Source organism: Bradyrhizobium sp. USDA 3364 (assembly GCF_054056355.1).
The window spans coordinates 7979323-8092422 of sequence record NZ_JBSRYG010000002.1 but is presented as its reverse complement, the minus strand read 5'-3'; the positions used below and the strand labels follow the sequence as shown (position 1 = coordinate 8092422).

General features: G+C 63.0%; 105 protein-coding genes, 2 tRNA genes and 5 pseudogenes (2 of these 112 cut by a window edge). 58 read left to right on the top strand and 54 right to left on the bottom strand.

Annotated features, from left to right (window positions below; genetic code table 11):
* The 7 genes from ACVILL_RS38250 to ACVILL_RS38220 form a co-directional block, all read left to right on the top strand.
* Positions 1-306: the 3' portion of a c-type cytochrome gene (locus ACVILL_RS38250; protein WP_456733760.1), read on the top strand. It extends 945 nt beyond the left edge of the window; the window shows 306 of its 1251 coding nt (coding positions 946-1251); its start codon lies off the left edge, out of view; the stop codon is at positions 304-306.
* A gap of 112 nt (positions 307-418) precedes the next feature.
* Positions 419-598 (top strand): hypothetical protein, encoded by a 180-nt coding sequence (locus ACVILL_RS38245; protein ID WP_456733759.1) that lies wholly within the window; start codon positions 419-421, stop codon positions 596-598.
* On the top strand, positions 598-1161 hold the full coding sequence (locus ACVILL_RS38240) for a cytochrome C oxidase subunit II (RefSeq protein ID WP_456733758.1): 564 nt from the start codon (positions 598-600) through the stop codon (positions 1159-1161). The genes ACVILL_RS38245 and ACVILL_RS38240 overlap by 1 nt, the downstream gene beginning before the upstream one ends.
* Positions 1151-2776: a cbb3-type cytochrome c oxidase subunit I gene (locus tag ACVILL_RS38235; RefSeq protein WP_456733757.1), complete on the top strand. Its 1626-nt coding sequence runs from the start codon at positions 1151-1153 to the stop codon at positions 2774-2776. Before ACVILL_RS38240 ends, ACVILL_RS38235 begins: the two co-directional genes overlap by 11 nt.
* Positions 2773-3564: a c-type cytochrome gene (locus ACVILL_RS38230; protein ID WP_456733756.1), complete on the top strand. Its 792-nt coding sequence runs from the start codon at positions 2773-2775 to the stop codon at positions 3562-3564. Before ACVILL_RS38235 ends, ACVILL_RS38230 begins: the two co-directional genes overlap by 4 nt.
* Positions 3565-3651: 87 nt before the next feature.
* Positions 3652-4656 (top strand): transglycosylase SLT domain-containing protein, encoded by a 1005-nt coding sequence (locus tag ACVILL_RS38225; protein ID WP_456733755.1) that lies wholly within the window; start codon positions 3652-3654, stop codon positions 4654-4656.
* Between the two features lie 155 nt (positions 4657-4811).
* The gene (locus ACVILL_RS38220) at positions 4812-5993 is read left to right on the top strand and encodes a DUF2336 domain-containing protein (protein WP_456733754.1); all 1182 of its coding nucleotides are present in this window, start codon (positions 4812-4814) and stop codon (positions 5991-5993) included.
* Positions 5994-6057: 64 nt separating this feature from the next.
* Here the strand turns inward: ACVILL_RS38220 and ACVILL_RS38215 are convergent, their stop codons facing one another.
* The 3 genes from ACVILL_RS38215 to ACVILL_RS38205 all read right to left on the bottom strand — a co-directional run bounded on the left by ACVILL_RS38215 (position 6058) and on the right by ACVILL_RS38205 (position 8085).
* Positions 6058-6648, bottom strand: coding sequence for an Hpt domain-containing protein (locus ACVILL_RS38215; protein WP_456733753.1), 591 nt, complete (start codon positions 6646-6648; stop codon positions 6058-6060).
* A gap of 9 nt (positions 6649-6657) precedes the next feature.
* Positions 6658-7203 (bottom strand): response regulator, encoded by a 546-nt coding sequence (locus ACVILL_RS38210; protein ID WP_050402868.1) that lies wholly within the window; start codon positions 7201-7203, stop codon positions 6658-6660.
* A 102-nt stretch (positions 7204-7305) separates the two neighbouring features.
* Positions 7306-8085, bottom strand: coding sequence for an NAD kinase (locus ACVILL_RS38205; RefSeq protein ID WP_456733752.1), 780 nt, complete (start codon positions 8083-8085; stop codon positions 7306-7308).
* Between the two features lie 162 nt (positions 8086-8247).
* Here ACVILL_RS38205 and ACVILL_RS38200 point away from each other — a divergent pair, with 162 nt between their 5' ends.
* Positions 8248-9831 carry a S10 family peptidase gene (locus ACVILL_RS38200; RefSeq protein WP_456733751.1) on the top strand — a complete coding sequence of 528 codons (1584 nt, stop codon included), beginning with the start codon at positions 8248-8250 and terminating at the stop codon, positions 9829-9831.
* A 217-nt stretch (positions 9832-10048) separates the two neighbouring features.
* Here the strand turns inward: ACVILL_RS38200 and ACVILL_RS38195 are convergent, their stop codons facing one another.
* Positions 10049-10930 carry a LysR substrate-binding domain-containing protein gene (locus ACVILL_RS38195; protein ID WP_456733750.1) on the bottom strand — a complete coding sequence of 294 codons (882 nt, stop codon included), beginning with the start codon at positions 10928-10930 and terminating at the stop codon, positions 10049-10051.
* Positions 10931-11112: 182 nt separating this feature from the next.
* On the opposite strand from ACVILL_RS38195, the gene ACVILL_RS38190 reads away from it, so the two are divergent.
* The 9 genes from ACVILL_RS38190 (at position 11113) to ACVILL_RS38150 (ending at position 21991) form a co-directional block, all read left to right on the top strand.
* Positions 11113-11574 carry a (2Fe-2S)-binding protein gene (locus tag ACVILL_RS38190; protein WP_456733749.1) on the top strand — a complete coding sequence of 154 codons (462 nt, stop codon included), beginning with the start codon at positions 11113-11115 and terminating at the stop codon, positions 11572-11574.
* A 3-nt stretch (positions 11575-11577) separates the two neighbouring features.
* Complete coding sequence (locus ACVILL_RS38185; protein ID WP_456733748.1) at positions 11578-13755, top strand: molybdopterin cofactor-binding domain-containing protein; 2178 nt, start codon at positions 11578-11580, stop codon at positions 13753-13755.
* Positions 13756-13823: 68 nt separating this feature from the next.
* Complete coding sequence (locus tag ACVILL_RS38180; protein ID WP_456733747.1) at positions 13824-14243, top strand: hypothetical protein; 420 nt, start codon at positions 13824-13826, stop codon at positions 14241-14243.
* Positions 14244-14344: 101 nt separating this feature from the next.
* Positions 14345-14746, top strand: coding sequence for a FixH family protein (locus ACVILL_RS38175; RefSeq protein ID WP_456733746.1), 402 nt, complete (start codon positions 14345-14347; stop codon positions 14744-14746).
* Entirely contained in the window at positions 14743-16191 is a 1449-nt protein-coding gene (locus tag ACVILL_RS38170; RefSeq protein ID WP_456733745.1) for an efflux RND transporter periplasmic adaptor subunit, read from the top strand. Before ACVILL_RS38175 ends, ACVILL_RS38170 begins: the two co-directional genes overlap by 4 nt.
* Positions 16188-19340 carry an efflux RND transporter permease subunit gene (locus ACVILL_RS38165; RefSeq protein ID WP_456733744.1) on the top strand — a complete coding sequence of 1051 codons (3153 nt, stop codon included), beginning with the start codon at positions 16188-16190 and terminating at the stop codon, positions 19338-19340. The genes ACVILL_RS38170 and ACVILL_RS38165 overlap by 4 nt, the downstream gene beginning before the upstream one ends.
* Positions 19341-19457: 117 nt before the next feature.
* Positions 19458-20210, top strand: a complete 753-nt coding sequence (locus tag ACVILL_RS38160) for a cation transporter (protein ID WP_456733743.1) — start codon at positions 19458-19460, stop codon at positions 20208-20210.
* A gap of 145 nt (positions 20211-20355) precedes the next feature.
* The gene (locus tag ACVILL_RS38155) at positions 20356-20637 is read left to right on the top strand and encodes a hypothetical protein (RefSeq protein WP_456733742.1); all 282 of its coding nucleotides are present in this window, start codon (positions 20356-20358) and stop codon (positions 20635-20637) included.
* Between the two features lie 160 nt (positions 20638-20797).
* On the top strand, positions 20798-21991 hold the full coding sequence (locus ACVILL_RS38150; RefSeq protein WP_456733741.1) for an MFS transporter: 1194 nt from the start codon (positions 20798-20800) through the stop codon (positions 21989-21991).
* Positions 21992-22080: 89 nt separating this feature from the next.
* Here ACVILL_RS38150 and ACVILL_RS38145 read toward each other — a convergent pair whose 3' ends face one another.
* Complete coding sequence (locus tag ACVILL_RS38145; RefSeq protein WP_456733740.1) at positions 22081-22629, bottom strand: tetratricopeptide repeat protein; 549 nt, start codon at positions 22627-22629, stop codon at positions 22081-22083.
* 285 nt (positions 22630-22914) lie between these two features.
* Here ACVILL_RS38145 and ACVILL_RS38140 point away from each other — a divergent pair, with 285 nt between their 5' ends.
* The 4 genes from ACVILL_RS38140 (at position 22915) to ACVILL_RS38125 (ending at position 25434) form a co-directional block, all read left to right on the top strand.
* Entirely contained in the window at positions 22915-23253 is a 339-nt protein-coding gene (locus ACVILL_RS38140) for a His-rich protein BRANT (protein WP_456733739.1), read from the top strand.
* Positions 23254-23478: 225 nt separating this feature from the next.
* On the top strand, positions 23479-23919 hold the full coding sequence (locus ACVILL_RS38135; RefSeq protein ID WP_456733738.1) for a hypothetical protein: 441 nt from the start codon (positions 23479-23481) through the stop codon (positions 23917-23919).
* A gap of 366 nt (positions 23920-24285) precedes the next feature.
* Complete coding sequence (locus tag ACVILL_RS38130) at positions 24286-25005, top strand: outer membrane protein (RefSeq protein WP_456733737.1); 720 nt, start codon at positions 24286-24288, stop codon at positions 25003-25005.
* 189 nt (positions 25006-25194) lie between these two features.
* Positions 25195-25434, top strand: coding sequence for a hypothetical protein (locus ACVILL_RS38125; protein WP_456733736.1), 240 nt, complete (start codon positions 25195-25197; stop codon positions 25432-25434).
* Positions 25435-25499: 65 nt separating this feature from the next.
* Here the strand turns inward: ACVILL_RS38125 and ACVILL_RS38120 are convergent, their stop codons facing one another.
* Positions 25500-25751 (bottom strand): hypothetical protein, encoded by a 252-nt coding sequence (locus ACVILL_RS38120; protein WP_456733735.1) that lies wholly within the window; start codon positions 25749-25751, stop codon positions 25500-25502.
* A 501-nt stretch (positions 25752-26252) separates the two neighbouring features.
* On the opposite strand from ACVILL_RS38120, the gene ACVILL_RS38115 reads away from it, so the two are divergent.
* Both ACVILL_RS38115 and ACVILL_RS38110 read left to right on the top strand, forming a co-directional pair.
* Entirely contained in the window at positions 26253-26621 is a 369-nt protein-coding gene (locus tag ACVILL_RS38115; protein ID WP_456733734.1) for a hypothetical protein, read from the top strand.
* Positions 26618-27466, top strand: coding sequence for an alpha/beta fold hydrolase (locus ACVILL_RS38110; protein ID WP_456733733.1), 849 nt, complete (start codon positions 26618-26620; stop codon positions 27464-27466). Before ACVILL_RS38115 ends, ACVILL_RS38110 begins: the two co-directional genes overlap by 4 nt.
* Positions 27467-27604: 138 nt before the next feature.
* Here ACVILL_RS38110 and ACVILL_RS38105 read toward each other — a convergent pair whose 3' ends face one another.
* A complete protein-coding gene (locus ACVILL_RS38105; RefSeq protein ID WP_456733732.1) occupies positions 27605-28006 on the bottom strand; it encodes a muconolactone Delta-isomerase family protein in 402 nt (133 codons plus the stop codon).
* Between the two features lie 74 nt (positions 28007-28080).
* Here ACVILL_RS38105 and ACVILL_RS38100 point away from each other — a divergent pair, with 74 nt between their 5' ends.
* The gene (locus ACVILL_RS38100) at positions 28081-29238 is read left to right on the top strand and encodes a DUF2652 domain-containing protein (protein ID WP_456733731.1); all 1158 of its coding nucleotides are present in this window, start codon (positions 28081-28083) and stop codon (positions 29236-29238) included.
* 10 nt (positions 29239-29248) lie between these two features.
* Here the strand turns inward: ACVILL_RS38100 and ACVILL_RS38095 are convergent, their stop codons facing one another.
* The 6 genes from ACVILL_RS38095 to ACVILL_RS38070 all read right to left on the bottom strand — a co-directional run bounded on the left by ACVILL_RS38095 (position 29249) and on the right by ACVILL_RS38070 (position 31364).
* Entirely contained in the window at positions 29249-29797 is a 549-nt protein-coding gene (locus ACVILL_RS38095) for a hypothetical protein (protein WP_456733730.1), read from the bottom strand.
* Between the two features lie 134 nt (positions 29798-29931).
* Positions 29932-30150: a hypothetical protein gene (locus ACVILL_RS38090; protein ID WP_456733729.1), complete on the bottom strand. Its 219-nt coding sequence runs from the start codon at positions 30148-30150 to the stop codon at positions 29932-29934.
* A 115-nt stretch (positions 30151-30265) separates the two neighbouring features.
* Entirely contained in the window at positions 30266-30469 is a 204-nt protein-coding gene (locus tag ACVILL_RS38085; RefSeq protein WP_456733728.1) for a hypothetical protein, read from the bottom strand.
* Positions 30470-30523: 54 nt separating this feature from the next.
* Positions 30524-30706: a hypothetical protein gene (locus tag ACVILL_RS38080; RefSeq protein ID WP_456733727.1), complete on the bottom strand. Its 183-nt coding sequence runs from the start codon at positions 30704-30706 to the stop codon at positions 30524-30526.
* Positions 30707-30747: 41 nt separating this feature from the next.
* The gene (locus ACVILL_RS38075) at positions 30748-30936 is read right to left on the bottom strand and encodes a hypothetical protein (protein WP_456733726.1); all 189 of its coding nucleotides are present in this window, start codon (positions 30934-30936) and stop codon (positions 30748-30750) included.
* A 353-nt stretch (positions 30937-31289) separates the two neighbouring features.
* Positions 31290-31364 (bottom strand) — tRNA-Thr (locus ACVILL_RS38070).
* A gap of 105 nt (positions 31365-31469) precedes the next feature.
* Here ACVILL_RS38070 and ACVILL_RS38065 point away from each other — a divergent pair.
* From ACVILL_RS38065 to ACVILL_RS38050, 4 genes are all read left to right on the top strand, one after another.
* Positions 31470-31763, top strand: a complete 294-nt coding sequence (locus ACVILL_RS38065) for a dienelactone hydrolase family protein (RefSeq protein ID WP_456733725.1) — start codon at positions 31470-31472, stop codon at positions 31761-31763.
* A gap of 91 nt (positions 31764-31854) precedes the next feature.
* Entirely contained in the window at positions 31855-32586 is a 732-nt protein-coding gene (locus ACVILL_RS38060) for a HoxN/HupN/NixA family nickel/cobalt transporter (protein ID WP_456733724.1), read from the top strand.
* A 163-nt stretch (positions 32587-32749) separates the two neighbouring features.
* Entirely contained in the window at positions 32750-33220 is a 471-nt protein-coding gene (locus ACVILL_RS38055) for a hypothetical protein (protein WP_456733723.1), read from the top strand.
* 93 nt (positions 33221-33313) lie between these two features.
* Entirely contained in the window at positions 33314-33769 is a 456-nt protein-coding gene (locus ACVILL_RS38050) for a hypothetical protein (protein ID WP_456733722.1), read from the top strand.
* A gap of 337 nt (positions 33770-34106) precedes the next feature.
* Here ACVILL_RS38050 and rlmB read toward each other — a convergent pair whose 3' ends face one another.
* Positions 34107-34934, bottom strand: coding sequence for a 23S rRNA (guanosine(2251)-2'-O)-methyltransferase RlmB (rlmB, locus tag ACVILL_RS38045; RefSeq protein WP_456733721.1), 828 nt, complete (start codon positions 34932-34934; stop codon positions 34107-34109).
* Between the two features lie 195 nt (positions 34935-35129).
* Between rlmB and ACVILL_RS38040 the strand changes: the two genes are divergently transcribed.
* Positions 35130-35215: transfer RNA gene (locus ACVILL_RS38040), tRNA-Tyr, on the top strand.
* Between the two features lie 80 nt (positions 35216-35295).
* Here the strand turns inward: ACVILL_RS38040 and ACVILL_RS38035 are convergent.
* From ACVILL_RS38035 to ACVILL_RS38020, 4 genes are read right to left on the bottom strand one after another with little or no spacing between them, the layout of a single operon-like run.
* Positions 35296-36123, bottom strand: a complete 828-nt coding sequence (locus tag ACVILL_RS38035) for a hypothetical protein (RefSeq protein ID WP_456733720.1) — start codon at positions 36121-36123, stop codon at positions 35296-35298.
* A gap of 19 nt (positions 36124-36142) precedes the next feature.
* The gene (locus tag ACVILL_RS38030) at positions 36143-39262 is read right to left on the bottom strand and encodes an efflux RND transporter permease subunit (RefSeq protein ID WP_456733719.1); all 3120 of its coding nucleotides are present in this window, start codon (positions 39260-39262) and stop codon (positions 36143-36145) included.
* Entirely contained in the window at positions 39259-40446 is a 1188-nt protein-coding gene (locus ACVILL_RS38025) for an efflux RND transporter periplasmic adaptor subunit (protein ID WP_456733718.1), read from the bottom strand. The genes ACVILL_RS38030 and ACVILL_RS38025 overlap by 4 nt, the downstream gene beginning before the upstream one ends.
* Complete coding sequence (locus ACVILL_RS38020) at positions 40443-40937, bottom strand: hypothetical protein (RefSeq protein WP_456733717.1); 495 nt, start codon at positions 40935-40937, stop codon at positions 40443-40445. The genes ACVILL_RS38025 and ACVILL_RS38020 overlap by 4 nt, the downstream gene beginning before the upstream one ends.
* 181 nt (positions 40938-41118) lie before the next feature.
* Between ACVILL_RS38020 and ACVILL_RS38015 the strand changes: the two genes are divergently transcribed.
* The 4 genes from ACVILL_RS38015 (at position 41119) to ACVILL_RS38000 (ending at position 46147) form a co-directional block, all read left to right on the top strand.
* Positions 41119-42018 carry a LysR family transcriptional regulator gene (locus ACVILL_RS38015; RefSeq protein ID WP_456733716.1) on the top strand — a complete coding sequence of 300 codons (900 nt, stop codon included), beginning with the start codon at positions 41119-41121 and terminating at the stop codon, positions 42016-42018.
* A gap of 356 nt (positions 42019-42374) precedes the next feature.
* Positions 42375-42617 (top strand): hypothetical protein, encoded by a 243-nt coding sequence (locus ACVILL_RS38010; RefSeq protein WP_456733715.1) that lies wholly within the window; start codon positions 42375-42377, stop codon positions 42615-42617.
* Positions 42618-43825: 1208 nt separating this feature from the next.
* The gene (locus ACVILL_RS38005) at positions 43826-45289 is read left to right on the top strand and encodes a catalase (RefSeq protein ID WP_456733714.1); all 1464 of its coding nucleotides are present in this window, start codon (positions 43826-43828) and stop codon (positions 45287-45289) included.
* A 120-nt stretch (positions 45290-45409) separates the two neighbouring features.
* Positions 45410-46147 (top strand): MIP/aquaporin family protein, encoded by a 738-nt coding sequence (locus ACVILL_RS38000; RefSeq protein ID WP_456733713.1) that lies wholly within the window; start codon positions 45410-45412, stop codon positions 46145-46147.
* Positions 46148-46319: 172 nt separating this feature from the next.
* Here the strand turns inward: ACVILL_RS38000 and ACVILL_RS37995 are convergent, their stop codons facing one another.
* Entirely contained in the window at positions 46320-47294 is a 975-nt protein-coding gene (locus ACVILL_RS37995; RefSeq protein ID WP_456733712.1) for a helix-turn-helix domain-containing protein, read from the bottom strand.
* Between the two features lie 435 nt (positions 47295-47729).
* On the opposite strand from ACVILL_RS37995, the gene fdhA reads away from it, so the two are divergent.
* On the top strand, positions 47730-48938 hold the full coding sequence (gene fdhA, locus ACVILL_RS37990) for a formaldehyde dehydrogenase, glutathione-independent (RefSeq protein WP_456733711.1): 1209 nt from the start codon (positions 47730-47732) through the stop codon (positions 48936-48938).
* Between the two features lie 11 nt (positions 48939-48949).
* Positions 48950-49441, top strand: coding sequence for a GlcG/HbpS family heme-binding protein (locus ACVILL_RS37985; protein ID WP_456733710.1), 492 nt, complete (start codon positions 48950-48952; stop codon positions 49439-49441).
* Between the two features lie 118 nt (positions 49442-49559).
* Here ACVILL_RS37985 and ACVILL_RS37980 read toward each other — a convergent pair whose 3' ends face one another.
* From ACVILL_RS37980 to ACVILL_RS37965, 4 genes and pseudogenes are all read right to left on the bottom strand, one after another.
* Positions 49560-50993, bottom strand: coding sequence for a sensor histidine kinase (locus ACVILL_RS37980; RefSeq protein ID WP_456733709.1), 1434 nt, complete (start codon positions 50991-50993; stop codon positions 49560-49562).
* Between the two features lie 3 nt (positions 50994-50996).
* Positions 50997-51653 (bottom strand): response regulator, encoded by a 657-nt coding sequence (locus ACVILL_RS37975; RefSeq protein ID WP_456734453.1) that lies wholly within the window; start codon positions 51651-51653, stop codon positions 50997-50999.
* A gap of 111 nt (positions 51654-51764) precedes the next feature.
* Positions 51765-51926, bottom strand: a pseudogene (locus tag ACVILL_RS37970) (tyrosine-type recombinase/integrase); the annotation flags it as partial.
* A 231-nt stretch (positions 51927-52157) separates the two neighbouring features.
* Positions 52158-52286, bottom strand: a complete 129-nt coding sequence (locus tag ACVILL_RS37965; protein ID WP_456733708.1) for a hypothetical protein — start codon at positions 52284-52286, stop codon at positions 52158-52160.
* A gap of 159 nt (positions 52287-52445) precedes the next feature.
* Between ACVILL_RS37965 and ACVILL_RS37960 the strand changes: the two genes are divergently transcribed.
* Positions 52446-53282: an IS5 family transposase gene (locus ACVILL_RS37960; protein WP_456733707.1), complete on the top strand. Its 837-nt coding sequence runs from the start codon at positions 52446-52448 to the stop codon at positions 53280-53282.
* Positions 53283-53579: 297 nt separating this feature from the next.
* Here the strand turns inward: ACVILL_RS37960 and ACVILL_RS37955 are convergent, their stop codons facing one another.
* Positions 53580-54341, bottom strand: a complete 762-nt coding sequence (locus ACVILL_RS37955; RefSeq protein ID WP_456733706.1) for an IS5 family transposase — start codon at positions 54339-54341, stop codon at positions 53580-53582.
* Between the two features lie 188 nt (positions 54342-54529).
* On the opposite strand from ACVILL_RS37955, the gene ACVILL_RS37950 reads away from it, so the two are divergent.
* Together ACVILL_RS37950 and ACVILL_RS37945 are read left to right on the top strand one after the other, a co-directional pair.
* Positions 54530-55501 carry an MBL fold metallo-hydrolase gene (locus ACVILL_RS37950; protein ID WP_456733705.1) on the top strand — a complete coding sequence of 324 codons (972 nt, stop codon included), beginning with the start codon at positions 54530-54532 and terminating at the stop codon, positions 55499-55501.
* 186 nt (positions 55502-55687) lie between these two features.
* A complete protein-coding gene (locus tag ACVILL_RS37945; protein WP_456733704.1) occupies positions 55688-56167 on the top strand; it encodes a lipocalin-like domain-containing protein in 480 nt (159 codons plus the stop codon).
* Positions 56168-56228: 61 nt separating this feature from the next.
* Here ACVILL_RS37945 and ACVILL_RS37940 read toward each other — a convergent pair whose 3' ends face one another.
* Positions 56229-57242: a methyltransferase gene (locus ACVILL_RS37940; protein WP_456733703.1), complete on the bottom strand. Its 1014-nt coding sequence runs from the start codon at positions 57240-57242 to the stop codon at positions 56229-56231.
* Positions 57243-57250: 8 nt separating this feature from the next.
* Positions 57251-58216, bottom strand: a complete 966-nt coding sequence (locus ACVILL_RS37935; RefSeq protein WP_456733702.1) for a Bug family tripartite tricarboxylate transporter substrate binding protein — start codon at positions 58214-58216, stop codon at positions 57251-57253.
* Between the two features lie 128 nt (positions 58217-58344).
* On the opposite strand from ACVILL_RS37935, the gene ACVILL_RS37930 reads away from it, so the two are divergent.
* A complete protein-coding gene (locus ACVILL_RS37930) occupies positions 58345-59286 on the top strand; it encodes a LysR family transcriptional regulator (protein WP_456733701.1) in 942 nt (313 codons plus the stop codon).
* A gap of 477 nt (positions 59287-59763) precedes the next feature.
* Here ACVILL_RS37930 and ACVILL_RS37925 read toward each other — a convergent pair whose 3' ends face one another.
* Together ACVILL_RS37925 and ACVILL_RS37920 are read right to left on the bottom strand one after the other, a co-directional pair.
* On the bottom strand, positions 59764-60177 hold the full coding sequence (locus tag ACVILL_RS37925; RefSeq protein WP_456733700.1) for a RidA family protein: 414 nt from the start codon (positions 60175-60177) through the stop codon (positions 59764-59766).
* A gap of 36 nt (positions 60178-60213) precedes the next feature.
* Positions 60214-61434: an acyl-CoA dehydrogenase family protein gene (locus ACVILL_RS37920; RefSeq protein ID WP_456733699.1), complete on the bottom strand. Its 1221-nt coding sequence runs from the start codon at positions 61432-61434 to the stop codon at positions 60214-60216.
* 115 nt (positions 61435-61549) lie between these two features.
* On the opposite strand from ACVILL_RS37920, the gene ACVILL_RS37915 reads away from it, so the two are divergent.
* Positions 61550-62209 carry a Crp/Fnr family transcriptional regulator gene (locus tag ACVILL_RS37915; RefSeq protein ID WP_456733698.1) on the top strand — a complete coding sequence of 220 codons (660 nt, stop codon included), beginning with the start codon at positions 61550-61552 and terminating at the stop codon, positions 62207-62209.
* An 8-nt stretch (positions 62210-62217) separates the two neighbouring features.
* Here ACVILL_RS37915 and ACVILL_RS37910 read toward each other — a convergent pair whose 3' ends face one another.
* Positions 62218-62748 (bottom strand): flavin reductase family protein, encoded by a 531-nt coding sequence (locus ACVILL_RS37910; RefSeq protein WP_456733697.1) that lies wholly within the window; start codon positions 62746-62748, stop codon positions 62218-62220.
* A 166-nt stretch (positions 62749-62914) separates the two neighbouring features.
* Between ACVILL_RS37910 and ACVILL_RS37905 the strand changes: the two genes are divergently transcribed.
* From ACVILL_RS37905 to ACVILL_RS37865, 9 genes are all read left to right on the top strand, one after another.
* On the top strand, positions 62915-64129 hold the full coding sequence (locus tag ACVILL_RS37905; RefSeq protein ID WP_456733696.1) for an ABC transporter substrate-binding protein: 1215 nt from the start codon (positions 62915-62917) through the stop codon (positions 64127-64129).
* A 3-nt stretch (positions 64130-64132) separates the two neighbouring features.
* Positions 64133-65161 carry a branched-chain amino acid ABC transporter permease gene (locus ACVILL_RS37900; RefSeq protein ID WP_456733695.1) on the top strand — a complete coding sequence of 343 codons (1029 nt, stop codon included), beginning with the start codon at positions 64133-64135 and terminating at the stop codon, positions 65159-65161.
* A 2-nt stretch (positions 65162-65163) separates the two neighbouring features.
* On the top strand, positions 65164-66960 hold the full coding sequence (locus ACVILL_RS37895; protein WP_456733694.1) for a branched-chain amino acid ABC transporter ATP-binding protein/permease: 1797 nt from the start codon (positions 65164-65166) through the stop codon (positions 66958-66960).
* 2 nt (positions 66961-66962) lie between these two features.
* Complete coding sequence (locus ACVILL_RS37890; RefSeq protein WP_456733693.1) at positions 66963-67706, top strand: ABC transporter ATP-binding protein; 744 nt, start codon at positions 66963-66965, stop codon at positions 67704-67706.
* Positions 67696-69093 (top strand): amidase, encoded by a 1398-nt coding sequence (locus ACVILL_RS37885; RefSeq protein ID WP_456733692.1) that lies wholly within the window; start codon positions 67696-67698, stop codon positions 69091-69093. Before ACVILL_RS37890 ends, ACVILL_RS37885 begins: the two co-directional genes overlap by 11 nt.
* A 91-nt stretch (positions 69094-69184) precedes the next feature.
* Positions 69185-69919 (top strand): alpha/beta fold hydrolase, encoded by a 735-nt coding sequence (locus tag ACVILL_RS37880; protein ID WP_456733691.1) that lies wholly within the window; start codon positions 69185-69187, stop codon positions 69917-69919.
* Between the two features lie 2 nt (positions 69920-69921).
* Positions 69922-70323, top strand: coding sequence for a RidA family protein (locus ACVILL_RS37875; protein ID WP_456733690.1), 402 nt, complete (start codon positions 69922-69924; stop codon positions 70321-70323).
* Positions 70313-73828 carry an indolepyruvate ferredoxin oxidoreductase family protein gene (locus ACVILL_RS37870; RefSeq protein WP_456733689.1) on the top strand — a complete coding sequence of 1172 codons (3516 nt, stop codon included), beginning with the start codon at positions 70313-70315 and terminating at the stop codon, positions 73826-73828. Before ACVILL_RS37875 ends, ACVILL_RS37870 begins: the two co-directional genes overlap by 11 nt.
* 51 nt (positions 73829-73879) lie before the next feature.
* Complete coding sequence (locus ACVILL_RS37865) at positions 73880-74596, top strand: SDR family oxidoreductase (RefSeq protein ID WP_456733688.1); 717 nt, start codon at positions 73880-73882, stop codon at positions 74594-74596.
* A 553-nt stretch (positions 74597-75149) separates the two neighbouring features.
* Here the strand turns inward: ACVILL_RS37865 and ACVILL_RS37860 are convergent.
* The 8 genes and pseudogenes from ACVILL_RS37860 to ACVILL_RS37825 all read right to left on the bottom strand — a co-directional run bounded on the left by ACVILL_RS37860 (position 75150) and on the right by ACVILL_RS37825 (position 85391).
* The gene (locus tag ACVILL_RS37860) at positions 75150-75653 is read right to left on the bottom strand and encodes an efflux RND transporter permease subunit (protein WP_456733687.1); all 504 of its coding nucleotides are present in this window, start codon (positions 75651-75653) and stop codon (positions 75150-75152) included.
* Between the two features lie 101 nt (positions 75654-75754).
* Positions 75755-76159, bottom strand: a pseudogene (locus ACVILL_RS37855) (efflux RND transporter permease subunit); the annotation flags it as partial.
* Positions 76160-76343: 184 nt separating this feature from the next.
* A pseudogene (locus ACVILL_RS37850) lies at positions 76344-77441 on the bottom strand (efflux RND transporter permease subunit).
* A gap of 585 nt (positions 77442-78026) precedes the next feature.
* Positions 78027-79142, bottom strand: coding sequence for a TQO small subunit DoxD (locus ACVILL_RS37845; protein WP_456733686.1), 1116 nt, complete (start codon positions 79140-79142; stop codon positions 78027-78029).
* Positions 79143-79162: 20 nt separating this feature from the next.
* A complete protein-coding gene (locus tag ACVILL_RS37840) occupies positions 79163-80143 on the bottom strand; it encodes a substrate-binding domain-containing protein (RefSeq protein ID WP_456733685.1) in 981 nt (326 codons plus the stop codon).
* Between the two features lie 9 nt (positions 80144-80152).
* Positions 80153-80935, bottom strand: a complete 783-nt coding sequence (gene tetH / locus ACVILL_RS37835; RefSeq protein WP_456733684.1) for a thiosulfate dehydrogenase — start codon at positions 80933-80935, stop codon at positions 80153-80155.
* A gap of 164 nt (positions 80936-81099) precedes the next feature.
* Positions 81100-84210 carry an efflux RND transporter permease subunit gene (locus ACVILL_RS37830; RefSeq protein ID WP_456733683.1) on the bottom strand — a complete coding sequence of 1037 codons (3111 nt, stop codon included), beginning with the start codon at positions 84208-84210 and terminating at the stop codon, positions 81100-81102.
* Complete coding sequence (locus ACVILL_RS37825) at positions 84207-85391, bottom strand: efflux RND transporter periplasmic adaptor subunit (protein ID WP_456733682.1); 1185 nt, start codon at positions 85389-85391, stop codon at positions 84207-84209. Before ACVILL_RS37825 ends, ACVILL_RS37830 begins: the two co-directional genes overlap by 4 nt.
* A 215-nt stretch (positions 85392-85606) precedes the next feature.
* Between ACVILL_RS37825 and ACVILL_RS37820 the strand changes: the two genes are divergently transcribed.
* On the top strand, positions 85607-85858 hold the full coding sequence (locus ACVILL_RS37820) for a hypothetical protein (RefSeq protein ID WP_456733681.1): 252 nt from the start codon (positions 85607-85609) through the stop codon (positions 85856-85858).
* On the opposite strand, the gene ACVILL_RS37815 is transcribed toward ACVILL_RS37820, so the two are convergent.
* The 9 genes and pseudogenes from ACVILL_RS37815 to ACVILL_RS37775 form a co-directional block, all read right to left on the bottom strand.
* Positions 85853-86317, bottom strand: coding sequence for a hypothetical protein (locus ACVILL_RS37815; RefSeq protein WP_456733680.1), 465 nt, complete (start codon positions 86315-86317; stop codon positions 85853-85855). The genes ACVILL_RS37820 and ACVILL_RS37815 overlap by 6 nt on opposite strands.
* 33 nt (positions 86318-86350) lie before the next feature.
* Positions 86351-88552: a molybdopterin cofactor-binding domain-containing protein gene (locus ACVILL_RS37810; protein ID WP_456733679.1), complete on the bottom strand. Its 2202-nt coding sequence runs from the start codon at positions 88550-88552 to the stop codon at positions 86351-86353.
* 12 nt (positions 88553-88564) lie between these two features.
* A pseudogene (locus ACVILL_RS37805) lies at positions 88565-89547 on the bottom strand (FAD binding domain-containing protein).
* Positions 89544-90194, bottom strand: coding sequence for a 2Fe-2S iron-sulfur cluster-binding protein (locus ACVILL_RS37800; RefSeq protein WP_456733678.1), 651 nt, complete (start codon positions 90192-90194; stop codon positions 89544-89546). Before ACVILL_RS37800 ends, ACVILL_RS37805 begins: the two are co-directional and overlap by 4 nt.
* A 53-nt stretch (positions 90195-90247) precedes the next feature.
* The gene (locus tag ACVILL_RS37795) at positions 90248-90655 is read right to left on the bottom strand and encodes a cupin domain-containing protein (RefSeq protein WP_456733677.1); all 408 of its coding nucleotides are present in this window, start codon (positions 90653-90655) and stop codon (positions 90248-90250) included.
* Positions 90652-91644: an aldo/keto reductase gene (locus tag ACVILL_RS37790; protein WP_456733676.1), complete on the bottom strand. Its 993-nt coding sequence runs from the start codon at positions 91642-91644 to the stop codon at positions 90652-90654. Before ACVILL_RS37790 ends, ACVILL_RS37795 begins: the two co-directional genes overlap by 4 nt.
* 307 nt (positions 91645-91951) lie before the next feature.
* Positions 91952-92527: a hypothetical protein gene (locus tag ACVILL_RS37785; RefSeq protein WP_456733675.1), complete on the bottom strand. Its 576-nt coding sequence runs from the start codon at positions 92525-92527 to the stop codon at positions 91952-91954.
* 326 nt (positions 92528-92853) lie between these two features.
* Positions 92854-93099, bottom strand: a complete 246-nt coding sequence (locus ACVILL_RS37780; RefSeq protein WP_456733674.1) for a hypothetical protein — start codon at positions 93097-93099, stop codon at positions 92854-92856.
* Between the two features lie 289 nt (positions 93100-93388).
* Positions 93389-94324: an NAD(P)-dependent oxidoreductase gene (locus tag ACVILL_RS37775; protein ID WP_456733673.1), complete on the bottom strand. Its 936-nt coding sequence runs from the start codon at positions 94322-94324 to the stop codon at positions 93389-93391.
* 379 nt (positions 94325-94703) lie between these two features.
* Here ACVILL_RS37775 and ACVILL_RS37770 point away from each other — a divergent pair, with 379 nt between their 5' ends.
* Together ACVILL_RS37770 and ACVILL_RS37765 are read left to right on the top strand one after the other, a co-directional pair.
* Positions 94704-95384, top strand: coding sequence for a response regulator transcription factor (locus ACVILL_RS37770; RefSeq protein ID WP_456734452.1), 681 nt, complete (start codon positions 94704-94706; stop codon positions 95382-95384).
* Positions 95385-95401: 17 nt separating this feature from the next.
* Positions 95402-96829, top strand: a complete 1428-nt coding sequence (locus tag ACVILL_RS37765; RefSeq protein ID WP_456733672.1) for a sensor histidine kinase — start codon at positions 95402-95404, stop codon at positions 96827-96829.
* 24 nt (positions 96830-96853) lie between these two features.
* On the opposite strand, the gene ACVILL_RS37760 is transcribed toward ACVILL_RS37765, so the two are convergent.
* The 3 genes from ACVILL_RS37760 to ACVILL_RS37750 form a co-directional block, all read right to left on the bottom strand.
* A complete protein-coding gene (locus tag ACVILL_RS37760) occupies positions 96854-97390 on the bottom strand; it encodes a cytochrome family protein (RefSeq protein ID WP_456733671.1) in 537 nt (178 codons plus the stop codon).
* A 224-nt stretch (positions 97391-97614) separates the two neighbouring features.
* The gene (locus ACVILL_RS37755; RefSeq protein ID WP_456733670.1) at positions 97615-98664 is read right to left on the bottom strand and encodes a catalase family peroxidase; all 1050 of its coding nucleotides are present in this window, start codon (positions 98662-98664) and stop codon (positions 97615-97617) included.
* A gap of 398 nt (positions 98665-99062) precedes the next feature.
* Positions 99063-99980 carry a winged helix-turn-helix domain-containing protein gene (locus ACVILL_RS37750; RefSeq protein ID WP_456733669.1) on the bottom strand — a complete coding sequence of 306 codons (918 nt, stop codon included), beginning with the start codon at positions 99978-99980 and terminating at the stop codon, positions 99063-99065.
* A gap of 1407 nt (positions 99981-101387) precedes the next feature.
* On the opposite strand from ACVILL_RS37750, the gene ACVILL_RS37745 reads away from it, so the two are divergent.
* From ACVILL_RS37745 to ACVILL_RS37735, 3 genes are read left to right on the top strand one after another with little or no spacing between them, the layout of a single operon-like run.
* Positions 101388-103724, top strand: a complete 2337-nt coding sequence (locus ACVILL_RS37745; protein WP_456733668.1) for a PAS domain-containing protein — start codon at positions 101388-101390, stop codon at positions 103722-103724.
* Positions 103721-104380: a response regulator transcription factor gene (locus tag ACVILL_RS37740; protein ID WP_456733667.1), complete on the top strand. Its 660-nt coding sequence runs from the start codon at positions 103721-103723 to the stop codon at positions 104378-104380. The genes ACVILL_RS37745 and ACVILL_RS37740 overlap by 4 nt, the downstream gene beginning before the upstream one ends.
* 43 nt (positions 104381-104423) lie before the next feature.
* Entirely contained in the window at positions 104424-104882 is a 459-nt protein-coding gene (locus ACVILL_RS37735) for a response regulator transcription factor (RefSeq protein ID WP_456733666.1), read from the top strand.
* Positions 104883-105280: 398 nt separating this feature from the next.
* On the opposite strand, the gene ACVILL_RS37730 is transcribed toward ACVILL_RS37735, so the two are convergent.
* From ACVILL_RS37730 to ACVILL_RS37720, 3 genes are all read right to left on the bottom strand, one after another.
* Positions 105281-105586, bottom strand: coding sequence for a DUF2158 domain-containing protein (locus ACVILL_RS37730; RefSeq protein ID WP_456733665.1), 306 nt, complete (start codon positions 105584-105586; stop codon positions 105281-105283).
* Positions 105587-105748: 162 nt separating this feature from the next.
* The gene (locus tag ACVILL_RS37725; RefSeq protein WP_456733664.1) at positions 105749-107098 is read right to left on the bottom strand and encodes a PQQ-dependent sugar dehydrogenase; all 1350 of its coding nucleotides are present in this window, start codon (positions 107096-107098) and stop codon (positions 105749-105751) included.
* Positions 107095-107526 carry a DUF2231 domain-containing protein gene (locus ACVILL_RS37720; protein ID WP_456733663.1) on the bottom strand — a complete coding sequence of 144 codons (432 nt, stop codon included), beginning with the start codon at positions 107524-107526 and terminating at the stop codon, positions 107095-107097. The genes ACVILL_RS37725 and ACVILL_RS37720 overlap by 4 nt, the downstream gene beginning before the upstream one ends.
* A 251-nt stretch (positions 107527-107777) precedes the next feature.
* Here ACVILL_RS37720 and fdhD point away from each other — a divergent pair, with 251 nt between their 5' ends.
* The 3 genes from fdhD to cydB all read left to right on the top strand — a co-directional run bounded on the left by fdhD (position 107778) and on the right by cydB (position 111164).
* Positions 107778-108605, top strand: coding sequence for a formate dehydrogenase accessory sulfurtransferase FdhD (gene fdhD / locus ACVILL_RS37715; protein WP_456734451.1), 828 nt, complete (start codon positions 107778-107780; stop codon positions 108603-108605).
* 157 nt (positions 108606-108762) lie between these two features.
* Positions 108763-110172: a cytochrome ubiquinol oxidase subunit I gene (locus ACVILL_RS37710; protein ID WP_456733662.1), complete on the top strand. Its 1410-nt coding sequence runs from the start codon at positions 108763-108765 to the stop codon at positions 110170-110172.
* A 2-nt stretch (positions 110173-110174) separates the two neighbouring features.
* A complete protein-coding gene (cydB, locus tag ACVILL_RS37705) occupies positions 110175-111164 on the top strand; it encodes a cytochrome d ubiquinol oxidase subunit II (RefSeq protein WP_456733661.1) in 990 nt (329 codons plus the stop codon).
* A gap of 204 nt (positions 111165-111368) precedes the next feature.
* Here cydB and ACVILL_RS37700 read toward each other — a convergent pair whose 3' ends face one another.
* Together ACVILL_RS37700 and hemA are read right to left on the bottom strand one after the other, a co-directional pair.
* Entirely contained in the window at positions 111369-111905 is a 537-nt protein-coding gene (locus ACVILL_RS37700; RefSeq protein ID WP_456733660.1) for a ferrochelatase, read from the bottom strand.
* Positions 111906-111998: 93 nt separating this feature from the next.
* A pseudogene (gene hemA, locus ACVILL_RS37695) lies at positions 111999-113100 on the bottom strand (5-aminolevulinate synthase) (it continues 165 nt past the right edge of the window).

Sequence of the window (113100 nt, the reverse complement as noted above, 5' to 3'; positions counted from 1 at the left end):
CGCGAATGCGCGACCTGCCATGGCGCGACTGGACTGGGGATGCCGCCGGACTATCCGCCGCTCGCCGGCAACCAGTCGATCCAGATGGTCTCGGCCGTCAACGCGATCCGGATGGTGCTCAATGGCGGGTATCCGCCCGGCACGTCGGGCAATCCGATGCCCTACGGCATGCCGCCGTTCGCGCAGAAGCTGTCGGACGACGAAGTCGCGGCCGTCGTGACCTACATTCGAACGGCCTGGGGCAATCGCGGCGAGCCGGTGTCGGCGCGGCAGGCCAACGAGTTGCGTGCAGCAACGCTGAACTAGGCATGATCCGGAAAAGTGCGGAGCGGTTTTCCGAAAAGATCATGCTCAAACAAGGAGCCGAGGCGTGATGACGATTCAACCTGATCCCATCGCGCTTTAGGGGAACGCGATCATGATCAACTCATCTTCGCCGCAACTGCCGGCATCCGGCTCGGAAGACGAGGCCGTCGAGACTATCGTGCGCGCTGGTCCGGGCGGCGCGATCGCGGTCGCGGGCATTGCGACGGCCATCGTGGTCGGATTGTGGTTCGCATTCTATCTGCTCGTCTTCCTGCCGCGGAGCGCTCCGTGATGGCGACCGAGACGGACCACGGCCTCGGCGAAGCGGTTGCCGCACGGATCGAGCGGCGCTGGGCGACGCTGTCGATCGTCATTGTCGGCCTCTTGGTCGGCATGGCCGCCTATATCGGCATCCACCAGGCGACGATGCCCCAGGGGCGGGTCGAAACCGCCGATCCCACCACATTGCATCTGTCCGGCGAATTCATCGAGAGCAATCTCGGCAGCGAATTGCAGGCCGACGGCTCGGTCACCGTGCGCGCGATCGGCCAGCAATATTCCTTCACGCCGCAATGCATTGTGGTGCCTGCGGACACTCCGATCACCTTCCGCGCGACCAGCGCGGATGTCGTCCACGGTTTCCTGATCGAGGGCACCAACATCAATACGATGCTGGTGCCGGGCTACGTCACGGAGCTGCCGGTGCGCTTCAAGGCGCGGGGCGATCACGTGATGCCGTGCCAGGAATTCTGCGGCATCGGTCACCAGGGCATGTGGGGCAAGGTCAAGGTGGTCGACAAGGTCGCGTTTCGCGACATGGCGGCGGCGAAGCGGAGGCTGACCTGTGTTGATTAACAAGCGGCTGATAGCGGCGCATTTCTGGCTCGCCTTCATCGTGTTCGGGGCCGCGCTGGTGCTCGGTGCCTGGCAGATGTACGTGCGTAGCCCGTTGAACGTCTGGCACTTCAATCCGGAGTTCTACTATCGCTCGGTCACCGCGCATGGCTCGGCGATGGGATATGTGTTCCCGACGCTGATCGCGATGGGGTTCGGTTATGCGATCACCGAAGCGTCGCTGGAGAAGCCGCTGGTCGGACGGCGCTGGGCATGGGCGGGCTTTTTCCTGGTCGCCGTCGGTGCCGTTGTCGCGATGATCCCGGTGTCCCTCGGGCTGGCCTCGGTGCTCTACACCTTCTATCCGCCGATGGTCGGCAATCCCTTCTATTACATCGGCGTCGTCATGGTCGTGGTCGGCTCATGGATCTGGGTCGCGCTGATGGTGATCAATTTTGTGATCTGGAAGCGCGAGCACCCGGACAAGCCGGTGCCGCTTGCGATGTACGCCAATGTCGCGGGCTGCCTGCTCTGGGGCTGGACCGCGGTCGGCGCGGCGCTGGAGATCCTGTTCCTGATCCTGCCTGTGGCGCTTGGGCTCAAGTCCACGATCGATGCGGGGCTGGCGCGCGTGTTCTTCTCGTGGACGCTGCATGCCATCGTCTATTTCTGGCTGATCCCGACTTATATCGCCTACTACACGATCTTCCCGCGGGCGATCGGCGGCCGGCTCTACAGCGACGCGATGGCGCGCATTTCGTTCATCCTGTTCGTCGTGGTGGCGATGCCGATCGGCGTGCACCATCTGTTCGCCGATCCGCAGGTTGGCGCCGGATTCAAGTTCATGCACTCGGTTTTCACCGGACTCGTCGCGCTGCCGACGCTGCTGACGGTGTTCACGATCTGCGCGTCGGCGGAGGTTGCGAGCCGCCTGCGTGGCGGCCGCGGCGCATTCGGCTGGATCGGCGCGCTGCCATGGTCCAATCCGATCATGGTGGCGACGGCGCTGTCGCTGGTCATGCTCGGCTTCGGCGGCGCCGGCGGGCTGATCAACATGAGCTACCAGCTCGACGCCACCGTGCACAACACGCAGTGGATCACCGGCCATTTCCACCTGATCTTCGGCGGCGCCATCGTGATCATGTATTTTGCCATCGCCTATGATCTGTGGCCGCATCTGACCGGCCGTGCGCTGGACAGTTTTGGCCTGATGCGCACGCAGCTCTGGCTGTGGTTCATCGGCATGATCGTGACCACCTTCCCGTGGCACTATGTCGGCATCCTCGGCATGCCACGCCGCATGGCGTTCTATGACTATGCCAACCCGGCGATCTCGCCACAGGCGCTGTCGGTCACGCTGTCGGCGATCGGCGGCTTCATCCTGCTGACGTCGGGCCTGCTGTTCCTGCTCGTGCTGATCCGCGGGCAATTCGGCGCGCGAGATGAGGCGGGGGCGTATCGTTTCGCGGTGCCGCTGCATATGCCGGCGCACCTTCCGATCGCGCTCAACTCGTTCGGCCTGTGGCTCGCATTGATGGTCGGCCTCACCGTGGTGAACTATGGTTTCCCGATCGCGCAGCTGATGGCGCTGAAAGAGACCAGCGTGCCTGCGGTCTATGTGGGAGCTGGCCGATGAGCGATCAGCCGCTGTTCTCGCTCCGCAATCCGTGGTTCGGCACCAGCGTCGGCATCACGGCCGCGATCGCCGTGCTGTCGGCCATCGCCGGCCTGATCTGGTTGCCGCTGGCGCAACCGGACCTCAAGCTCGCCGGCGTCTGGGATGCGATCTGCAGCGCGGCCGGCGTTCCGCGTGCCGCCGTGCAGGAGGCGAGCATCGAGCCGGATTTCAAGACCTCCAATGTCGTCATGACGTCGGAGATGCTGACCAAGGTCAATCAGGTCTCGATCGGGCGGGGCGCGACGCTGGCGCAGCGCTGCGCGATCTGCCACGGGCCGCAGGGCGTCAGCGACGCCCATTCGCCGAACCTTGCCGGGCAGTTTGCCGCGGTGACGTACAAGGAGCTGAACGACTTCAAGACCGGTGCGCGGGTCAGCGTGGTGATGAGCCCGTTCGCGGCGGCCATGAGCGATCAGGACATGAAGGACGTTGCGGCCTATTACGCCTATCTGCCGCGGGTGCCGTCGAACAATCTGGATGTCGGGCGCCCCGCGCCGGCAGTGGTGGTGATGGGCGCCCCGATGCGCAACATCCCGCCCTGCGGATCCTGTCACGGCGACATCGACAACAAGGCGGGAAGCCCGTGGCTCGGCGGCCAGTCGGCGGTCTACATCAAGGCGCAGCTCGAGGCCTTTGCGTCCGGAACTCGCCGCAACGACATCAGCCAGCAGATGCGCAACATCGCGCGCCAGATGACGGCCGAGGAGATCGACCAGGTTGCGCATTACTACGAGGCCCAGCCCTGAGCGATGTTAACGTGCCGTTAACCATAATTACGGCAGGTTGACAGGACATGGGTGCCGATTGCCGGCGCCCGGCAAGGCACCGGATCAATGGCGGTCGACCTCTTCACAGCGACGGCTTCGGCAGGTGTCGATCCTTCGCGCGTGAAGGTCGCGAGCTCGATCAAGCAGGCGGCCGCAAGCACCGGCACGAGCTTCGAATATCTGCTCACCACCGCGAAGATGGAATCCAATTTCAATCCGCGGGCCGGCGCCACGACCTCGTCGGCGCATGGACTTTATCAGTTCATCGACCAGACCTGGCTCGGCACAGTCAAGGAGGCCGGCAGCCAGCTCGGCTACGGCCAGTATGCCGACGCCATCACCAAGAATTCCGACGGCAGCTATTCGGTCAGCGATCCCTCGGCGCGTAGCGCGGTCATGAAGTTGCGCGATGATCCCGATGCGGCGTCCTCGATGGCGGCGGTGCTGACGCAATCCAACAGCTTCAAACTCACCGGCACGCTCGGCCGTCGTCCGACGGACGCCGAACTCTATATGGCGCATTTCATGGGCGTCGGCGGCGCCGGCAAGCTCATCTCGAGCGCCGAGGACAGCCCGAGCGCCAATGCCGTCGCGATGTTTCCGAAGGCGGCGGCGGCGAACCAGTCGATCTTCTACGACAAGTCGGGCAGTGCGCGCAGCGTTTCGCAGGTCTACTCGGTGTTGACCACACGCTACGCTGCGGCCGCGAATTCCAACGACACGCGCACCGCCTTTGCCGCGGCAGGCGGCGGCACCATGTCGCCTTACGCGATCGCAAGCGCGGCGCCGACGCAGGCACTGACGATGGACACCGCGTCCTATCTCTCGACCTTCCCGAATGCCAGTGCCGCATCGTCGGTCGGCGTGACCCCGGCCGTCGCATCGGCACAGCCGGCGCCGGCTTTCCGCTCGCTCTACCAGGGCGGCGACCGATCGGAACCGATCTCGCCGGCGGTGCAGGAACTCTGGGGCAATTCCGCCTCGCTGACTGGGTCGGCGACGCCGAAGGTCCGCGCGCCCGGGCGGCTCGATCTGTTCAGCGACCCCAACGGCACCTACAGCAACAGCTAGCCGCTGCGTTGCAGCCGCGCGCGGGCGCCGTCTTAACGAAACGTCAATAATCCCAAACGTTTATGGTGAACCCTTTGTTAAGCGTCATGGTTTATTTTTCCTTGTAGTTGGCATCGTAAGTCGATGCCGTTTTCGTTGCGTAAGCCGGCAGGACCATGATCGTTCGGCAGTTCATTAGTTGGATTAGGACCGCTCCGGCAGGCGAGCGAGCAGAGGCGACACGGGCGTTGGCCCGGGCTTGGCTCATTTCAGATCTCGCCGAGCACGACCGCATCGCGGCCGAAGGCGCGCTGCTGATGCTGCTCGACGATCCGTCGCCGCTGGTGCGCCAGGCGATGGCCGAGGTGTTCGCCCACAGCGCGGAGGCGCCTGCCGCGATCGTGCAGGCGCTGTCGGCCGACCAGCCGGCGATCGCGCTGCCGGTGCTGGAGCACTCACCGCTCTTGATCGATGCAGACCTTGTCGACATCGTCGCGACCGGCTCCGACGAGATGCAGTGCGCGATCGCGCGCCGCGTCAATTTGCCGGCCTCCGTCGCCGCGGCGATCGCCGAGGTCGGCTCCGCCGCGGCCGCGCTCGAGCTGATCGAGAATCCGTATGCGGGCCTCGCGCCGTTCTCCTGGGACCGCATCGTCGAGCGCCACGGCCATCTCGCGGCGATCCGGGAATCGATGCTGGCGCTGGAGGACCTGCCGTCGGCGACGCGGCTGGCGTTGGTCGCAAAGCTCTCCGACACGCTGGCGCAATTCGTCGTTGCGCGAAACTGGCTCGGCGCCGACCGCGCCGACCGCATCGCCGGCGAGGCGAAGGAGCGCTCCACGGTGAACATCGCCGCGCGTGCCTTCGGCGACGACATGCAGAACCTGATCACGCATCTGCGCGCCACCGGGCAGCTTACCGCGGGGCTGATCCTGCGCGCGCTGCTGTCGGGCAATCTCGATTTGTTCGGCGCGGCGCTCGCCGAACTGTCCGGAATGCCCTTTGGCCGCGTCTCCGCGCTCTTGAACGACCGCGGCGGCAACGGCCTGCAGGCGCTGCTGCGGCGCGCCGGCCTGCCGGAATCGACCTACGCCGCATTCCGCGTCGCGCTCGAGGCCAGCCACGAGGTCGGCTATGTCGACAGCGGCGACGGCGCCACGCGGCTGCACCGCCGCATGGTGGAGCGCGTGCTGACGCATTGCGAGACCGATCATTCGGCGGCCGAGCCGTTGCTGATTCTGCTGCGCCGCTTCGCGACGGAATCGGCCCGCGAAGATGCGCGCGTGTTCTGCGAGGAGCTCGCCGCGGAAGACGCGGTCTCGGTGCTGCCTTACGACGACGATCTCATCGCGGCCTGAGGGCCGCGTTCCTTCCGATTGAATGCTTGAATGGCTGCCGCAATGCGAGCGGCCGACCGCGCCGCTATTCGCTGGGTGCGATACTCGGCGCGAGGATGGCCTCGAGATGCTCGGGGCGGTCGCGGTTGGCGTGGGTCAGGAATTCATCGGCGATGCCGCGGAGCTGCTTGCTCAGCACGCCGGCGACAACAGCGGTGTCGAGCTTGGTGCGGTTGCGCACGATCGCCTGCACCGCGTTGATGTGATGGGCGATCAGCTGCGGCGGCACCGCGGCGAGGTCGGGTGCGTGCTCGATGATGCGGCACAGGCTCTCGGCCGCGGCCGCTGCCGACGGATAGCCGAACGTTGCGGCGTCGCCCTTGATGTCGTGCGCGGCGCGGAACAGCTCCTCGCGCGTCTTGTCGTTGAAGCCCTCGCGCAGCACCGTGACGTGCGCGGCGGAGAGGCGGTCGGCCTCGATTGTCATCCATTCCTTGAACTCGCCCGACAGCCCGGCGAGCGCCTTTTCGGCGCGGCCGACCGGATCGTCGAGATCGCTCTCGGGGACCCGCAGCAGCACCTTGCGCAGCGGATTGGGCTGCGTGATCACGTGATGCGTGCCGAAGCTCTTGACCTCGATGGTGCCCGGTTTGTCCTTGGAATTTTCCTTGGCCATGACGGTGTCCTAGATCGCGGAACGTGCCTTCTCGAGCAGCGACGGCTGCTGCAGGATCTCGACCTCGCCGCTGCCGCGGCGTTCGGGGCCGATATAGGTGTTGGTGGTGTTGCGGCGCCGGTCGGGGCCGAAATAGGTCTTGGTCTTGATGAACGGGCGCGGATTGGCGACCACGTTCATGATGCGCTGATAGAGGCCCTTGGCCGAGATCGGCTTGGCCAGGAATTCGGTGACCCCGGCATCGCGCGCCACGGTGACGCGGCGCTTCTCGGAATGTCCGGTCAGCATGATGATCGGCGCGTAGGGATTGCCCTTGGATTCCGGCTGCCGGATCATCTGCGCGAGCTCGAGCCCGTCGAAGATCGGCATCGACCAGTCGGTGATGACGATGTCGGGCACGTAGTGGGTATACATCTCGAGCGCGGTGGCGCCGTCCTCGGCCTCATACACTTCGCGCGCGCCGAACGAATGCAGCAGCGTCCGCAGGATGCGGCGCATGTGCGGATTGTCGTCGCAAATCAAGAACCGCAGCTTGTTGAAATCGATGCGATACATGGTCCGGTCCCGAAGGGGCATACCGGGCCAACGCGGTATTACCCGACGTTAACCATATCCCGCCCGGGGTTAATGATTGGTTGCCGGGCAGGGGGGCCGCCGTCAGTAGCCGAACTGCTCGCGCAGGATGCGCTCCTCCAGCGAATGGCCGGGGTCGAACAGCATCCGCATCGCAATCGTCTTGTCGGACAGGATCTCGACCCGGCGGACGTCGCGGACCTCGTCATGGTCGGCGACGGCGGCGACCGGGCGCTTTTCGCCCTCGATCACCTCGATCACCACGAAGGCGGAATTCGGCAGCAGCGCCCCGCGCCAGCGCCGCGGCCGGAACGCGCTGATCGGGGTCAGCGCCAACAGCGCAGCGTTGATCGGCAGGATCGGCCCCTGGGCGGAGAGGTTGTAGGCGGTCGATCCGGCCGGCGTCGCCACCAGGATGCCGTCGGCCATCAGCTCGGGCATCCGCTCATGCTCATCGATCAGGATGCGCAGTTTGGCGACCTGGTAGGTCTGGCGGAACAGCGCCACCTCGTTGATGGCGTGATGCAGGTGCACGGCGCCGTGGATGTCGGTTGCGCGCATCAGGAGCGGATTGATCAGCGACTCCCGCGCGGCGGCAAGCCGGGTGCGCAGATCATGCGTCGAGTATTCGTTCATCAGGAAGCCGACGGTGCCGCGATGCATGCCGTAGATCGGCTTGCCGCTGCGCATGTTGGCGTGCAGCGTCTGCAGCATCAATCCGTCGCCGCCGAGCGCGACCACGACGTCGGCATCGGCAGGTGGATGATTGCCGTACATCCCGGTCAGCTGCTCGAGCGCCGACTGCGCTTCCGCGCTCGGGCTGGCGACGAAGGCGATCTTGTCATACCGCTTGGAGCTGGCCATCGCTCACGAACTCGTTTGGCACGGAACACGCCGCGCTCGTCTATACATCCCGGGCGGCCTTGTCGAGATGGTCCGGGAACGGACCGCATGCCACACCGGCGCCGTCAGGCTAGCGCAGTTAATGGGTGGAATGCGTAAACGTCGCCCCAGGGAGTGAACGGCATGGCTAACAGTTTTGCGACACGGTGCGCGGCGGCGTTGCTGGTAGCCTGCGTCGCAACCGCGGCGCGGGCCGACGATGAGATGCCGCAGCCATCGCCGTCGCCGAGCGCGCAGGCCCCAAGCGGTCAGAGCCCAAGCGGGCAGAAGGGGCGGGCAGGACGCGGCGAGACCGGCTCCGGCGCCAACGCCGCGGCCAGCGCGTCGACGGCCGAGCAGCACCGCCTGCCGCCGGACTCCACCACAAAGCAATCGGTGGCGCTGCCCAACCGGACGCTGAACTTCAGCGCGACCGCGGGCTCGATCCGCGTGTTCGACGACAAGGGCGAGCCGCTCGCCGACATCGCCTACACCTCCTACCAGCTCGACGGCGCCGACAAGGCGAACCGTCCGGTCATGTTCCTGTTCAATGGCGGGCCGGGGTCCGCGTCGGCCTGGCTGCAACTCGGCAATGTCGGGCCGTGGCGGCTGCCGTTCGATGGCGCGGTGTCCTCGGCCGCGCCGGAGTTGCAGGCGAATGCCGACACCTGGCTCGATTTCACCGATCTCGTCTTCATCGATCCCGTCGGCACCGGCTACAGCCGCTTCGTCACCACTTCGGAGGACGCGCGCAAGCGCTTCTTCACCGTCGACGGTGACGCCAATTCGGTCGCGCTGGTGATCCGGCGCTGGCTGGAGAAATACGATCGGCTGACCTCGCCGAAATATGTCGTCGGCGAAAGCTATGGCGGCATCCGCGGGCCCAAGGTGGTGCGCAATCTGCAAATGCAGCAGGGCGTCGGCGTGCGCGGCCTGGTGCTGATCTCGCCGGTGCTCGATTTCCGCGAATACACCGGCTCCAGCATGCTGCAATATGTCGCGAGCCTGCCGACCATGGCGGCGGTGGCGCGGCAGGCCAAGCGGCCGGTGACCCGCGAGGATCTCGCCGACGTCGAGAGCTATGCGCGCGGCGATTTCCTGCTCGACCTCGTCAAGGGCCAGGCCGACAGTGAAGCCACCACGCGGCTCGCCGACAAGGTCGCAAGCCTGACCGGCATCGACCAGGCGATGAGCCGCAGGCTCGCCGGCCGTTTCGACATCGGCGAATTCCGCCGCGAGTTCGATCGCAAGAACGGCAAGGTCACGGGCCGCTACGACGCCTCGGTCGAGGGCTTCGATCCCTATCCGGACTCCAGCTACTTCCGCTTCAACGACCCGTCCGGCGATCCCCTGATGGCGCCGCTGACCAGCGCCGCCGTCGATCTCACCACGCGCAAGCTGAACTGGCGGCCGGACGGCTCCTATCATCTGCTCAGCGAGAGCGTGAACAAGGCGTGGGAATTCGGTCACGGCATCAATCCGGCGGAGTCGGTGACGCAGCTGCGCCAGATGCTGGCGCTCGACCCGAAGCTGAAGCTTCTCGTCGGCCACGGCCTGTTCGATCTCGCCACGCCGTACTTCGCATCCAAGATCATCCTCGACCAACTGCCGGCGTTCGCGGGTTCGGATCGCACCAAGCTCGCGGTCTATCCGGGCGGCCACATGTTCTACTCCCGCGACGCCTCGCGCCAGGCGTTCCGTAAGGAGGTCGAGGCTCTGGTGAGGTGAGGGAGTGGCGGGTTGGGTCACGCTACCGCGGCAGCATAACAGCGTCGTCGTCCCGGCGAAGGCGGGACCCATACGCCGCGGCCGGCGTTGTCGACGGGACTTGTCGTTCCGCTATCGTGTAACAATTTGCATTTGGGGTTATGGGTCGCGGCCTTCGCCGGGACGACGGCGAGTTTGTTGCGGTATCACGAGCCGTACAATCGCGTTCTCGCGATGATCACCCATACGTCTCCACGATGAAGTCGATCAGGGCGCGGAGCTTTGGCGTCATCTTGCGGTTCTTCGGCCACAGGATCTGGCGCGCGCGAGCCTGCGTCGTGTAGTTCGGCAGCAGCACCTGCAGCCGTCCCGCGGCGATGTCGTCGGCCAGCAGCTCGTCGCGCATCAGCACGATGCCGGCGCCGGCGAGTGCCGCATAGCGGATGCCGAACGCGTTGTTGATGGTGAGCCGGCTCTCGACGTCGACATGGACTTCGCCCTCCGGCCCGTAGAAGGACCATCGCCGCGCGTCCGACCAGCCGGGATAGCGCAGGCATTCATGGGCGGCGAGATCCCTTGGATGGGTCGGCGTGCCGCGCTCGGCGAGATAGCGCGGCGCGGCGCAGACCACGCCGGTGTAGGGCGACAGCGAGCGCGACATCATCGTGGAGTCGGTCAGCGTGCCGACCCGGATCGCGGCATCCAGCCCTTCCTCGAGCAGATCGACCATCTTGTCGCTGAGCACGAGGTCGACCGAGACTTCAGGGTACTTGTTCATGAAGCGGACCAACGCGGGTGCCAGGCTGTATGATCCGAAGGCAACCGAGGTCGCCACGCGAAGTTTGCCGCGCGGCGCGCTCAGGGCTTCCTCGACCAGCGCATCGCCGGCCTCGGCCTCCACCAGCAGGTGCTTGCAGTGATCGAGATAGCTGCGGCCGAGCTCGGTGAGCCCCTGCCGCCGGGTGGAGCGGTTGATCAATTGCGAGCCGAGCCGGTCCTCGAGAAAGCGGATATGCTTGCCGATCATGGTCGGGGACATCCGCAATTCCTTGGCCGCGGCGGTGAAGGAGCCGAGATCGGCGACGCGGGCGAACACGGACATGCTGGTCAGTCGGTCCATGATTATAAACCAATGGTTATTTCATTGCGGATCAAAGCGGCGCTTATAGCACGTAGGATTTCTATTTATTACCATGAGTGAGCAATTGGCGCGAGGCAGCGCTCGATTGCTTCGGAATTTGGCCGGTCGCGCCCGGAGGGGCGTGGTCCGCGCGAGGGCTCGAACCAGGACAGGAGGGTCAGATGCCTTTCCAGATCACAATCAATGGGACCAATCATTCGGTCGATGCCGACGGCGACACGCCGCTACTGTGGGTGCTGCGCGACGTGCTCGGCATGACCGGCACCAAGTTCGGCTGCGGCATGGCGCTGTGCGGTGCCTGCACGGTGCATCTCGACGACACCGCGGTGCGCTCCTGCATCACGACGATCGACAGCATCGGCGATTCCAAGATCACGACCATCGAGGCGGTCGGCAGGACGGCGGCCGGCAAGAAGATCCAGGACGCCTGGCTCGCGCATGAGGTGCCGCAATGCGGCTACTGCCAGTCGGGGCAGATCATGTCGGCTGCCGCGCTGCTGGCAAGCAAGTCGAAGCCGACCGACGCCGATATCGACGAGGCGATGTCGGGCAATATCTGCCGCTGCGGCACCTATGTCCGCATTCGCGACGCCATCAAGCAAGCCGCGCAGTCGGGAGGTTGAGCCATGACGCTGATCGACAATCTGTCTGAGCGCGCTGCCGACCTGTCGCGGCGCAATTTTCTCCGTGCGACGGCTGTGGCCGGCGGCGGCCTGCTGCTCAGCGTGAGCCTGCCGTTCGCGGGACGGGAGAGCGAGGCCGCGGCCGCCGATGGCTTCGCGCCGAATGCCTTCGTCAGGATCGGCGGCGACGGCAAGGTGGTGCTGACCATGCCTTATGTCGAGATGGGGCAGGGCACCTACACCTCGATCCCGATGCTGATCGCCGAGGAGCTCGAGATCGGCCTCAATCAGGTGCAGCTCGAGCATGCGCCGCCGAGCGACAAGCTTTACGCCAACCCGCTGCTCGGCGTGCAGGCCACCGGCAATTCGAATGCGATGCGCGGCGCCTGGCAGCCGATGCGCAAGGCGGGCGCCACCGCGAAGGCGATGCTGGTCGGAGCCGCAGCGAAGCGCTGGAACGTCGAGCCCGCGTCGTGCCGCGCCGAGAACGGCGAGGTGCTTCATGCGGCCTCGGGACGCAAAGCGAGTTACGGCGAACTGGCGGCCGACGCGGCGCAGATGCCGGTGCCGGAGAATGTGACGCTGAAGAGCCCGGCCGAGTTCAAGCTGATCGGCACGCCGGCCAAGCGGCTCGATACGCCCTCCAAGATCAACGGCACGGCGGTCTACGGTATCGACGCGCGGCCGCCCGGGGTGAAGGTCGCGACGCTGGCGCAGTCGCCGGTGTTCGGCGGGCGGGTCAAGCGCGTGGATGATGCGGCGGCGAAAGCCGTCAACGGCGTGCGCCAGATCGTGACGCTCGATGATGCCGTCGCCGTGGTGGCCGACCACATGGGAGCGGCGAAGAAAGGTCTCGCGGCGCTCACGATCGAGTGGGACGAGGGGCCGCATGCCAAGCTCGCGACAGCAGACATCGCGCGCGAGCTCGAAGCCGCCACCACGAAGCTGGGCGCCGTCGCGCAGAATATCGGCGACGCCGACAAGGCGATGGCGGGCGCAGCGACGAAGATCGAGGCGACCTATCAGCTGCCGTTCCTCGCCCATGCGACGATGGAGCCGATGAACTGCACCGTGCACGTTCGCCCCGATGGTTGCGAGATCTGGGTCGGCAATCAGGCACTCTCGCGCGTGCAGGCGGTGGCCGCGAAGATGCTGAACCTGCCGCCGGAGAAGGTCGTGGTGCACAATCATTTGCTCGGCGGCGGCTTTGGCCGCAGGCTCGAGGTCGATGGCGTCATTCGCGCCGTGCAGATCGCCAAGCAGGTCGACGCGCCGGTCAAGGTGGTGTGGACCCGCGAGGAGGACATCCAGCACGACATGTACCGGCCGTACTGGTTCGACCGGATCTCGGTCGGCCTCGATGCATTGGGCAAGCCGGTTGCCTGGAACAACCGCTTTGCCGGTTCGTCGGTCATCGCGCGCTGGGCGCCCCCGGCGTTCCGCAACGGTCTCGACGGCGATACCACCGAGGGCGCGATCGATCTCGTCTACGACATTCCGAACTTCCACGTCGAATATGTCCGGGTCGAACCGCCAGGCATCCCGACCGCGTTCTGGCGCAGCGTCGGGCCATCGCACAACGTATTCGTCGCCGAAAGCATGATCGACGAGATGGCGGCGGCCGCCAAGCAGGACCCGGTCGAGTATCGCAAGGCGTTGCTCGGCAAGTCGCCGCGCGCCAAGGCGGCGCTGGAGCTCGCGGCAGCCAAGGCCGGCTGGGGCGGCAAGCTGCCGGCCGGGCGCGGACGCGGCGTGTCGCTGCAATTCGTGTTCGGCAGCTACCTCGCGCAAATTGCCGAGGTCGAGGTCGCCAAGGACGGCTCGGTCCGTGTCCATCGCGTCGTCTGCGCGATGGACTGCGGCACCGTGGTCAATCCTGACACCGTGCAGGCGCAGTTGCAGAGCGGCATCAATTTCGGTGTCACCGCCGCGCTCTACGGCGAGATCACGCTGAAGGATGGGCGCGTCGAGCAGACCAACTTCGACAGCTACCAGATGTTGCGCATCGATCAGGCCCCGGCCATCGAGGTTCATATCGTGCCGAGCACCGAGCCGCCCGGCGGCATGGGCGAGACCGGGACCTCTGGCAGCGTGCCTGCGATCAGCAACGCGATCTATGCTGCGACCGGCAAGCGGCTGCGCAAGATGCCGGTCGACCCGGCGGTGTTGAAGCAGGCGTGAGGCGCTACTGGCGCGATCGTGAAGTCGCACGGATTTGCAGGTTCCGCCGATCCGTGCGACAAGCGGGCATGCATGTGAGGCGGCTCGTCAATCTCTGGATTCTGCTGCTTGTCGCGGCCGGGCTGTTGCTCGCGCCCGTGGCGCCGGCGTTTGCCCGGATGGTCGATGCATCGTCCACCGCCATGCAGGCGATGTCTGGCCACGATGATATGGCCATGTCGGACCACGTCATGTCCGACGAAGCCATGTCGGGGCAAGCGATGGCTGACAACATGCCGTGCTGCCCGGACCAGACCAAGAGCAAGGGCTGCGACGATTGTCCATTCCTTGCGCTGTGCATGCTCAGCGTCTCGCTGCCCGCGCCCGGCGGAGCGATGTCGTTGATCGCACGCGCGCCGTCGCAGAGCGCCTTCGCCGCGCGCGACGACCGCCTGCTCGACGGCCTTGGCGCCAAGCCGCCGGATCATCCGCCTCGAACCAACGTCTGACGGGCGCTCAAAGCGCCTGATCGCTGACGCGTGCGCCTGACAGCGCGCGTGCCGCTGCATGCCGCTCACGCGGTTCATCAGACCTATCGAGGATCAAAATTATGAAGTCTCTCCACCTCGCGCGCGCCGCTGCGGCCGCGCTGATCGGTGTTGCCCTGGCCGACGCGCCCGCCCATGCCGAGATCAAGAACTACGAATTCCAGCTCGTGCAGCCGACCGTCAAGGCCGGAGCCGATCGTATCGTCACGGTGCGGCTGGTCGACAAGAGCACCGGAAAGTCCGTGCCCGACGCGGTCATCTTCTCGACCCGGCTCGACATGGCGCCGGACGGCATGCAGGAGATGGCCACCAAGGTGACGCCGATGCCGGGCGCCGAGCCCGGCATCTATCGGTTCAAGGCAACTTTCGGCATGGCCGGCCGCTGGCAATTGTCGCTCGGTGCCAAGGTGCAGGGCGAGACCGGCTCGGTCGAGAACAAGCTCGTCGTCACGGCCGAGCAATGAGCCGCCTCATCTGGGCCGGCGCTGCCGCTGCGATCGTCGCAGCGGCAGGCGCCGCGTGGATCGGCCGCGGTTTGCCGCCGAGCAAGGCGACCGCTGCCATTGTAGCTGCCGCGCAAGCGGCTGAGGGCGCTGCGCCGATCTATTACCGCGATCCCGACGGCAAGCCGCTCTACTCGGCGACGCCGAAGAAGACGCCCGACGGGCGTGACTATCTGCCGGTTTTCCAGGAAGGCGATGCGCAATCCGGCGAGCCCGGGCAGCCGGCGGACGCGAAGTCCGAGGCCGCGAAGAGCGAGCGCAAGGTCAAATATTATCGCAACCCGATGGGGCTTCCCGATACCTCGCCGGGACCGAAGAAGGATTCCATGGGGATGGATTACATCCCCGTCTATGACGGCGAGGACAGCGACGACGGTTCGATCACGCTGTCGCCCGGCAAGATCCAGCGCACCGGCGTCAAATCGGAGCCGGCCGAGATGCGCCGCATTCGCACGCTGGTCCGCGCCCCCGGCACGATCCAGCTCGACGAACGCCGCGTCTCCGTGATCGCGATGCGGGCGGAGAGCTATGTGCAGAAGGTCGCCGACGTCACGACCGGCAGCCGGGTGACAAAGGGACAGCCGTTGATGGAGGTCTATAGCCCCGCGATATCGTCCGCCGCGGCCGAATATGTCGCGACCATCTCGTCGAAGGCGACCGCCGGCATCGAGCCTTACGGACGAGGCTCCAAGCAGCGGCTGACCAATCTCGACGTCCCCGAGGCCGTGATCGCCGAGATGGAGAAGAGCCGTACGGTCCCGATCGCAATCCCGTGGACCTCGCCACGCGACGGCATCGTGCTGCAACGTGCTGCCATCGAGGGCATGCGCGCCCAGCCGGGCGACGTGCTGTTCCGTGTCGCCGATGTCTCGGTCGTGTGGGCGCTGGTCGATGTCGCCGAACGCGACCTCGGCAACATCGTGGTCGGGCAGAAGGTCACGGTGCGGGCGCGCAGCTATCCCGGCCGCACGTTCGCGGGCCAGATCAGCGTGATCTACCCGCAGGTCAACAAGGACACGCGCACGGCGCGGGTGCGGATCGAGTTGCAAAATGCCGATCTCGCGCTCCTGCCCGACATGTATGTCGATGCCGAGATCGACACCGGCAGCGCGGCGCCGGTACTCACGGTGGCCGACAATTCCATCCTCGACACCGGCAGCCGCCAGACCGTGTTGCTCGACCGCGGCAACGGACGGTTCGAGCCGCGCGAGGTCAAGCTCGGGCGGCGTGGCGACGGCTATGTCGAAATCCGTGACGGGATCGCCGAGGGCGACGCGGTGGTGACATCGGCCACCTTCCTGATCGATGCCGAAAGCAATCTGAAGGCGGCGATCAAGGGCTTTGCCGAAGCCGGCGCCAAGCAGGCGGCGGGCGAGGGTGCGACGATGGATGGAGGCAAGCCATGATTGCCCGCGTCATCGCCTGGTCGGCGCGCAACCTGCTGCTGGTGCTGTTCGGTACCGGCTTCGCGGCGGCCGCGGGTCTCTACGCGCTGCTGCACCTGCCACTCGATGCGATCCCCGATCTCTCGGACACCCAAGTGATCGTCTACACCGAATATCCGGGGCAAGCGCCGCAGGTGATCGAGGACCAGGTCACCTATCCCTTGACGACGGCGATGCTGACGGTGCCGAAATCGAAGGTCGTGCGCGGCTTCTCGTTCTTCGGCGTCTCCTTCGTCTACGTCATCTTCGAGGACGGAACCGACATATACTGGGCGCGCTCGCGCGTGCTCGAATTCCTCAACAGTGCGGCGCAGCGGCTGCCGGCAGGGGTGTCGCCGACCATCGGTCCCGACGCGACCGGCGTCGGCTGGGTCTACCAATATGCCGTGATGTCGAAGCAGCTCAACCTTGCCGACACCCGCACCATCCAGGACTGGAACCTGAAATTCGCGCTGGCCAGGGCCGAAGGCGTCGCCGAGGTCGCAAGCGTCGGCGGCTTCGTCAAGCAGTACAATGTGATCCTCGATCCGCAGCGGATGCGCGACCGCGGCATCACCATGGCGCGGATGCGCGATGCGATCCGCGCCAGCAATGCCGATGTCGGCGGCCGCACCGTCGAGCTCTCCGAGTTCGAATATGTCATCCGCGGCAAGGGCTACCTGAAGGACATCAACGACCTCGGCAATGTCGTGCTGAAGACGGACAACGGCACGCCGGTCTTGCTGCGCGACGTCGCCCGCGTCGAGCTCGGCCCCGACGAGCGACGCGGCATCGCCGAGCTCAACGGCGAGGGCGAGGTGGCGAGCGGCATCGTGCTGCAGCGCTTCGGGATGAATGCGCTCGACGTGATCGAGAACGTCAAGAAGCGGTTCAAGGAGATCGCGACCAGCCTGCCGAAATCGGTCGAGATCGTGCCGGTCTACGACCGCTCCAATTTGATCTATGCGGCGATCGAGACGCTGAAGCGTACGCTGCTCGAGGAGAGCGTCGTGGTCGCGCTGGTCTGCTTCGTGTTCCTGCTGCACGTGCGCAGCGCGCTGGTCGCGATCCTGATGTTGCCGGTCGGCGTGCTGATGGCGTTCGGCGCGATGAAGTTCTTCGGGATCGGCTCCAACATCATGAGCCTCGGCGGCATCGCGATCGCGATCGGCGCCATGATCGATGCGGCGATCGTGATGATCGAAAACGCGCACAAGCATCTGGAGCGCGCCGAGCCCGGCCGGTCGCGTATCGCGATCCTGATCGAGGCCGCGGCCGAAGTGGGCCCGGCGCTGTTCTTCAGCCTGCTGATCATCACCGTGTCGTTCATGCCGATCTTCACGCTGGAATCGCAGGAGGGCCGGCTGTTCTCGCCGCTCGCCTTCACCAAGACGTTTGCGATGGCGGCGGCGGCGCTGCTGTCGGTGACGCTGGTGCCGGCGCTGATGGTGATCTTCGTCCGCGGCAAGATCATTCCCGAGCACAGGAATCCGATCAACCGCTTCCTGATCTGGATCTACCGTCCGGTCATCAACGGCGTATTGCGGGCCAAGACGCTGGTGATCGTGCTGGCGCTCGGCGCGCTCGCGGTCACGGTCTGGCCGGCGCGGCAGCTCGGCACCGAGTTCATGCCCGATCTCAACGAAGGCACGCTGCTCTACATGCCGACCACGCTGCCGGGCATCTCGGTGACCAAGGCGTCCGAACTGATGCAGACCCAGAACCGGATCATCAGGGGCTTTCCCGAGGTCGCCTCGGTCTATGGCAAGGCCGGCCGCGCCGCGACCGCGACCGATCCGGCGCCGTCGGAAATGTTCGAGACCGTCGTCAACCTCAAGCCGAAGCAGGAATGGCGCAAGGGCGTCACACTCGACGGCCTGATCGCCGAGATGGACAAGGCGCTGCAATTCCCCGGCGTCTCCAATGCCTGGACGATGCCGATCAAGGCCCGCATCGACATGCTCTCGACCGGCATCCGCACGCCCGTCGGCGTCAAGGCGATTGGTCCGGATCTTGCCGTGATCGACAAGCTCGCGCGCCAGGTCGAGCAGGTGTTGAAGACCGTGCCCGGCACCTCGTCGGCCTATGCCGAGCGCAGCCTCGGCGGCTACTATCTCGAGATCACGCCGAACCGCGAGGCGCTGGCGCGCTACGGCATCGCGGTGCAGGACGTGCAGGACACGATCGCGACCGCGCTCGGCGGCCAGAGCGTGACCACGACGGTCGAGGGGCGACAGCGCTTCACCGTCAACATGCGCTACCCGCGCGACCTGCGCGACAATCCGAAAGCGATCGCCAGCGACATCCTGGTGCCGATGCCGGCCGGCGGCGCCGTGCCGCTCGGCGAAGTCGCCGACGTCAAGCCGGCGCGCGGACCGAGCTCGATCCGCACCGAGAACGGGCAACTCGCGACCTACATCTATGTCGACATCCGCGACCGCGATCTCGGCGGCTATGTCGCCGACGCCCAGCGCGCGGTGCAGGCGAGCGTGTCATTTCCGCCCGGAACCTATCTGGTGTGGAGCGGGCAGTACGAATACCTCGAGCGCGCCGCGGCGCGGCTCAAGATCGTGGTGCCGGTAACGCTCCTGATCATCTTCCTCTTGCTCTACCTCAACTTCCGCTCGGTGGCGGAGACCATGATCGTGATGCTGTCGCTGCCATTCGCGCTGGTCGGCGGACTGTGGCTGATGTGGGCGCTCGGCTTCAACCTGTCGGTTGCGGTCGCGGTCGGCTTCATCGCGCTGGCCGGCGTCGCGGCCGAGACCGGCGTCGTCATGCTGATCTATCTCAACCAGGCGCTGGACGAGGCGAGGGCCCGTTGTGCCGCCGAGGGGCGGACGGTCGGCCGCGACGACCTGCATGGGGCAATCATCGAGGGCGCGGTCGAACGCGTGCGGCCGAAGATGATGACGGTCGTGGCGATCATGGCCGGGTTGTTGCCGATCATGTGGAGCACCGGCACCGGCTCGGAGATCATGCAGCGCATCGCGGTCCCGATGATCGGCGGTATGATCTCCTCGACGTTGCTGACGCTGATCGTGATCCCCGCGATCTTCGCCATCGTGAAGGGCTTTGAGTTGCGGGCGTCGAAACCTGAAGGTCGGATCGCGCCGGTGATGTCGAACTGATATGATTCGGGGCCGGTCTCAGGCCGGGGAACATGATGGTTCGATGCGGGCGGCGTCGAGCGGATGGACTTGAATGGATCGCGGTGCGGGTCCACCTTGGCGTCGGAAGGACGTTTGATGAGCGACGATTGCTGCAAGCAGACGACGAGCGCGTGCTGCGCACCACCGCCTTTGGTGCTGCCGAAAAGGGCGGGCGTGACGGCGGCCACGGTCCGTCAGACCAGTGAAGCGTCGTGCTGCTCGGGCGGCGTGCCGGTGTTTGACGGGCTCGATCCGCGCTACAAGCGCGTGCTCTGGACGGTCATCGGCATCAATGGCGCGATGTTCCTGACCGAGATGATCGCGGGTCAGCTTGCCGGATCGCAGGCGCTGAAGGCCGATGCGCTCGACTTCCTTGCCGATACGGTCACCTACGGATTGAGTCTTGCCGTGATCGGCGCCGGCCTGCGAGTGCGTGCGTCGGCGGCGTTGCTCAAGGGCGCTTCGTTGAGCCTGATGGCGCTCTGGGTCGTCGGCTCGACCGTCTACCAGACGCTCATTCTCGGTGTTCCGAAAGCCGAGGTGATGGGCGCAATAGGGGTGTTGGCGCTTGCAGCGAATTTGACGTCTGTTCTGCTTCTGCTCCCGTACAAGGACGGCGACGCCAACGTCCGCTCGGTCTGGCTCTGCTCGCGCAACGACGCGATCGGCAATCTCATCGTGATGCTGGCCGCTCTCGGCGTGTGGGGAACGGCCACCGCATGGCCCGACCTTGCAGTCGCAGCCGTGATGGCGGTGATTTTCCTCACCTCGTCGGTGCAAATCCTGCGGCAGGCGTGGGCCGAGTATCGCGGGGCGGCGCTGCACAGCCCGTCCGCGGCACATGGCTGATGGAGCCAAGCACGCTGTGCGTTGTGCCATAGGTCCTGGCAGGCAGGGGAAATTCGCCATGCATTTACCTTAAATGAGTGGATCGGCGGAACGTCCGTGGCAGCGGCGCGTTGCTGTGCATCATTCTTGCGCAGAAGGGCCCTCCATGACAATCAACGCGGCGATACTGATGGCGGCATTGGTGCTGTCGGGAACCGTGTTGGCGCAGAGCTCCGGTCCTTCGGCCGGGGCAGGGGGGACCGGGCAGGCCGCCGCCAATGTGACCACCACCGGTCAGGCGCTGAACAACAACAAGAAGACCGGCGATAGCGGCCCGCCGATCGAGAAGGCGGCGCGCCCGGCGAAGCCGGGGGAAAGCGCTGACGGCACCACGGTCGGCGCGAGCCATCCGAAAAAGCCCGACCGCCGTCTCGAGCACTACCCGTAACGATCCGTATCCATCCGCAATCCTGGGGATCCCGCTGGGCCCGAGCCGGGTTCGGGCGGCACCAGTCATGATACCGTCATGCCGCGTCGGTTAGCCAAAGCGTTTGGTTGAAGCGCGGTGGGTGGTCATGGCGGTGGTGGACCGGGCACGGTTCCTCGGAATGGACAGGCAGATCGCGGGCGTCCTGCTCGTGCTTGCCATTGCGCAAGTGTTCGGGTGGGGGACCCTAGGCCTGCCGGCCATCGTCGGCAACCGGATGGCGGCCGACCTTCAGATCACGCTTCCAACCGTCTTCGCCGGGACCTCGACCCTGTACGTGACCATGGGCCTGTGCGGACCGCTGCTGGCGGAGCCGTTCCGGCGCCTCGGTGCGCGGCGCGTCATGATGACCGGCAGCATGGTTGCTGGGCTCGGTTTCGTGGCGCTGGCCAGCGCCCATCAGGCGGTACTGTACTTCATCGCCTGGACGATCCTCGGTGCCGCCGGCAGCGCGGCGCTGAGCACGGCCGCCTACATCATGCTGAACGAGGTGGCCGGGCGGAACGCGAAGTGCGCGATCGGCGCGCTGATGCTGGTCACCGGATTGTCGAGCAGCATCTTCTGGCCGACCACGGCGTTCCTCGCCGAGGCCCTGGGCTGGCGCGGCACCTGCCTGGTCTATGCCGCGGCGATGCTGTTGATCTGCCTGCCGCTCTATACGTTCGGGCTGCCGCGCCGGGCAGTCGGCAAGGCCAAAGCCGCATCCTCGCCGGACAGTGCGGCCGCGCCACCCGCGGCGGGCAGGGGTACGTTCGTTCTGGTGGTCGCGGCGATCGGGCTCAACGCGTTCGTCAGTTTCGGCTTCAGCGCCGTGCTGGTCGAGTTGTTGAAGGCACAGGGGCTGTCAGCGGCCGAGGCGGTCGCGTTCGGTTCCACGCTCGGCATCGTGCAGGTGTCGGCGCGCGCGATCGACTTCCTCGGCGGCGGCCGCTGGGACGGCATCACGACCGGGCTCGTCGCGGGCACGCTGCGGCCGGTCGCGATGCTGATCCTGATCGCCGGCCACGGCAGCCACTGGGCGATCGCGGCCTTCATCCTGATCTACGGCCTCGGCAGCGGCGCACTTGCGGTGGCGCGCGCGACGATCCCGCTGGTGTTCTACGACAAGGGCGCGTTCGCCAAGGCAAGCTCGCATATCGCGCTGCCGATGAACCTGATCTCGGCGGCATCGCCGCCGCTGCTGGCCTCGCTGCTGACGCGGGTCGGCAGCGAGGCCGTGCTCGAGCTCGCGCTTGTCTGCTCGGTCGGCGCGCTGGTGATGCTCGCGATTCTCGGCCGCCGACGGCGCGAGGTCGGGCTCACCGCGACGTCGTGACGATCCTGCGAAACTACCCGTGCCACGGGGCAGCAAAAAGCCGGCGCGTCATGATGATTGCGCCGGCTTGATAGACCGCGTGGCTTAACTCAGTAGACGAGGCCGGTGCCGGGGGGCTTCTCCAGCGCTGCGGCGAGCGAGCGATATTCATCGCTGTTGGTGCCGGCGAGCTGGGCGATCCGGCTCAAATGGTACTGCGCCTGGTCGCGATTGCCCTGTTCGACCTGCCAGAGGCCGTAATACTGCCAGGTGCGCACATGGGCCGGATCCGCCTTGAGCGCGCGCTCGTACCAGATCTGCGAGACCTTGTAGTCGCCGAGCTTGCGATAGGAGTAGCCGATCAGATTGGCGACGTCGGCACGGTCGTCCTGGCCGAGCGCCGTCAGCTGCTCGATCGCGGCGGTGTAGTCGTGCTTGTCGTAGATCGTCGCATAGGCGGCGCGATAGCCGGCCAGGAACTTCTGATCGTCGATCGCGGAGCTCTTGTCCTTCTTGGCCTTCTTGCCCTTGCTGCTGCCGCTGTCCGACGCCGGCGGCGAGGGATTGTCGCTGCCTGCGGCATAGGCCGAGATGACCGGCCCGGCCGCGAGCGTCATCGAGAGCACTGCGAGGCCCAAAAACTTCGTCTTCTTGCTCATTCCTGGTTGCTCCTGATCGTTCCTTATCGCGCTCGGTAATCCTACACCCAAGCCTGCTGACTTGAACACCCAAGGGTGCAGAACATTCCCGGCCGAACCCACGATCGCGTGATCCCGCGATCCGAGGCGGGAACGATCAACATGACAGAGATGTCATTCAGATGAATGAAGTCCGTCAGGGTCCTTCAGAACGGGTTCAGTGCGCGACCCCTAAGGTCACGTGCATTGATCGGTGAGGCCGACCATCCGGCCGGAGACCTCTCGATCCCGAAGAGGAGGACCATCATGTTGAAGACGATTTCAGCCGCGCTGCTCGCCGTGTCCGTGATCGCAGCGCCCGCGCTCGCCGCCGAGACCGGCAAGGCCACCACGTCCGCCCCGGCGACCACGACTGCTCCGGCGACCAAGGCCGCTCCGGAGACCAAGGCCGCTCCCGTCATCAAGAGCGAGCAGTTGCCGTCGAAGGTGCGCAACGCCAACGCCAAGATGCACCACAAGCACTATCGTCATCACCGCCCCCACAAGCACATGGGCATGCTGAAGGTGAAGGCGCCGAAGCATGCGACCAAGCACGTCCGTGCGAAGGTCGCGACCAAGCACGTCGCGCCGGCCAAGCGTGGCTGATCACGCGCGACTGAACTGATCTTGAGCCTGATCCTGGGGGCGTAGTTCGATCCACATTGCCCCGCTGCGCTCTTTGGATGCAGAACCGGCCCGTCCGTCCATTGCTTCCCCAATGGCGGCGGGCCGGAGTGCGTCGGGGCTTTGGACCGCCCGCCGTCGCGGAAATAACCGAGTTGCGAATTCCCTTCCGCCGCCCGGCGGTCTATGAGACGCGGCCGGGGACCCATGAAACAACGTCGCTTGCGGACTTCATCAAGACTGGCAGCAATCCTGCTGCTTTCGCTTCCGCTCGCCGGCTGCCTCACCAGCGAGGACAGCAGCGGGCCGACCACCTTCACCGATGATCGCGGCGTCGCCAACCAGCCGTTTCCTGACCGGTATCGCGAGCAGATCGTCGCCTTCATGCGGACGTACCTGAACAACCCGGTCGGGGTCCGCGAGGCTGGCATCGCCGATCCGGCGCAGCGCACGGTCGGCGGCCGGCTGCGTTACGTGGTGTGTCTGCGCTATAGCGCCAAGGAGACCGACGGCAATTACCGTCCGGCCCGGGAGCGTGGCGTGCTGTTCGTCGACGGCCGGCTCGACCGCATCCTCGACAATGCCGCCGAGGCCTGCGCCGGCGCGTCCTACGCGGCATTTCCGGAACTGGAAAAAATGTCGCGCTAGCCATGATCCGGAAAAGTGCGTAGCGGTTTTCCTCGCGACAAACGCGTGGCGTTGCGCGGAAATCATGGCCGCGCTATTGGGCGCGGCGGCTTGCCGCAGCCTGACCGGCAACCTCCACAAGTCGTTAGCGAACTCCGATCACTTTTCGGGGAGGGTTGAACTTCACCTTAGCCGTTTGCGACCTACATGCAGCCCAAATGCGGTTGCTTAACCGGTGAAAAATCCTGCTGTGCCAAGGAACAAACGGGCGTTGTTGCGACCTCGTTACAGCTCGGAAACATCACGGGTCTGGCATTGCCCCAAAGCAACCTAATTGAGGTCACGTTGTTTGGCTTAACAGCGCAGCGTTAGTAACGGGGATCAGAGATGAAGAGATTTTTGCTCGGCTCAGTCGCGCTGGCCGCCTTCGCGGGCCCGGCGTTTGCGGCTGACATCCCGGCCCGCACCTATACCAAGGCCCCGCCGCCCTACACCGCACCGGCGGTCGTCTATAACTGGACCGGCTTCTATATCGGCGGCCATGTCGGCGGCGCGTTCACCGACGGCAACAACCTGATGGGCAGCGACGCGCGCTTCATGGGTGGCGTGCAGGGCGGCTTCGACTACCAGTTCGCCCCCAACTGGGTGATGGGTGTCGAGGCGCAGTACTCCTGGCTGCCCAGCTCCTCGAACAACAATGGCGTGCTGCTCCCGGGCGGAACGCTGGTGACCGGCAATAGCGACCAGATCGGTTCGGTGACCGGCCGCCTCGGCTACACCTGGGGTCCGGCGCTGCTCTACGCCAAGGGCGGTTACGCCTGGCGCGACGGCAACAACATCTCGGCGACGGTCGGCGGCGTGCCGGCGTCCTTTACCACCGATGGCGGCCACAAGGACGGCTACACGGTCGGTGCGGGCCTCGAATACATGTTCGCCCCGAACTGGTCGGCGAAAGCCGAATACCAATACTACAATTTCGGCAAAACCAACTTCACCAGCGGACCGGCCGACCTCGTCGGCACGAGCTTCCGGAACGACGAACATACCGTCAAGGTGGGCGTCAACTACCGCTTCGGTTGGGGCGGTCCGGTGGGCTCCCGCTACTGATCGGGTCTTCGTCGTCACATCGAGATCGAAAGGCCGGCCTTCGGGCCGGCCTTTTTGTTTGACATGACGCCGTCGCGTTCAGCCGATGTTCACGCCTGATCGTGCAATGCAAAAAATAATTCCTGCATTGCACGGAACTTTCATCGTGATGCGCTATTGTGGGATCGCCGGGCTGGTGGACAAACGAACATGCGTAGTTTTGCGTTAGGGCTGATCCTCTCTGCGGTCTCTGTGCCGTGTCTTGCCCAAACCATCCTCAAATCCGAACCCTTGGCGCTTGCGCCCTACGAGATCGTGTTCGTGCAGGACGCGTCCTGCACCGGCGGTAAGGTGCTCAAGGTGACTGGGGCGATCCGCGGGCTGCATCGGCGGAAGATCTGCGTATCGCTCGCCGGCGAGCAGGCCTCGCTGGTGACAGCGACGCCGTAGCATAGGGCGCGACCGCGTACCCGTATCCGGCCCGCCCGCCGAGCGTGCCGGCTGACCTTCCATTTTTAGTGCAGGCGGGGCTCTTGGCGCGCTTCGCGATCGGCATCGGCCTTGTTCTGGGCCGGATCCTCGTTCGGCTCGGGCTGGCAGGGCCGGATCTCATAATCATTGTCCAGCACCGGCCGGGGCGGCGACTCCTTGCCCTCGGTGACGGCATCCACCACCAGACCCGATTTCCGGGCGAGCTTCCACACATCGGCCTCGGTCGGATATGCCTTGCTCAGCTTGGCGTCCTGATAGAACAGCGCGTACGGCATTCGTCGTTTCCCCAAACAACCGACAACGCGGGCGCCCGTGCCCGGTTTCACCCAATGTCGTCGTTCCGATCACGGAACCGTGAGCCGACTCCGACGCAAGCATCTGAAAATACGAGTCATTTCGGTCCTTTCGTTGGGCGCCTGAGTCCTTAATGAGCGGTAAACCCCGGAAAAAAGAATCCCCGGGACTCTCCGGGTAGAATCGCCGGATGCTCCGATCCATGAGAGCGATCCACCAGCCCCCCTACGAACGAGTGCAGCTCGCGCTTGCGGTTGCGCTGCTGGCGGCCTGCGCTGCGAACGTCGCGCTGGTCTGGTCCTGGCTCTAGAATCTAGATTTCCTGACCCCAGCCAAAATCCGTATGTGGCGGCCCGCGCGAAATCGCCGTGGCCGCGCGCGCGCGGCACCGATTGACGACCCCTCCGATCCTTCCATCATTGCCGGCAGAACAAGTGCCGGCTGCGCCAGCGCAGACCGGCCGCTATCGGGATGGAGCTGACATGATCGACACGCTGAAGGAACGGGTCAACGGCGACGCCGGGCTGGTACGCCGCGGCCGCTTTCTCACCACGACCTTCCTGCTCGAGATCGGCAAGTCCGCTTGGCTGATCGCGATCCATGAGGGCCGGATCGTGGCGGTGACCAAGGGGCCGTTCGTGATGCCGTCGTCGTCGTTTGCGCTGCGCACCTCGGACGAGGAGTGGGACAAGTTCTGCGAACGGCGGCCGCCACCGGGCTCCAACGACCTGATGGCGCTGATCAAGCGCCGCGTGCTGAAGGCCGAGGGCGAGCTGCAGATCTTCATGGCGAACCTGCGTTACTTCAAGGAGGCGCTCGGCAAGCTGCGGCGCGAGGGAGCTGCCGCATGAGCGCGACATTCGAGCCGATCGTCGGCCGTTACATGCAGCTCGAACTGTTCGGCCGGGCGCACCGCATCTATGTCGAGGAGGCGGGCGAGGGCACGCCGCTGCTCTGCCTGCACACCGCGGGCGCCGACGGGCGGCAATATCGCGGCCTGATGAACGAGGAGCGCATCACGCGCACCCATCGCGTCATCGCCTTCGACATGCCCTGGCACGGCAAGTCGTCGCCGCCCGAGGGCTGGCACGACGAGGAGTATCAGCTCACCTCGGCGCAATACACGACCATGATCCTTGCCGTGATCGACGCGCTCGACCTCGACAAGCCGATCGTGATCGGCTGCTCGATCGGCGGGCGGATCGCGCTGCATCTCGCGCTCGAGCATCCCGAACGCTTCCGCGCCATCATCGGCCTGCAGGCCGGCGCGCACGTCGATCCCTATTACGACCTGAACTTCCTGCACCGGCCGGACGTGCATGGCGGCGAGGTCGCAGCCGCCATCGTCTCGGGTCTGGTCGGGCCCGACGCGCCGGTCAAGGAAAAGTGGGAGACGCTCTGGCACTACATGCAGAGCGGGCCCGGCGTGTTCAAGGGCGACCTCTATTTCTACAAGATCGACGGCGACATCCGCGCCCGCGTCGCCGAGATCGATACCAAACGTTGCCCGTTGTTTCTGCTCTCAGGCGAGTACGACTATTCCTGCACGCCGGACGAGACGCTGGCGGTGGCCAACAGCATTGCCGGCTGCGAGGCCACCATCATGAAAGGCCTCGGCCATTTCCCGATGAGCGAGAATCCGGGCGAGTTCTTGCAGCATCTGCTGCCGGTGCTGGAGGAGATCCGCGGGCGCTAGAGCATGATCCGGAAAAGTGGAAACCGGTTTTCCGAAAAGATCATGCTCAAACAAAGAGATGAGATCGTGATGCGTTTCCGTGGAAACGCATTACGATCTAGCGCCCGCGTATGACGCCGAAGCAGGGCATGGCATGTCTCAAGGTTTCGGCTGCATGCCCTGCAGGAAGCGAAGCGGGTTGAGCGGGCCAATGGGGATCAGCTCGAAACTCATCATATGCGCCTTACCCAAAGGCAGCTTTTCGAGCATGTCGTGAGCGGCAGCCGGATCGGTGACGTTGACGATGAACACCACGCCCGGCTTTCCCTGCAGCGAGTACCACTGCTCGATCTTGCCATCGAGGTAGAGCTCGACGGTTTCCCGAACTTCCTCCGGCAGGACAGCACGCACTTGCGATTGTTCAAAACCGGGATTGATGGTCCCGATGGCGAGGATTTTGGTCGTCGGCGTCGTTTTCGTGGCGGCTCCTTGCGCGCTTGCGGCATTGAAGCCGGCAAGCCAGCCCACAAGCGCCAGTGCGGCGGCAGCAACGAATTTCATGTTATCTCCCCTCTGTGTGGTATGACATTGCGTACCCGCGTGGATGGCGTGAACCGGCTGTGCCAGAGGTCTCGATGCTTCCGAAGGCTGAAGCGGCATATTTCGCGATTGCCGACATCTCCGGCTATACGAACTTCCTCGCGGCGGTCGAGCTCGACCATGCGCAGGACATCATCGCCGATTTCATGGATGCGGTGGTGAAGGCGCTGCGCCCGCCATTTCGCCTCGCCAAGTTCGAGGGCGACGCCGCGTTCGTCTACTCGACCGGGACGATCGATGGCTCGCTGCTCCAGGACGCGATCGAGGGTGCCTATTTCAAGTTCCGGCGGCGCCTGCGCGACATTCGCCAAGCATCGACCTGCGAGTGCAGGGCCTGCGTCGCGATGGGCGATCTCGATTTCAAGTTTGTCATCCATCACGGCGAGATGGTCAAGCAGAGGATGGGCGGCAGGGAAGAGCTCGCCGGGCGCGACGTCATTCTGGTTCACAGGCTGCTCAAGAACAGCGTTGGCGAGAAACTCGGCGGCCGCGCCTACGCGCTCTACAGCGATGCGGCGATCCGCGCCATGGGCGTCGATCCGGTGGCGCAAGGGCTGATCGCGCATCACGAAACCATCGACATCATCGGCGACGTGACCCTGTGGGCGCGCGATCTCGAAGCGGCATGGCAGCAAGATGACGCGCAAACGCGGATGGAGGTGACGCGCGAAGACGCCTACGCGATCCTGGAGTTCGACATCGCCGCGCCGCGCGAGACGGTGTGGCAGTTCATCACCGTGCCCGGGCAATGGCGGAAATGGTGGGACGCCGACGACATCGTCGAGGAGTCAGGCAAGGGGCGACGCGGTGTCGGCACCAAAAATCACTGCGCGCACGGCAACCATACCAACGTCGAGGAGACGCTCGACTGGCGTCCGGTCGATTACTTCACGGTCGGCATCACGCTGCCGGTGCCCGGCGCGCCGCGCATCATCATGACCCGGGCCGTTCTGGACGGCCCGGACGGAACGTCCCGTTTCGAGCTACGGATCGCCAAGCCGAAGCCGAAGGACAGGGCGTTCCTCGATAACGCCGCGGCCAAATTCGCCGAACGCATGACCCAGGCGATGGCCAGCCTGCGATCGATGGCGGAAGGCAGGCAGCCCGGCGTCGACGCCATGGAAGAGCCGGCGCTGACGCGATCGAGCGGGCGTTTCCTGACCGAGCCGGTGAAATCGGACAAACGGGATTAAAGGGCGCCGGTTACTTGCCGGAGCGCGGCAGCTCGCCGTTGTCGCGGATCGCGGCGCGGACCTTGGCCATGGTCGTGGTGCAGTATTCCTCGCGCTCCCTGAGGAAGCGCTGCTGCTGCGCGCGGAAATTGGCAACCCGCTCGCGCACCTCGGATCCGAAGTCGCCGTGGATGTCGAGCTTCGGGAAGTGCGGCGGCTGCGCCGACGGCGGCGGGATTTCGACGACCGTCACCGCCAGAGGCGACGGAGCGGGCGGCAGGCCCTCGAGGACGGTCGGCACCGGAAGCGGGGGCGGCATGACCACATGGGTCGCGGCCGCGGGCTTGATCTCCAGGGCAGGCTTGGTTTCCGGCGCCGCGTTGGTCTCCAAGGCGGGCTTTGCCTCATCCTTGGTCTCATCCTTGGCTTCAGTCGCTGGAGTGGTGGGCAGCGGGGCGGATGTCGCGGTTGGCCGCTGGACAGGCGCCGACAGCTCGGCGTCGGGCAGCTTGCCCTTCACCGACTGTACGAAAGCCATTGTCTGCGCGATCAGGAGATCGCGTTCCTTCATCCACTTCATGGCGCACCTTGAGCGCGCGGATTCCAGCAAAGCAACCGCGCGGAATCAAGCACTCGCCATCATGATGGTTGACGAAGACGTCTGTTTCGCAGGTCCGGTGACATAATTGTGACATTTCCCTGGCGCGGGGACGGTCAGCGCTGGCGGGGATTGGTGTTCGGGACGAACGGGATACCGACGATCCGGACCGGGCTCTGGGTACGGGCCGGCGCTTGATTCGCCATCGGTCGGGACGCGGCTTTCGCCGGCGCGGGCGCCGGATCCAGCATGGCGACGACGCCGGCAACGGCCACGCTGAGCAACGTGAACGTGCCCAGAAGCAGCAAATTGCGGTTGGCTTCGCCTAGGCCCATGCGGGAAAAATCGCGCGAGGGGGCATAATGTTCCGAACGAATCCTCAGGCGTTTTCGCGCGAATTTGCCCGCACGCTAAGACAATGCGTCAGGAGCAGACATGAGACCCCTGGGCTCATGAGCAGAAGACAAGCCAGCCGAGCGGCACCAGGATCGCGACGGTGATGGCTCCGCCGAGCGCGAGACGGCCAATCTTGTGGAGGGTCGATATCTGCGACGGGTCGCGATGCGGTTGCCGATCCAGCCAGCGGCCAAACCACTGGATCGGCCAGCCCAAAATCGATCCGAGCAGAAAAAGGATGCCGTCGAGAGCTTCCAAGCTTGTCCCTCGCAACGGGATTGGTCGCGACCGGGCAGGGCGGGACGGGGAGCCTTAGTGGGCGACCACCGCCTCGGCGGGCGCTCGCTCGATGCTGCGCGCCTCGATCAGGTCGGCGTAGCGGCCATACTCCTCGGCCATTTCGAGCAGCTTCTCGCGCACCGCTGCGTCAGTGACCTGACGGGCGAGCCGTCGCGCCTGATCGGACTGAAAGCGGTAATGTGCTGTGTCGGACATAGTGGCTCCTCACACATGAGTAAGGGCCATCCGGTAAAGGTTCACTGAAGGGTCTGGGGTCGCTCGGTCAGTGTGGGCTGGACTGCGCTGCCGGCCGTATCCTCGCGGATCTCGACCTCGAACCAGCCCATCTCCTTCAGCTCGCGCGCCTTCTTCTCGGCCGCGTCCTCACTGTCGCGCTTCAGCACAATCCGACTGGTGCCATCCCGGGCAAGGATCAAATAGGTCATTGGCTTAGTCCCACCCCATATTTTGCATACCCCATTTTGGGCCGCAAGAACAGAAACAAGGCGGAGCATGGGTGATCCTACGGGAATGATCCCACCATTTCTGCCAAGGGCGGGGACAGTGCGCGGCATCGGGCGTGTCGATCTGGATGGAGAACGAGATGTCCATGCGCTTCGGTTTCAAGCCGACATCGGCAAGGCCAGTCTTATGGCTGGGACGGCTCGTGGTTTTTCTCGCGCTTGAAGTCCATGCGCGCGCCGGCGAGCGCAAGCCTCCATGATCTGCCGGTCCACGCCTTCGAGACCCGCGTGGCAAACCGGTACCTGACGGCGTGCGATGAGCAAGCTTGGAGGGCTGGTGCCGGCTGAGGGGATTGAACCCCCGACCTTCAGTTTACAAAACTGCTGCTCTACCGCTGAGCTAAGCCGGCGAAATGGAGTGATTTGCGCGCTCGCATAGCAGACTTGGCGCGCCAGAGCCAGAACCTGTCGCCACAGCGTCCTAGGCGGACAAAAGGCGGCCGCGGAGGCCGCCTTTGGGCAGGTATCGGCTTCCCGTTACTGGCAGAGGTGCGGGCGGCCGTCGTTGCCGCGGAACCAGCTGCCGGGGGCAGCCCGAAGTCGACGCCACCGGATGCGCCGCGACCGGCTGCTGCTTCGGCGGCACGGTTGCGCTCGAGCTCGCGCGCGACGGTGCCGACCTCAAGGCCGTCGTCAGCTTCCACGGCGTGCTCTCGACCACGCGCCCGCGAGGTTGCCGACTGGCAGGTGATCAGCTACGGCAACGTGCTGCACGGCTTCACCAACCCGTCCGCCGACGGCTATCATGAAGTCGGCGCTCTACGACTCGCGGGCCGATCGCCGCTCCTGGACGGGCGATGCTAGGCCTGTTTCACGAGGTGCTGGGCTGACGAGGCTTTGATGTTCGGAATCTTGAGTCTCGGTTTCCTGCTCGGCATGCAGCATGCGCTGGAGCCGGATCATATCGCAGCCGTTTCGAGCATCGCGGCGCGCCGCACCCATGTCAGTGACATCGTCAAGCACGGCCTGACCTGGGGCCTCGGCCACACGCTCACGCTGTTCGTCTTTGCGGGCGCCGCGATCCTGCTCGGACGCGCGATCCCCGAGACGGTCGCGCAGCCGATCGAGACCGCGGTCGGCGTCATGCTGGTCGGCCTCGGTGCGCATGTGTGGTGGCGGCTGTGGCGCGACCGCGTGCACTTCCACAGCCATTCGCATGGCGACGGCACCACGCATTTCCACGCCCATAGCCATGCGGGGGGTATCACGGCGCCTGCGTCCACCGCGGCGCCTGCGTCCGCCGTGCCGCATGCCCGCGCGCCGCACAGCCATGCGCACGGCTTCCGCTGGCGCACGCTGCTGGTGGGCCTGATGCACGGCATGGCCGGCTCGGCGGCGCTGCTGGTGCTGACGGTGTCGCAGGCGCCGAGCCCGGTGATCGGGCTCGGCTATGTCGCGCTGTTCGGCATCGGCTCGATGATCGGCATGGGCTTGCTGTCCAGCGTGATCGCGGTACCGCTGGCGGCCTCGGCGCGCTGGCTGACCTGGGCCAATCGCGGCCTGCAAATGGCGGTCGGCGCGGTCACGATCGCGATCGGCATCCACTCGATCGTCGAGAACGCCTTCACCTGACCCGGACGCCAGCCGTTAACGATTTCTGATCCGGCACGGCTGCATTGACCGGATGCCGATGCTTACGCGTTAGGCTTACCGGCAGTTTGGCCCGCGTCCTTAACCCTTACGCCGAGCCGTTGGATTAGGCTGCTCCTGGAACAATCTGGGACGCTGGGTGAACATGCGCGGAAGTCTTGCGCTGGCGATATTGGCTGCGATGGGCTCGACGGCGCTGGCCGGCGGCGGCTTCGACATCGTCGTGCCGGTGCGCCCCGGCGTGCCCATCATCATCAACGGCGTCGACGCCTCCTACGCGGTGGTCGAGAGCGCGATGGGGCTTGCCCGCAACGAGTCGATGGTGCCGACCGTCTTTGGCGGTCGCCCGATCTCTCCCGAGCCGAATGTCGGCCACTATTATCCGAGCCTCGGCCGCATGCCGGGTTACGGCCGCCTCGAGATCGAGCCGCCGGCCAACCGCAAGCTGCCCAAACCGGCCGAGAGCTATCATCAATCGTGGGGGGCGCAATCTGCGCCGCTGCCGGCACAGTCCAACGTGCCGGTCGATCCGCCACCGGTGATCTACGCGCCGGAGTTCAACGGGCCGCGTCCGCTGCCGGGTCCGGTCCCGCGGCCGCGTCCCCGAGGCCCCTAATCAAATTGCCCATCAATCAAGTGTCCTCAAACAGGGACTCTTCATAGCCACCAAGAGCTACGCGACGAACAGAGAGACCTACAGGAGAGAGTAATGCGTCAAATGATCAAAGGACTGATTGCGGCCGTGGCCGTCATGGTGGCCGCGCCCGCAATGGCGTGCGGCTTCAACCCCTGCGGCTATTCCGCACCCGTCGTGAACTACGGCTGCGGCGGTTGTGGTGGCTACGGTTACGGCTATGGCTACGCCGGTTACGGCGCGGTCGAACGCCTGCCCGACCCGGATGCGGTCTATCCCAACGCCGCGCAGCAGTACTATTACGTCAACCAGGGACCGACCTATACCGGCCCGGGCAATTGGGCACCGCGGCCGTACTATCGCGAAGGCTACGGCCGCCCGTATTACGGCTATCGCCGCTTCGGCTATGGCTACGGCTACCGTCACTACGGCTACCGCCATTACTATCGGCCCTACCGCGCGCATTACGGCTATCGCTACGGCTACGCACCGCATCGCTACGGCCGTGCGCCGCTGCGCCGTTACTACTGATCCGACGATCGGTGCGAGAACCGGTTCAAGACATCAACGCCCGTTCGCATGACGCGAGCGGGCGTTCTTCGTTTGACAATTGAAACCGGGTCGTCGCTTCGGGAAGGGGCGCCGCATCCCCCGCAACCGACCGCCGCCGGTGCGCGCTGCCAAAATATCGAAAACAACCCCATGCAAAGGAGCTGGTGGGCTGCCGGCGTTCGACAGGCGGCTTGACACGTCGGGCAACTCAGGGGTATTTTTCTAATATTCCGAAATGGTGCAGGTGCCGTCTCGCAAGCGCCCTCTGGCCCGCAAGTGCTCCCATCAAGTGCTGCGGCCCCATCCGGATATCAAGCTAACCCATCAGGCCGAGCCGGCTGGCGCCGATATAGAGCGCGAGCACGGCGGCGTTCGACACGTTCAGGCTCTTGATCTCGCCGGGCATGTCGAGGCGGGCGACGGTGCGGCAGGTCTCGCGCGTCAATTGCCGCAAGCCCTTGCCTTCGGCGCCGAGCACCAGCGCCAGCGGCGCTTGCAGCCCCACCTTGCCTAGATCCTCGGTGCCTTCGCTGTCGAGGCCGACGGTCTGGAAGCCGCGCTCGTTCAGTGCGTTGAGCGCCCGCGCCAGATTCTGCACCGTGACCATTGGCACCAGCTCGAGCGCGCCGGAGGCGGATTTCGCCAGCACGCCGGTCGCCTCCGGGCTGTGCCGGGCGGTGGTGACGATCGCTTTCACCGCGAACGCCGCCGCCGAGCGCAGGATGGCGCCGACATTGTGCGGGTCGGTGATCTGGTCGAGCACCAGCACGATGCCCTCGAGCGCCAGCGTGTCGATGCCGGGCGAGGGCAGGGGATCGGCCTCCGCCAGCAGGCCCTGGTGCACGGCATCGGGGGTGAGGCGCCGGTCGATGTCGCCAGGCCGGACCAGCTCCGGGGTGACCCTGGTCGCGATATTCTCCTCGGCGAGCCGCCGGGCCGCGTTCTCGGTGAGGTAAAGCTTGCGGATCTGGCGGTCCGGGTTGGCAAGCGCGGCCGACACCGTGTGCCAGCCATACAGAATCACCGGTCCGTCGGAACCGGATTCGCGGTCCCGCCAGGCCGGCGGACGGGCAAATTTCGGCCCTTTTTGGAAGGGCTTACCGCCCTTGCCTCGGAAATTGGGTTTGCGGTCGCGATCGCTCATGTGAGGCTTGTGTCACGGGTGTCGAATATTGGCAATTTAACCGGCAAATAGGCGGCCCGCTTGGTTGACTTTGGGGACCGCCTTCCCCCATAAACGCGCCCGACCGCGCACCCGCTTCGGGGCCGACGCGGTTATCAGCGTCATTTCGATGACCGGTCCGCCGCCACTCGCGCGGCCGGTCTGATGCTGTTGGACGGGGGAGTGTCCCGAGTGGCAAAGGGAGCTGACTGTAAATCAGCCGCCTCATGGCTTCGCAGGTTCGAGTCCTGCCTCCCCCACCATATAACTATCTGACATAGCAATGGTTGTTTGAGATGGGGCCGCCGCGCGAAAACTGCTGGCGCTTGACCCAGCGGCTGGGTCAGCGCCGGGTCAAAATTACATCAATCTGATCGAATCCTTGGACCGGACACCGGTTATCCACCGACATTCGAATCCTTGAACTGCCTGCCAGGTGACCGGATCCATTCCTAACCCGATGCTCAATCTGGCCGAGGGTAGCAAGGTCGCCGTTCGCGAGCGCAGAAGAGCTAGATTGGAGCACGGCGCGTGAGGCTCTCGGTGCATTGAGTGACTGCAAGTGCAAGCTTGCCTTTAGACTTCTCGGATCAGTTCGCACCTTTCCCTTGGCGCGAAACGTTCTTGGCGTGTTGCTTGAAAGAGACGTGTGATGATTACGATTAAAGTTGTTGACCGCAGGATTGATCGCTTCCGCGCTGCTGCCACGCTCGTCATGTCGCATGAAAACTGTGTCGGCGAATGAGACCCGCGGAGAGCTCGTATGCAAGCGTTCCGTCTTTTCGATGGGCATCTTTGGAATCCTGCAACGCCCGTCAGCGCCTCGAGCGAAGCGCCGGCCGATCAGCTGGGTGGTAACTGCGATTTTGGAGAAAGCCGCAGACCTCCTGAGAAGTAGTTGAAGTGCGCGGAGTGCCAGGGCTGCACGATCAGCTTCGAAGCTTCCGCCGTGCCTGGTCGCAATACGAAAGGCTGTCGTAGTTTTAATGGTCCGCTCGCGCGTAGCGTAGGCATATTGCTCTTCGCAGACCCAGTTTGGTGCGCCAATGCGGCGATTCAGATCGGCCTTTCGAGCAATATGGCCAAATCTGAGTTCTTTCTTGCGGCAACGGTTGCGTTGACGTTCGCAAGCGATCGGCTCGGTGGCCCGGATCCCTGATTTGGCGTCCATGTGGCATCTACGACTCTGGTTACAAGACCGGTTCGCTATCGTGGGCTCCAACGCACTGCGTGCGTGTGGGCCGATTGGCGAGCCACCGAGTGATGCCGTCAAGATAGATGTAAACGACCGGCGTCGTGAACAGCGTCATCAGTTGCGAGACGATCAGCCCGCCGACGATCGCGAAGCCGAGCGGCTGACGCAGCTCCGACCCGGTGCCGGTGCCGATCATTAGCGGGACGCCGCCGAGCATCGCGCACATCGTCGTCATCAGGATCGGGCGGAAGCGGGCTCGGCAGGCCTGATAGATCGATTGTTCGGCGGAGAGATGCTGGTGCCGCTCGGCCTGCAGCGCGAAATCGATCAGCATGATGCCGTTCTTCTGCACGATGCCGATCAGCAGGATGATGCCGATCAGCCCGATCACGTCGAGCCCGAAGCCGAACGCCCACAGCGCCAGCAGCGCGCCGAGCCCGGCGGACGGCAGGGTCGAGAGGATCGTGACCGGATGGACCGTGCTCTCATAGAGCATGCCGAGGATCAGATAGACGGCGACCACCGCGGCCAGGATCAGGATCGGCGTCGACGCGAGCGCCGCCTGGAACGCTTGCGCGTTGCCCTGGAAGCTCGTGACCACGGTCGAAGGCACGTGCAGATCGGCGGTCGCCTTCTGGACTGCGGCGACCGCAGTTCCCACCGCCGTGCCCGGTGCCAGGTTGAAGCTCAGCGTCACCGACGGAAACTGGCTCTGGTGGTTCACGGAGAGCGGCGCGGTGCCGTAATCGATGCTCGCGATCTGGCTCAAGGGTACCATCGTCCCTGCGGACGAGCGGACATAGATGCGGTTGAGCGCGTAGGGGCCGAGCTGGAACGACGGGTCGACCTCCAGGATCACGTAGTAGGTGTTGAGCGTCGTGAACAGCTGGGCGACGTGACGCTGGCCGAATGAGTCATAAAGCGTGTTGTCGACCGCGGCCGGATCGATGCCGAGCCGGGAGGCCGCGTCGCGATCGATCTGCAGCTTGAGCTGACGCGCGGCGTTGGCCTGGTCGGTCGCGACGTCGGCCAGTTCCGGCAACGTCTTCAGCTTCTGATACAGCTTGCCGGCCCACAGATTGAGCTCGTCCTGGTTCACATCGGTGAGGGTGAACTGGTACTGCGTCTTGGACAGGCGGCTGGCGAGATTGATGTCCTGCGTCGCCTGCATGAACACCGACATGCCCTTGATGCCCTGCAGTGCGGTGTCGAGCTGCCGGATCACCTGATCGGCGGACGCGTTGCGCTCGGCTCGCGGCTTCAACAGCACGAACAGCCGGCCGTTGTTCTCGGTCACGGTCGGGCCGCCCGGTCCGATATAGCCGGTCGCGTTGGCGACCGAGGGATTCTTGGAAATGACGTCGATGACGCTGCGTTGCAGCGCTGCCATCTGCGCCGGCGAGATGTCCGCCGAGGCTTCCGTGATGCCGGTGATCATGCCGGTGTCCTGCTGCGGGAAAAAGCCCTTGGGAATGCCCACGAACAGCAGGCCGGTCACCGCGACGCTTGCCAGCATGGTCGACAGGGTCGTCGCCTTGTAGCGCAACGCTCTGGCAAGCACGGCTTCGTAGGCCGCCTGGATCGCTACGAAGCCGTGTTCCAGCGTGCGCGATACAGCGCCAGCCCCGGCGCCCTGATGTGGCGACAGCAGATAAGCGCACATCATCGGTGTCAGCGTGACCGAGACGATCACCGACACCGCGATGGCAACGCACACCGTGACGGCGAATTCCTGGAACATGCGGCCGATCACGCCGCCCATCAGCAGCAGCGGAATGAACACCGCGATCAGCGAGACCGAGATCGAGATGATCGTGAAGCCGATCTCGCCGGCGCCCTTCAGGGCGGCCTGCATCGGAGAGAGGCCTTGCTCAATGTGCCGCGAGATGTTCTCGATCATCACGATGGCATCGTCCACGACGAAGCCGACCGCGATCGACAGGCCCATCAGTGACAAATTGTCGAGGCTGTAGTTGAGCAGATACATCACGCCGAAGGTGCCGATCAGCGAGATCGGGACCGAGACCGCTGGGATGATGGTCGCCCACAGATTGCGCAAGAACAGGAAGATCACGCCGACCACCAGCGCGATGGTCAGCACCAAAGTGAGCTGAACGTCAGCGACGCTGGCGCGGATGGTCTGGGTGCGGTCGGACGCGATCTGGACCTTGATGTCGGACGGCAGGCTAGACACCAGCTGCGGCAGCAGCTTCTTGATGCCGTCCACCGTGCTGATCACGTTGGCGCCGGGCTGGCGCTGGATCGCGAGGATAACCGCAGGCTTGTCGTTGTACCAGCCATGCAGCGTAATGTCCTCGGCCGCCACGATGGCATGCCCGATATCGCGCAGCCGCACCGGCGCGCCGTTGCGGTAGGCGATGATCAGATCGTCATACTTGTTCGCGTTGAGCACCTGGTCGTTGGTGGCGAGCGTATAGGCCTGCTGGCTGCCGTAGAGCACGCCCTTGGGCTGGTTCACGGTGATGTTGCCGAGCGTGGCGCGCAATTGCTCGAGATCGAGCCCTGCGGCAGCGAGCTTGGCCGGATTGACCTGCACCCGGATCGACGGCTTCTGCATGCCGCCAATGGTGACGAGCGAGACGCCCGGCACCTGCGACAATTTCTGCGCCAGGATGCTGTCGGCATAGTCGTCGACCTTGGTCAGCGGCTCGGTGTCCGACGTCAGTGCGATCAGCAGCACGGGCACGTCGGCCGGATTGACCTTGTGGAAGGTCGGCGGCGACGGCATGGTCTTGGGCAATTGCCCAGATGCCGCATCGATCGCAGTCTGCACGTCCTGCGCGGCTGCATCGACGCTGCGGTTCAGCGCGAATTGCAGCGTGATCTGGGTGTTGCCGAGCCCGCTGCTCGAGCTCATGCCGGTCAGGCCGGCGATCTGTCCGAACTGCCGCTCCAGCGGGGTTGCGACCGAGGAGGCCATGGTCTGCGGATCAGCGCCGGGCAATTGCGCGGTGACCTGGATGGTCGGGGTATCCACCGTCGGCAGCGCCGAGACCGGTAGCCGCACGAAGGCGATCAAGCCGACCAGCACGATGGCGATGGCCAGGAAGGCGGTGGCAACGGGCCTGCGGATGAATCCTGCGGAGACGTTCATGGCAGCATCCCTGCGCTTGCGGTGGTTGCGTCCTGGACCTGGTCTTTCTTGTCGTCGGGCACGATCTCGACCGTGGTTCCCGGATTGAGCCGGTACTGGCCCGCGGTGACGACGGTCTCGTTGGCTTTGAGGCCTTGCTCGATCAGGACCTGCCCGTCGCGCGATTGCCCGGTCGTGACATTGCGGATGCTGACCACGTTGTTCGGACCGACCATGTAGGCGAAGGCACCGTCAGGACCCTGGCGCACCGCGGTCAGCGGCACGGTGAGCGCGTTGTGGCGAACCGCGATGGTCAGATGGACGTTGACGAAGGTGCCGGGCCACAGCGTGTTACCGGCATTGGGAAACGATGCCTTCAGCTGTACCGTGCCGCTCGAGCTGTCGACCTGGTTATTGATCAGCATCAGGCTGCCGTGGTCGAGCTTGTGCTTGTTCTGTGCGTCATAGACGTCGACCGAGGCGTCGCCGGATGCCAGCGCCTGCTGTACGCCGGGGATCTCGCCGGACGGCAGCGTGAAGATCACCGCGATCGGCTGCAGCTGGGTGAGGACCACGAGCCCGTTGGTGTCGGTCGGGTGCACGATGTTGCCGGGGTCGATGCGGCGGATGCCGGTGACGCCGTCGAACGGCGCCGTGATGGTGGCGAAGCTCAGCTGGGTCTGCGCGACCTCCAACGCCGCCTTGTCGAGCGCGACGGTGCCTTCGCCCTGCGAGACCTGCGAGTCCTGGGTATCGAGCAATTGCTGGGTCGCAAAGCCGCGATTGGCGAGCGGCTGCGTTCGCGCCAGATTGGTTCTGGCGTTCTTCAGGCTCGCCTCGTCGCGCGCCAGCGCGGCCTCGGCCTGGTCGACCTGGGCCTCGTAGACCCGCGGGTCGATCCTTGCGAGCACGTCGCCGCGCTTCACCTGCTTGCCCTCCACAAAATCGACGCTGTCGAGCGTGCCCTGCACCTGGGTGCGGATGGTCGCCGCGTTGATCGGCGTCACTGTGCCGAGGCCCTCGAGCACGATCGGCACATCATGTTGCAGGACCTTCGCCGCCGTCACCGGGACGGTCTTCGGCGCGGCTATCTGCGGAGCCGCATGCATCGCCCCGTCCGGCCGGTACACGACATAGGCGCCGCCGCCGATTGCGGCGGCGGCCACCAGGCCCGCGCACGCAATCTTGAAAGTTTTCGATGTCATGGGTCACCAGCTCCATCGGTTGTCCGGCGGCCGATCATTGCAACCAGCTCCAGGACAAAGGTTTCAGTTGCGCTCGCTGCGGCCGCCTCGGCCCCGCGGCCGGCAGTCAGGTCGAGATTGATGATGCGTGCGTCGAGATCGGCGGCGCGCAGCGCGCCGATCAGGCTGCCCTGCGGCGCATCGTCGTTGCGATGAACGACGAGCCGGATGGCGGTCACCGTCGGCACCACCGGAAACGGCAGTGCGTCGGAGGCGACGTCGATTGCGACGATGCCGCCGCAGGGCAATTCGCTGCGCAGCGCCAGTTCGAGCATGCGCCGCGCGACCGCCCCTTCGCCCAGCAGGATCAGCTGCCGCGGGCTCATGCCGGTGCGGTCGAGCGCCGACGCAACGCCGTTCAGGATGCCGGCATAGCTGGTTTCGCGAAGCGCGATCGGCTGCCATGTCGCGAGCGGCGTGAGCCGCCGCCAGCGCGCGAAAGCTTCCGGCATGGCGATCTCAGCGGTATCCGGGGCGACCAGGACGCCGACCAGCACGCCTGTGGCCGCGCGGAGGGGCGGGGCTGCGACGGCGCTGTGCGGGCTCTCGGGCATGCCCGGAAGCTGGGCCCACGCCCGATATTATTCAAATGAATTGTCTTTATCCGTCAATTCATACCGTGCATGATGCAGCATGCGGATGCGTAATCTCGACCTCAATCTGCTGCTGGTGTTCGATGCCATCATGCGCGAGCGCAGCGTGGTGCGCGCGGCCGGCGCGCTCGCCATCAGCCAGCCCGCCGTGAGCCACGCTCTGAACCGGCTACGTCATGCGCTGAAAGACCAGCTGTTCGTCCGCACGCCATCCGGCATGCTGCCGACGCCGCGCGCCGAAGCGCTGGCGCTGCCGGTCCGCAAGGCGCTCAGCGAGCTGCAGCTTGCGGTCGAGGGCGATCGGTTCGATCCGGCGCAGGCGGAACGGCGCTTCAGCATTGCGGTCAACAATTATGCCGCGGTGGTCGTGGCCGGCGCGATCATCGCGGCGGTGCGCGCGCAGGCGCCCAAGGTGCGGCTGACGCTGGTGCCGAGCGGGACGCTGAATCTCGCCGACCGGCTCGACCGCGGCGAGCTCGATCTTGCGATCTCGGCGCGCGTGCTGGAGGGCGAGCGCTTTGCATCCCGCCGGTTGATCGAGGACCGCTTCGTTGCAGTCCTGAGAGCCGGTCATCCGGCGCTGCGCAAGAAGCTGACCGGCGAGACGCTGGTCGAGCTGTCGCACCTTGCGATCACCTCCAGCGGCGAGGATCTGAATTTCATCGACGTCTGGCTGCGGGCCCGCAAGGCCGAGCGCACCATTGCCTCCGATGTGCCTTATCTGTCCGCCGGCGCCGTCCTGGTGCAGTCGAACATGGTTGCGATCCTCGGACGCAAGCTCGCGCTCGAATTCCGCCGGGCCTATCCGATCGAGATGCGGGAGCTGCCGTTCGACGCACCGACGCTGCAGAGCGTCATGAGCTGGCACCGCCGCTTCGACGATCTGCCCGCACACCGCTGGCTCAGGGACACCATCGTTGCTGCTGCGGCAAGCGCCTAGGCCCGAATGGGGCGCCTCAGTGGTAGCGCGGGGCATTGATTGCGAGGCGTGGCACGATAGATCTGCGCGCGCGACGGCCCGCGAATGCCAACTCATGGCGATCGTCGCGTGCGGGGCCATGACAAGCAAGTTGCCATTGAGCTCTCTATCAGCGAAATCACCGTCAAGATGCGTCGCGGCGGCGTCATGCGCAAATTGGGACACGCGCAGCATAGGCCGCTCGCAGACGCTGGACATCGTTGGCCTTCGCGAAGTCTAAGCGGTTGTCGAGTACGGCACTCCAGTCGCTTGTCCTCCGCCGAAGTTCGTGCGTTACCCGGATGGTGCCCAGATCAGATCAAGGGCGATCGCATTTCTTGCTGGATGCCATTGGTGACGCACCGGCCAATCATTGGCGAGACCGAAACGTCACGGTGTTGGTGACCGCAGGCGAACGGCATGTCTCGATCCAGGTCGAGCAGGACGCCGCAGATCTCGACGTCAACTTCGCTGCAGCAATCGCCGTCGACCCAGCATCGCTGAGAATCGACGCGTCGTCCGAAGCCGATCGGAACCGAGGCCAATATTCCGTCGTTTGCATAGTCAAGCCGCTAGACTAGCCCGCACGCGCAGGTAGTCGAGGGCCCGCCGGATTGATCGGCTCAAAATCCTGGCCGAGTCCATCTCCGCCAGCGGCGGCTCTGTTCGGGTGCGTGCGCTCGACGTCGTCAACCGTCAATACCCAGGCCTTCCTTCTCTTGAGGTGTTATAGGCCTGCGCGTAGGCCTATTCCCATAGGCTGGCTTGAATGAAGCGACGGCCTTGCCACTGGTCCTGGGCGTATAGGGATTGGTGCGGAGGTGCTTGAGGCCGAGGCGCTTAGCCATCCTTGAGGACCGGCACGCCTGATCGGAGCGACTATTTTCCTTCGATCCCGTGAGTGCTCGGCAAAAGGCTGATCTGCGGTCGCGAGCGCCGGAACGTCTCGCGCTCCAGCGCGAAATCGGTGAGGGATTGCCGGCGTCAACGGCGCGATCGAACTCCACTCCCGACAATGCATATCGCCCTTGACGTTTGACGAATGTCTGGCGGAGAGAGTGGATCATTTCACGGTTCGAGGCGGCGGGACAATAGAGCAAGGAATAGTCAAGATGGACGGCATTCGAGTCGTGCTCGTAGGTCGCGAAATAGTAGCCAGCCTCCGCATCTTCTCCACACCTGGCGACAACAACCCTGCGAACCTCGGGGGGAGACGGTCAATCCGCTCGGCGCTCCAGGGAGGATCGCGAGGAGCGACAGGTGCAGCAGTTGCCCCAAATGACCATCCCAACGCGACGGCGGCAGCAAGCAAGGACGTCGGCGTTCCGAATTTTGATGCAACTGGCTTCGATTGGAGCCATTGCCGCGGCTGACGTCGTGGATGATCTGACGTATGGCTGGATGGCATCCAGGAGGTAGCGTTCGATGCCGTGAAGCTGCACTCTCTTGCGCGTGTAAACATAGGGACCCTCTAACGACACGTTCGGATGCCGCAGAGATGGCAGGAATACCTGACGTCCAGCTGAACGGATCGCGTACGCCCAGGCTTCGGGGATCAGCCAGCGTCACGGTTACGTTATTCGGCTAATGCAGAGCATTGGCGCAAGACCGCTACAATTACAGCAACAGAACCTAAGTCGCCGCCAAGCAGGACCCCTACATTTCCGTCGTACCCGGCTTCTCGCAAACGCAATTTGTCAACAACCGACGTTGCGCACGCAAGAGTAGTTGCCGCAGAGAGCGGCGGCGCTGCCGGGGGTCTCAATGTCTCGCGATACAGGAGCAATCCGTGGCCAAACGCCCGACACTCACCACCGATAGCGGCATGCCGGTTTCCGACAACCAGAACAGCATCACGGCGGGGCCACGCGGCCCGGTGCTGATGCAGGACTTCGTGCTATTCGAGAAGCTTGCCCACCAGAACCGTGAGCGCATTCCCGAACGCGGCCAGCACGCCAAGGGCTCGGCTGCCTATGGCACGCTGACCGTCACTCACGACATCTCGAAATACACCAAGGCCAAGGTGTTGCAGAAGGGCGCAAAAACCGAAGCGTTCCTGCGCTTCTCGACGGTGGCGGGCGAGCGTGGTGCTGCGGATGCCGAACGCGACGTGCGCGGCTTCGCGCTGCGCTTCTATACCGAGGAAGGCAATTGGGACATGGTCGGCAACAATACACCCATATTCTTCGTGCGCGACGCGCTGAAGTTTCCAGACTTCATCCACACGCAGAAGCGGCACCCGAGGACCAACATGCGCTCGCCGACCTCGATGTGGGATTTCTGGTCCCTGTCGCCGGAGAGCCTGCACCAAGTGACCATCCTCATGTCGGATCGCGGCCTGCCGCAGAGTTATCGCAATATCGACGGCTTCGGCTCGCATACCTACTCGTTCATTAATGCCAAGAACGAACGCCACTGGGTCAAATTCCACTTCAAGACCATGCAGGGCATCAAGAACTGGACGAACGCCGAAGCCGCCGAGAAGGTCGCCTACGATCGCGAGACCCATCAGCGCGACCTGTTCGAATCGATCGAAAAGGGCGATTTCCCGAAGTGGAAATTCTCCATCCAGATCATGTCGGAGAATGATGTCGACAAGCACTGGTACAACCCGTTCGACCTTACCAAGGTCTGGCCGCACAAGGATTACCCGCTGATCGAGGTCGGAATCCTCGAGCTGAACCGCAATCCGCAGAATTATTTCGCCGAAGTCGAGCAGGCCGCGCTCTCGCCCGCCAATATCGTGCCCGGCATCGGCCACTCGCCGGATAAGATGCTTCAGGCGCGCATTTTCTCCTATGCTGACGCGCACCGCTATCGCGTCGGCGTCAATGCGGATCAGCTTCCTGTCAATAGGCCGCGCTGCCCCGTCTACACCTACAACGTCGACGGCACCATGCGGCTCGCGGGCAATCCGAATCCTGATGCCTATTACGAGCCAAACTCGTTCAACGGCCCGGTGCAGGACGATCGCTTCCGCGAGCCGCCGCTGAAGATTTCCGGCGATGCCGACCGCTACAATCACCGGGACGGCAACGACGACTATCGTCAGCCCGGCAACCTGTTCCGGCTCATGACGGCCGCTCAGAAGGAGCAACTCTTTCAAAATTACAAGGCGGCGATGCAAGGCGTTCCGGTCGAAATCGTCAAGCGGCAGATCGCCCACTGCTACAAGGCCGATCCCGAATACGGCGCTGGCGTCGCGAAGGCGATGGGCATCGATTTCAAACCGCAAACCATTGCAGCGGAGTAGGGTCGCTCGCTTCGCCTGCCGGCGGCGCTCCCCGTGCCGCCGGCCATCCCCAAAACCAACGGATCGTACGCGGCGCATACCTGATTGCGCCGGACGGTCTGCCTCACTCTGGAGTCAACGATGTCCAACCGGATTGCACCAAAACTCCTTGCGGAGTTCATCGGCACGTTCGCGCTAATATTCATCGGCGCCGGCGCCGGGGCGGTGGTCGGTGATGGTGTCGGCCTGCCCGGCCTCGCCGCGATTGCCTTTGCTCACGGTTTGACCGTCATGGTCTTCGCCTTCGCCTACGGCTCCGTGTCAGGCGGCCATTTCAACCCCTCCGTTACTGTGGGTGTGCTCGCCGCCGGCGCCATGCGTGTCGGCGAGGCGGCTGGTTATATCGTCAGTCAGCTCATTGGCGGTCTTGTCGGCGCGCTCTTGTTGCGGGCGGTGTTGGGCGGTGCGGAGACCGGCCTCGGTATGCCCGCGCTCGCGCACAATGTCGCTTTGGGAGCCACGACCATCACGGTCACGGCTTGGGCCGGCTTCGTGATCGAGGCCATTCTCGCCTTTTTCCTGGTCACTGTCGTGCTCAGCACCGCGGTGGCGGGCCGCGCCGGCATCCTCGCGCCGTTGGCGATCGGTATGACCCTGACCATCAACATCATCATGGGTGGCGCGCTCACGGGCGCCGCCTTCAACCCGGCGCGGGCGCTTGGCCCGATGGTCGCGACCGGAAATTTCAACGATGCCTGGCTGTACCTGACGGCCCCGATCGTCGGCGCCATCGTCGCTGCCATTCTACACACGGGCCTCGCCCGGCTCGTCCAGGAACGGATGCCGACAACCAGCGAAGCCCGGACTCCCGCCGAATGAGTTTCGTCTCGAGACGCGTGTTTCAAAGACCAGAGGAAATCGCGCCTGCTGCCGATCGGCAGCAGGTAGATCGCTACGTCCTTCGACGATGTCGTTCGCGAGCTGCGTCGCGCGTCACAAAGGGCGGCGCAGTCGGTGCCCGCTATCGCGCGGCGTCCGCAAGCCGACCGCTTTAATCGAGACGGCGACGGTAATAGCTCGGCGTTTCGCCGGTCAGCCTGTGAAACGCGCTGGTGAATGTGCTGGTATCGCTGAAGCCGACCTCAAGTGCAATCGCCGTGACCGACCGTTCGCGATTCGCCAATAGCTGCTTGGCCCGTTCGATTCGCCGGGTGGCGTGATATCGGTGTGGCGGCAGGCCGAAAGAACGTTTGAACGAGCGGGAGAAATGATATGGACTTAGCTGCGCCAACTCGGCCAGCGTCGCGAGCGGAATATCGTTGGCGACATGCTCCTCGACATAGGCGGCCACCCGCTTCTGTTGCCAGGCAGCAAGGCCGCCACGACTGACCGGCTCGTGGGGTTCCGTGCCACCGTTGATGCGAACGAGCTCATGCGTCAGCACGATGCCGAGCGCTTCGGCGTATTGCCGATGCGCCGTGTCCGCTTTCTCGATCACCGACTTGAGCTTGAGAGCGGTTTGCCAGAGATCGCGATCGTAAAAGAACAGGCGCGGCTTGAATTCGATCTCCTCAAACCGCAGCGCGGGATCGGCGAGAGGCCCGCGCGGATCGATGTACAAGTAGGTCGTGTGCGCCAATGCGCGCGGTCTCTGCCATCCGCGGAAGACGTGCCCGGCGGGAACGAAAGTCAGCTTGTGCGTGAAATGGCGCAGGGTCGACCGCGGCAGGCCTTCAACAAACGACTCCCCATCGTAGCGCTCGGCGACTTCTGCCGCAATGAGCAGGTGCCATGGAGCCCGGAATCCGTATTCAAACTGCGTGTGCCGCACGATCTGGACCGTCTCCCCGCGAAACCCCGACCAGGTCGTGGAACGGCGCTTGGCGATCTCAGGCGGGGAGATATTGACGAGCGAACGAGATTCAAAATTTGGTTGCGGCAATCCCGGCGGGTGCTCGGCGATCGGGCGTGCGAGAGGTGGAAGTGCAGCGGGTTTATTCCAGGTCGATTCGGCGGAACTGGCCATTATTCGATCTCACTTGCTTTGATCCCTTCCAACCCCAGACGCTGTTAGTAGGGCGGGCGCGACGATGAACAAGACGTGGAGTCGGCCCCGCTCACGCCGAGTTGAGACTCGACCGTCACGATCGATTGAGTTTCGCGTGTTTCGCTCGCAATTTCCGGGCGAAGCCGTGGAAATGTCGCGCGCGAATTACCAAAAGAACACGGCGTCAAGACCTTGGCGCGATGCGATGGAGAATTGACGCAGGACAGGAGGGCGATGCCGCACAGAAATTGCGCAAGATTGGGACAATCGCAGCAAGACGACCAAAGTCGTCGTTAAAATCGTCCATACCTCCAAAGTGACAGGGGCTATCTGCGCGCGCCGAAAGCGCCTGCGTCCAGCAAAGAACCTATCGCGTCGACACGACGCACAGCGTGAGACCTAAGGAGATTGCAGATGCCTTCCAGCTCCAATCGCGGCGTCGTTTACCTCAAGCCCGGCCGCGTCGAAGTCCAAAACATCGACTTTCCGACCTTCCGCAATCCGGCAGGAAAGACGATCGATCACGGCGTCATTCTCAAGGTCGTAACGACGAATATCTGCGGCTCCGATCAGCACATGGTGCGCGGCCGCACGACAGCGCCGGCGGGCATGGTGCTCGGACACGAGATCACCGGTGAAGTGATCGAGAAGGGCCGCGACGTCGAATATCTGGAAATCGGCGACCTGGTGTCGGTTCCTTTCAACGTTGCGTGCGGACGGTGCCGGACCTGCCGAGAGGGTGACACTGGCGTCTGCCTTCATGTCAACTCCGACCGTGCCGGGGGCGCCTACGGATATGTCGATATGGGTGGATGGATCGGCGGGCAGGCCGACTACGTCATGGTGCCCTATGCGGACTTCAATCTGCTGAAGTTTCCGGACAAAGCTCAGGCGATGGACAAGATCCGCGATCTGACCTGCCTCTCCGATATTCTGCCCACGGGATTCCACGGCGCCGTCACCGCCAAGGTCGGTGTCGGATCGACGGTCTATGTCGCCGGGGCAGGGCCGGTTGTGCTTGCGGCGGCCGCGTCCGCGCGCATCCTTGGCGCGGCAGCCGTGCTGATCGGCGACATGAGCAAGGAGCGGCTCGCTCACGCCAAGAACGTCGGCTTCGAGCCGATCGACCTCACCAGGCACGATCGCCTCGGCGAACTCGTTGCCGACGTCCTCGGCGTTCCGGAAGTCGACTGTGCGATCGACTGCGTCGGCTTCGAAGCAAAGGTCCAAGGAGCCGACGGCAAGGCCGTCGAAGCGCCTGCCGTCGTGCTGAACAGCCTGATGGAGATCACCCGCGCAGCCGGCGCGATCGGCATTCCCGGCCTCTATGTGACCGACGACCCCGGCGCCAAGGAGCGGGCAGCGAAACAGGGTAACCTGAGCCTGCGCCTCGGTCTCGGCTGGGCAAAGTCCCATGCCCTCCACACCGGCCAGACGCCGGTGCTGAAATACAATCGCCAGCTCATGCAGGCGATACTTTGGGACAGGCTGCCGATCGCCAAGATCGTCAATGTCAAGGTGATCGACCTTGAGCAGGCGCCGGAAGGTTACAAATCATTCGACGCCGGCGTTGCGAACAAGTTCGTCATCGATCCGCACCGGCAACTGCCCAGGGCGGCTTAAGTCAGCTCGCTATGACCAAACTTGGAATTGGCATTGCAGTGTTGGCAACAGTCTCCTGCCTGTCTGTCGGGGCACAAACCATCAATGTAACGACCCTCGATCAAGCCGGGGCCCAGATGGTCCTGCAAGCGGCAAAGGCAAGCGCGCAGCAGCACCATGCGCCCTCGGCAATCGCGGTGGTTGATCCGGCCGGAGATCTGCTTGCTTTTGAGCGGATGGACAGTGTACGGCCGGCAAGCGCGGACCTCGCGATCGGGAAGGCACGAACAGCCGCGCGGCTACAACGACCGACGGCGGAGATCGAGGACAGCATCAACCAAGGTCGAACGGCATTCGTCACCGCCAACATTGCGGTGCTGCGCGGCGGCATGCCGATACGCGTAGGGAGCGAAGTCGTGGGCGCGATAGGCATAGCTGGTTTGAGCAAGGACACGGACGTGGACATCGCGAACATCGCAGCGGCCGCGCTGGGGTTCTTGCCGGAGACAGCCGGGCATCATTGAGAGAGTCATGGCCTATGGGCGCTGAAGATACTGCAATCCCGCCTGTCCTGCGGCCTGGAAACGCGCCGGCGGTGAACTTCGGGCGCAGCCCGCGGTCTTCCATTTCCTCGCCGCGACCTCACCTCTCACCGTACCGTTGTCGCAGACGAAGAGACCAGGTCTCGCCGAGGCGTCCTTCGCGTTGCCAGAAAACGGACCATTCGAGGCCTGGAGAGACTTCAAGTTGGTTCAGGGAAAACGAGGCGAGCCTCGAAACCGCTGACACGGCCCATGACAGGGAAATGAGGGTCAGGCTGCCGCCAATCTGCCTCATAACACTATCAACAATGGCAAGCCCAAGACCACTGCCGGCACCGACCGAGCATCCACGAACGAAAGGATTCTTCAGGGTATCGAGGATCTCCGATGGAATGATGGCACCGCCGTTCAGCAGGCGAATCTGCCGGTCGTGGCCAACGACGAGCTCGATCGGCTCATTGGAGGCGCCGTAGCGAACCGCATTCTCGATGAGATTGCGAAGCGTGACGCCGATGATGTCCAGTTCGCCCTGCACGATGAACTCGTCCGGACCTTCCGCGGTGACCACCAACCTGTCCCCGACGTCTTCCTGCCGGAGAAACTCGTCGACGAGGATCTGCACGACCGTCATGACGTCGACGCGTTCCCGCAGCATCCCGACGCCGGCGCCGCTGCGCGACAGTTGCAGCAACTTCTCGACAAGGCTGCCGAGCCCCTTGATCTGGACGACGATGCGGGCCGAGCGTTCGGCGTGCGGCGTTCCGGCGAGCTGGGCCGACAGCAACTGCATCTGCGCCAGCACGGCGGCAATCGGCGTCCACAACTCGTGGGCGCTGTTTGCCGCGAACTGGCGTTCAGTCGCCAAGGCGCGCTCTAGCCGTTCAAGGAGCCGGTTGACCGCAGCTTGAATCGGCGCGAGCTCTGTCGGTAGCCCCATGTCGGAGATTTGCGACAGATTTGAGCCGTCGCGACGGCTGATCTCGCTTCGCAGCTGATCCAACGATCGCATGCTCCGAAGGACCGCCCAGCGGATCAGGAACCACAACAACGGCAGGAACAGCAGCAGCGGCCCGACGGTCAATGCAGTTGCCCGCCACAGCGACTCGGCGCGGTGGGCCCTGGGCTCGGCAACCTCGATGAAATAGCCATCGGCGGCGGCGGGTCGCGCATAGACGCGATACTGCGGCGTGTCGTGGAATCCGGCCTGGCGCGGCACCGGAAACGGTGTCTCAGGCGCATTCTCCGAGCGCATCGCGATTTCGCCTGTCGGTCCGACGATCTGATAGGCCAGAGCCCGTGGATCCATCGTGGCAACCAATTGCTTCGCCATTCGCTGCATGGCCTCCGGCTGCCGCACGGCCTCGTAGGTCGCCGGCAAGAGCCGCTGCGCGACGTCCTCGATCGCATCGTCGAGTCTTTCGTTGATCTCAAACACCGTGAGCGTGCCTGCGGCCACGCTGCCGAGGATCCACAGGGCCGCCATCGAGGATGCCAACAGCCAGATCAGCAGCGAAACAAGGCTTCCGTGCACCATGTTTCACTCTCCCAGGCGGTAGCCGAGACTGCGCACCGTGCGGATGAAATCCCGCCCGAGCTTGCGGCGTACGCGGCTGACATAGACCTCGATGGTGTTGCTCTCGATCTCCTCGCCAAAGGCATAGAGCGCATCCTCGATCTGCTCCTTCGATACGATTGACTGTCGCCGCCGTCCGAGCACCTCGACCACGGCCCATTCGCGCGCGCTGAGTTCGACGGGCCGCCCATCCAGTCGCGCGACTTTGAGTTCCCACTCCAGTTCAACCGGGCCGATCTGAAGGATCGACGCTGCTTCTCCGAAATATCGGCGGCTGACGGCCTCCAAACGTGCATTCACTTCGTCGAGGTCGAACGGCTTGACGATGTAATCGTCGGCGCCCGCTTTCAACCCCTCGATCCGGTCACTGACAAGGTCGCGCGCGGTCAGGATGACGACAGGCAGCGCATCACCGCGGCGACGAAGTTTGCGCAGGAAATCCAGGCCGCGCCCATCCGGCAGGTGCAGATCAAGCAGTGGCGCGTCATAGGAGACCGTGCGCACCGCGTGCTCAGCCGGCTCCAGCCGTTCGAACCAGTCGACGGCTTGTCCCGCCGCTCGAACATGCTCCTGCACAGCCGATCCGAGATGCGGCTCATCCTCAATCAGCAAGACTCGCATGGTCCGCTCACGATCCTCATGAAACGTGGTTGTCATCCTAAACACGCGATCGTTTGAACCTGCTCGACTTGGAATCGCGCCTAGTGCCTCACTAGACAGCGGGATTGAACGGGTATGCCCATTCTTGGTGGCTGGAATCACCAACCGTCGCCGCTTTCGGTCGAGGTCAGTCCACTTCATGGCAGCGATTTTGCCGCGCCTCATAGTTGTGGCCAGCGCAAAGCGAATGATCTGCGCAATAGCTTGCTTGCGGGATCGTTGAGCCGCCTTCATCAAGCGATTGAATTCGCCGGGCCGCAGGCGGCGTGTGCGCACTCGCGTGATTGCTGTAAAGCGAAGCGCTTTGATAGGATTATCTTTGATCGGAATTGCCCAATCGCGCTTTGCGACCTCGAACATATGCTGGATTGGATTCAGTTGTCGCTTGAGGGTGGTTGGCGCGACATTGGCCAGTCGGCGATCGCGGTAACGCGCAAAGTCGGACGGCCCCAATTGAGAAAGCGGCTACTTGCAGATCGGGTCGATCAGCATCCGCGCCAGCACGGCGTCTTCAACCTGTGCGCCGCGCTTCTGCGGAGTAACTTCTTTCCCGTAGCGTTCAATCAGGTCGGCCAGCCGCATTGTCTTGAGCATGCTGGCGTCGGCGGGTAGATCAGACCGGTCCGCCCGGACCTCCATGTCCCTTGCCCAGGCTTCCGCATCCTTCCTCCTGAGAGCCTGACTGAAAAAGGAGTGAGTGATCTCGGTTGGCTGTGATTCCTTCGGATTTGCGAAGATTCGAGGGAGGGCACGATGCCGTGGACCGAAATCACTCGTGTCGAGTATCAACGCAAAGGGCTGCGCTACACAAGCGATCTGACCGATGCGGAGTGGGCGCTGATATCCCGGAAGATGCCGGCGCGACAGCGACGAGGACGCCCGCGGGAAGTCGATTTGCGTGAGGTGGTGCAGGCGATCTTCTACATTTTGTCGACGGGCTGCCAATGGCGAGCTCTGCCGAGCGAGTTCCCGCCATACTCAACGGTCCAAGGCTATTTTTATGCCTGGCGCGACAGTGGCCGATGGCACCGGATCGTCGGAGCCTTGGTCCGGCAAGCGCGGCGGAAACTCGGGCGCAAGCCGGGACCGACGGCTGCCGTCATCGATAGCCAGACGGCTCCGACGACGCAGGCCGGCGGGCCACGCGGCTTCGACCCCGGCAAGCGCCTTCATGGACGTAAGCGGCACATCGTCACTGACACCAATGGTCTGCTGCTGGCAGTCCACGTGCATCCCGCCAACGTTCAGGATCTCCACGGTGCTGTCCCTCTGCTGGAACACCTGAGAGAACACTTTCCCGGGCTTCAGCATGTCTTTGCTGACCGAGTCTATCGCGGCAAGCAGCTGCTCGACGCACTGTCCCATTGCGGCCAATGGACCATCGATATTGTCCAGCGGCCACCCGGCGTCAAAGGCTTCCAGCTCTTACCCCGACGCTGGGTCGTCGAGCGTACCTTTGCCTGGTTCGGCAGGTGCCGTCGTCTCGCCAAGGACTTCGAGGGCTCCGCCGCAACCGAAGTCGCTTGGCTCCTCGTCGCCCATCTCAGGCTCCTGATCAGACGACTCGCAAGGCCCCAACACGCTTTTTGAGTCAGACTCTGAGGAAGGATTTGGACAGTGGGCGGGCGCCTGACCGCCTGACCTGTACCTGCCATTTTGCGCCTCTTTGCCGGATCGTAGCCATGGGTTCTCTCGCTGTGACACAGTTGTGACAGCGAGAGAACCGGGGGCTGGGATGGATCGGACCCGATGGGCCAGAAACGCCTGCAAACAAGGCATTTCAGAAATGGCGCACCCGACACGATTCGAACGTGTGGCCTTCGCCTTCGGAGGGCAGCGCCCCGGCTCCCAAATACGCATTTAGTCAATCGCAAGCACGGGTATTAGTTAGGACGCGGACTCATTACGACGCAGCCATAGCCTGATTGACGCGAGCTGAACGAAGGCAAGGTAGTTGGCGGCCAGCCTGTCGTAGCGCGTCGCCACGCGACGACATTGTTTGATCCTGTTGAAGAACCGCTCGACCTGGTTGCGAGCACGATAGAGATAGGGGCTGAAGCAGATCGGATCGCTGCGATTGCTTTTCGGCGGGATGTTGGCCCACGCGCCCTTCTTCATGGCAAGTTCCCTGATCCAGTCCGCGTCATAGCCACGGTCGGCCAGCAGCATTGACCCGGATTTCAGACGAGACAGCAGTTTTCCAGCAAGTCGAATGTCATGCGCCTCACCGGGGCTCAGCGCGAGGCGTACCGGCAGACCATTGCTATCGACCACCGCATGAATTTTGCTCGTTAAGCCGCCGCGGGACCTTCCCATCGATTGGCGTCGGTTTCTTGTGATGCAGGCTCCATGCTGATGCACACGGACAATGGAGGTATCGATCATCTGGACAGCGGCATCATGGGCAGAGGCAAGCGCTTCTATGATGCGGCTCCAGACACCGGCCCGCCGCCACCTGACAAAGCGATTGTAGCAAGTGGTGTATGGGCCAAACGCCGTCGGCAGATCACGCCAAGGTGCTCCTGACCGCAGGACCCAGAAGATGCCGTTTAGGACCCGTCTGTCGTTCACCCGCGGGACGCCACGCGGCTTGTTCGGCAGCATCGGCTTGATGGCGGTCCATTCATAGTCGGCGAGTTCGTAGCGCATGATTCGAGCCCCTGACAACGTGGAGGGCTTGAATCATGGTTCGGGGCCCAAGCTCAACTGTTCGCTTGCACCCGAAAGCGGACCTGTCGTGCTCAGAGCGAGTTTTGTCGTTCATGACCCGAAGCCGACCTTGTGCAGTGCAGATCCCCATTGATATGCTCGATCCATTCAGCGGGGAGTCCCGAACGATGACCGATATCTCGCGTCGAGCCGTGACACTTGGCGCAGCCGGTGCTTATGCCGCGTTTGGACTCGACAAGCCGATCACGTTTGTCGACGCGGCTCACGCTCAACAGTCCGTCACTCAACCTTTCCGCAAATACAAGGTCGGCGACATTGAAATCTTCTCTCTGATCGATGGCATGCGTGACGTTCCGCTGCGGGAGGGCATGGTCAGGAATGTCAGCGTCGAACAGGTCAAGACCGCGTTGCGTGGTGCCGGCTTTCCCGACAATCAGGCGCCCCTGCGGTTTATCGTCATGGCGCTCAAGCTGCGCGATCAAGTGGTCCTGATCGACTCGGGCACGGGCGGTCATCCGATTTATGGTGAGGGGAACGGCCGGCTATTCGAGAGCATGGCGGCGGCGGGCCTGAACCCCAAGGCAGTCAAGACGATCCTGATCTCCCATCTCCACGGCGACCACATTTATGGCCTCATGAACAATGAGAGCGATGCGCAGGTCTTCCCGGATGCCGACATCGTGGTGCCCGCCGCGGAATTGAAATGGTGGACGCGCCCGGGAGTCGAGTCGATCGATCTCGGACCGACGCGCAAGGGCCTCGCCCAGCGCATTCAGGCCACGGTGGCGACTTGGAAAAACGTCAGGACCTTTGAGGGAGAACCGGAGCTCCTGCCTGGTGTGCACGCCGTTCAGGCGCCCGGCCATAGCCCGGGAATGGTCGCGCATCTGGTCACCTCAGGCGACGAACAGTTCCTGATCAGCGCTGACGTGGTCAATCTTGCGCCACACATTTCAACAAACCCCGAGTGGCAGCTCGCTATCGACCAGGATCCGCAAATGGCTGTCGAAACGCGAAGGAAGATCTTCGATCGCGCGGTCGCCGACAAGCTCACCATTTCGGGTACTCACTGGCTGATGCCGAACGTCGGCACGCTAGCCAAGGATGGCAGCAGGTACGTATTCGTAGCTGAGGGGTAATATTTCCGACACTACCAGTCGGCAATTGGAACACGGCTGCTGCTCGTAGCGGAGAACCGATAGGCAATGGGGTCAGCTTTGGCCCCAAGCAGAATCAAGCACTCAAAAGCCTAGTATTTCCTGTAATCTGCGGCTCGACTGGGCGGAGGAGAAATGAAAAAGCACGGTAGAGTTCTTGGAACGTGCATGGTCGCAGCTGTCGGGTTGTCATTGCATGCGAATAGTACATCTGGTCAGCAGCTATCGATGAAGGAAGGCCTCGAAGGAACATGGATCGTGGTTTCCTGGGAGCAGAAGAAAAATGACGGCACCACCTTACGGCAGTTCGGTGAGAACCCAGCGGGCATGGCCATTTTCGACGCCGGCGGGCGGTACATCATCACGGTTATGCGCTCAGACCGCGCCAAATACAAAACCAATGCGTTGTGGCAGGGTACTGCGGAAGAAAACGAAGCAACAGCTAATGGGACCCAGACTTACTTCGGGACGTATGCGGTCAACGAGTCAGACCGTAGCATCGCAATCCATGTTGAAGGTAGCTCCTTTCCCAATTGGAACGGCTCAGATCAGAAGCGCTTCGTTACGGTTGCCGGGGATCAGCTCACACTGACCATTCGCCCTCCGAGCGGCGAGAATGTCGATGTGACCTGGAAGCGAGCAAAGTGACCCTCAAAGATCGCTTCAGTTTCTGGCCTATCTCCGCATTGCCGCGGCCGGCTTCCAAGTTTCAACCAAGCCGCGACTCGGTCAGACTAAAGCGGCCGGCGCGGAGAACCGCGATGGGACGGAAGCCACTCTCGGTCAGGAGCCGACAATATTCCCTTTCGGTCCGTTCCCGTCCACCTGGGCCGCGCAGCATATTTAAATCGCTCATCGCGCACGACCTGCCCGCGTCATCGGTACCGGGCAATTCCGGCATCGTACGTTCGACTAATAACAGTCTGCCTTTTTGGGGAAGCGCTTTGCGGCAGTTTCCCAAAATGATGCGGCTGCGCTCATCATCCCAGTCGTGAATAATGCTTTTCAAGATGATCGCATCGGCCACTGCAGGCACCCCGTGAAAGAAATCGCCTGCGACAAAGGTAAGGCGATCGGAGAGTCTCAGGCTCGCGAAGTGCTGGTTAGCGGCGTTAGCGCACCTCGGCAAATCGAAAACCGTTCCTTTGATATTCGAGTATTCTCTCGCCACGGCGCCCATGAGTTCCCCGGAGCCACCTCCGACATCCATCAAGTGGGAGATCGTGCCAAAGTCGTAGGCTTGCAACAGATCGTGCGTAACCAGCCGCGTCAGGTCTGTCATCGCTTCATTGAATATCCGCACATCCTCTGACGTGCGCGCCATCAGATCGAAATTGTCGTCGACGTCCTGGAGTTGGGCAGCGGTCTTCCCCGACATGATCGAATCTAGAAGACCCTCCCACCTCCTGATCAGCATGGAGCCTTCAAAGATGACCCAGTTCTTGAACGATCGTTCAGCAGCACCGTCGAGCCCGACCCCCAGTTCGTTTAGCAAGTAGCGGCCTTCGCCGACGCGAGAGCAAATGCCGACGGTCGAGAGAGCGACGAGCAAGCGCGCCAGTGCGTCCCGGTCCGCGTGGGTTCGACTCGCGAGTTCTTCGACAGTTCGCGGTCCGTCGCGCAGCAATTCAGCAAGGCCCAGCCTGGTAGCGACATAGATCACAGCCGTCACACGGTGCGATTGAACAAGGTCCAACAACTGTTCGGAGGGATTGGTGGTCATGCGCCGCCCTAGTCTTCGATCGGGAATCCTGACGCCCTGACGATCGGTCCCCAGCGTTCGAACTCGGCGCGCTGGATATGTTTAAGTTCGTCCGATGTCGTTCCTGTTGGCTCGCACCCCATGGCACGAATCTTTGCGCGCATTTCGGGATCGCTCCCGATTGCAATGATCTCCTTTCCCAGGCGCTCAACGAACTGACGTGAGGAATGGGCAGACGCATAGAATGCGAACCACCCGGCCGCGTCGATATCGATCCCGCTCTCCTTCAGAGTTGCGGTCTGGGGCAGGAAGGAAGATCGCGCAGCGGCTGCGGTGGCGATGATGCGTATGCCACCGCCCCCATGTTGCTCCAGGAGTTCGGAAAGAAACGCCATATACATCGGGACCCGGCCGGCCAGCACATCCGGGAGGGCAGCAGGAGTACCCTTGTAGGCCGTGTGGCGCAGTTCTAGACCTGTGATCCGGGCAAACTCGCCGCAGATGAAATGAGGTGCTGTACCTGCTCCCGGCGAGCCGTACACGGCCTGTTCGGGATTGGCCTTCATCCAGTCGATGAGTTCGTGCACCGAATGGATGGGCAGCTTCCCGCTGACCGCCAGAGCCAGATCGACCGTCATCACCTGCGAAAGTGGCACAAAGTCGCGCTCTGCATCATATCCCAGGCTCCTGAAGAGATGCGGCTGAAGTGTGAATTGCGAAGCGGAAGCAAACAGCACTGCCTCCTCTCCCGGTGCGGCATTCTTGACCGCCTGAGCGCCGATGCGCCCGCCAGCGCCAGCAAGGTTCTCCACAATCGCCACCTTGCCGAGCCTGGTATGAAGCTGCTCGGCAAACAGCCGGGCGATCGAATCTCCAGACCCACCAGGCGCGAATGGAAACACGATCTTCAGCGGCTGGTCGGCAGCAATGGCGGGTAGCGGAAGAGCCAGAGCCGAAAACCCGGCCAGTATGGCGCGACGCGAGTAAAGCTGCATGGCGTTCTCCATGTGCTTGGCACGGCATGCGATGATCCGGCCGGCTTTCCATCTCGCTATTCTGAAGCAACAACGCTATAACCCGAAATTGCAATTTCCTATCGGGCTATAACGTGAGGTGAATACTCATGCAGTGGCACGACCGCATCGGCCGACGCCTACGCCTCAAGGATCTGCATACGCTGCAGACCGTCGCAGAGGTCGGCAGCATGGCCAAGGCGTCTCTCCGTCTCGGGTTGTCGCAGCCGGCGATCTCCAAAGCTATCACCGATATGGAGCATGCCGTCGGAGCTGCGCTGCTGGATCGCACTTCGCGCGGAGTTGAACTCACTGAGTGCGGCCGCCTTCTGGTCGATCGCACGCGCGTCGTTTTCGACGAAATAAAGCTAGGTGTTACCGACATTGTGCAAAGGTCAGATCCGGCGCAAGGGCTCGTTGCGATCGGTACAACCGAGCCGGTCACCGCCATCGTTACAGAAATTATCGGACATCTCGTCCGCAGATATCCGGGCATCAGGTATCATATCACGATAGGTGATCGGGATGCGCTGGAGCATGCTCTGCGCCAGAGAATGCTTGATCTGGCCATAACGCGCTGGGCGCCGTTGCCGGTCGCCGATGATTTGTCCGCGGAGGTGCTGTTTAGATCCTCCCTTGCGGTGATGGCGGAGCGACGGCATCCGCTCCTGCGATCGAGGAAGAAGTTGAAGCTCGAAGAACTTATGCAAGAGCAATGGACGCTCTCGCCGCCCGATTCTTTTTTGGGGCGTGCCGGCGTCGAGCTATTTCGGCGACATAACCTGCCGCTTCCGCCAACCACCGTCACTACGATTTCAATCTACATGCGGTTGAATCTGTTGGCGAGCAGCCGGTTTATAACCCTATTGCCCATGCAGATACTCAGAATGCGATCGAGTAGCGCATGGCTGCGCGCGCTGAACGTCGACCTTGGCGATACTTCCGCCCCGATAGCCTCAATCACCCTGAAGGGACGACGGGCCGGAGGTGCCGTCAAATTATTCCAAGAGGCCAGCCGGGAGGTCTGTAAGGTGCTGGTTGGAGTGAACTGATCGGTCCGAGCGGACTATTCATAAGCGGAACTGACGAGTTTATGAGTACGCGCCATAGTAACCCCGCGAGCGCGCACCCTGTCCCATGCTCTGTGCTACGCTGCCATCGAAACCTTGTGCCACGTCGATGGCCAAAACCTCTTTTGGGCCGTAGCCTAGTTGGTAGGTTCAGCTTCAATACAACGAGTAACGCGATAGAGGCCATCGTGGCCGGTTCCGCGATTTCAGCCCTGGTGACGCGTAAACCGTAGCTCTGGGCGTGGGTTGTGAGGATGCGTTTCGCGAAAGAAAACCTTCGCCAGCGCTCAAGCCGTCCGACGCCGAACGCAAAACTCAGCCCGGCAAATACGGTCTATATCAGGACCGTGGTGTGGCTCACCAGCAGCGACACACTCCCTAAGGCTTATCGGACCGGCAAAGAAAAGCGGTCGGGATTGACATCGATCCCGACCAAGTCTGGGAGGAAACGAAGTGCGATCAGTTCCTGGCTGCGGCGACGGCTTTGATCTCGATGATCAGGCCGGGACGGGCCAGCCCGGCAATATCCAGGATGGTCCACGTCGGAAAGGGAGCTGGCACGTATCGCTCCTTGATCTTCATGAAATCGGCCAAGTGATTACTCACGCCGACATGATACGAAACGAGTTCGACGAGGTCGCTCATCTGGCAGCCCACCTCATCGAGAACCAGCTTCAGACGTTCGAAGGCATTGACGAATTGCTGTTCTGGTTTGTCCGGCATCGAGCCGTCCGAATTGAGGCCGATCTGTCCCGCGACGAATACCAGACCGCCTGCTTTCACCGCGGACGAATACTGAAATTTTTCGAAGATCGTTCCACCGCCGGCAGCGGCAAAAATCGGATTGGTCGAGCTGTATGCTGTCTTGGTCATTCTAAGTCCTCACGCTTTTCTTGAGGTTTGTGGATATTAGAGGCGCGTCCCGGGTGCCAGTTCGAGTCCGAGCAGAAGGCGTCCGTAGGCCTCCGAGATCGGTTCGGGCTGAAGGAGGAAGTGAGAGCTCATTGCATGGATGTCGCGAAAGAGGCGCTCGGTCCGCGTGCCCTCCGGCAGGAGGGCCCCGCCGAGCGCTGCGAACAGCCGCTGCGTCGAAGCGAGGGCCTGTCGCGAGGCGACCGCTATTTTGGTGCGGCTGAGGCCGCGCTCTTCCGGCGTGAGGATACCGACCTGGCCGATCCGGTCCTCGATCATGGCGGTTTCGAAGAGAAGGAAATCGCGTAGCAGACTCATGGTCGCCGCGCTGCTGCCGGCATCGACCTGGGCGATCTTGTCGTTGATCTGAGCCTGCTGGTTGCCTGAACTGATCCGGCTGCGCATGATCTTGATGCATTCTTCGCTGCACGCGCTCGCCACACCCAGAGTCGGAGCAAGTACAGACATGGCGAACGCGGTATTGAGAGGAAAGTCGTAGCACCTCTCGTTGTTGGGACTGGTCGGGTGCTTGTTGCCGGCCTGGAGATCCACCCAGCTCATGAAGCGATGCTGAGGCACGAAGGACTGTTCAAGAGTGATGTTCTTGCTGCCGGTGCCGCGCATGCCGATGACGCGCCAGCTTTTGTGGTCGATCTCGAACTCCGACTGGCTAACGAGAACGATGTGAGGAACCGGGCTTCCGTTCGCTCCTGGAATGTTGACCAGAAGCCCCAGCCAGTCGGCGATGTCTACGCCTGACGCGTACCGCCAGCGACCGCTGAGGACAATTCCGCCGTCGGCCGGATCGACCCGGATGTCCTGTCCGACCCCACCGGTCAGCATCGGCACGATGGGTGAGACGCCGTCCGCGAAGATCTCGGCCTGCGCTTCTGCCGAGAACTTGCCGAGCATCAAGATGTTGGCGCTGGTCAAACCGGACAGCCAGGCGCTGGAAGAGCAGCCTCGGCCGATGTTGAAAGTCGCCTCCCATGCGAGGCGCGGCGAGGCGCCAAAACCACCGAAACGCGCCGGGCGCATTAGATTGAACAGCCCGGTCTCGAACAGACGTTCAGCGACGTCGTCGGGGATGCGGCGCGCCTGCTCGATCCGCGGCGCCTGTTCGCTCAACCAGGGCACGAGGGCGGCGGTCCTTTCGATCACCTGTTCGGCTCCAGCTTCCATGGAAGCCGAGCCTGCAAAACGTTGAGCCAAGCCCATTGCGATTGCCTCCTCTCGCGCTATCATTCTCATCGGATACCGCGGGGAGACCTCGCGTGCTGTATCGCCGGATACTTGCTTATTGTTCCCTTCGAGAAATCTGCGGACGGCATGAATGACAAAAAAGCCCGCCGCGACCTGGCGCATGACGGATGCGCTCGCGGCCAAGCTGCGATCGTTTGAAGGCAAGGTCAGGCTGCGCCGCTTCGCCGAAGGCGAGCAGCTTTACCGTCAGGAAGAGGTCAATAGCTGCTTCTATTTCGTGAAGTCAGGGCTCGTCCAGGTGTCGATCTTCCGACGGGACGGGACCGAAGTCGTGCTGGAGAACATGGGGCCGAACGCCCTGTGCGGTGAAGGCGCCGCGTTCGATGGATTGCCGAGATTCTCGACGGCCGTTGCGGTCGAACCGACGGAAGCGCTCGAGTTCGACGTTGCCAAGCTGGAATCCCTGATGCGAGAGGACCCGGAATTTGCGCTCGCCATGCTTAGGCTGACCAGCCTCAAGCAGCGGATTCTCGCGCTGCGGCTCGAGCACCTCGTCTCGAACGATCCGGAAGAGCGCATCCTCGAACTGCTCAGCCGGTTGAGCCGGATGTTCGCCGTGGATCACGAGCGAGGCCGAAAGATTCTGACGCATCTGACGCACGAACAGATCGCCTCGATGACCGGGACTTCCCGCGTCACCGTGACAAGGACGCTTGGCCGGTTGCGTGACAAAGGAATGCTGTCCGTCGAGGACGGCTTCACCATCCTCGCCAAGAATCTAGACGTCTAGGGTCGTACTCAGCCCGTCCACCAGAGTTCGTCGATGCGTTGTTCCGGACCTGTGTCGGGCTTGTCGTATGGAAGTCGGGCATACTTGCCGCCGTGATAGAGCAGCGGCGTTGCGGCGGCCGCCGGCCCGAACATCTCGTCAATTTGGCCGATGAGGATGCGGTGATCCCCACCGGGGTGGTCGGCAACGAGCCGGCATCGGAAGGTGGCGTTGGCCCCCTCGATCCACGGCACGCATTCGGTTTCCTGCCAGCGCCACGTCGGCGCCGAAAGGGGCCTGCCGGCATGATGCATCGAGACGTCCTGCTGGTCGCCCGCAAGCAGGTTGACGGAAAACGCACCGACGGCAGCGATCCGCTTTGCCGTAACGCTGGCCAGCGAAGCACAAAATAGCAGCAGCGGCGGATCGAGGCTCACCGGCGTCAGGGAATTCACCGTCATGCCGGTCGGACCTGATTCCCCTGCGACCGCGATTAACGTCACGCCGGTCGTTAGCCTCCGGAACAGCGTCCGAAAGTCCTGGGCAGTATCCCCGTTCATGCTGTCGATCTCCGTGAGCTGGGCCGTTCAAGATGCCCGGTTCTACCGGTAGCGAACGGTTGTTTGCTGTATCCGGCAGCACAAAGTCGCAGATGTATCCACAGATACAGCGGAGCGCTGCGCGGTGGTGTCACGCTGTAGCCATAACGGTAACCGTGAGGGGAACATGACAACGACCGCGAAGCGCGCCTTCATTGCATTCGGCCTGTCCACGCTGCTTTCCGCCGGAGCCGTTGCGATCTCCGATCACCGTCCGGCAACCGCTCAGGAGAAGCCGGAGTTGCGCATAGCCGCGATCATCGCAGTGACGGGCCCGGCGTCGGCCTTGGGGGCACCGGAGCGGAACGCGGTCGAGCTGTTCGACAAGACCTGGTCGAACCGCGAAGATCTCCCGTTCAGGATCAAGGTTATTTCCTACGACGACGGCTCGGACCCGACCAAGTCCGTTAGCCTCACGCGCAAGGCGATCGAGGAAGACAAGGCCCATGTCGTGGTCTGCTGTACGACCACTCCGGGATCAATGGCCATCATCGACACCGTCAACGCCGCCAAGATCACGATGATCTCCATGGCTTCGTCTGCAACCATCATCGAGCCGGCGAGTGCACGTCCGTTTACCTTCAAGACGCCGACGTCGGACAAGCTGATGCTCCAGCGCACGCTCGACTACATGAAGCGCCAAGGCATTAAGAAAATCGGATTTTTCGGTCTTGAGGATGCCTACGGCGAGGGTGGACTCAAGGAGCTACAAAACGTTGTCAAAGACGTCGGGATCGAGCTTGTCGCGATCGAGCGGTTCGCGCGTCAGGACACCAATTTCACGCCACAGGCGTTGCGCCTGAAGCAGGCCGGGCTGGATGCGGTGTACGTCCATGCCATTCCGCCATCGGCCGATCTTGCTCATGAGGCCTTGAAGCGCGTGGGCTACACCGGGCCGATCTATCACGGTGCCGGTTCGTCGATTAACGCGTTCGTCGATATCGGCAAGGCGAATGTCGAGAGCGCCATCGTCGGCGTCGGAGCGCTGAACGTCTACGATCAAATCAAGAACGACAACCCGCTTCGCCCGGGGCTCGCCAAGTTCGCCGAACTCTACGACGGGGCGTATGGCAAAGGCAAAGTAGACCTCTTCGCCGGCCAGTCCTGGGATGCGATGATGCTGGCCGTGAACGCCTATCAGAACGCAACGGCCGCCGACGCGAAGGCGGCCGATCTGGCCGCGACGCGCGTCGCGATCAAAGACGCGATGGAGCGGACCAAGGAATGGCCGGGTGTGAATGGCGTCTTCAACATCACCCCGACTGACCATCTCGGTCTCGACAAGCGTTCGACCTTCTTATCGCAAATCAAGGGCGGCAAGTTCGTCCTCATCGAGGAATGACCGTTGCTCGACACGCTCCTGTTCCTGCTCGCTGACGGCATCACCAACGGCGCGGTCTACGGGTTGGTCGCCCTCAGCCTCATCGTGATCTACACGGTGACGCGCGTGGTGAACATCGCGCAGGGCGAGTACGTGACGCTGGGAGCACTCTCGTTCGCGAGTGCGCTGTCCGGGTCGTTCAACGTGCTGAGCGCCATCGTTGCCGGCGGCCTCGCTGCGTTCGCGGCGAAGGACCTCGCTGACCGCCGCCTGTCGGCTGCGGTCAGGTTTCGTATTATCCTCTCACGGGTGGCCTGGATACTGGTCGTGCTCGGCTCTGCCTGGGTGGCCAATCTTCTGCCGGGATCCTATTGGCTCGCCGTTCTCGCGTCGCTCGTGGCGACAGCCTCACTGGGGACGCTGGCGTATCGTCTGACCGTCGAGCCTGTCTCCGGCGCATCTCCGATCGTGCTGCTGATCGTCAGCGTCGGCGTCTACATGGTCTTCCACGGTACCGCAGTCATGATATGGGGCGCCGGGCCGCGCTCTGTTCCGCCGGTCGTCGATGGTGGTCTCACGCTGGGGCCGATCTTCGTCACCTATCAGAGCCTTTGGATTTGCGCCTTCTCGGTGATCGCGATGGTCGCGCTCTATCTGTTCTCGGAGAGATCGTTGATCGGGCAGGCCTTGCAGGCCACGGCGGTCAACCGGACGGGCGCGCAGCTCTGCGGTATTCCCGTCAGCGTGGCCGGTCAGCTCAGCTTCGCCATTGGAGCCGGATTCAGCGCGCTTTCCGGCCTGCTGCTCGCTCCGTTGGTGACCGCGAACTACGACATGGGATTTCCGATCGGCCTGAAGGGCTTCGTCGCGGCGGCTCTCGGCGGAGTCGCGGAATATCCCACGGCGTTGATCGGCGTCCTGCTGGTCGGACTGACCGAGTCCTTCTCCGCGTATCAGGTAAGCGCCTTTCGCGACGTTGTCGTCTTTCTGATGGTGGTTCCCATTCTGCTTTGGCGGAACGCGGTCCGTCCACCTGAAGCGCACGAGCACTGATCATGATCTCCCCGCAGCCGCAAATCCAACCGTCCTGGCGCACGCCCGGCATTGCCTCGCTCGCCGTCGCGATTTGTCTTTTCGCCCTCGCCAGCACCATCGCCATTCTCGGCCCGCAATACGACGTCACGCTTATTGTCACGGTGGGTCTTACGGCTCTGGCCGCGATGGGGCTCACACTCCTGCTGATCGCCGGCCAGGTGTCGTTGGGGCAGGCCGCCTTCATGGCCATCGGTGCCTACGTGGCAGCGATCCTCGCTCGCGATCATGGTGTTCCTTCGATCCTTGCCCTTCTCATCGGGACCGCGGCATCGGCAATCGCAGGAATCATCGTGGGTGCGATCACGCTGCGGCTCAAGGGACACTTCCTGCCGCTGGCGACCCTTGCAATTGGCATTGCCACCAGTGCCGGCATCGTCGCCGCCGGGGCATTGACGGGGGGTGCCTCGGGGTTTGGTCAGATTCCACCGCTCGCGATCGGTTCGCTCGAATTGGTGAACGAACGCGCATTCGCGATTGTGGTCTGGTCGATTGTCACGGTGGCAGGCGGTGGATTTTCGCGGCTGCTGCACAGCCGGACCGGGCGGGCCGTCGCCGCACTGAAAACCAATGTCGAGATGGCGGAAGTGTTCGGTGTGAACGCCACGCGCCTTCGGCTTCTGGTGTTCGTCGTTGCCGCCACGCTGGCGGGTCTTTCCGGTGGGCTCTATGCCTTCTACTTCAAATTCCTCAGCCCAGCGCCGTTCGGGCTGACATCGAGCGTCAACCTTCTCATCGCATGCATTTTCGGCGGGATGTCCCATCCGTTTGGTGCGGTGCTCGGTGCGACGGCGATCACCGCGCTCGAAATGGTGCTGCAAAATACGGTGGCTCGCATGCTCGGACTGTCGGGGCATGTCGAAATGATCGTGTTCGGCATCGTGTTGATCGGCGTGCTGTTGCGATGGCCCGGCGGCATTTGGTCTGCCTTGCAGCGGGTTTGGCCCACATTCTCGGTGGCGCGGCCAGGTCGCAACATAGAACTGACCCCGTCCAAGCGCGGCGCGGAAGGAGAGGATCTTTTGAAGGTCACGGGGATTGCGAGGAATTTCGGTGGCCTGAGAGCGCTGCAGGGGGTTTCCTTCTCGGTTGGCCCGGATCAGATCGTCGGACTGATCGGCCCCAACGGTGCCGGCAAGTCTACGACCTTCAACGTCGCGACGGGACTTCTCGAACTCTCCGAGGGAAGCGTTCTCCTCATGGGCGCGCCGCCGCCTTCGCGGGTGTCGGACCTGGTGCATCGCGGTGTGTCCCGCACGTTCCAGCATGTTCGCATCGTGCCAGAGCGCACCGTACTCGAGAACGTGGCCTTCGGCGCGTATGCACAGGGCCGTTCCGGAATAATCTCCGGAATGCTCGCGTTCGACCGCAACGAGGAGGCCGCGACCTTCGCCAAGGCCTGGCGTGCGCTGGAGATCGTGGAGCTGGACGGGCTGGCGCACGAGCCGGCATCACGTCTCGCAATGGGGCAGGCCCGGCTCGTGGAAGTCGCACGAGCGCTCATCAGCCGACCGAGGCTTCTGTTGCTGGACGAGCCGGCCGCGGGCCTGCGTACGGGCGAGAAGCTCAAGCTCGTCACATTGCTGCATCGTCTCAAGCGGGCCGGAATGTCGGTTCTTCTGGTCGAGCACGACATGGATCTGGTCATGAACTGTGTCGATCGAGTCGTCGTCCTGGATCGCGGACAGGGCCTGATGACCGGCCATCCGGACGAGGTCCGCCGCGACGAGCGGGTCATCGCCGCCTATTTGGGAGCGTGATCGTGCCGCATTTGCGCGTCGCCGGATTGAACGTGGGCTACGGCCGAGCGACGGTCATCGAGTGCCTCGACCTTGATGTGAAGCCCAGCGAGCTGGTCACCGTCCTCGGCGCCAACGGTGCGGGCAAGACAACCCTGCTCAACGGGATTATGGGCCTTTGTCCGCCGCGTGCCGGGTCCGTCAGTCTCGACGGCGTCGAACTCGCCGGCCTTCGTCCGGAGCAGTTGGTAGGCCACGGCGTCGTCCTGGTGCCCGAGCGTCGCGAATTGTTCGGAAACCTCAGTGTCGAGGTCAATCTTCGGCTCGGCGGTTATCGATCCGGCGCGCCGGCCAAATCGCTGGACCGGATCTACGGACTGTTTCCGATTCTGGCCGAGCGGCGTCGCCAGAAGGCCGTGACGCTGTCGGGCGGCGAGCAGCAGATGCTCGCAGTCGGCAGGGCATTGATGTCCGAACCTCGCCTGTTGATGCTCGATGAGCCGTCGATCGGCCTAGCCCCGCTGATCGTCCAGGAAATCTTGCGTGTCATAGGGCAGCTCAAATCGGAGGGGCTGACGATCATCCTGGTCGAACAGAACGCGCGACTTGCTCTGTCGGTAGCGGATCGCGGCTATGTCATCGAGGTCGGTCGCATCGTGCTTCAAGGCTCCAGCGCCGAGCTTTCGGCCGATCCTCGCCTAAGTCAGGCCTATCTCGGAGGCGCAGCGGATTATGCCGCCGCTCGGGATCAAGTCTATGTCGACTGAAGGTGAAGCCGCCCGGCTGCACGAGCGCTACAAGCGTGGTGAGATTTCGCCAGTTGATGTCGCGCAGGAACAACTCAGTGCGATCGGTCGCTTGGATCAGCGCGTCAATGGATTCGTCCTGGTCGACGATACCGTCGCGCTGGAGATGGCTCGGGCGTCGGAAGCGCGCTATCGACGCGGCAAGGCGGTCGGTCCGCTGGATGGCGTTCCCATCACAATCAAGGACACACTCAACGTCGCCGGCTGGCCGACGCGGCGAGGATCGCGGACGACATCGGATGCGCCGGCGCCGCGCGACGCAGTCTCGATCGAGCGCCTGCGTGCGGCCGGCGCCGTCTTTCTGGGCAAGACCACGACGCCTGAGTTCGCCTGGAAAGGGTTGACCGAAAGTCCGCTTTACGGTGTGACCTTGAATCCTCTCGACCCGGCCCGTCATGCGGGTGGCAGCAGCGGCGGTGCCGCAGCGGCAACGGCCCTGGGGTTGGGGACCATGGGCATTGGTACCGACGCTGCGGGATCAGTGCGTATTCCGGCCGCGTTCTGCGGTGTGGTCGGTTACAAGCCGACGTTCGGAACGATACCACTGGATCCCTATCCTGCGGCGTTCTGGCAGCTTCCGCATATCGGGCCGATCACGCGGAACGTGGCAGACGCAGCACTCGCCGCCTCCGTGATGAGCGGTGCGACAGGAGCAGATTGGACGTCCCTGGTTCAGACGACGCTTGGCGACCGTCTATCGGGCCGAGCGCGGCCGTCGAAGATCCGGATCGGGGTGCCGGCCGGACTGGACGACCATCTCGAACCGGACATCAAGAACGTCTGGGACGACGCGCTCTCAGCCATCGCAGCGGACGCGCCCATCTCGACCGTCGAAATCCCGATCGAGGAGTCGAGGGACATTGTCGGCACGCTCTATCGTCTCGGCTGCGCCTTTGCCGTGTCTCAGGTCTCCGAGGATAAGCGCGGTGGCCTGCATGGCGATCTTCTCGCATTCATCGAACCGGTGAAGGGCCAGACTGCCGCCGACGTACTGGGGCTGCAACGACGTCGGGAAGAAATTGCGAGCCGGCTATCCGCGCTCTTGATTGACGATGTCGACGTGTTTCTGACGCCGACCATGCCGTGCCTGCCGCTTCGCGCAGATGCGCCGGAGGCTGCGGCAGTCGACTGGCTCAAATGGTGTCCGTTCACACCGCTATTCAATCTTTCGCATGGCCCCGCCATTTCGGTGCCTTGGCACGCCAAGGACGTTGTTCTGCCGATCGGGCTGCAGGTGGGTGCGGCGCCAGGAAGGGACGGTGCGGCCCTTGCTGCCGCCGCAATGATCGAGGCGCTCAACGGCCGCAGGCATGTGGCAAGCCCACGGACTTCAAACCATGTCGGCTGATCGCGCAACGCGTCACGTGCTGGAACTCGGTTCTCTCGCCGCAGGCGGAAGAGCTCACTTATCGTTCCTGAGAGCGGGGCAGGGAGAGCCCGTGCTTCTGCTGCATGGCTTCGCCTCCGACGCGAACGACGACTGGGTCGAGACCGGATGGTTTGATGCGCTGGTCGCTGCGGGATTGGACGTCGTCGCTCCCGACCTGCGGGGACATGGTCAGAGCCTCAAATCCCGCGATCCCGTGGATTATCGGCTGGACGCGTTCGCCGGCGATGTGGCCGCGCTGCGAGATCACTGCTGGGGAGATCGTCAGTTCAGCCTGATAGGCTATTCGATGGGAGCGCACGTCGCGATGTCGGTCGCGATTGCTTCCGCCGATCGCGTTGCGAGCCTGGTCCTGGGTGGTATGGGGGACCGGATCGCCGCGACCGTCGGGCTCGCGCCGGATTTTGCCGACTCGCTCGACGAGAGGGAGAAGGGATCGTCGGAGGATCGACCGGAGCTTCCGTCCTACGCTGTTCGGTTCAGGCAGCACGCGGCATCGCGGCTGTTCAACGACCTCAGCGCTCTCGCTGCGTGTCTGCGTGGGCAGTCCGGCGTGTTTGACCTCGATCGCCTCGCGGCGGTGACTGCGCCCACGCTCGTTATCGTGGGCGACCAGGACAAGTTGGCGGGCGCCCCGCAGCCCGTGGCGGCGTTCTTTGCCAGAGGCGTCCGGCAGACCGTACCTGGCGTCAATCACGCTTCGGCGCTTGCTGACCGTACGTTCCGCGAGCGAGCGGTGGCCCACATCGCGCGCGATGCCGCGGCCACCATGACATCAGGGAGTTGAACATGACGACGACGAGATCGCGGACCTACGACGCGCTGCCCGCTCCGTTCGGAAAGTTCGCTCATGCGACGGTGCTGCCGCTTGCGGGCACGAAGCTGGTGTTCGTCTCTGGGGTCACGGCGCGGGAGTCGGGCGCTCAGGATGCCGAGGCGCAGACGCAGGTCATCTATGAGCGTATCCGATCGGTCTTGGCGGAGGAGGGCGGGGGATTTCAGCACGTCCTGAAGATGAACGTGTTCGTGCTCGACATCAGCGACTATCCCGCCACGAACAAGATCCGCGAGGAGTTCTTCGCGGGAATCGATCCGCCGGCAAGTACTCTCGTCGAAGTCTCCAAATTCGTGCGCCCGGATGTCCGGGTCGAAATTGAATGCATAGCGGCGATCCCGGAAAATGAACGATAAGCTAGAGAGCGCTCCGGCCATGCGCGAAGTGTCGCTTTCGGACAAGTTCGACCTGACCAACGGCACGATCTTCATCACGGGAAAGCAAGCCTTATCGAGGCTGCCGCTGTTGCAGCGAGAACTTGACCGACGGCGCGGCTTGCGCACCGCGGGTTATATTTCGGGTTACCGCGGCTCTCCACTCGGCACCATCGACAACGAGTTCCTGAAGATCGCCGACCGCCTGAGGGCTGCGGACATCGTCTTCCAGCCGGGGTTGAACGAAGACCTCGCGATGACCACCGTATGGGGCAGCCAGCAGCTCGATTTCGTGCCGGGGCGCCGCGTCGATGGCGTGTTCGGCATGTGGTACGGCAAGGGCCCCGGTGTCGATCGCTCGGGCGACGCGATCAAGCATGCCAACATGTCCGGCACGCACCCCAACGGGGGCGTGCTGCTCGTGTTCGGTGACGACCATGCCGGCAAGTCGTCGTCGCTGGCACACCAGAGCGATCTTTCGCTTGCCGCCCATGAAGTGCCGATCTTCTACCCATCGAACGTGGAAGACATCTTCAAGTTCGGTCTTGCCGGCTTCGCGATGTCGCGGGAATGCGGACTGCTCGCCGGACTGAAGCTCGTCAACGAGACGGCGGACTGCACCCAGGCCGTGCAGTTCTCGCTCGACGAACTCGCACCCGTCCTGGAAGCAAATCCGACGTCCCGCAATGACGTCAGCATTCGCGTCGAAATGTTGGCGGTGACCGCCCAAGACGAAAGGATGGTCCGCAATAAGCTTCCGCGCGTGCACGCCTTCACGCGACGGAACGGGATCGATCGCGCCGCGTTCGGAGCCGAGCAGCCGTCTCGTCTCGGCATCGTGACCGCCGGCAAGGCCTTCCAGGACGTCGTTGATGGGCTACGGCTGCTCGGAATCGATGACGCCCTCGCGCGCCGGCTGGGTATTGGCATCCTGAAAGTGGGCCTGATCTATCCGCTAGATCCCGAGCCTTTGAATGCGTTCGCGCGGGAAGCCGCGGAGCTTCTGTTCGTCGAGGAGAAGCGGCCGCACATGGAGCTCCAGGCGGCTGCGTTGATGTATCATTGGACCCGGCGGCCGAACATCTCGGGGAAGCGGACCCCGGACGGAGAGGCTCTGCTCCCGGCCGATGGACCGTTGGACGCTGCCATCGTCGGCCAGGCGATCGGCCATCGCATCCTCGCCGTCATCCCCGCCGGTCTCGCCGAAGCCGCGGCGCTGCGGGCAGCGCTCGACGGGCTCTTGGCGCGCGTTGCCTCATTCAGGCAGGTCGAGGTCGGGGCGCTCGCGCGCCGTCCCGTCTTCTGCTCGGGCTGCCCTCACAACCGGTCGACGAAGCTGCCGGAGGGGTCGTTCGGTGTCGCCGGGATCGGCTGCCACGGCCTGGTACAGTTCATGGACCGCAACCCATTACCCTGCACCCATATGGGGGCGGAGGGAGTAAACTGGATCGGGCTATCGCATTTCACAGATACGAAGCATGTGTTCGTCAATCTCGGTGACGGCACCTTCTCCCATTCGGGGTCGCTCGCCATCCGTGCGGCGGCCGCCTCTGCCGCGAACGTGACGTTCAAGATACTCGTCAACGACGTGGTCGCGATGACCGGCGGCCAGACCGTCGAGAGTGGTCTGTCGGTCGAGGCCATCGTCCGGCAGGTCTTGCTGGAGGGCGCAAAGCGCGTCGTGGTCGTCGCCGAAGATCCGGATGGAGTGAGTTCGGGGCACGCGCTGCCGGCCGAAGTCAAAGTCCTTGATCGCACGCACGTGGAGAATGCGCAGCGGGAATTGCGTAAAATTCCGGGAACAACTGTCATCGTCTACGTTCAGGTCTGCGCCACGGAGAAGCGCAAGCGACGCAAGCGCGGCACACTTGCTGCTGCTTCGAAGCGCGTCGTCATCAATCCGGCGGTCTGCGAGGGATGCGGGGATTGCTCCCGTGCCTCGAATTGCATGTCCGTACAGCCATTGGAAACCGAATTCGGCCGCAAGCGTCGCATCGACCAGGCGAGCTGCAATGGCGACATGTCCTGCCTCGAAGGCTTCTGTCCTTCCTTCGTGACGATCGAAGGCGGCAAACTCGTGAAACCCGAGCCCATCGACCTCGACCCGGCGGTTGCCCGGTTGCCGACGCCAGAGACCAAGGCGCCTGCCCGCGAGGGGTTTGGCATTCTGCTCGCAGGTATCGGCGGGACTGGCGTAGTGACAGCCTCGGCGATCGTCGGAATGGCGGCTCATCTGGAGGGGCGCGGCGTTGGCATCTACGACATGACCGGCCTCGCCCAGAAGGGCGGGGCGGTCTACAGCCATTTGCGGATCTTGGCGTCGCCCGAAAGCGTGGCGCCGCTGCGCCTGGGTCTGGAGGATGCCGACCTCCTCATCGCGTCCGACGTCGTCGCAGCAACACAACTCGAATCATTGAAGACGGTGGGGCGTGCGACAACGGTCATCGTCGACGATGAGGTCGTCGCGACGCAAACGTTTCATGAGAACGGCGATATCGACCTCACCGCCGAACGTCTCGTTCGTCACCTCGAGCGGCGAGCCGAACGACAGCCCCTTCGCGTGCCGGCGAATGACTTTGCGAGGCGCGCATTTGGCGACCCTATCTCGGCCAACATGATCATGCTGGGATATGCTTTGCAGATGGGCGCGCTGCCGCTGTCGCCGGAGGCGATGGAGCGAGCAATCCGATTGAACGGCGCCGACGTGGCCGGAACGCTCCGCGCCTTCCACCTCGGAAGACTATCCTTCGCTGATCCAGAGATGGTGCGGAACCTGCTGGCTCCGGACGAGGCGGCGATGACGATGGCACCCAAGCCGGTCGACACGCTCGAGGCGCGCATCGCCGTTCGAACCGACGCATTGCAGGCCTATCAGGACTCCGCGTATGCCGAACGCTTCCATGCCCTTGTCGAGCGTGTACGAAACGCGGAAAACAAGGTGGCTGAAGGCTCGATCCGGCTGACCGAAGCGGTCGCCAGGAGCGCCTTCAAGCTCATGGCCTACAAGGATGAGTACGAAGTCGCTCGCCTTCTGACCGATTCATCCTTTTGGGACAGCGTGCGGCATCGGTTCGATGGTGGTGCGCTCACTCTGCATCTGGCTCCGCCCATTCTCTTCGGCCGCGACCTCGCCACCGGGCGCCCGCGCAAGCGAGCGTTTTCGGCAAGGTTTATGTTGCCTGTGCTCCGTCTGTTGGCGCGAGGCAAGGTGCTGCGCGGCTCGGTGCTCGATCCTTTCGGCTGGATGCAGGAACGCCGCGAGGAGCGGAAATTGCGGGATCGATATTTCGCACAAGTTGACGAAATCCTCGCCCGCCTTGACGTCACGAACCTCGAATCCGCAGTGGCCTTGGCTTCCTATCCGGACGAGATCCGGGGCTACGGCCCGGTGAAAGCCGAATCCGTGAAGCGAGTGGAGGCGCTGGTCGAGGCGTCGCGCGTGCGGCTTTACGAAGGCTCGCCCGATGGCCTGACCAATGCGGCCTAGCAATGGGCGCGCCATCAGCTTCGTAAAGGGCAACGACAAGGAGATGTTTGTATGCATGGCAGCTTGAAGGAGTCACGGTTTCTCGTCGTGGGAGGTAGCTCCGGCATCGGTCTGGCCGTGGCAATGGAAGCCGCCAAGGCCGGCGCCGCCGTCACCATCGCTTCTCGCTCGCGAGCCAAGCTCGACGTGGCACTCGCAGATCTGGGATCGAGCGTGCAGGGGCGGCAGCTTGATACGACCGATGATGCGGTGGTGGAATCGTTCTTCGCGAGCGAGGCAGCTTGGGATCACGTTGTCGTTTCGGCCGCGGAGACGACGAACGGACCGGTCCGAAAAATTGACCTCGCCGCGGCACGCGCAACGATGGATAGCAAGTTCTGGGGCGTTTATCACGTGGCGCGGTCGGTCAGGATCCGCGAGCGCGGATCGCTTTGTCTGGTCTCCGGCTTCAGGAGCGTTCGCCCATCGTCGAATACCGTCCTGCAAGGTGCGGTGAACGCCGCACTTGAAGCGCTTGCGCGCGGCCTGGCGCTCGAACTCGCTCCGGTCAGGGTGAACGCCGTATCACCCGGCTTGATCGCGACACCACTTTGGTCCGGCTTGGCGGAAGCCGAACGTGAAGCGATGTTTACGACTACCGCGGAGCGGTTGCCCGTCCGATCAATCGGGGCGCCATCGGATATAGCGAACGCAGTATTGTTTCTGGCATGCACACCGTTTGCGACGGGTTCAACAGTCGTGGTGGATGGAGGCGGAACCATTGCGTGACGAATTGTTGGTCGTCGCGTATCTCATTCGCATTGGCGCAAGCGTCGGCTAGACTGTGCGATATCTTCGATTTTCTGATAAGTTCCCGAGAAGCAGCATCCGCTCCGCAATTCTCTTCGAACTTAAGAAATTAGAGTCGAAGGCCGCGTTGATCACACGTCTGATTGCCTCCTGAACCTGCTCATCTTCGCTATCGACTCGCGATCGATTTCGGCATCCGACGCCTGAGACGTACTCCACCCGCGACGACGCGCAGATGGAGGCACAGTGCATCATCACTGCCTGATTCTAAAAAAGCATTTAGTGGCGCTCTCGACCTATGTTCCTACCTCTGTAGCGAAAGCAAGAGTCTCAACGCTTTGCATGCTTCGGTCGGACTGATCCGTTGAAACGCAGAAGCGCTAACAGGAAAGAGCAAGACGATGCGTTCGATGACTACTATTTGGTTGCTCGCCATTTCGGCCGGCCTGTTGGGCGGGCAGCCGGCATTTGCGGCACGCGCGATACATCGCAATACTCGTGACATCTACCGCGAGCAGAATATCGGGTATTGTCATAGATATCGTTTCACAGTCCAGAGTCCGAGCGCGATCAGCGACCAGCAGGCGAAAGCCAACGCAGCCAGCAAAGTCTGGCCTGGCGACATGGTCCTGGACTGATATCGTATCGCTATCAATAGCAAGACCCGGCCAGCTCGTTGCGGATGACACGCGCTGTGGCCTATCAGGACCGACACATCTGATGTCGTTTCATTCGAGCGTGAGAAGGCCCATTCTGCAAGTCGCGCGCTGCCGAACATGAGAAGCGCCACCGGCACGACGGTCGACAGTTGGGCCATGCCCTTCTGGAGATCCTGGAAGCTTCCACCCCAGGAGATCGTATAGCCCGGCGGCAGATGGATTTGAGCTGCGACAGCCTGCTGCGCGTCGGAAAGGAAGCTGGCGAGCGGCCGCGCACGCGCGTTAGTCTGCGCCTTGATGAAAGGCTTGCCCTGCGCGCGCTCGATCTGGGCGGATGTCTGCCAGATCGCCGAGTTGAACCGAAGCGCCGGCGCCATTGCTCACGTGCAACGCGCGGATGCGCGCGATGCTGTCGCGCGGTCCTGCGGCGCCAGCCGGACACGGATATTGTACCGCTCTTCCCCGTCCTTCATGGTGCCTACAGTGCGTCCACCCAGCGCTTCGACCAAATCGAGCACTTGGGTCGCGTTGAACCCATGACGGGCGATGGCATCGCGATTGACGACGACGCGCAGATAGGGCCGGCCAACCGTTGTCTGGCCTGCACATCCGCGGCGCCAGGAACGTTCGACGCTACGCGCGCCAACTGGTCGGCGAGATCGTGGAGTGTCGCCGTGTCGGTCCCGTGGATGACGATGGCAAGATCGGCCATCACGCCCTGCAGCAGATCGTCCATCCGCATCTCAATCGGCTGCGCCCAACTCTGGGTAATTCCGGGCACGCTTTCGTCCGGAGCGCGCTGGTAGGCGTCGATCAGCCCGGCTTCAGTCTGCGCCGTCCGCCAATCCGACTTCGGCTTGAGAATGATGAAGGTGTCGCTTTGCTCTACCCCATGGGGTCGGTTGGGATCTCTGAGCTGCCGCCAAGCGCGACGACGGTCTGGACGTCAGGGAATCTCTTAAGCGTTTTCTCCACCATGGTCTGGGTTGCGATAGCGGATTCGAGCGATACTAGGCAGCTTAGTCGTGGTAACCGTTAGCGCGCCTTCCTCCAGACGCGGCAGGAACTCAGCACCGGCGGGAGCCGACCACGAGCGCGCTGCCCAGCATCATGGTCCCTACCAGGATCGTGATAGCGGGATGACGCATCGTCTTCGCGAGCACGGGCGCATAACCGCGGCGGGCGACTCCGATGATGCGGCTGTACCGTTCGACGATCGGCTTGCGCAGCAAGAACGAAGCAAGCACCGGCATCAGCGTGAGTGTCAGAGCGAGTGACGCGATCAGCGCGAACATGACGGTCAGAGCCATAGGACGGAACATCTTACCCTCGACGCGCTGCAGGCTGAGGATCGGCAGATAGATAAACGTGATGATTGCCACGGCAAAGGCGACCGGTCGCGCCACATCGTGCGCGGCCTCGCGCACTGCCTGCGCGGCCGGCAGCGAGGGCGCCTCGGTGCGGCGTCGCACGACGTTCTGGATCATCACCACCGCGCCGTCGACCAGGAGGCCAAAATCAATCGCGCCGAGGCTCATCAGATTGCCGGACAACCCCGTGAAGTACATCGCGGTGACCGCGGCCAACATCGAGAGCGGGATCGCCAGCGCCACGATGACGGCGGCGCGGAAATTGCCCAACAGCAACAACAGGACAGCGATGACCAGGAAGGCGCCCTCGGCCAGGTTGTGGGCCATGGTCTCCTAAACGCGGTCGATCAGGTTGGCGCGATTGTAGTAGGGGACTATGCCGACACCGGGAGGCAGCGTCTTGTTGATCTGTTCGACGGCGGCGCCGAGCCGCTGCGCGACCACACGCGTGTTCTCGCCTAACGTCATGAGTGCGGCGCCCACCATCGCGTGGCCGTTGCCTTGGTTGGTAACCGCGCCGCGCCTTGGCATCGGCGCCTCGACCACCACCGCGCCGTTTTTGACGCAAAGCGGCGAACCGCCGGCCGCGGTGCGCAGGACGATATTGCCGATGTCGGCGATCGATTCCAGCAGTCCCTCGCCGCGGATGACGGCCTGCTCGCCGTTGCGCGCGATCGTGGCCCCACCTGTCGCGCGGTTGTTCTGCGCCACCGCGCTGTAGATGTCCTCGATCGACAGGCCAAACCGCGTCAATGCGCTCTCGGCGACGCGTACCTCGTAAGCTTGAGTTCCCACCGTAACTGTTCACTTCAGTGAAACCGGGAACCTGTTTGAACTGCGGCGCGACCTGCCAATCCGGGATCGAGCGCAACTGCATGAGTAAATAGTCCTTGCCTTCCGCCTTGAACTGATAGATTTCGGAGAGCGGACCGAGTAGGGGCGTCCCGTGCCAGCCAGCAACGACGTCTGATTCAGGCGTTGCCCGACCAGCGTGCGGTCGGTCAGGATGTCACCGCCCGTCGGTGAACTTCACATAAACAACCGAAAGCCCTTAGCGCGAGATCGAGCGGTAGCTCGTCATACCCGGCAGACCCTCAGGGCCAACTCGATTGGGGTGGTAATCGAACGCTCCACGTCGGGCGGTGCGAGGCCCGGGGCCTGAGTGGTGACCAGCACCTGCAACGGCGAGATGTCGGGGTGAGCGTAGTCGAGCACCGTTGTCACGACTCCTGTTATTGATGGATGTCGGCCTTGCTATCCCGCACAGCTGACCTCACTGCTTCGGCCCGATCACCGGCTCTGGGACCTGCCTAGGTACTTTTACGGCGCCTCATCCTCAAGGTGACGGGGCGTCCAGTGTGGCCTGCTGAATCGCTGGAGTTAATCCGCGGCCGCCGGACCGAGCGGCGCCGAGAAACTTCGTCCGTCGACGTCCGTGAGCCGGAGCGATCTCGCCTGGAGAGCGGCGGCAGAGGCCGGCGGGGGCAGTGTTACCCACGCGGCAGCTCCCATCGATGCCCGGATCCCGAAGGGACCAGACGCGACCTTGTTATAGGCGTAATCGTTGACGAAGGCAGTCTTTGGCAAGGTCGAGAGGGCGGCGGCGTCGTAGTGCGCGACGGGCTCGTTGCCCGGGTCGATCAGATCGGCTGCGACGACATGCTCCGGCGCTTCCGGCGTGCCGGCATCGAGATAGACGTGAAAGCGAATGGAGCCATCAGTCAGCAATCTGGCATCGCTGACGGTGAGATGATGTTTCGTCGGGCTGACCGGTCCGCCATGAAATGGCGTCACCACCGAGCCGCGATAGTAGCTGTAGGTGCCGATGTCGAACACCAGGACAAAGCCAAGCACGGCGAGCGCGAGATTGCGGAACCCGATGTCCTTCAGCGGTAACGGCAGGCTTCCGGCCATCCAGTGAAACCATCGCTTCCCGGTGAGTGCGGGGTTGTGCCGGATCAGGACGTTATCGATCGAATAGGCACCGCTGCCGCCCAGCAGCAGTGTTGCCCCCATCGCGAGATTGCAGGCGGCCATGGTCCATTCGTCGATGCAGGTCGCGCCCTGCCAGCCGAACATCGCCATCAACAGCACGGAAAATCCCATCGACACCAAAGCGGCGGCTCGGGTCAGGGCGCCTGCCATCAGCATCGTGCCGACGATAAGCTCGGCGGCGCTGAACAGGATCACGCCGGCATAGAGCAGCCAGAAGTGGTGCAGCATGAAGCTGATCAGGTGATCGGTTCCGAACAGCGCGCCGGGCATTGCGGTCTGAAACTTGTTCGCCATCCAGGTGGGCGCGTCCGGGTTGAGCTTCGAGGGCGCATAGATGAAGCGCCGGGATCCGCCGCCCCAATAGATGAATCCCTGAATGACGCGGACCGACAACATGGCGAGCGATGCCGTTCGCCATACGCGCTGCGCTTCCGTCAGGCCCGCAGCCTCGTCAGCCGGATGCACGATGTTGGAAGCAGATGTGAGGGACAGAGTGGCCATGAGTACATCTCCTTGATCGATCAGCCCGCCGATGTGACGCCCGCGAACGGCTTGAATCCGTACCGCTCGAAGATCGAGAGCGCTGCAGGAGAGCGGACGAATGAAAGCCAGAGCTGTGCCGCCTTCGGATGCGGCGCGTTTCGCACTTCTGCACCGGCATAGATCGCCGTTGAGTTCAGCGCTGGCGGGATATCGACATGGGTGATGGGATTGCCGGCCTGCTCCTGGAAGGCCGCTTCCGATTGCCAGGTCACGCCCGCCTGCGCGCGCCCGCGCATCAGGAAGAGCGGCGTCTGCCGATGATGGATCTGGGTCAGAACCGTGCCGCCGTCGGCGACCTTGGTCTTGTACACGGTCGTCGCCAGCGCCTGCCCGCCCGCCTTCTTTAATGAGGCTTGGATCTGCCGGGCGATACCTTCGACTTCAGGATTGGGCATCACGACAAGGAGATCGGGCCGCGTCAGGTCGGAGAGAGTCCTGACGCCGCCGGGATTGCCGGACGGCACCATGATCGTGAGGGAATTGGTCACGTAGGGAACGGCAGGGCCTGTCAACAGGCCCCGATCGATGAGGCTTTGGACCTTCTTGAGCCCGGCAAGATAGGCGTCCGGCTTCGCCGTCCAGGTCATGTTGCCGGAGGTAACGGTGCCGCCGGCCTCGATCTGCTTTTCGAGGACGCCGGGCGGAAGCGTCTCCCAATAGATCCTGCCGTAGAACTCGGGATGCTGTTGCTCAAACGCCGCGACCAGTGGCGCCATAGCGAAAAAGTAGTTGCCGCCGACGTACAGCACGAGCTTCGGCCTGGATACGTCGCCATGGAAGTCAGCGAGGTCGTCTACGTCCGGAACCGTAAACGAGAGTCCGCGTTGCGCGGCATCGTTGTTTTCGCCGTGTTGCCAGGGAGGAAAGATGGATTCGTGCTCGACCCGTTCCGCAGCTCGCGCGGCGAGCGGCAGGAGGAGCGCGGCGGCTAGTGCCGCGGTGAGGGCTGCTTTGCGCATTTGGTCTGCTCACGTGGCGTAGTGAAAGCCGGCCTGCTGCAACTCCGGAATCGTCGCAACTATTCCGGGAGTCAGCACGACGCCATCAATGAGATGGTTGGTCAGCTCGGCAGCAACCGCCTCGTGCGGGGCATGATCCGGATTCTTGCCGGAGGCGATCAGCTTTGCCGTCACTTCCCAGATCGCGTTGTGGCAAGCCAGGAAGACCGCGCCGCGCTCCTGCAGCGCTGGAATGGTGTCGCCGACTGGCCCGAATACGCTATCGGGATCCTCGCTCTGCGCGAAAGCACTCGGCGCCGCCTTCGGCATCGCCAGTGTATTGGTCTCGAAGCCGTTGCCGGTCAGCGTCGCGAGTTCATACTTCTCCCACATCACTTGGTCGAACAACGCGAGGTGCGCCATGCCATGCGTGGCGGAGACCGCCAGAAAATCTTTGTGTGCGAAGGAAAATATCTGCGCATTGATCGAGTTGCGCATCAAGTTGAGCCATGGACCCGCGAGATTGGTGTTGTCCCACACCTGCTTGCGCGTGCCGCGGTAAGCGATGATCTCCTTAAGCGCGTCGCTATCCCAGAATGCGGATTGCTGGAGAATCATAGGCACCGTCTTGAAATTGCGTCGGCGCGGTGCGCGGCGCAGCCGGCCCATTAAATCGGCGAGTTGCTGGGCACCGGGCGGAATGATCTGCGCGGTCTTGGCGGCACGCGAGGGGCCGGCAGCAAGTGCAGCGGTCCCGGCGGCCAATGCGCCTAAGCTGACAAGGGCGGTGCGCCGTGAACGATCGAGCGGCATTCAGTATCTCCTCATATTGCTGGCTGGTGAAGCGATCGAGCATGCTCGAAAGGTCCACCTTGCTGCCTATGAGGTAGGAGCACCACGATGGCACACCAACGCAATTCTCAGATCGATCCGATCACGAGATCTGATGAATGCAATGCGATTGGCGTTGCCTGCGGTCATTCCGCAGGCTCCGGATGGACGTCGCGCGCCGTTTGAAGCGGCCGCGCTCCGAACAGCCAATTCTGCAACCGGTCGAGGTAGAGGTAGACGACCGGCGTGGTGTAGAGCGTGAGCACCTGCGATAATGCGAGGCCCCCGACGATCGCGTAGCCCAATGGCTGACGAATCTCCGATCCGACGCCGGTCCCGACCATCATCGGCACGGCACCAAGGAGCGCCGCCATCGTCGTCATTAGGATGGGACGAAAGCGCTTGATGCAGGCCTGGTAGATCGATTGCTCCGGTGTGAGGCCATCGGCTTGTTCGGCCTGAATGGCGAAGTCGACAAGCATGATCCCGTTCTTCTTGACAATGCCGATGAGCAGAACGATCCCGACCACGGCGATCACACTCAGGTCGAAATGAGCGGCCATCAGGAGCAAGAGCGCGCCGACGCCCGCCGAGGGCAGCGTGGAGATGATCGTGATGGGATGGATCGTGCTTTCATAGAGCACGCCAAGGATGAGATAGATCACGAACAGCGACGCGGCGATCAGGATCGGCGTGCTCTTCAACGAGGCGCCGAACGCCTGGGCGTTGCCCTGGAAACTCGTCTGCAGCGACAGCGGCGGATGCAGCCCCTTTTTAATGGATTGTATGCCGCTCACCGCCTCACCGATTGCAGCTCCGGGCGCCAGATTGAACGAGATCGTCACGGAGGGAAATTGTCCCTGGTGGTTCACGACGAGCGGCGAGACCTTCACGACCGAGTCGACCAGCGTCGACAACGGAACCTGCTGCCCGCTCGACGACTTGACGTAGATGCCGTTAAGCGCTTCGGGCCCATACTGGAACTTCGGGTTGACCTCCAGAACGACGTGATATTGTTGCAGGGCCGTGTACATCGTCGAGACGATCCGCTGACCGAATGCGTCGTCGAGCGTGTTGTCGATCGTGTACGGCAGGATGCCGTAGGACGAGGCCACCTCGCGCTTGATCGCGATGTCGAGTAGCGGTCCGGCATTGAGCTGATCGGTCGTCACGTCCGCAACCGTGGGCAGCGCCTTGATCCTGTCGAGAAACAAGCCCGCCCAGTGGCTGAGCTCGCCCTGATCGGCATCGTTCATGGTGTATTGGAACTGGGTCTTGTTCAGCCGCGCGCCGACGGTGATGTCCTGCGCGGGCTGCATGTAGAGAGTGATGCCCTGGATATTGGCAAGATTAGTGCGAAGCCGTGCGATTACCTTGCCGATCGGGTCGCGCCGGTCGGCCGGCTTGAGCTGGATGAATACGCGGCCGTCGTTGACGGTGTAGGTGCCCCCGCCGGCACCGACCGCCGAGCCGACCGATGCAACGGCAGGATCTCGCACGATCGCATCGAGCATTGCTTGCTGGCGCTCGGCCATCGCCTGGAACGAGATGTCCTGTGCGGCTTCCGATTGACCCAGGATCAGCCCGGTATCCTGCTGAGGGAAGAAGCCCTTGGGAATGATGACGTAGAGATATCCGGTCACCACGATGGTGCCGATCATCACCATCAGGGTGATGAAGCGATGCCGGAGCACGACTTTCAGTCCCGCTTCGTAGGCGTTGAGCAGCAGATCGAAGCCGCGTTCGGACCAGCGGTAGAGACGCCCGTGTTCAGGGCTCTCCGGTTTGAGCAAGTATGCGCACATCATCGGCGTCAGCGTCCTGGAGATCACCAGGGAGAGCACCAGCGCGACGCTCACGGTGATGGCGAATTCGCGGAACAGAAGGCCGACATAGCCGCTCATTAGGAAGAGCGGAATGAAGACGGCAATCAGCGAGAACGTAATCGCCATCACCGTAAAGCCGATTTCGCCGGATCCCTTCATCGCGGCGTCGTATGGGGACAGGCCCTCCTCGATATGTCGCGTGATGTTCTCGATTTCGACGACGGCGTCGTCGACCACGAATCCGACGGCGATCGACAGCGCCATCAGCGAAAGGTTATCGAGGCTATAGCCCATCTCATAGAGGATCGCGAAGGTACCGATCAGCGAGAGCGGCACGGTGACGGCTGGAATGATGGTTGCCCAGAAGCTGCGAAGGAAGATGAAGATCACCATGACGACGAGTGCGATCGTCAGCAGCAGCGTGAACTGCACGTCTGCAACTGAAGCGCGGATCGTCTGGGTGCGGTCTGAAACGACGTTTATCTTGATGGCGGCCGGGATCGACGCCTGGAGGGTCGGCATCATCGCCTTGATCCGCTGCACCGTCTCGATCACGTTGGCGCCGGGCTGACGCTGCACGGCGAGAATGATGGCGCGCTGGTTGTTGTACCAGCCCGCGATCAATTCGTTTTCACCGGCGCTGACGGCGCGTCCGATGTCGCGAATGCGAACCGGCGATCCGTTGCGATAGGCAATGACCAGATCGGCATATTGGTCCGGATGGAACAGCTGATCGTTGGTGTTGAGCGTATAGGTCTGGCGTGGGCTGTTGAGCGTCCCCTTGGCCAGATCGACGTTGGCTTGCCCGAGGACGGTACGAACATCCTCCAGGTTGATGCCGCGTGCGGCCAGTGCCTGCGGATCGACCTGGATGCGCACTGCCGCCTTCTGCTGGCCCCCGATGCCGACGAGGCCCACGCCCTGAACCTGCGAGATCTTCTGCAGCAGGATGTTCTCGGCATACGCGTCGACGGTCGTGAGCGGCAGGTTGTCGGAAGTGAGACCCAGCACGAGGATCGGCGTGTCGGCCGGATTGACCTTCCGGATCGTCGGCGGATAGGGCATGCCGGTGGGCAGATACGGGCTTGCCGCGTTGATGGCCGAGAGCGTATCGCTGACGGCGCCGTCGATCTGGCGGTTCAAGTCGAACTGCAGCGTGACCTGGGTGTAGCCTAGCGCGCTCGCCGACGTCATCTGGGTAAGACCGGGTATTTCCCCGAATTGGAGCTCGAGCGGCGAGGCGACCGAAGAGGCCATCGTCTGCGGGTCGGCACCAGGCATCTGTGCGGTGACTGTCAGCGTCGGATAGTTGACGTTCGGCAGTGCCGCCACCGGCAGCAACGGATAGGCGACAAGCCCGGCAGCCAACAATCCGATCATCAGCAAGGCGGTCGCGATCGGCCGCCGGATAAAGGGTGCGGAGATGTTCATGGAATGGGTGCCTGCAATGCGTCTTGGGCAGCGGCTTCTGCAGCGGCCTTGCCATGCAGCGGGACCACGTGCGTTCCCGGCCGCAGTTTGTATTGTCCGTCGACCACGACTTGCTCGTTGGCCTCAAGACCGGAATCAATCAGCGCCTGACCGTCGCTGACCTGCGCAACCTTGATCTGACGGATGGAGACCGTGTCGTCCGGATTGACGACGTAGGCATATGGCCCGTTCGGTCCCTGCTGGACGACGGCGGCGGGGACCGTCAGGCCGTTGTGCCGCGTGTCGAGCAGCAATCGTGCATTGACCAGCTCGCCGGGCCAGAGGCTGTTCGCCTTGTTGGAGAAGTTCGCCTTGAGCTGGATCGAGCCGGTGGTCTGCAGGATCTCGTTGTTGACCAATCCGAGCTGTCCCTCGCCAAGCTGGATCGTGTTGTTCTGGTTGTAGGCCAGAACGGAAAGCGGCGTTTTCGTTTTCCGCTGCTGCTGCTGGATCGGCGGAAGAACGGTCTCGGGCAAGGTAAAGATCAGCGAGATCGGGTCCAGCTGGGTGACGACACAGAGGCCGTTCGTGCTTGACGGGCTGATGATGTTGCCCACGTCGATCTGGCGAATGCCAACCACCCCGTTGATTGGGGACGTAAGCCGCGTGAAGCTGAGCTGCACCTTGGCGGCGTCGATCAAGGCCTGGTCGGCCTTGATCGCCGCCTGCAGCTGGCCGACTTGCGCATTTTGCGTTTCAATTAATTGAGGCGTGGCCCAGCCCTTGTCGCCGAGCTGGTTGTAGCGAACCTGATTGGCCCGCGCATTTGCGAGCTGCGCCTGATCGCGCTCGAGATTGGCGGCATATTGATCGAGCAGGGCCTGATAGGGTCGCGGGTCGATCTGTGCGAGCAGATCGCCGGCATGGACCTGCTGGCCCTCGGTATAGTTGATGCTGATGATCTGCCCCTGGATCTGGGCCCGCACGATGTCCGTGTTGTAGGCGATCACCGTACCGACGCCGGTCAGATAGATCGGAACGTCATGCTGGGTGACGGTGCCGGCAACGATCGGAACGGGGGGCACCGGCGCTGGCGCAGCGGCTGCGTGCTGGATCGGGTCGTAATGGGTAAAGTGCAGCAGGCCGGCGCCCGCGGCGAGGGCGGCCAGCACGGCGGCAGGGATGACGATCTTCATCTTCATGGACGTTGCTCCGGAAGGCCGCAGCTCAGCAGCTGCCTGGTAAGCCCGTGGATGCGGATGGGCCGAAGGACGGACATCCAGAGATCGAAGTGGGCGGTGCGGCTACAGCCGGCTCGGTTGGCGCGATGCTGCCTGTCACGAGCGGCGCTGGCAGCGTGGGAAGCAGTACCGCGGAACTGACACCGAGATTGCTGATCTCCGTCGAGTCGAGAGGAATGCCGGTCTTGGCACTGCCGCCGGGCGTTGTCGGCGCCGTCGAACTCGGGCTCGAAGATGCGGCGATGCTGCTCGAGCCGGAGCCGCACATGCCCGACATGCCGGCGGTATCGAGCGTGCCGGATGCGGAGCTTTGCATCATTCCCGACGTCGACATCGACGAGGTCGCCGCGATCCCCGACGACATGTCTATCGAAGCGGTCGTATTGCCGGCTGCGCCGCCGACGACCGCCATGCCGCCGCCGTCATAGGTCGACGTCGCGCCGGAGATTCCGTTCGGCGAGAGACCTAGGGTCGAGCATGCGGTGCCGGTGTGACGGAGCGGCGATGCTGCCGGTGACCGTGGGGGCCGGGCTGACGCCCGGCGAGGCAAGTTCGGTCGCACCAAGGCCGATCCCCAGGGGCGAAAGCGGGGATCCTGTGCTGCTGCCGAGCGGAGAAGTCGCTCCCACCGTGGGCGTCGGGGGCGCCATTCCGGTCACCTGTGCGAACGCTCCGCCACCCGCGAGGTAGGCAAGGCAGGCGGCGATCATGCGATATTTCACGGGCATGCTCCATTGCAGAAAACCGGTTGCACTGAACCTGACGATCGCCGGACGGATGCCGTTGCGGCTTTGCACGAAAATCGCATTACCCCGGTCTCCGACAGCGGCAATCCAAAAGGGAACGAACGGAAAGACCCGCCGCGGGCAGGTCCGTTCGTCCTTCAAGTGCGGCCCAGTTGAATGGCGCCCAGCAAACGCTCAAGCTTGCTTCGGCAGATTGGCGAGAATCTTGTCGAGTGTGATCGGATAGTTCCTGATCCTTGCGCCGCATGCGTTGTAGATCGCGTTGGCGATCGCAGCCCCGGCACCGCAAATTCCGAGCTCGCCGATTCCCTTGCTCTTCAGCGGATTGGAGTGCTCGTCCAGCTCCGGAAGAAAGATGGCGTCTATGCCCGGCGGCACATCCGCATGCACCGGCACGTGGTACTCGGCCAGGTCGTGGTTGACGAAGTAGCCAAAGTGAGGATCGAGCACGAGGTCCTCGTGCAGGGCCGCGCCTACGCCGAATATCATTCCGCCAATGGCCTGCGAGCGTGCCGTCTTTGCGTTCAGCACGCGGCCGGCCGCGAATACGCCGAGCATTCGCCGCACGCGCACTTCTCCGGTATCCCGATCAACGCCGACCTCCGCAAAATGGGCGCCATAGGATTGCTGAGAGAAATCCTGATTGTTGCGGCCTGGGCTGATTTCGCCCTCGGCTTCAATTCCGGAGCCGACAATCTCCGTGAGCTTGACAGAGCGCCCCGCCGTTGCGATATGGCCGTCGCCAAAACGCGCTGTATCGGGATTCATGCCGGCCCGTGCTGCCAGTTGCTCGCGCAAGGCCTGGCACGCCTCGAACAGCGCCGATCCGGAGCTCGCCGCGCCGAACGAGCCGCCTGAGCCGGCCGCTTCCGGAAAGTTCGTATCGCCGAGATCGACCCGTATTCTTTCAATCGGCAATCCCAGCATCTCGGCGGCGATCTGTGCCAGGATCGTGTAGGTCCCCGTGCCGATATCGGTCATTGCCATCTTCACGGTAGCCACTCCATCGGAATCCAGCCGTACATTGGCTCTCGAGAACCGGAGGGGATTGCCTCGGGTTCCGGCGGACATGCCCATTCCGACCAACCACCGTCCGTCCCTCACTTGACCGGAGATCGAATTGCGGTCGTCCCAGCCGAACCGACGTGCGCCCTCCCGCATGCAGGCAACCAAATTGCGACTGGAGTAGGGGATGTGCTCTTCAGGGTCCTCGGCAGGCTCGTTCCGGACTCGCAACTCGATCGGATCGAGCTCCAGCTTTTCCGCAAGCTCGTCCATGGCGCACTCCAGCGCGAGCAGGCCGACTGCCTCGCCAGGGGCGCGCATGGAAGATGCAACGGGAATGTCGAGCGGCACCAGACGATGCCGCGTCAGCCGATTAGGGCCGGCATAGAGTGAACGGGTTTGAAGCGCGGCAGCCTCGTAGACCTGTTCGGACGGAAAGTTGCCGGAGAAGACGTCGTGGCCGATTGCGACGATCCGGCCCTCGCGGTCGGTACCGAGGCGGATACGCTGGATGGTGTCCGAGCGATGCGTCGTCACATGGAAGATCTGCTGTCTGGTGAGCGCGACCTTGACGGGTTGCTTGAGGTATCGTGCTGCGATTGCGGCAAGAATGGCATCGGCGTTCACCCATAGTTTGCCGCCGAAGCCGCCGCCGACGAAAGGGCTGACCAGCCGGACGTTTCCGACCGGGATGTTCAACGTCCGGGCGATGACCTGCTGGCCCTGATTCAGCATCTGGTTCGCTGTATGCAGAATCAGCTTGTCGCCGTCCCACCTCGCGAGCGTCGCATGCGGCTCCATCATCGCGTGGCTTTGCAGCGGTGTGCGGTAGGACACATCGATCTGCACGGGAGCGCTGGCGTACGCGTCCGAGAAGTCTCCGACTTCGCTGTCGGCCGGTGAACCGTCCGATTGGTGTGGGACGCGGGCCAGCGTGAGATGTTGAGGCAGGGCGTATTGTCCCGTCTCCCGATCGTACGTCGCGTTGACCAGAGAGGCGGCGGCCCTGGCCTGCTCGAACGTTTCGGCAACGACGAACGCGACCGGTTCGCCGTAGTGGGACACGACAGGGCCTGTGAGCACAGGATGCGCCTCACGATGATTGCCGGTGCCCTGCTTGGGAGCGTTGCGATAGGTGAGGACGAGTTTGACGCCAGGTGCCCGCTCGGCCGCGATCGTTTCGATCGAGGCGATCCGCCCCTTTGCGATCGAAGCTTCAACGACAAACCCGTAGAGTGCGTCCTGTTGCATCTCGAAAGCGTAGCGTGCGCCGCCGGTGACCTTCAGCCGTCCGTCGACACGATCGAGCGGCTTGCCGACAATCTTCTCGGCATCCAGCGCATTTGCCCCGACTGGTGCATCCATGTCCATTTCGATGTTCCCTCAGATACGGGTGATCTCGCCGAGCACGGCATGCAGGGCGCGGCGGGTGAGCGGAATCTTGAAATCGTTGGAGCCGGCTCCATGCGCGCCCTCGAGAACCGCGTCCGCGGCTGCGTCGAACGATTTGGCTCCGGCAACTGCATTCGTGAGGCTTTGTTCGGCGGCGGCGATGCGCCACGGCTTTGGGGCGAGACCTCCGAAGGCGAACCGCGCCGAGCGGATTCGACCGCGCACGCTGTCGACGATGGCGGCCACCGAAACCAGCGCAAACGCGTAGGAGGTGCGGTCGCGCACCTTTCGGTAGACCTGGGCGCCGGGCGGTGGCGGAGGCAGCGTCACAGCCGTGACGATCTCGCCCGATCCAAGGGCCGACTCGATTTCCGGCGTGTGGCCCGGGAGCCGGTGGAAGTCGGCGATCGGGATCGTGCGGGTTCCGCCTTCGTGATCGATCGTCTCGATCCTTGCATCGAGTGCGCGCATGGCAACGGCCATATCCGACGGATGGGTCGCGATGCACGCCTCGCTGCCGCCCATGATAGCATGGATGCGGTTGAAGCCTGCGAGCGCCGAACAACCCGAGCCGGGTACGCGCTTATTGCAGGGTTTTGTGACGTCGTAGAAGTAGTAGCAGCGCGTCCGCTGGAGCAGATTGCCTGCCGTGGTGGCTTTGTTGCGCAATTGGGCGCTCGCACCGGCGAGCAGGGCGCGGCTCAGCACGCCGTAGTGCTGCCGCACCCGCACGTCTGCTGCGAGATCGCTGTTGCGGACCAACGCGCCGATGCGCAAGCCGCCTTCCGAGGTCTCCTCGATCTTGTCGAGCGGCAGACGGTTGATGTCGATCAGGGCCGATCGTGTCTCCACCTGCAACTTCATGAGATCGAGCAGGTTGGTGCCGCCGGCGATGATCTTGACACCGGGCTTGCTCGCTTCGGCAGCCGCATCTGCGATGGAGATTGCACGCGCTCGTAGGAGAATGCCTTCACGTCTGCTCTCCCATTGCCTGCTTGATCGCCGCGACGATGTTCGGGTAGGCCGCGCATCGGCAGATGTTGCCGCTCATCCGCTCACGAATTTCTTCATCGCTCAGCTTTGCTGCCGGCCGAGTGAGATCCTCTGTCACATAGCTCGGCACTCCGTCGCGGCTTTCGGCCAGCATGCCCACTGCCGAGCAGATCTGGCCCGACGTGCAGTAGCCGCATTGGAACCCGTCGTGTTCGACGAACGCGGCCTGGATGGGATGCAGGTCCTTGCCGTAAGCAAGTCCTTCAACAGTGGTTATCGATTGGCCATCATGCATGACCGCAAGCGTAAGGCATGAATTGATGCGGCGTCCCTCGACCAGAACGGTGCAGGCACCGCACTGGCCGTGATCGCATCCCTTCTTTGAGCCGGCCAACGCCAGATGCTCGCGCAAGGCGTCCAGCAAGGTTGTGCGGGGGTCGAGCGTAAGATTGTGCAGGTGGCCGTTGACCCGAAGCGCGATCGACATCGGGGAGGCGTCAGCCTGATCGATCCCGGCGGCAAGCACGCCCCGTGGAAGGCTGCCCAGCAAAAGCGCGGTGGTGCCGGTTTCGATGACGGTACGCCGCGTGACCTCCATGTTTGGAAAAATGGCGCTTGTATCTTCCATGTCTGTTCCGTCTCTCCTGGGTAGATCAAAGATGTCGGGCAAGGTCGCGTGGCCTATGGCCAGATTGCGTCGGGCAGGTTGACGACAATCGGCACAGGCGTGCTGCGAACCACCACCCACCGAAACGGAACAAGGTGGGAGGGGTTGATCTCCATATGCGGAAGAAACGCGGGGACGTGTATGAAATCGCCGGCATTCGCGCGCGCTGAGAACTCACCTCTGTCGCCCCAGCGAACTTCGCATTGACCTGACAGCACGAACGCGATGGTGTCCTGTTCCCCATGATGGTGGATCCCGGTTCGTGCGCCCGGCTCGACCTCGAAGAGGCCGCCCCAGATGGTCGAACTGATGCCTAGCGACGGTCCGATCGCGGCGAAGCGATGGGAGCCCGATGTTTGGGCCGTCGTCGCGTCGAACCGATCCCGGCTCACGATGTGGATTGCGGATCGTGTGTCCATCATGCCGCCTCCCGGTCCGGAGGCGCCATGAATTCGGGACCGATCGGATCCTTGATCGTCTCCTGGAGAATGTGGTCGATTTCGGCCATTGCTTCCGCATCGATCCGCCACCCGAGAACGTCGGTGATCGGCGCAAGCTGCTCGGCGCGCCGGGCACCCCACAGCGCGATGTTGTGTTCGCCGCGATCGAGCACCCAGCGTACTGCCAATTGGATCACTCGTTTGTCGAAGCGTTCCCGCGCGAACTGGTCGAGCCGCCTGACGGCGTCAAGATATTGCTGAAAGCGGGGTGATCGAAATTTCGGATCGCTCTTTCGCAGGTCGTCGCCGGTGAATTGGCTCGAACCGGTCATGCTGCCGGACAAGAGGCCGCGGCACAGCGAGCCGTAAGCAAGGAGAGCGATATTCTTCTCTTGGCAGTAGGGCAGAACGTCCTGGTCGATGGCGCGTTCGAACAGATTGTAGGGCGGCTGAGCCGTATGAAGCGGCGCGACCTTGCGGAATTCCTCCATCTGGGCTGGGCTGAAGTTGCTGACGCCGACTGCCCGAATTTTCCCCTCGCGCTGCAGCGCGCCGATAGCTTCGGCCGTTTCTGCAATCGGCGTCCGCGGATCCGGCCAGTGCACCTGATAGAGATCGATGACATCCGTCCGGAGCCGCTTCAGCGAATTCTCGACCTCTTCGACAATGCGTGCCTTGCGCGCGTTGCGGAACGGCTTGCCGTTCTTCCAGTCAAGTCCTGCCTTTGTGGCGATCACCGCCATGCTGCGGCGACCGCCGGAAAGGGCCTCTCCGACGATTTCTTCGGATCGACCGAGTCCATAGACGGGCGCGGTGTCGATGAGATTGATTCCGCGATCGAGCGCTTCCCGGATCGTCTTGACGGCATCGCTTTCATCGGTCCCGCCCCACATCCAGCCGCCGATCGCCCACGTCCCGAGTGCAATGCGAGATGCGCGGATGGATGTGCCGGGGATATCGATGAATTCCATGTTCTTGTTCGGGACGGTGTTCATTGGTTGTTCCTTTGCTCTGCGCCCACTTGATTGCTCGAGGCGACGTTCGGGATGGCCGAGCGAACCGATGCCGATGCTTCGTTGTGTTGCGTGCCGGTCTCTGGAGACCGAGAGCGCAGCGGCACATTGGCGGCGCGGTATGGATTGACCTGCCGATCCCGAGGCATGGCCGCTGGCGACGCGACACCGGCAGATTGGACTACAGAGCGTCACTTTGAATTGAGGTTTCGGAAGGCCTCGATCCGGACGGCACGCCATCCGGACCGAAGATAAGGGCTGCAGACTAGCTGCAACTCAGCGGCAGCGGCTGATCGGGATGCAGGGAGTGCCAGTCGTAGCAGTCGGGATCGCCATAATAGTAGCCGTAGCCCCGCGAGTATCTGCCGTAGTGGTGCATGCCGTGGTCGTGGATGCCCGCGCCATCCGGATGGCCGCCGTCGCCGAGGCCGAGATGATCGCCGCCGCTTCGGCCGACGTCGCCGCGCATTGCGATGCCGCCGGGGTGAACGCCTCCACCGAACCCGCCCACATGTGCCCCGCCGTCAAGGCCACCGAGATGAGCGCCGCCGCCCATTGCACCGCCGATGCCGCCGATGTGCGCGCCTCCCCCGAAGCCGCCCATGTGCGCACCGCCGTCAAGGCCGCCGAGATGAGCGCCGCCGCCCGTTGCACCGCCGATGCCGCCAATGTGCGCGCCTCCTCCGAAGCCGCCCATGTGCCCGCCACCGCCCATGCCGCCGCCGAAACCTCCGCCGTGACCGCCACCACCTCCGCCGCCGCCGCCACGTGCGTCGGCCGCGCCGACAGCCAGTGCGGAGGCAAGCGTGGCAGTCGCCAAGATCAATATCATTCGTTTCATCGGGATACTCCTTGTGTTTGGATTTTCGCCGGTCGCGCAGCATCGGTACGCGGCTGCAAGGCCAGGCTTTCGGGATGCTTGAAGAGTAGGGACGCGCGGCAGCCGCACCCACTAAAATTGGCTTCACAAGGACCGGAGCGACGTCCTCTCGCGGCAAGTTGAGAAATGTCGAGCCCAAACAAACGGTCGGTTGATACGAGAGCGATCAATAAAAAGCGGGCTGGAACGGTATCCAGCCCGCTTTTGTCGGTGCGCCGATCGACGAGGATCTACAAGCGCCAAGGCGCAAGAGGGACGGTCGAACAAGCCGAAACCGCGGTATGCGATTAGAACGCGCCCGTGCCCGGTTCGCAGGGAACGTTGTTGCCGGTCCACGGCGCCGTCGCGAATGCGCCGACGCGCGGCGCCGGAACGCAGGCGTGATCAGCCGAGTAGAACGGCGCGTCCGGTGCGGCAACACTGGCTTCCACAGCGGTCCGCCGGGCAAGGTGGGCGCTTTCGCGTGCCATGGCAGGCGTTGCCAGCATTGCCACAGCAATCAGTCCAGTCGACAGCAGCTTGAGATTCGTCATTGAGCTTCTCCGTTGAAAACAGCAGGCCGGTGAAGGAGTGGCCTGTCCGAGCAGGTGTGGCGGATCACGGATCAGCCAAACACACGAAGCGGTCACTTGCGTTCAATCGGGCGTGACTCAGGAATAGGCGAAGTGGAATCAACACGCGGCGCGCGCGAGGAATCGCGCGTCGGCGCAAATGAGGAAAAATGCAGGATAACGGAGTTCGTCGTCCGCGCGGCCGCGGCGCGAAGCTGGAGCGAGGCAATTGTTCGACGACGATGCTTCCACGCCGTGCGGACCGGCGAGCCTATAGTCCCGCTTCTTCCGAGGCGACCATTCCGAGCGCCGTCCAGTCAAGTCCGCCGTGGCCGCGAGCAATGCCCGTGATCAGCCGATCGCGAACGACACCGACCGACGGCATCGGAGCGCTGGCCAGTTCCGCCTCGGCGAGCGCCAGGCGCACGTCCTTGAGCGCCAGCGGCATTGTCAACCCGGGCTTGTAACTGCCGGCAATGAGCCGGCTACCATAGTTCTTGTGGACGCGGCTGTCGAACATCGTCCCAGTCATGATGTCCACGAACTGCTGAGGATCTTGTCCACGTTTCCGCAGCACGGTCACGACTTCTCCGAGCACCTCGAGAGTTGTTGCCGTCATCATGTTGCCCAGCAACTTGATCAGATTGGCGTGCGCGGGATCCGCCCCAACGACGAAAGTCTGTCCGAGCGAAGCCATCACCGGTCGGCAACGATCACACGATGCCGGGTTGCCTGCCATGATGACGGCCAGCTGGCGCGCTCTGGCTGCGTCGGGGTTACCGAACACGGGGGCTGCAACGTAGCTCTGACCGCGACGCTCGTGCTCGAGCAGCAGCGCGGTCGAGGCCTCGGTGCTGATGGTGCTCATAGACAGATGGATCACGCCGGGCCGCAACGACTCCGAGATCCCAAATGGTCCGAAGAAGACATTCCGCACGGCAGCATCGTCGGGCAGCATGGTGATGATGATGTCGCTGTCGAACAAGTCCGATCGACGCGTCGTGGCCGCGATGCCGAGCGCCTGGAGGTCGCCGATGCGCTCCGGCCGGCGTACATAGGCGCACACGTTGCGCCCGTCCGCCGCGAGATTGGCTGCCATGGCTGTACCCATCAGGCCGAGCCCGACAAATCCGATTTTGGCGGACATCCGCGGGTCCGCCTGCGGATGTCCATTCGCGTTTCGTTCGTCGTCGACGTCGTCCGGCATGGTGGCTCGTTCTCTTGATCCTGTACCCGGGAACGTAGGCAGCCGGCCGGAGGATGTCGTCTAAAATCGATTTCAGTGTTGCCGGGAGCGCGGCGGCGGAGCCGCGTTGGCCGGTGGTCCCCGATCCGCTCAGCTCGTTAAATTGCTATTTAATGGCGTGGCCTCGGCCGAGGGTTTATGTCTTTTTCCGAGGCTCTGCCGTGCTTTGCCAAGGCGGCGTGCCAGACGGAAGCGGGCGGCGCTAAGCCGGGTCGTTGGGTAGCGCGGCCCGCCTATTCTAACCAGGCAGTTTGGACGGTGGCTTATGACTTTGCCAACGAGCGAGCATATGATTTCGCGCCAGCCGGCCGGGTACTTTGGCACATCTGAGATCGAGCTGATGATGAAAGTTCTTCTGATCGAAGACGACGGCGGAACGGCCGAGGAGATCGTGGCCGAACTGAGCGAGCTCGGGTTTGAGGTCGAATGGGCGTCAAACGGAATTGACGGCCTCGACAAGGCCCGAGCGCTCCATCCCGACGTCCTGATCGTCGATCGCATGCTGCCCGGCATGGACGGGCTTACGATCATCGAGGCATTGCGCAGGGAGCAGGTTGGCACCCCGGTCCTGGTGCTGAGCGCGCTCGGCGCCGTCGACGATCGGGTGCGGGGCCTGCGAAGCGGCGGAGACGATTACCTTACGAAGCCCTTTGCAGTCGTGGAGCTCATCGCAAGAATAGAAGCGCTTCTCCGTCGTCCCACCGACAGCCGAGGGACAACCTTGCGGGTCGGCCCTCTCGAGCTCGATCTGATCGAGCGTACCGCCCGGCGCGGCGAACGGGAGATCGATCTTTTGCCGCGCGAATTTCGCCTGCTCGAATACATGATGCGGCGCAGTGATCAGTTGCTGACCCGCGCGATGCTGCTCGAAGAGGTCTGGAATTACAAGTTCGTGCCGGCGACGACCAATCTGGTCGATGTGCATATGGGCCGATTGCGGCACAAGGTTGATGGTCCCGGGGAAGCACAGATGATCCACAATGTCCGGGGCTCCGGATTTATTCTGCGGGCGCAACAATAGGCGCCGCCGGTGCAGGTATGGCGATCGAAATGAGGCCCGAACAACAACCGGCGAGATCGGTGCGCCAGCTCCAACTCATGCGCTCGAACACCTTCCGGTGGGCCTCGGCGGTGGCTGCCGTGTTCGCCGTGTTCATGATCGTGCTGTTCGGTTTCATCTACTGGAAGATCGACGGCTATCTGATTGCGCGATCCGATCGCATGATCGCTCAACAGCTCAATTTCATGGCGGGCCTGCCGCGGGATCGCCGCGCCGATGCAATAGCGGACCATCTTGGCCAGGATTCCCGAGGCGTTCAGTATGCGGGAATGTTCGATGCTGCCGGCAATAGGCTTGCCGGCAACCTCAAAGCGCTACCGCATGACTTCAGTGTCGATGGAACTGCGCAGGCTGCGCGGGTAGCGCCGTTCGGCCAATCGCCAGTGGGTGATCCGCTGGTTCGGGCGGTAGGCAGACGTCTCGAAAACGGTGACGTCCTCGTCATGGGACGGAACGTCGACGAGACCCGCGAGATATCCCGCGTCGTGGGGCAGGCCCTCGCGCTTGGGCTCTTGCCGGCGCTCTGCCTTTGCTTGCTGGCCGGAGCTTGGCTGAGCGTGCGCGCGCAGCGGCGGGTAGAGGAGGTCAATCAGCGCGTCCAGCGAATCGTCGCCGGTGATCTCCGCGAGCGCCTCCCGCATCGTAACGTCAACGATCCCTTCTCGAGACTGGCCGTGATCGTGAACGGCATGCTTGATGAAATGGAAACGATGATCAACGCGCTCGCTGGCGTTGGCAACGATATTGCGCATGATCTGCGAACTCCGTTGACCCGCGCCAGATTGTCCCTGGAGCGCGGGCGGACACATGCAACCACCCTGGAGCAGCTTCAGACCGTCACGGACAAGGCGATCGGAGGGATTGATCAGTCACTCGCGATCATCACCGCGCTCCTGCGATTGACGGAGATTGAGAACAGCCGGCGTTCGGCCGGCTTCGGCAATGTTGCGTTTCATGAAATCTTGCGAGAGGTATGTGACATCTACGAGCCGATCGCCGAGGACAAGAGCATCGAGCTTGGCGTGGATATCGACCGCAAGCTGCACGTTTGGGGCGACCGGGATCTCCTCTTCGAGGCCGTGGCGAATCTCGTCGACAATGCGATCAAGTTTACGCCGGCCGGCGGGAGAGTCGGCTTGCAGCTTTTGCGGGGTGACAAGGAAGCCATCGTGCGTGTGACCGACACGGGACCGGGTATCAGCGAACAGGAGCGTGAAGTCGTGCTGCGGCGGTTCTATCGCTCCGACAAGATGCGCAACACGCCGGGTGTCGGGCTCGGGCTCAGCTTGGTGGCGGCCATCATCAAACTACATGGCTTTCGGCTGGTCATCAATTCTGGTTCCGGAGGGCGGATTGAGATCGTTTGTCCTGACAAGGCAAATGGATCGAACTTGCCGCAAAAATGACCGGTGCTCCGGACAGATGTGGTGCTACCGTCCGGCTTTCCCGAAAATCAGGTCTGATTGGGGCGCGCCGGCGGGGCGGCCGATCTGGATCGTACCGTGATTCAGCGCCTGGTGACAGGAGTTGCAGGCCTCGCTGAGCCCGTCATAGGCCTTGCCAAAATCGGCGTCGTCTCTCCGATCGATCGCGTTCTTCAGATCCTCGAGCGGTTTCTTGGTAACGGGCTCGATCATGTCGGCAAACGGGGTGTCCTCTTCCGTTGGATGCGCGCGTCCGAGCCGGCCGAACGCACCGCGGAGATTGCCTAACTCGTAGGCGGCGAAATCCCAGTCGCCGGCCTGTTCGGCTCGCCATATCCGCTCGTGCCTAGGTTGAATCGTGCCGATCATTAGGTCGCTGATGCTCGGCAGATACGTCGTCGGCTGCGTGGAGGAGACACCTGCCGCGCCGGCATGCGCTCCGGGCAGGCGCACAAAGGCGGTCGTCAGAACGACAATGCAGGCCGACAGCAGGCCAAGTACCACCGAGCGCTTGGATATGGCAGAAAACGGACCTAGTCTCATGGCGGCTGTTCCGAACGGGCAGGCCAATTGAAAGTGAGTTGGGGCCATCGACCGATGGGAGGGCCGCTCCGACCGGGCCTAGCTGCGCGCTAGGCCTCTGACGTTGTAGTCGCCGCTCGCAGAATAATCTTTCGAGTTCGCACGGAGCAGAGCGGCCCGCCACAAAATATTCACCGGACGAACCCATGCGGGCCTCCCCCGATGTCGGGTCGTCCGTAACACCATCAGGTTTCGGTCAGTCGCCGGGAATGCGAAACTGCGTAGGAAGACGAGCGGAACCGGAGAATTGGATCGTCGGTCGGACCGATACCATCGGCCATCACCATGGGATCGAAGTTGATGCCAAGGGCCCCCGATGTCCGATCTGGCGCAAACGACGTAAGCGTCAGCGTACCGGCCTTGATCTCGCGTCTCCCCGCCGGCCAAAGTACCGTCGGATCATCTTCGGAATCGCCCGGTTCTCCGATCGCCACGATCATACGCCATTGGATGGGGCCTTGGCTCACACGGTCACGAAATGCGGCCTCGAGAAATTCCCGGGGCTTATTCTCAAGCTGCTCGTCAGTCAGCGATTTTTCGCCATCCTCCGGCATGAAGCGCCACCGCACATTGGTCGCTTTCCCTGCCTGATCGACGAAGCGGAACGTGTGTATGCCGTAGAAGGCACAATTGGCATAGCTCGCCGGAGGATTGTTGGTCTTTAGAAAGTGAAACTGCGCAGCGTTATCGGGATGCTGCTTCAGGAAGGCGGCGAACTTGCCCGGGTCCGATTTCCCGGTCTGCACGTCCTTTGCGAGAGCCATGAACTTGTCCAGAAACGTGGAAGGCGTTCTCGCAAAGAACATGGGCGTGTGCAGCATCGTCATGTGATGCAACGTTCCGGCTTTCAGACGGAACTCGAGGCCCACGCCGCGTGCGCTGCGTTCGGAATCGGAAGCCGATGGGTCTCCTCCCGCGACCGAAAACCTCGCAATGACCTCGATTCTGTCGCCCTCGAAGAGGGCTGACCGAGAGAGCTCCGCCGCCTCTTTCGTGCCGACAAAATGGCCAACAGCGCCGAACCCCTTTGTGTGATTTCTTCGCTTCGCTCTGTGTCTGCCATACGCTCCCTCCAGCGCATCGTTCACCGCAATCGCCACTAATTCTCCGCTGCCCTCGCTGGTCGCTGCGGCGCTTTCAGTCGCGCCAGCATGGCCCGGCGGGAATGCACCGACTGCTGCGCCAAGCGAAAGCCCGCCAACTCCAACCAGCAGCCGTCTGCGTGAGGTGTCCATTTTATCCACTCCACTTCGCTCAGGGATTGCGCAGTTCTGTCCAAAAGTGCAGAGCGCCTCCATTCGACGAAAATCCCGCCAGTAAGGGCGAGAAGTCCCTCGTTTATTGCCATCGTGATGCGTGCCGGACGCGGTTGGCTCCAGCATCCATCTGAACGCCTCGCACACGATGGTTCTGCTTGGTGGTGCACGGCAGCGAATGGCACAAACGGCCAGTCAGCTGACCAGAGTCTGCCAACGAATTTCCCGTGAGCCGTGCGCATGGCATGATTTCAAATCCGGCGCGGGCAGCGCTGACGCGGTCAAGATCTGGAACCACACCCAGGCGGTGATAAGAGGCAGGAGAATCATTTGCACATCTCGCGGATTGTCATTGCTGGAGAACTGGAATTGCGCTTTCAAGAAGCTGAGGCCTTTCGCGATGGCACGATGCTGTCGCCGATTTGGAGGTTCTTCGAACTCGCAAGCTTGGTGGCTTCGTGCGCTGTGCCGCTCGCCCGGCGTAGACGTTCACAATTGCGCCGCCGTTGCTCCGTCGGAGAAGACTCGTCCAGCGAGATCGTCGTACCCTCGAAAAGCGTCGGCGTTGAGTGTTGTCGAAAGGGCGTTGCACTCAGTACAAAGCCGGCGCCGCGCACGTTCCGAATGAGAGCGGCCTCGTTCGTGCCGTCAACCTTGCGGCGCAACTTGCTCATGTAGACGTCGACGAGATTGGTCTCCGGCACGAACTTGTAGCGCCAAACCTCCGTCAAGAGGGTCGCCCGCGTAAGCACCGTGTCGCTGCGTTGCATCATGTACTTGAGCAACTGAAACTCCCGCGGTCTCAGATCGATCCGGCGGTCGCCGCGTTTCGCAGTGCGGTCAAGGAGATCGAGCTCAAGCGGTCCAACTCGTAGCACGGTATCATTCGGCGGCGGACGCCGAGCCGAATATTCCGCGCTCGATGCCGATCCGGCAGTTGCGAGCACCTGTTCCGAGGGGGTGTCGTGTTGCTGCGGCAACGCGCCAATCGCATCAATCAATTTCACCACCGCAGTCGACAGGAGCGAGCGAATGCCTGCCTCATTGGAAACAGAACGGCATTGCAATTCTCCGGCTATCTCAGCGATGAGAAGGCGTGCTGGCACAGACAGTCCGTCGAAATCAGTCGGAATCTCCGCGCCCTCATTCCGCAGCTTTGGCGCGGTGTGAGAGCTCGAGACAAAGCTCCGATGCCGCCGGCGTGGAGTTGGAAAATGTCCCGACTTCGGCTGCAGGGTACCTGGCTTGACAGCAGTAAGTGCCAAGTCCTCGTAGCCGAGCCTGTTGCTGGTCATGGTGCAAGTTCTCATGCGATGTCCTTTTCCGCCGCCGGTTGGCGAGTAGATTTCACGACACCACTGCCCGGCTTTCGAGCAGCCGAATGGCGGTATTGCAATGCTGTGCGTAGCATTCGTGATTGCAGTAGGTGAGGCGTGTCCCGATCTCTCGCAGGTAGCCCGGGGAGATCGGATTCTCGCACATCACGCAGATCGGCTGAGTGCAGGGCACTCGACCATTGACCAGGATGAACCTCACGCGCCTCTCCATGAGTTGAAGTGAATGATGGGAGCTCTTGAGCCGCCCGAAGGCCAGGATAGCCATTTGCGATCGTCATTCTGGCGCGCCTTGAAGCGATCAACGCACCGTTCGGAACAAAGCGCTGTCTTCCAGCAATACTGCCGCATAAGGCCAAATCTGCCGTAGCAGATCGGACAGCGCACGGCGGCGACGTCACGGCGATGTTGAGAGCTGTTGTGCATCTGTGCCTCCTCTTCGTGTCGCGTGGATAGCGGTTGTCTTGGCTCGTTCGCCGGCGGTGTTCGGTACGGGCGATCGATTGATGGCGAGGTTATGAGGGAAGGATTGCGGCCTCAATCGTGCGCGGGTAAGCGCTCGATATTCAAAAAGGGTCGGAGGAATTATACGCGGGTTTAAAATCTCCAGCTCTTCGCGCCCACCGATGAGTTGGCTTGTCGAAGGCTTGCGTATGGCGTCGCGGAGCCGACGGTGCTGCCAAACGCCGGAGAGAGCCCGATACAGCGCGCGGAGAAGCTTCGTGATCGTTTGGTTGTCGCGCGTGATTTGCCCGGCGAGCAGGATGCAGGAGGAGAATCCGAAGGCTCGCAATAGCAGCTCCGCATCTGGCGGAGGGGCGGACGGTTTCCCGCCGCGGCGGGGAGAGGGCGTGAAACCGTCCGCCTGGCAGACAGGCGGCACGCACCAGGAAGGAAAGCGCGGCCAGCTGCTAGACGTAAGACTATGCTCGGCCAACCTGCATTTCAATTAAACAGAGGTTTAGCTGTACCAACCCGCGGGTTGGCTCGATTTTCATCCCTTCATTGCGATGCGGCTGACGACTGAACTGAAGGCTTCAAGCAGATATCGGTGCCGGTACCTCGCGTCCATTGCGTGTGGCCACGATCGGTCTACGAGCTTTCAGGAAGGGCGGCCTGCAGGTGAGGTGTTTGGTTCGACGTCGTTCCTTATGGCTATGGACGACTTCCGCGCATCGGGATCGAGCCTGGATCGTGGCCGAATTTGGCCGGACTCCTTCCATAAAATGGACTAATGTCGGGCTTGCCGGGACACCTGAACGTGTTGGAACTCCGCGGAGCCAGTTCACGGAGTTCTAGAAAGTTGCCGTGGCGTTCGTGCTTCTGCGGGATGTTGTCCAGGTCAACCGAGGCGAACGAGCAGCCGGAATGACGAGGTCTGACATTCCCCGACCGTGGTCGACGTCGCTTGCGACTTCGTTTGCGGTGTCGGTTTTGGCAGTTGCCATTGCAGCCATCGCGGCTGACCTCCTGACACGTTTGTTGAGCGCCGAGGCGATCGTATCCCCGCTGCTCTGCGCGGTCATCTTCACTGCGTGGTTCGGCGGTCTCGGCCCCGCGCTGCTGGCGGTCTTTCTCGGCGTATTGGCTTTTCATTGCTACCTTGTGCCGGCGAGCGGTTCGTCGCTATGGAAGCAGGATCTGTTCGCCACAGCCGTCCCCGGGGAGGTGCCTCGACAGATTCTCTTCCTCCTCACAGCGACGGTCGTTGCATTCGTGATCTCGGCGCAGAGGAAGGCCGCAAATGATCTTCGGCGTTCGGGCAGCGATCTGCAAATCGCGATTGACGATCAACGACGGTCTGAGGCCGCGCTTCGACGCAGCGAGGCCTACCTGGCCGAGGCCCAACGTTTGAGCCGAACGAGCAGCTGGGCCTGGGATGTTCGCCTTGGAGAGTTCGTGTATCGGTCCCAGGAGGTTTACAACCTGTTCGGACTTGATCCGAAGAACGACGCCGTGTCACCGCAGCCATTCTATGATCGCATTCTGCAGGGAGACAGGGAACGCGTCATCGAAATGGTGCAGCGCGCCGTTCGAGAGAAAGCAGACCTCGAAGTCGACTTTCGTATCGGGCTCCCAGACGGATCGATCAGATACGTACACTCCGTGGGGCATCCGTTCCTTGGAGAAGACGGCGAAGTGGAGCAACTGGTCGGTACGCATGTCGATGTCACCGAGCAGTACCTCGCCAAAGAAAAGCTGCAGAAGGCGTTTGACGAAATCAAGGGGTCGGAAGATCGCCTTCGACTTGTCGTCGATTCGATCCCGGCGCTGGTCTGGCGCTCCACACCGGAAGGCATTCCTGACTTTCTCAATCAACCGGCCCTCGACTACACCGGCCTCGCCTTGGACCAGGCCGAGACCGGCTGGCCTCGTGCCTTTCATCCTGAAGACAAGAAGGCCATGCTGCAGAAATGGAGCGCGATACGAGCCTCCGGCATGCCGGGCGGGCTCGAAGCGCGGCTCAGGCGGTTCGATGGTGAATATCGCTGGTTCCTGTTCCGCGCCGTGCCGCTGTGCGACGAGTCGGGCGACATCGTCAAATGGTACGGCTCGTCAGCCGATATCGAGGACCGCAAGCGGGCAGAGGAAGAATTGCGGCGAAGCGAGTCCAAATTGGTCGAAGCACAGCGGGTGAGTCAAACCGGCAGCTTTTTCTGGAATATCTCCACCGGCGAGCGCGTGGGGTCCGAAGAACTATTTAGAATTCTGGGATACGACCCGTCGCATCCTCTCACGTTCGAAATGATCCTTGAGCGTGTCCATCCGGAAGATCGCGCGCTCGTGGAGCAGGCACGCGAGCGCGCGTTGCTCAACGGACAGGATCTCGACTACGAGCATCGATTCTTGATGCCCGACGGGTCCGTCAAGTTTGCCCATGTTGTCGCTCACGTTGGGAGAAATCATGACGGCCAGCTGGAGTACGTTGGGGCTGTGGTCGACGTTACGGCGACCAAGCAGGCCGAGGAGAGGCTGCAGAAGGCCCAGACGGAGCTGGCGCATGTGACGCGCGTGACGATGCTGGGAGAAATGACGGCGTCTATTTCGCACGAAGTGAACCAGCCGCTTGCCGCGGTCGTCAATGCCGCCAGCGCCTGCCTGCGTTGGCTCGACGGAGCCCAGCCAAATCTGGACGAAGCGCGCCGAGCTGCCGAATGGGTCATCAAGGAAGGGAACCGGGCGGCTGAAGTGATCCGGCGGGTTCGCAATCTCGCAAAGAATTCCGAATCGCAGAGGGAACTGCTCGACATCAACGGTATCATTGACGAAGTGATGGCGTTGGTGCAGCGCGAGCTGACCACGCGCCAGGTGCGTTGGAGGCTGGAGCTGGCGCCGGCCCTTCCTGTTGTTCTCGCCGATCGGGTTCAACTGCAGCAGGTGATCATCAATCTGGTCATGAACGGTGCAGAGGCAATGCAGCCGATCGTAAGCCGCGCGCATGAGCTGACCATCCGGTCCTATCAGGACGAAGCACGGCGGGTCGTGGTCGATGTCGTCGACTCAGGCGTTGGAATATCCGCTGACAGTGCCGACAAGTTGTTCAATGCATTCTTCACGACGAAATCGGGTGGGATGGGCATGGGACTTTCGATCTGCCGCTCGATCATCGAGGCTCACGGCGGACGGCTGGCGGCCGTTAACAACGCCGGCCCGGGCGCGCGATTCCAGTTCACGTTGCCAACGTATCAGGAGGAGGCTGCGTGACCGGTAGCTCCAAATCGCAACGCGACCCCGCAACCGCGCCTGAGCATGTCGTGTTTATCATCGATGACGACGTGGCGATGCGAGAAACCCTCGGCAGTCTGTTTCGGTCTGTGGGACTACGGGTGGAATTGTTTGGTTCTGCCCGCGAGTTCGCGCAGATCAAGATGCCTGATGCGGCAAGTTGCCTGGTGCTCGATATCAGGTTACCGGGGGTCAGCGGCCTCGACTTCCAGGCCGAATTGGCGGTGGCTGGTATTCGCGTCCCGATCATCTTCATGACGGGGCACGGCGACATTCCGATGTCGGTCCAGGCCATGAAGGCCGGTGCGATCGACTTCCTGACCAAGCCTTTTCGCGACCAGGACATGCTGGATGCCGTCGTCAAAGCGCTCGAGCGAGACCAGAAGCGACGCGACAGCGAGATAGCTGTTGCAGAAATCCGAGTTCGGCTCGGCTCCCTGACAGCACGCGAGCGGGAGGTGATGGGGTTCGTCGTCGAGGGCTTTATGAACAAGCAGGTCGCGGCAAAATTGGGAGTCAGCGAGATTACGGTAAAGGTCCATCGCGTAAACATGATGCGAAAAATGAAGGCGCGATCCGTAATTGATCTGGTGGGAATGGCAGACTCGCTCGGAATCCGGCGCCCAAGAGGTTGAACGCTGAAATCTATACTCAGGTATCGTTTTGCGATCTCGATCCATGGTGCAATCTGAAGCTGCCGTGACGGTGACGCTTTGGATTCCGTCTCCGCACCAAGGAAAGATCGTTTTGTCGAAGCTTCCACTTGTTGCCATCATCGACGATGACGAATCCGTGCGCGTCACGACCGACAGCCTCGTGAGGTCGCTCGGATACGTCGTGCGTACGTTCGCATCGGCCGAAGAGTTCTTGCGGTCGGGATGCGTTGACGACTTCGCGTGCGTCGTCACCGATGTCCAGATGCCTGGCATGAGTGGCGTTCAATTGCAGGATCACCTGCGTGCCCAGGGGAGCCGTGTTCCCTTTGTCTTTTTCACCGCGTTTCCCGATGAGAGCACCCGGGCGCAGGCGCTTGCGGCTGGAGCGATTTGCTACTTGACGAAGCCATTCGACGGCGATGGCCTTATCGAATGTTTCGAGGCGGCGTTGAAGATGCGTGACGGCGGATCCGAAAACTGAGACGGCCCGGTCTGACGCGACGTGGCGACGCATCTCGGAGACTTGAGGTCGGCGGCGCCGATGGACCGACCCGATGCCTCTCGCGGGAGTTCTCCCGACAGAATGCCGCGCACCGCGAAAGCCGCTGGCGCTGAACAACGGCGAGACGGAGATGGCCCAGCCGGTCTGAATCAGAATTGCATCATGCTTGATAATGGATACGTCGCGCCTAGGCCGATCGCTTCGGAACATATGACCCGATGACGCACTTGTAGCCCTTCAGCCTCCACTGGCTGTAGGGGCCATGCGAGAGCCAATCCGCGATCTCATGGTGATGCCGGATTGCCCGCTATTGGTGACGACCTTTTCCAGGCAAAGAGGTCCGTTGCAGAGAACTGCAACCAAGGTAATCAGCATCCTCACCTCCAGGGTAATTCCAAAGCCGCTCGCTGCAGCACGTCGGCTGGGAAGGTCGCATCGGCGGGTTGGCCGCGATCCTCGGTCCAAACGCATTTGACCTGGTCGCCCTTGACCGCGGATACGGTCATCAGGGGTCCTCCAGACCGCAACCTGACGAGCTCGCCGCGCTCGAGCTGGACCGGCACGTTGCTTTGGCCGGCGTCCTGCGGGAGTACGGCCGGCGTGGAGGCGAGTGCTGGAGCCGGCGCGCCGATCGCAAGAAGCAGCGTCGCAACAGCGATGCGTCGTTTGGTTTGCGGATACATGTCAACCTCCATCCTGATTCCGAGATCGGCGCTGGCTGCGCCGATCTGACTAAATTCGATGACAGGTGCAGACCTATCTCACGCACCGATCGAGAGCCTGAGTGCGGGTAGGGAGGCAGGCCCGTTGCCACGCCCGCCTGGATCGCACTTTGGTTTTGATCGCTACGAAGCCGGCTTCGGCGTAGCCGAGACGTCAGCCGATGAGACGCGCCACACCGCGTTGCCGACGTCGTCGGCAACCAGCAGTGCACCACTGCGATCCATGGCGAGGCCGACAGGTCTGCCATGGGTGTGGTTGTTCGCATCAAGGAAGCCGGTGACGACATCCTGCGCCGGGCCGGAAGGCTTGCCATCCTTGAAGGGTACGAAAACGACCTTATAGCCATTGAGCGGCGTTCGATCCCAGCTGCCATGTTCTCCGACGAAGGCGCCGGCCTGATAGTTAGCGGGCAGATTGTGACCGGAGGACATGGCAAACCCCAAGGGAGCCACGTGGGAGCTGAGCGCATAGTCCGGCACGGTCGCTTTGGCAACGAGATCGGGCCGTTGCGGTTGAACGCGCGGATCGAGATGCCGGCCATAGTAGCTATACGGCCAGCCGTAGAAGCCTCCGTCTTTCACCGAGGTGAGATAGTCCGGCACCAGGTCGGGTCCGATTTCGTCGCGTTCGTTGGCAATCGCCCAAAGCTTGCCGGTCGTCGGTTCCCACTGCAGGCCTGTCGGGTTGCGCACACCGCTTGCGAATATGCGATGTGCACCGGTAGCGCGGTCGACCTCCCAGATGGCGGCGCGCTCATACTCCGCCTGCAGGCCGTTCTCTCCGACATTGCTGTTCGATCCGACGCCGACGTAGAGCTTGGATCCGTCCGGGCTGGCCAGGAGGCTCTTGGTCCAGTGATGATCGATCGGGCCACCCGGCAGATCGGTCAGCTTGGTGCCCTTGGCGGTGATGCTGGTCTGTCCGTCCTGATACGGATAGCGCATGATCGCGTCCGTGTTCGCGACATAGAGATCGTTGCCAACCAGCGCGACGCCGAACGGAGAATTGAGGTGATCGAGAAACACCGTGCGCATGTCGGGAATGCCGTCGCCATTGGTGTCGCGGAGCAACGTAATTCGGTTGGCGTCCTTCGCCTTGGCGCCGGCGAACAACTGCACCACGCCGGTGATCAGATCCTTGGGACGGAAAACCGGCGCCTTTGGACCGTTGCTCTCGACGACCAGCACGTCGCCGTTCGGCAGGACGTAAACCGATCGCGGGTGCTGCAGCCCTGCGGCAAGCGCATGGACCTGCAGTCCCTGCGGGACCTTGGGGGTCTCGGACCCCCACCCCACCGGTGTCGCAATCCGGATCGGTGGCAGCAGATATTGTTGCAGCGGCGGCAGCTCGGGATTTGCGCCGATCTGGAGCCTTGGGTCACCTCCGTTATCGTTGCAGCCGGCCAGACCCAACCCGGCAACAGCGGCCATGATGGCGGCAATCCGCGGCAAACTCGTCTTGACTTCGGTCATGCCTTTGCTCCGATGCGATAGCGATGCGTCAACGCCCAGCCGGAGGACATCGCGAAAAGCAGAACGACGAGGACGGCACCCGAGAGGGTCAGCCCCGTGGGAACGACGGCGGTATAGCCGTCCCGGCTATGGACAAGGACATTGAGAATGGACAGCGCGACCGCGGCCGCATAGGCCAGCGCGCGGATCCATGCCGGTCTTTGGTTACGAAAGAGATCGACCACCGCGGCCAGCGCGACGAGGGCGGCCATGACCAGTCCTCCCGCGATCAGCCAGACGGAAAACCGGTACCACATCACCTCGGCGGTTCTCCAATAGGCCAGGTCGGTCGCAAATGCCGCCGCGAAGTAGGCGACCGGGAATGGCACCAGGATCGGGTGAATAGGTCGTCTGAGTGCACCGGCACCAGGACTTTCCGGCTTGGTCATGCTCGCACGCTCCATGCATTGAGTTGGCTGTCGTTAAGCCCGGAATGGCGTCGGCGCGGCCCTACGGCCTGATTGGGCTTGCCTCCGATATCGTCGTCGACCACCGAACGATCTTTCGAATTCGCACGCAGCAGCGCGAATCGATTGCCCGCAAGCGCTGCCGTGCGATCAAGAAAATGGGATCGCGGTACGAAAACGTCTGTCGGGAGGCGCGGCTATCTGAACTGGTACGGTACCTCGAAGGAGCGGTCATGATCGCCGATAGTTCGCTTCAGCAGCGCGCGAAACTTCTCTGGCGCGGTGGAAACCCCACGCTGTCATCGAGATATGTAGCCGAGGAGAGGGCGATTGCGCTCACCTTCGGCGGATCTACCAACGCAGTGATGATGGCTACGCCGGCCGATCTCGAGGATTTCGGGGTTGGTTTTGCCCTGACCGAGGGCGTCATCGAGCAGAGGGGCGAGATTGCCAGCATCGAGATCGTGGAGAGCAACCTCGGAATAGAGCTTCGAATGTGGCTGGACCGATACCGGGCGGACGAACTCTCGGCGCGTCGCCGGGCCATGATCGGTCCGGTCGGCTGCGGATTATGCGGAATCGAAAGCCTGGAGCAAGCCTGTCCCACGCCACGGCCGGTATCAAGCACGGCGACCTTTCGTGCACGCGACCTGTTGAACGCCATGAGCGCGCTCGCGCCGCTGCAAGAACTCAATCAGAAGAAACGGAGCGTGCATGCCGCAGCCTTCTGGCAACCGCACACGGGCATAGGTCTGGTGCGGGAGGATGTCGGCCGTCACAACGCACTCGACAAGCTCGCCGGTGCACTGATGCGGGAAAACATGGCTCGGGGAGGCGGCGCGATCCTTCTGACAAGCCGCGTGTCGGTTGAGATGGTGCAGAAGACCGCGCGGATCGGCGCTCCTGTCCTCGTCGCGGTCTCGGCACCGACCTCGCTCGCAGTCGAAACGGCCGACCAGGCAGGCATCACGCTGATCGCGGTCGCCCGTGCGGACGGATATGAGATCTTTACCCATCCCGATCGCCTCATCTTTTCCGACTGCCCGACGATCGCAGCGTGAAGGCTGCTCGCCATACGGGATCATGCTGCAGCTTCGGCCGGATCTCGCGTGCAAATGCGCAAAATCCATGCGCGCCGGAAAAGGCCGTGGTGAAGCGATCCCTACCTGCACAAAGGGCGGGATCAACGCGAGGCCCGTGAGGGGAAAGGATTCTCACATGGATGCAACGGCGCTTCTGCTGTCGCGGATACAGTTCGGCTTCACCATTTCGTTTCATATCATCTTCCCTGCCTTCACCATCGGTCTTGCGGCCTGGTTGACGGTCCTCGAAGCGATGCATATGCGAACGGGCCGTCCCGTCTATCAGTCGCTGTTCGAGTTTTGGCTCAAGATCTTCGGCGTCGCCTTCGGTATGGGCGTCGTCTCGGGAGTCGTCATGGGGTTCCAGTTCGGAACGAACTGGAGCGTTCTGGCGAAGATGTCGGGACCTATCCAGGGTCCGCTTCTCTCCTACGAGACCTTCACGGCGTTCATGCTGGAGGCCAGCTTCTTCGGAGTCCTCGTGTTCGGACGCAAGCGAGTGCCGCCAAGGTTCTATCTGTTTTCCACCGCGATGGTGTCGCTCGGGACCACATTATCCGCCTTCTGGATCATGACCAACAATAGCTGGATGCAGGTACCGGTCGGTTATGTCCTCCAGAACGGCTACTTCGTACCGGACGATTGGACGAAGATCATTTTCAATTCGGTCGTATGGTCGCGCTTTCCGCACATGCTGCTGGCGGCCTATCTCACGGGTGCATTCTGCGTTGCTGCGACCGGCGCATGGTACGTGTTGCGCGGCGACCACTACGCTGAGACCAGGGTGATGCTGCGGATGGGACTGTTCCTCGCAGCGATTCTAATCCCGGTCCAGCTCGTGTTCGGTCACCTGGTCGGCGACTACGTTCACGACTACCAGCCGGCAAAGTTCGCGGCCATCGAGGGGCGCTGGCATGACGAGCAGCCTGCGAGCGAAGTGCTGATCGGGCTTCCCGACCCGGCGACAGAAAGCAACAAATACGAGATCAAGGTGCCGATCCTCGGAAGCGTCATCGCCAGCTCGAACCTGACCTCGAAGGAGGTGGGATTGGCCGATTTCGCGCCGCAGGATCGCCCGCCGGTGCTGATACCGTTCGTAACCTTCCGCATTATGGTTGGCTGCGGGCTGATCATGCTCGCGATTGCGTGGTTCGGGTCCTATCTGAGCATCAAACGGCGTCTGCGCCGAAACCGAATCATGCTTTGGGCAATCTTTCTCAGCTTCCCGCTTCCGTTCATCGCCATTCTGACCGGCTGGTATGTTGCCGAGGTGGGACGACAGCCCTGGGCGATCTACGGCTTGCTGCGAACTGCGGACGCCGTAACGCCGTTCCTGACTGCGCCGGCGGCGCTGACCTCGCTCGTGCTGTTCGGAGCGATTTATCTCTTCATCTTCTCCTTTGGCACATTCTACATCTATCGGCTTTTGCGCACCGGTCCGACGCGCCTCGTCGTCGAGCCGCCGCACGGCGCCTCTCCAAACCGCCCGATGTCGCTCGCCGACCCGGAGCTCATTCAACCAGGTTACCGGAGCGCGGGAGAATAGAGATGGTCTTGTTCTGGGTTGCTCTTTTGGCCATCAGCATATTGATCTATTTGCTGCTCGACGGGTTCGATCTCGGGGTTGGCATGTTGTTTGGTTTCGCCGGCAGCGAGGCGGATCGCGATACGATGCTCGACACTGTCGCGCCGGTCTGGGATGGCAATGAGACTTGGCTTGTCGTCGCCGGCGTCATCCTGTGGGGCGCGTTTCCACTTGTCTATGCCACGCTGCTGTCGGCCTTCTATCTGCCGGTCATCATCATGTTGCTTGGGTTGATCCTGCGCGGCGTTGCCTTCGAGTTCCGCCACAGGGCGGCGCGGGAGTTTCGCTGGATCTGGGACGTAAGCTTCGTGGGCGGGTCGTTCGCCGCGAGTTTCATGCAAGGCGTGACGGTCGGAGCCCTGGTGCAGGGCTTGAAGTTCACCGACGGGGTCTATGTCGGCGGTGCCTTGGGCTGGCTGAGCCCGTTCTCGCTGTTGTGCGGCATCGGGTTGTGTTCGGGCTATGCTCTTCTGGGCGCCAGCTGGCTGGTGCAGAAGTGCCGGTCGGGCGTCCGTGATACGGCTCACCGCCAGATTCCCGGGCTCGCGCTTGCCGTCCTGGCGTTTCTGATCGTCGTCTTCGCGCATGCCCTGATCGAGAACTTTCCGATCATGCATCGCTGGCTCGACCGGCCTTATATGTTTGTATTTCCAGCCGTCGGAGCCGTGGCCGCGGCCGTGCTGGCCAGCAGCATCCTGCATCGTGACGATCGCTGGCCGTTCGCTGCCGTCGCCATCATCTTCGTCGCGGCGTTTGGAACGCTGGCACTGTCCTTCTGGCCTTACATGATTCCGTTTGCGATCACGATCGACGAAGCGGCGGCGCCTCACGCCAGTCTCGCCTTCATGTTCTGGGGCGAAGGCCTCTTCGTTTTCCCGTTGATGGTGCTGTATGTCGCGATCGGATATCGGGTGTTCAAAGGCAAGGTCGGGGGCGCGGAGGGACATCATTGATCAGGGCGAAGTCTTCTCTGCGTCGCTCTCACAATTGTGCACGGTCGAGCAGCATGTGGCTGCCTACCTGCATTTGAGACCGTGTGACCCCGACACATGGAGGGCGGAGTCTGAAGCCGCCTTCGCTGGACCGGATGAACCGAAAACGATTGAACATGCCCATGGACCTGATCATCACCTGGATTGTAATGTTTGGAGTTATCACTAGCTTGGCTGTGCTATCCCGGTGATCGTCGCGCTATGCTCCGCACATCGTGGTTGCATCAGCCGGGTGTCAAGCGGCATGCCATGAAACGACGCGACGATAACGTCGGGCTCGAGGGCGGCGCTAAGCAGATCCTCGGTCACTGAGTCCGCGATTGCATCGATATAGGCCGCTTCTTCGAAATACGGCGCGGCTATGCGCAACGCCGACTGATGCCGCACGGATGCAAGGACCTCGAAGGGCTTGTCGCATGCGGTTGCGCTGGTGGCGGCCGAATACTGCGGATAGAGCGGCACGAAGAGGGTTCGATCGCATCCTTTCGCCTCCAGGCGCTCGATGGCGGCTTTCAGGGACGGATTTCCGTATCGCATCCCACACTCGACGACGACATCGCAGCTTGTGTTTCCGAGCAGGCCCGCGCGAATCGATCGGGCAGGAACTCGGTCGGTCCCCCCCGGAGTACTGGGATTGCTCAACAGCACCCCGATCTTCCGTGGGCTCGTCCGCCCACCGGCGTCGGAGTGCAGAATGGTCATACGCAGGTCCTCATAGACTGATTCCGCGCCAGGCAATATGGCACGGCGGCTCCGCGGTTAAGGAGGCCGTACTTGCGATGATTTCGGCGGCGCTCAGTAACCTGCCGCGGCTAATGTCAATCCGGGGCGCTCCGAAGGCTGATGCCGCTTTGCGAGAGGAAGACCGAGTTCCCGCCAGACCCAGACCATGGAGTCGACCAACTGTTCGACCAGCCGAGCATCATGTGCCGGCGTCGGTGTAATTCGCAGTCGTTCGGTGCGCCTTGGGACGGTCGGATAATTGATCGGCTGGATATAGATGCCGCATTGGTGGAGCAAAAGCTCGCTCGCCCGCCTGCATAGCTCGGGATCCCCTACCATGACCGGCACGATGTGCGTTTCGGTTGGCATCACGGGCAAGCCGGCTTTGCGCAGAGCGGATTTGGTGGCTGCTACGGACATGCGCTGCGCGTCGCGCTCGCAGCGCGATGCTTTGAGGTGGGCTATCGACGCTCTCGCTGCGGCAGCAACGGCCGGCGGCAGCGCGGTCGTGAAGATGAATCCCGGCGCATGGGATCGCACTGCATCGATGATGGCGCTTCGCCCGGGCAATATAGCCGCCGAGCGTACCGAAGGCTTTGGCGAGCGTCCCTTCGACAATGTCAACCCGATCCATGATGCCATCGCGTTCGGCGATGCCGGCACCGCGTGGGCCGTACATCCCGACCGCGTGCACCTCATCGAGATACGTCATTGCCCCGTAACGATCTGCGAGATCGCAAATCTGCTTGATCGGCGCGACGTCTCCATCCATGGAGTAGACGCTTTCGAAGACGACCAGCTTGGGGCGGTTCGGCGCCGCGCGTGAGAGCAACTGCTCCAGGTGCTCGATGTCGTTGTGCCGCCAGATTTCCTTGGCACAACCGGCCGCGCGCACCCCCTCGATCATGGAGTTGTGATTGAGCGCGTCGGACAGGATAAGACAGTCCGGGAGAAGCTTCGCAAGCGTCGCGATGCCTGTCTGGTTCGAGACATAACCCGATGTAAAGACGAGCGCGGCCTGCTTGCCGTGCAAGTCGGCGATTTCGTCCTCCAGTTCGACGAGTGCACGATTTGTCCCCGAGATGTTGCGGGTGCCTCCTGCGCCCGCTCCCATGTTGCGCGCGGCTCGGCACATCGCTTCGATGACTTTCGGATGCTGACCCATGCCAAGGTA

What these genes read in the sequence shown, in the direction of transcription:
- ACVILL_RS37755 (WP_456733670.1), bottom strand. Translation starts at nt 98,664, where the DNA reads ATGGACACCTCACGCAGACGGCTGCTGGTTGGAGTTGGCGGGCTTTCG.
- ACVILL_RS37955 (WP_456733706.1), bottom strand. Translation starts at nt 54,341, where the DNA reads ATGCGCTACGAACTCGCCGACTATGAATGGACCGCCATCAAGCCGATG.
- ACVILL_RS37700 (WP_456733660.1), bottom strand. Translation starts at nt 111,905, where the DNA reads ATGACCATTCTGCACTCCGACGCCGGTGGGCGGACGAGCCCACGGAAG.
- ACVILL_RS38055 (WP_456733723.1), top strand. Translation starts at nt 32,750, where the DNA reads ATGCGCGGAAGTCTTGCGCTGGCGATATTGGCTGCGATGGGCTCGACG.
- ACVILL_RS37860 (WP_456733687.1), bottom strand. Translation starts at nt 75,653, where the DNA reads ATGGCGCCGGCGCTTCGGTTCAACTCGGCGATCTGGCAGACATCCGCC.
- ACVILL_RS38135 (WP_456733738.1), top strand. Translation starts at nt 23,479, where the DNA reads ATGAAACAACGTCGCTTGCGGACTTCATCAAGACTGGCAGCAATCCTG.
- ACVILL_RS37710 (WP_456733662.1), top strand. Translation starts at nt 108,763, where the DNA reads ATGGATGCAACGGCGCTTCTGCTGTCGCGGATACAGTTCGGCTTCACC.
- ACVILL_RS38160 (WP_456733743.1), top strand. Translation starts at nt 19,458, where the DNA reads ATGAGCGACGATTGCTGCAAGCAGACGACGAGCGCGTGCTGCGCACCA.
- ACVILL_RS37895 (WP_456733694.1), top strand. Translation starts at nt 65,164, where the DNA reads ATGATCTCCCCGCAGCCGCAAATCCAACCGTCCTGGCGCACGCCCGGC.
- rlmB (WP_456733721.1), bottom strand. Translation starts at nt 34,934, where the DNA reads ATGAGCGATCGCGACCGCAAACCCAATTTCCGAGGCAAGGGCGGTAAG.
- ACVILL_RS38155 (WP_456733742.1), top strand. Translation starts at nt 20,356, where the DNA reads ATGACAATCAACGCGGCGATACTGATGGCGGCATTGGTGCTGTCGGGA.
- ACVILL_RS38210 (WP_050402868.1), bottom strand. Translation starts at nt 7,203, where the DNA reads ATGTATCGCATCGATTTCAACAAGCTGCGGTTCTTGATTTGCGACGAC.
- ACVILL_RS38030 (WP_456733719.1), bottom strand. Translation starts at nt 39,262, where the DNA reads ATGAACGTCTCCGCAGGATTCATCCGCAGGCCCGTTGCCACCGCCTTC.
- ACVILL_RS37725 (WP_456733664.1), bottom strand. Translation starts at nt 107,098, where the DNA reads ATGACCGAAGTCAAGACGAGTTTGCCGCGGATTGCCGCCATCATGGCC.
- ACVILL_RS37845 (WP_456733686.1), bottom strand. Translation starts at nt 79,142, where the DNA reads ATGGCCACTCTGTCCCTCACATCTGCTTCCAACATCGTGCATCCGGCT.
- ACVILL_RS38090 (WP_456733729.1), bottom strand. Translation starts at nt 30,150, where the DNA reads ATGGGCCTAGGCGAAGCCAACCGCAATTTGCTGCTTCTGGGCACGTTC.
- ACVILL_RS38025 (WP_456733718.1), bottom strand. Translation starts at nt 40,446, where the DNA reads ATGACATCGAAAACTTTCAAGATTGCGTGCGCGGGCCTGGTGGCCGCC.
- ACVILL_RS37915 (WP_456733698.1), top strand. Translation starts at nt 61,550, where the DNA reads ATGACAAAAAAGCCCGCCGCGACCTGGCGCATGACGGATGCGCTCGCG.
- ACVILL_RS37785 (WP_456733675.1), bottom strand. Translation starts at nt 92,527, where the DNA reads ATGAAACGAATGATATTGATCTTGGCGACTGCCACGCTTGCCTCCGCA.
- ACVILL_RS38185 (WP_456733748.1), top strand. Translation starts at nt 11,578, where the DNA reads ATGACGCTGATCGACAATCTGTCTGAGCGCGCTGCCGACCTGTCGCGG.
- ACVILL_RS37995 (WP_456733712.1), bottom strand. Translation starts at nt 47,294, where the DNA reads ATGGCCAGTTCCGCCGAATCGACCTGGAATAAACCCGCTGCACTTCCA.
- cydB (WP_456733661.1), top strand. Translation starts at nt 110,175, where the DNA reads ATGGTCTTGTTCTGGGTTGCTCTTTTGGCCATCAGCATATTGATCTAT.
- ACVILL_RS37875 (WP_456733690.1), top strand. Translation starts at nt 69,922, where the DNA reads ATGACGACGACGAGATCGCGGACCTACGACGCGCTGCCCGCTCCGTTC.
- ACVILL_RS38180 (WP_456733747.1), top strand. Translation starts at nt 13,824, where the DNA reads ATGCATGTGAGGCGGCTCGTCAATCTCTGGATTCTGCTGCTTGTCGCG.
- ACVILL_RS38080 (WP_456733727.1), bottom strand. Translation starts at nt 30,706, where the DNA reads ATGTCCGACACAGCACATTACCGCTTTCAGTCCGATCAGGCGCGACGG.
- ACVILL_RS38035 (WP_456733720.1), bottom strand. Translation starts at nt 36,123, where the DNA reads ATGGACGCCAAATCAGGGATCCGGGCCACCGAGCCGATCGCTTGCGAA.
- ACVILL_RS37940 (WP_456733703.1), bottom strand. Translation starts at nt 57,242, where the DNA reads ATGACCACCAATCCCTCCGAACAGTTGTTGGACCTTGTTCAATCGCAC.
- ACVILL_RS38125 (WP_456733736.1), top strand. Translation starts at nt 25,195, where the DNA reads ATGCGTAGTTTTGCGTTAGGGCTGATCCTCTCTGCGGTCTCTGTGCCG.
- ACVILL_RS37930 (WP_456733701.1), top strand. Translation starts at nt 58,345, where the DNA reads ATGCAGTGGCACGACCGCATCGGCCGACGCCTACGCCTCAAGGATCTG.
- ACVILL_RS37800 (WP_456733678.1), bottom strand. Translation starts at nt 90,194, where the DNA reads ATGGAAGATACAAGCGCCATTTTTCCAAACATGGAGGTCACGCGGCGT.
- ACVILL_RS38150 (WP_456733741.1), top strand. Translation starts at nt 20,798, where the DNA reads ATGGACAGGCAGATCGCGGGCGTCCTGCTCGTGCTTGCCATTGCGCAA.
- ACVILL_RS37750 (WP_456733669.1), bottom strand. Translation starts at nt 99,980, where the DNA reads ATGACCAGCAACAGGCTCGGCTACGAGGACTTGGCACTTACTGCTGTC.
- ACVILL_RS37965 (WP_456733708.1), bottom strand. Translation starts at nt 52,286, where the DNA reads ATGCTCAAGACAATGCGGCTGGCCGACCTGATTGAACGCTACGGGAAA.
- ACVILL_RS38095 (WP_456733730.1), bottom strand. Translation starts at nt 29,797, where the DNA reads ATGAAGTGGATGAAGGAACGCGATCTCCTGATCGCGCAGACAATGGCT.
- ACVILL_RS37820 (WP_456733681.1), top strand. Translation starts at nt 85,607, where the DNA reads ATGCCGGTCTTGGCACTGCCGCCGGGCGTTGTCGGCGCCGTCGAACTC.
- ACVILL_RS37960 (WP_456733707.1), top strand. Translation starts at nt 52,446, where the DNA reads ATGCCGTGGACCGAAATCACTCGTGTCGAGTATCAACGCAAAGGGCTG.
- ACVILL_RS37985 (WP_456733710.1), top strand. Translation starts at nt 48,950, where the DNA reads ATGACCAAACTTGGAATTGGCATTGCAGTGTTGGCAACAGTCTCCTGC.
- ACVILL_RS37910 (WP_456733697.1), bottom strand. Translation starts at nt 62,748, where the DNA reads ATGAACGGGGATACTGCCCAGGACTTTCGGACGCTGTTCCGGAGGCTA.
- ACVILL_RS37735 (WP_456733666.1), top strand. Translation starts at nt 104,424, where the DNA reads ATGGTGCAATCTGAAGCTGCCGTGACGGTGACGCTTTGGATTCCGTCT.
- ACVILL_RS37905 (WP_456733696.1), top strand. Translation starts at nt 62,915, where the DNA reads ATGACAACGACCGCGAAGCGCGCCTTCATTGCATTCGGCCTGTCCACG.
- ACVILL_RS37825 (WP_456733682.1), bottom strand. Translation starts at nt 85,391, where the DNA reads ATGAAGATGAAGATCGTCATCCCTGCCGCCGTGCTGGCCGCCCTCGCC.
- ACVILL_RS37830 (WP_456733683.1), bottom strand. Translation starts at nt 84,210, where the DNA reads ATGAACATCTCCGCACCCTTTATCCGGCGGCCGATCGCGACCGCCTTG.
- ACVILL_RS38245 (WP_456733759.1), top strand. Translation starts at nt 419, where the DNA reads ATGATCAACTCATCTTCGCCGCAACTGCCGGCATCCGGCTCGGAAGAC.
- ACVILL_RS37885 (WP_456733692.1), top strand. Translation starts at nt 67,696, where the DNA reads ATGTCGACTGAAGGTGAAGCCGCCCGGCTGCACGAGCGCTACAAGCGT.
- ACVILL_RS38015 (WP_456733716.1), top strand. Translation starts at nt 41,119, where the DNA reads ATGCGGATGCGTAATCTCGACCTCAATCTGCTGCTGGTGTTCGATGCC.
- ACVILL_RS38020 (WP_456733717.1), bottom strand. Translation starts at nt 40,937, where the DNA reads ATGCCGGAAGCTTTCGCGCGCTGGCGGCGGCTCACGCCGCTCGCGACA.
- ACVILL_RS38110 (WP_456733733.1), top strand. Translation starts at nt 26,618, where the DNA reads ATGAGCGCGACATTCGAGCCGATCGTCGGCCGTTACATGCAGCTCGAA.
- ACVILL_RS37810 (WP_456733679.1), bottom strand. Translation starts at nt 88,552, where the DNA reads ATGGACATGGATGCACCAGTCGGGGCAAATGCGCTGGATGCCGAGAAG.
- ACVILL_RS38100 (WP_456733731.1), top strand. Translation starts at nt 28,081, where the DNA reads ATGCTTCCGAAGGCTGAAGCGGCATATTTCGCGATTGCCGACATCTCC.
- ACVILL_RS38075 (WP_456733726.1), bottom strand. Translation starts at nt 30,936, where the DNA reads ATGACCTATTTGATCCTTGCCCGGGATGGCACCAGTCGGATTGTGCTG.
- ACVILL_RS38220 (WP_456733754.1), top strand. Translation starts at nt 4,812, where the DNA reads ATGATCGTTCGGCAGTTCATTAGTTGGATTAGGACCGCTCCGGCAGGC.
- ACVILL_RS37950 (WP_456733705.1), top strand. Translation starts at nt 54,530, where the DNA reads ATGACCGATATCTCGCGTCGAGCCGTGACACTTGGCGCAGCCGGTGCT.
- fdhA (WP_456733711.1), top strand. Translation starts at nt 47,730, where the DNA reads ATGCCTTCCAGCTCCAATCGCGGCGTCGTTTACCTCAAGCCCGGCCGC.
- ACVILL_RS37745 (WP_456733668.1), top strand. Translation starts at nt 101,388, where the DNA reads ATGACGAGGTCTGACATTCCCCGACCGTGGTCGACGTCGCTTGCGACT.
- ACVILL_RS38130 (WP_456733737.1), top strand. Translation starts at nt 24,286, where the DNA reads ATGAAGAGATTTTTGCTCGGCTCAGTCGCGCTGGCCGCCTTCGCGGGC.
- ACVILL_RS38240 (WP_456733758.1), top strand. Translation starts at nt 598, where the DNA reads ATGGCGACCGAGACGGACCACGGCCTCGGCGAAGCGGTTGCCGCACGG.
- ACVILL_RS37775 (WP_456733673.1), bottom strand. Translation starts at nt 94,324, where the DNA reads ATGCCGGACGACGTCGACGACGAACGAAACGCGAATGGACATCCGCAG.
- fdhD (WP_456734451.1), top strand. Translation starts at nt 107,778, where the DNA reads ATGATCGCCGATAGTTCGCTTCAGCAGCGCGCGAAACTTCTCTGGCGC.
- ACVILL_RS38205 (WP_456733752.1), bottom strand. Translation starts at nt 8,085, where the DNA reads ATGGCCAGCTCCAAGCGGTATGACAAGATCGCCTTCGTCGCCAGCCCG.
- ACVILL_RS37720 (WP_456733663.1), bottom strand. Translation starts at nt 107,526, where the DNA reads ATGACCAAGCCGGAAAGTCCTGGTGCCGGTGCACTCAGACGACCTATT.
- ACVILL_RS38195 (WP_456733750.1), bottom strand. Translation starts at nt 10,930, where the DNA reads ATGGACCGACTGACCAGCATGTCCGTGTTCGCCCGCGTCGCCGATCTC.
- ACVILL_RS38170 (WP_456733745.1), top strand. Translation starts at nt 14,743, where the DNA reads ATGAGCCGCCTCATCTGGGCCGGCGCTGCCGCTGCGATCGTCGCAGCG.
- ACVILL_RS38190 (WP_456733749.1), top strand. Translation starts at nt 11,113, where the DNA reads ATGCCTTTCCAGATCACAATCAATGGGACCAATCATTCGGTCGATGCC.
- ACVILL_RS38120 (WP_456733735.1), bottom strand. Translation starts at nt 25,751, where the DNA reads ATGCCGTACGCGCTGTTCTATCAGGACGCCAAGCTGAGCAAGGCATAT.
- ACVILL_RS38060 (WP_456733724.1), top strand. Translation starts at nt 31,855, where the DNA reads ATGTTCGGAATCTTGAGTCTCGGTTTCCTGCTCGGCATGCAGCATGCG.
- ACVILL_RS38225 (WP_456733755.1), top strand. Translation starts at nt 3,652, where the DNA reads ATGGCGGTCGACCTCTTCACAGCGACGGCTTCGGCAGGTGTCGATCCT.
- ACVILL_RS37780 (WP_456733674.1), bottom strand. Translation starts at nt 93,099, where the DNA reads ATGACGAATCTCAAGCTGCTGTCGACTGGACTGATTGCTGTGGCAATG.
- ACVILL_RS37770 (WP_456734452.1), top strand. Translation starts at nt 94,704, where the DNA reads ATGATGAAAGTTCTTCTGATCGAAGACGACGGCGGAACGGCCGAGGAG.
- ACVILL_RS37790 (WP_456733676.1), bottom strand. Translation starts at nt 91,644, where the DNA reads ATGGAATTCATCGATATCCCCGGCACATCCATCCGCGCATCTCGCATT.
- ACVILL_RS37870 (WP_456733689.1), top strand. Translation starts at nt 70,313, where the DNA reads ATGAACGATAAGCTAGAGAGCGCTCCGGCCATGCGCGAAGTGTCGCTT.
- tetH (WP_456733684.1), bottom strand. Translation starts at nt 80,935, where the DNA reads ATGCCGCTCGATCGTTCACGGCGCACCGCCCTTGTCAGCTTAGGCGCA.
- ACVILL_RS38200 (WP_456733751.1), top strand. Translation starts at nt 8,248, where the DNA reads ATGGCTAACAGTTTTGCGACACGGTGCGCGGCGGCGTTGCTGGTAGCC.
- ACVILL_RS38215 (WP_456733753.1), bottom strand. Translation starts at nt 6,648, where the DNA reads ATGGCCAAGGAAAATTCCAAGGACAAACCGGGCACCATCGAGGTCAAG.
- ACVILL_RS37925 (WP_456733700.1), bottom strand. Translation starts at nt 60,177, where the DNA reads ATGACCAAGACAGCATACAGCTCGACCAATCCGATTTTTGCCGCTGCC.
- ACVILL_RS38140 (WP_456733739.1), top strand. Translation starts at nt 22,915, where the DNA reads ATGTTGAAGACGATTTCAGCCGCGCTGCTCGCCGTGTCCGTGATCGCA.
- ACVILL_RS38165 (WP_456733744.1), top strand. Translation starts at nt 16,188, where the DNA reads ATGATTGCCCGCGTCATCGCCTGGTCGGCGCGCAACCTGCTGCTGGTG.
- ACVILL_RS38105 (WP_456733732.1), bottom strand. Translation starts at nt 28,006, where the DNA reads ATGAAATTCGTTGCTGCCGCCGCACTGGCGCTTGTGGGCTGGCTTGCC.
- ACVILL_RS37840 (WP_456733685.1), bottom strand. Translation starts at nt 80,143, where the DNA reads ATGCGCAAAGCAGCCCTCACCGCGGCACTAGCCGCCGCGCTCCTCCTG.
- ACVILL_RS37760 (WP_456733671.1), bottom strand. Translation starts at nt 97,390, where the DNA reads ATGAGACTAGGTCCGTTTTCTGCCATATCCAAGCGCTCGGTGGTACTT.
- ACVILL_RS38145 (WP_456733740.1), bottom strand. Translation starts at nt 22,629, where the DNA reads ATGAGCAAGAAGACGAAGTTTTTGGGCCTCGCAGTGCTCTCGATGACG.
- ACVILL_RS37795 (WP_456733677.1), bottom strand. Translation starts at nt 90,655, where the DNA reads ATGATGGACACACGATCCGCAATCCACATCGTGAGCCGGGATCGGTTC.
- ACVILL_RS38000 (WP_456733713.1), top strand. Translation starts at nt 45,410, where the DNA reads ATGTCCAACCGGATTGCACCAAAACTCCTTGCGGAGTTCATCGGCACG.
- ACVILL_RS37730 (WP_456733665.1), bottom strand. Translation starts at nt 105,586, where the DNA reads ATGTATCCGCAAACCAAACGACGCATCGCTGTTGCGACGCTGCTTCTT.
- ACVILL_RS37935 (WP_456733702.1), bottom strand. Translation starts at nt 58,216, where the DNA reads ATGCAGCTTTACTCGCGTCGCGCCATACTGGCCGGGTTTTCGGCTCTG.
- ACVILL_RS37980 (WP_456733709.1), bottom strand. Translation starts at nt 50,993, where the DNA reads ATGGTGCACGGAAGCCTTGTTTCGCTGCTGATCTGGCTGTTGGCATCC.
- ACVILL_RS37975 (WP_456734453.1), bottom strand. Translation starts at nt 51,653, where the DNA reads ATGCGAGTCTTGCTGATTGAGGATGAGCCGCATCTCGGATCGGCTGTG.
- ACVILL_RS37920 (WP_456733699.1), bottom strand. Translation starts at nt 61,434, where the DNA reads ATGGGCTTGGCTCAACGTTTTGCAGGCTCGGCTTCCATGGAAGCTGGA.
- ACVILL_RS38115 (WP_456733734.1), top strand. Translation starts at nt 26,253, where the DNA reads ATGATCGACACGCTGAAGGAACGGGTCAACGGCGACGCCGGGCTGGTA.
- ACVILL_RS37765 (WP_456733672.1), top strand. Translation starts at nt 95,402, where the DNA reads ATGGCGATCGAAATGAGGCCCGAACAACAACCGGCGAGATCGGTGCGC.
- ACVILL_RS38175 (WP_456733746.1), top strand. Translation starts at nt 14,345, where the DNA reads ATGAAGTCTCTCCACCTCGCGCGCGCCGCTGCGGCCGCGCTGATCGGT.
- ACVILL_RS37865 (WP_456733688.1), top strand. Translation starts at nt 73,880, where the DNA reads ATGCATGGCAGCTTGAAGGAGTCACGGTTTCTCGTCGTGGGAGGTAGC.
- ACVILL_RS38050 (WP_456733722.1), top strand. Translation starts at nt 33,314, where the DNA reads ATGCGTCAAATGATCAAAGGACTGATTGCGGCCGTGGCCGTCATGGTG.
- ACVILL_RS37945 (WP_456733704.1), top strand. Translation starts at nt 55,688, where the DNA reads ATGGTCGCAGCTGTCGGGTTGTCATTGCATGCGAATAGTACATCTGGT.
- ACVILL_RS38230 (WP_456733756.1), top strand. Translation starts at nt 2,773, where the DNA reads ATGAGCGATCAGCCGCTGTTCTCGCTCCGCAATCCGTGGTTCGGCACC.